At 66.8% G+C, this 112578-nt stretch carries 104 protein-coding genes; 50 read left to right on the forward strand and 54 right to left on the reverse strand.

Features of this window, described 5'->3' with window-relative positions:
- Positions 1 to 2: 2 nt before the first annotated feature.
- Positions 3 to 680, reverse strand: coding sequence for a TetR family transcriptional regulator (locus BCO18175_RS23745; protein WP_174971237.1), 678 nt, complete (start codon positions 678 to 680; stop codon positions 3 to 5).
- Positions 681 to 728: 48 nt separating this feature from the next.
- On the opposite strand from BCO18175_RS23745, the gene BCO18175_RS23750 reads away from it, so the two are divergent.
- The gene (locus BCO18175_RS23750) at positions 729 to 1394 is read left to right on the forward strand and encodes an O-methyltransferase (protein ID WP_174984584.1); all 666 of its coding nucleotides are present in this window, start codon (positions 729 to 731) and stop codon (positions 1392 to 1394) included.
- 118 nt (positions 1395 to 1512) lie between these two features.
- Here BCO18175_RS23750 and BCO18175_RS23755 read toward each other — a convergent pair whose 3' ends face one another.
- The 7 genes from BCO18175_RS23755 to BCO18175_RS23785 form a co-directional block, all read right to left on the reverse strand.
- Complete coding sequence (locus tag BCO18175_RS23755; protein ID WP_174984587.1) at positions 1513 to 2049, reverse strand: DUF3455 domain-containing protein; 537 nt, start codon at positions 2047 to 2049, stop codon at positions 1513 to 1515.
- Between the two features lie 177 nt (positions 2050 to 2226).
- Positions 2227 to 3231, reverse strand: a complete 1005-nt coding sequence (locus BCO18175_RS23760) for an aldo/keto reductase (RefSeq protein WP_174984591.1) — start codon at positions 3229 to 3231, stop codon at positions 2227 to 2229.
- Positions 3232 to 3254: 23 nt separating this feature from the next.
- Entirely contained in the window at positions 3255 to 4370 is a 1116-nt protein-coding gene (locus tag BCO18175_RS23765; RefSeq protein ID WP_174984594.1) for an alkene reductase, read from the reverse strand.
- Positions 4371 to 4439: 69 nt separating this feature from the next.
- Positions 4440 to 5246, reverse strand: a complete 807-nt coding sequence (gene dkgB / locus BCO18175_RS23770; RefSeq protein WP_174984597.1) for a 2,5-didehydrogluconate reductase DkgB — start codon at positions 5244 to 5246, stop codon at positions 4440 to 4442.
- A 133-nt stretch (positions 5247 to 5379) separates the two neighbouring features.
- Positions 5380 to 6339, reverse strand: a complete 960-nt coding sequence (locus tag BCO18175_RS23775; protein WP_174984600.1) for a TIGR03571 family LLM class oxidoreductase — start codon at positions 6337 to 6339, stop codon at positions 5380 to 5382.
- Between the two features lie 13 nt (positions 6340 to 6352).
- Positions 6353 to 6676, reverse strand: coding sequence for a MoaF-related domain-containing protein (locus BCO18175_RS23780; protein ID WP_174984603.1), 324 nt, complete (start codon positions 6674 to 6676; stop codon positions 6353 to 6355).
- A gap of 28 nt (positions 6677 to 6704) precedes the next feature.
- A complete protein-coding gene (locus tag BCO18175_RS23785; protein WP_174984606.1) occupies positions 6705 to 7898 on the reverse strand; it encodes an MFS transporter in 1194 nt (397 codons plus the stop codon).
- 111 nt (positions 7899 to 8009) lie between these two features.
- Here BCO18175_RS23785 and BCO18175_RS23790 point away from each other — a divergent pair, with 111 nt between their 5' ends.
- A complete protein-coding gene (locus BCO18175_RS23790) occupies positions 8010 to 8951 on the forward strand; it encodes a LysR family transcriptional regulator (protein ID WP_174984609.1) in 942 nt (313 codons plus the stop codon).
- 81 nt (positions 8952 to 9032) lie between these two features.
- Here BCO18175_RS23790 and zwf read toward each other — a convergent pair whose 3' ends face one another.
- On the reverse strand, positions 9033 to 10508 hold the full coding sequence (zwf, locus tag BCO18175_RS23795; protein ID WP_174916346.1) for a glucose-6-phosphate dehydrogenase: 1476 nt from the start codon (positions 10506 to 10508) through the stop codon (positions 9033 to 9035).
- A 202-nt stretch (positions 10509 to 10710) separates the two neighbouring features.
- Between zwf and BCO18175_RS23800 the strand changes: the two genes are divergently transcribed.
- Both BCO18175_RS23800 and BCO18175_RS23805 read left to right on the forward strand, forming a co-directional pair.
- The gene (locus tag BCO18175_RS23800) at positions 10711 to 11289 is read left to right on the forward strand and encodes a TetR/AcrR family transcriptional regulator (protein ID WP_174971210.1); all 579 of its coding nucleotides are present in this window, start codon (positions 10711 to 10713) and stop codon (positions 11287 to 11289) included.
- Positions 11290 to 11455: 166 nt separating this feature from the next.
- Positions 11456 to 12331 (forward strand): SDR family NAD(P)-dependent oxidoreductase, encoded by an 876-nt coding sequence (locus tag BCO18175_RS23805; protein ID WP_174984612.1) that lies wholly within the window; start codon positions 11456 to 11458, stop codon positions 12329 to 12331.
- 118 nt (positions 12332 to 12449) lie between these two features.
- Here the strand turns inward: BCO18175_RS23805 and BCO18175_RS23810 are convergent, their stop codons facing one another.
- On the reverse strand, positions 12450 to 13070 hold the full coding sequence (locus BCO18175_RS23810) for an FMN-dependent NADH-azoreductase (RefSeq protein ID WP_174984614.1): 621 nt from the start codon (positions 13068 to 13070) through the stop codon (positions 12450 to 12452).
- Positions 13071 to 13181: 111 nt separating this feature from the next.
- On the opposite strand from BCO18175_RS23810, the gene BCO18175_RS23815 reads away from it, so the two are divergent.
- The gene (locus BCO18175_RS23815) at positions 13182 to 13616 is read left to right on the forward strand and encodes a winged helix-turn-helix transcriptional regulator (RefSeq protein WP_438820508.1); all 435 of its coding nucleotides are present in this window, start codon (positions 13182 to 13184) and stop codon (positions 13614 to 13616) included.
- 51 nt (positions 13617 to 13667) lie between these two features.
- Here the strand turns inward: BCO18175_RS23815 and BCO18175_RS23820 are convergent, their stop codons facing one another.
- The 3 genes from BCO18175_RS23820 to acuR all read right to left on the reverse strand — a co-directional run bounded on the left by BCO18175_RS23820 (position 13668) and on the right by acuR (position 15999).
- Positions 13668 to 14246, reverse strand: a complete 579-nt coding sequence (locus BCO18175_RS23820) for a peroxidase-related enzyme (protein ID WP_174971202.1) — start codon at positions 14244 to 14246, stop codon at positions 13668 to 13670.
- An 85-nt stretch (positions 14247 to 14331) separates the two neighbouring features.
- Positions 14332 to 15315, reverse strand: a complete 984-nt coding sequence (acuI, locus tag BCO18175_RS23825; RefSeq protein ID WP_174984616.1) for an acrylyl-CoA reductase (NADPH) — start codon at positions 15313 to 15315, stop codon at positions 14332 to 14334.
- Between the two features lie 45 nt (positions 15316 to 15360).
- The gene (acuR, locus tag BCO18175_RS23830; RefSeq protein ID WP_174984619.1) at positions 15361 to 15999 is read right to left on the reverse strand and encodes an acrylate utilization transcriptional regulator AcuR; all 639 of its coding nucleotides are present in this window, start codon (positions 15997 to 15999) and stop codon (positions 15361 to 15363) included.
- Positions 16000 to 16218: 219 nt separating this feature from the next.
- Between acuR and BCO18175_RS23835 the strand changes: the two genes are divergently transcribed.
- Positions 16219 to 17409: a M20 aminoacylase family protein gene (locus BCO18175_RS23835; protein ID WP_174984622.1), complete on the forward strand. Its 1191-nt coding sequence runs from the start codon at positions 16219 to 16221 to the stop codon at positions 17407 to 17409.
- A gap of 58 nt (positions 17410 to 17467) precedes the next feature.
- Complete coding sequence (locus tag BCO18175_RS23840; RefSeq protein ID WP_174984625.1) at positions 17468 to 18799, forward strand: MFS transporter; 1332 nt, start codon at positions 17468 to 17470, stop codon at positions 18797 to 18799.
- A 46-nt stretch (positions 18800 to 18845) separates the two neighbouring features.
- Here the strand turns inward: BCO18175_RS23840 and BCO18175_RS23845 are convergent, their stop codons facing one another.
- Positions 18846 to 19766, reverse strand: a complete 921-nt coding sequence (locus tag BCO18175_RS23845; protein ID WP_174984629.1) for a LysR family transcriptional regulator — start codon at positions 19764 to 19766, stop codon at positions 18846 to 18848.
- A gap of 136 nt (positions 19767 to 19902) precedes the next feature.
- Here BCO18175_RS23845 and BCO18175_RS23850 point away from each other — a divergent pair, with 136 nt between their 5' ends.
- Positions 19903 to 20676 (forward strand): transporter substrate-binding domain-containing protein, encoded by a 774-nt coding sequence (locus BCO18175_RS23850; protein WP_174984632.1) that lies wholly within the window; start codon positions 19903 to 19905, stop codon positions 20674 to 20676.
- Positions 20677 to 20737: 61 nt separating this feature from the next.
- The gene (locus BCO18175_RS23855; protein WP_174984636.1) at positions 20738 to 21853 is read left to right on the forward strand and encodes a succinylglutamate desuccinylase/aspartoacylase family protein; all 1116 of its coding nucleotides are present in this window, start codon (positions 20738 to 20740) and stop codon (positions 21851 to 21853) included.
- Positions 21854 to 22031: 178 nt separating this feature from the next.
- Here BCO18175_RS23855 and BCO18175_RS23860 read toward each other — a convergent pair whose 3' ends face one another.
- Positions 22032 to 22979, reverse strand: coding sequence for a LysR family transcriptional regulator (locus BCO18175_RS23860; protein ID WP_174916335.1), 948 nt, complete (start codon positions 22977 to 22979; stop codon positions 22032 to 22034).
- Between the two features lie 142 nt (positions 22980 to 23121).
- Here BCO18175_RS23860 and BCO18175_RS23865 point away from each other — a divergent pair, with 142 nt between their 5' ends.
- The 4 genes from BCO18175_RS23865 (at position 23122) to BCO18175_RS23880 (ending at position 28297) form a co-directional block, all read left to right on the forward strand.
- Positions 23122 to 24102, forward strand: a complete 981-nt coding sequence (locus BCO18175_RS23865) for an amidohydrolase family protein (RefSeq protein WP_174984639.1) — start codon at positions 23122 to 23124, stop codon at positions 24100 to 24102.
- A 228-nt stretch (positions 24103 to 24330) separates the two neighbouring features.
- Entirely contained in the window at positions 24331 to 25680 is a 1350-nt protein-coding gene (locus BCO18175_RS23870; RefSeq protein ID WP_174984642.1) for an MFS transporter, read from the forward strand.
- A 40-nt stretch (positions 25681 to 25720) separates the two neighbouring features.
- Positions 25721 to 26842 (forward strand): porin, encoded by a 1122-nt coding sequence (locus BCO18175_RS23875; RefSeq protein WP_174984645.1) that lies wholly within the window; start codon positions 25721 to 25723, stop codon positions 26840 to 26842.
- Between the two features lie 351 nt (positions 26843 to 27193).
- Positions 27194 to 28297 (forward strand): PDDEXK nuclease domain-containing protein, encoded by a 1104-nt coding sequence (locus tag BCO18175_RS23880; protein WP_174984683.1) that lies wholly within the window; start codon positions 27194 to 27196, stop codon positions 28295 to 28297.
- Between the two features lie 162 nt (positions 28298 to 28459).
- Here the strand turns inward: BCO18175_RS23880 and BCO18175_RS23885 are convergent, their stop codons facing one another.
- Positions 28460 to 29248 carry an IclR family transcriptional regulator gene (locus BCO18175_RS23885; RefSeq protein WP_122948127.1) on the reverse strand — a complete coding sequence of 263 codons (789 nt, stop codon included), beginning with the start codon at positions 29246 to 29248 and terminating at the stop codon, positions 28460 to 28462.
- A 227-nt stretch (positions 29249 to 29475) separates the two neighbouring features.
- Between BCO18175_RS23885 and pcaF the strand changes: the two genes are divergently transcribed.
- Positions 29476 to 30678, forward strand: a complete 1203-nt coding sequence (pcaF, locus tag BCO18175_RS23890; RefSeq protein ID WP_174916330.1) for a 3-oxoadipyl-CoA thiolase — start codon at positions 29476 to 29478, stop codon at positions 30676 to 30678.
- A 108-nt stretch (positions 30679 to 30786) separates the two neighbouring features.
- On the opposite strand, the gene BCO18175_RS23895 is transcribed toward pcaF, so the two are convergent.
- From BCO18175_RS23895 to BCO18175_RS23905, 3 genes are all read right to left on the reverse strand, one after another.
- Complete coding sequence (locus BCO18175_RS23895; protein WP_438820070.1) at positions 30787 to 31287, reverse strand: DUF523 domain-containing protein; 501 nt, start codon at positions 31285 to 31287, stop codon at positions 30787 to 30789.
- Positions 31288 to 31396: 109 nt separating this feature from the next.
- Positions 31397 to 31957, reverse strand: a complete 561-nt coding sequence (locus tag BCO18175_RS23900) for a GNAT family N-acetyltransferase (protein ID WP_174984689.1) — start codon at positions 31955 to 31957, stop codon at positions 31397 to 31399.
- On the reverse strand, positions 31954 to 32811 hold the full coding sequence (locus tag BCO18175_RS23905) for a class I SAM-dependent methyltransferase (RefSeq protein ID WP_174984692.1): 858 nt from the start codon (positions 32809 to 32811) through the stop codon (positions 31954 to 31956). The genes BCO18175_RS23900 and BCO18175_RS23905 overlap by 4 nt, the downstream gene beginning before the upstream one ends.
- Before the next feature lie 324 nt (positions 32812 to 33135).
- Here BCO18175_RS23905 and BCO18175_RS23910 point away from each other — a divergent pair, with 324 nt between their 5' ends.
- Complete coding sequence (locus BCO18175_RS23910; protein ID WP_174984694.1) at positions 33136 to 34680, forward strand: methyl-accepting chemotaxis protein; 1545 nt, start codon at positions 33136 to 33138, stop codon at positions 34678 to 34680.
- Between the two features lie 118 nt (positions 34681 to 34798).
- Here the strand turns inward: BCO18175_RS23910 and BCO18175_RS23915 are convergent, their stop codons facing one another.
- From BCO18175_RS23915 to BCO18175_RS23970, 12 genes are all read right to left on the reverse strand, one after another.
- A complete protein-coding gene (locus BCO18175_RS23915) occupies positions 34799 to 35377 on the reverse strand; it encodes a TerD family protein (RefSeq protein WP_174984697.1) in 579 nt (192 codons plus the stop codon).
- Between the two features lie 32 nt (positions 35378 to 35409).
- Complete coding sequence (locus BCO18175_RS23920; protein ID WP_174916323.1) at positions 35410 to 35985, reverse strand: TerD family protein; 576 nt, start codon at positions 35983 to 35985, stop codon at positions 35410 to 35412.
- A gap of 28 nt (positions 35986 to 36013) precedes the next feature.
- A complete protein-coding gene (locus tag BCO18175_RS23925; protein WP_174984700.1) occupies positions 36014 to 37045 on the reverse strand; it encodes a TerC/Alx family metal homeostasis membrane protein in 1032 nt (343 codons plus the stop codon).
- An 11-nt stretch (positions 37046 to 37056) separates the two neighbouring features.
- Complete coding sequence (locus tag BCO18175_RS23930) at positions 37057 to 37506, reverse strand: tellurite resistance TerB family protein (protein ID WP_166889968.1); 450 nt, start codon at positions 37504 to 37506, stop codon at positions 37057 to 37059.
- A 48-nt stretch (positions 37507 to 37554) separates the two neighbouring features.
- Positions 37555 to 38763 carry a TerD family protein gene (locus tag BCO18175_RS23935; protein WP_174984712.1) on the reverse strand — a complete coding sequence of 403 codons (1209 nt, stop codon included), beginning with the start codon at positions 38761 to 38763 and terminating at the stop codon, positions 37555 to 37557.
- Positions 38760 to 39353 carry a TerD family protein gene (locus tag BCO18175_RS23940; protein ID WP_174984714.1) on the reverse strand — a complete coding sequence of 198 codons (594 nt, stop codon included), beginning with the start codon at positions 39351 to 39353 and terminating at the stop codon, positions 38760 to 38762. The genes BCO18175_RS23935 and BCO18175_RS23940 overlap by 4 nt, the downstream gene beginning before the upstream one ends.
- Before the next feature lie 257 nt (positions 39354 to 39610).
- Positions 39611 to 40561, reverse strand: a complete 951-nt coding sequence (locus BCO18175_RS23945; protein WP_254608161.1) for an HpcH/HpaI aldolase/citrate lyase family protein — start codon at positions 40559 to 40561, stop codon at positions 39611 to 39613.
- Entirely contained in the window at positions 40558 to 41652 is a 1095-nt protein-coding gene (locus tag BCO18175_RS23950) for a cysteine protease StiP family protein (RefSeq protein ID WP_174984717.1), read from the reverse strand. Before BCO18175_RS23950 ends, BCO18175_RS23945 begins: the two co-directional genes overlap by 4 nt.
- Positions 41645 to 42403, reverse strand: a complete 759-nt coding sequence (locus tag BCO18175_RS23955) for a trehalose phosphatase (protein ID WP_174984720.1) — start codon at positions 42401 to 42403, stop codon at positions 41645 to 41647. Before BCO18175_RS23955 ends, BCO18175_RS23950 begins: the two co-directional genes overlap by 8 nt.
- Entirely contained in the window at positions 42393 to 43520 is a 1128-nt protein-coding gene (locus tag BCO18175_RS23960; RefSeq protein WP_174984723.1) for a phosphoribosyltransferase domain-containing protein, read from the reverse strand. Before BCO18175_RS23960 ends, BCO18175_RS23955 begins: the two co-directional genes overlap by 11 nt.
- A 452-nt stretch (positions 43521 to 43972) precedes the next feature.
- Positions 43973 to 45442 carry an NADP-dependent succinate-semialdehyde dehydrogenase gene (gene gabD, locus BCO18175_RS23965; RefSeq protein ID WP_174984726.1) on the reverse strand — a complete coding sequence of 490 codons (1470 nt, stop codon included), beginning with the start codon at positions 45440 to 45442 and terminating at the stop codon, positions 43973 to 43975.
- Between the two features lie 92 nt (positions 45443 to 45534).
- The gene (locus tag BCO18175_RS23970; RefSeq protein ID WP_174916315.1) at positions 45535 to 46824 is read right to left on the reverse strand and encodes a 4-aminobutyrate--2-oxoglutarate transaminase; all 1290 of its coding nucleotides are present in this window, start codon (positions 46822 to 46824) and stop codon (positions 45535 to 45537) included.
- A gap of 120 nt (positions 46825 to 46944) precedes the next feature.
- Between BCO18175_RS23970 and BCO18175_RS23975 the strand changes: the two genes are divergently transcribed.
- Positions 46945 to 48459: a PLP-dependent aminotransferase family protein gene (locus BCO18175_RS23975; protein WP_174984729.1), complete on the forward strand. Its 1515-nt coding sequence runs from the start codon at positions 46945 to 46947 to the stop codon at positions 48457 to 48459.
- 120 nt (positions 48460 to 48579) lie between these two features.
- Here BCO18175_RS23975 and BCO18175_RS23980 read toward each other — a convergent pair whose 3' ends face one another.
- Genes BCO18175_RS23980 through BCO18175_RS23990 form a run of 3 tightly spaced genes read right to left on the reverse strand, consistent with a single transcriptional unit; the run spans position 48580 to position 51769 of the window.
- Positions 48580 to 50070 (reverse strand): YfcC family protein, encoded by a 1491-nt coding sequence (locus BCO18175_RS23980; protein WP_174984732.1) that lies wholly within the window; start codon positions 50068 to 50070, stop codon positions 48580 to 48582.
- Positions 50071 to 50099: 29 nt separating this feature from the next.
- Positions 50100 to 50873, reverse strand: a complete 774-nt coding sequence (locus tag BCO18175_RS23985; RefSeq protein WP_174971138.1) for an IclR family transcriptional regulator — start codon at positions 50871 to 50873, stop codon at positions 50100 to 50102.
- Entirely contained in the window at positions 50870 to 51769 is a 900-nt protein-coding gene (locus BCO18175_RS23990; RefSeq protein WP_174984735.1) for an N-formylglutamate amidohydrolase, read from the reverse strand. The genes BCO18175_RS23985 and BCO18175_RS23990 overlap by 4 nt, the downstream gene beginning before the upstream one ends.
- Before the next feature lie 349 nt (positions 51770 to 52118).
- On the opposite strand from BCO18175_RS23990, the gene BCO18175_RS23995 reads away from it, so the two are divergent.
- Positions 52119 to 53222 carry a porin gene (locus tag BCO18175_RS23995; RefSeq protein WP_174984738.1) on the forward strand — a complete coding sequence of 368 codons (1104 nt, stop codon included), beginning with the start codon at positions 52119 to 52121 and terminating at the stop codon, positions 53220 to 53222.
- A gap of 33 nt (positions 53223 to 53255) precedes the next feature.
- Here BCO18175_RS23995 and BCO18175_RS24000 read toward each other — a convergent pair whose 3' ends face one another.
- Entirely contained in the window at positions 53256 to 54092 is an 837-nt protein-coding gene (locus BCO18175_RS24000; RefSeq protein ID WP_174984741.1) for a DMT family transporter, read from the reverse strand.
- A 116-nt stretch (positions 54093 to 54208) separates the two neighbouring features.
- Here BCO18175_RS24000 and selD point away from each other — a divergent pair, with 116 nt between their 5' ends.
- The 3 genes from selD (at position 54209) to BCO18175_RS24015 (ending at position 57275) form a co-directional block, all read left to right on the forward strand.
- On the forward strand, positions 54209 to 55273 hold the full coding sequence (gene selD, locus BCO18175_RS24005) for a selenide, water dikinase SelD (protein ID WP_174916308.1): 1065 nt from the start codon (positions 54209 to 54211) through the stop codon (positions 55271 to 55273).
- A 72-nt stretch (positions 55274 to 55345) separates the two neighbouring features.
- The gene (locus BCO18175_RS24010) at positions 55346 to 55936 is read left to right on the forward strand and encodes a LysE family translocator (protein WP_174984744.1); all 591 of its coding nucleotides are present in this window, start codon (positions 55346 to 55348) and stop codon (positions 55934 to 55936) included.
- 259 nt (positions 55937 to 56195) lie between these two features.
- A complete protein-coding gene (locus BCO18175_RS24015) occupies positions 56196 to 57275 on the forward strand; it encodes a purine-nucleoside phosphorylase (protein WP_174984747.1) in 1080 nt (359 codons plus the stop codon).
- A 220-nt stretch (positions 57276 to 57495) separates the two neighbouring features.
- On the opposite strand, the gene BCO18175_RS24020 is transcribed toward BCO18175_RS24015, so the two are convergent.
- Together BCO18175_RS24020 and ceoR are read right to left on the reverse strand one after the other, a co-directional pair.
- Positions 57496 to 57789 carry a DUF4148 domain-containing protein gene (locus tag BCO18175_RS24020; protein WP_174971121.1) on the reverse strand — a complete coding sequence of 98 codons (294 nt, stop codon included), beginning with the start codon at positions 57787 to 57789 and terminating at the stop codon, positions 57496 to 57498.
- A 394-nt stretch (positions 57790 to 58183) separates the two neighbouring features.
- Positions 58184 to 59188 (reverse strand): putative multidrug efflux transcriptional regulator CeoR, encoded by a 1005-nt coding sequence (ceoR, locus tag BCO18175_RS24025; protein WP_174916304.1) that lies wholly within the window; start codon positions 59186 to 59188, stop codon positions 58184 to 58186.
- Positions 59189 to 59362: 174 nt separating this feature from the next.
- On the opposite strand from ceoR, the gene BCO18175_RS24030 reads away from it, so the two are divergent.
- From BCO18175_RS24030 to opcM, 4 genes are read left to right on the forward strand one after another with little or no spacing between them, the layout of a single operon-like run.
- Entirely contained in the window at positions 59363 to 60223 is an 861-nt protein-coding gene (locus tag BCO18175_RS24030) for an alpha/beta hydrolase (protein ID WP_174984750.1), read from the forward strand.
- A gap of 32 nt (positions 60224 to 60255) precedes the next feature.
- Positions 60256 to 61473, forward strand: a complete 1218-nt coding sequence (gene ceoA / locus BCO18175_RS24035) for a multidrug efflux RND transporter periplasmic adaptor subunit CeoA (protein ID WP_174984753.1) — start codon at positions 60256 to 60258, stop codon at positions 61471 to 61473.
- A 45-nt stretch (positions 61474 to 61518) separates the two neighbouring features.
- Positions 61519 to 64719, forward strand: coding sequence for a multidrug efflux RND transporter permease subunit CeoB (gene ceoB / locus BCO18175_RS24040; protein WP_174984756.1), 3201 nt, complete (start codon positions 61519 to 61521; stop codon positions 64717 to 64719).
- Positions 64720 to 64729: 10 nt separating this feature from the next.
- Complete coding sequence (opcM, locus tag BCO18175_RS24045) at positions 64730 to 66265, forward strand: multidrug efflux transporter outer membrane subunit OpcM (RefSeq protein WP_174971112.1); 1536 nt, start codon at positions 64730 to 64732, stop codon at positions 66263 to 66265.
- Between the two features lie 93 nt (positions 66266 to 66358).
- Here the strand turns inward: opcM and BCO18175_RS24050 are convergent, their stop codons facing one another.
- The gene (locus BCO18175_RS24050; RefSeq protein ID WP_174984759.1) at positions 66359 to 66955 is read right to left on the reverse strand and encodes a TetR/AcrR family transcriptional regulator; all 597 of its coding nucleotides are present in this window, start codon (positions 66953 to 66955) and stop codon (positions 66359 to 66361) included.
- A gap of 125 nt (positions 66956 to 67080) precedes the next feature.
- On the opposite strand from BCO18175_RS24050, the gene BCO18175_RS24055 reads away from it, so the two are divergent.
- Entirely contained in the window at positions 67081 to 67512 is a 432-nt protein-coding gene (locus tag BCO18175_RS24055) for a Tautomerase enzyme (protein WP_174971107.1), read from the forward strand.
- 65 nt (positions 67513 to 67577) lie between these two features.
- Here the strand turns inward: BCO18175_RS24055 and BCO18175_RS24060 are convergent, their stop codons facing one another.
- Entirely contained in the window at positions 67578 to 68468 is an 891-nt protein-coding gene (locus BCO18175_RS24060) for a LysR family transcriptional regulator (RefSeq protein ID WP_174984762.1), read from the reverse strand.
- A 99-nt stretch (positions 68469 to 68567) separates the two neighbouring features.
- On the opposite strand from BCO18175_RS24060, the gene BCO18175_RS24065 reads away from it, so the two are divergent.
- Positions 68568 to 69011: a PACE efflux transporter gene (locus BCO18175_RS24065; RefSeq protein WP_174916294.1), complete on the forward strand. Its 444-nt coding sequence runs from the start codon at positions 68568 to 68570 to the stop codon at positions 69009 to 69011.
- 146 nt (positions 69012 to 69157) lie between these two features.
- On the opposite strand, the gene BCO18175_RS24070 is transcribed toward BCO18175_RS24065, so the two are convergent.
- The 5 genes from BCO18175_RS24070 to BCO18175_RS24090 form a co-directional block, all read right to left on the reverse strand.
- Positions 69158 to 70009, reverse strand: coding sequence for an alpha/beta fold hydrolase (locus tag BCO18175_RS24070; RefSeq protein WP_174984764.1), 852 nt, complete (start codon positions 70007 to 70009; stop codon positions 69158 to 69160).
- Positions 70010 to 70279: 270 nt separating this feature from the next.
- Entirely contained in the window at positions 70280 to 70609 is a 330-nt protein-coding gene (locus tag BCO18175_RS24075; RefSeq protein WP_174916289.1) for a DUF3579 domain-containing protein, read from the reverse strand.
- A gap of 22 nt (positions 70610 to 70631) precedes the next feature.
- The gene (locus BCO18175_RS24080; RefSeq protein WP_174984768.1) at positions 70632 to 71993 is read right to left on the reverse strand and encodes a sigma-54-dependent transcriptional regulator; all 1362 of its coding nucleotides are present in this window, start codon (positions 71991 to 71993) and stop codon (positions 70632 to 70634) included.
- The gene (locus BCO18175_RS24085; RefSeq protein WP_174984771.1) at positions 71983 to 73866 is read right to left on the reverse strand and encodes a sensor histidine kinase; all 1884 of its coding nucleotides are present in this window, start codon (positions 73864 to 73866) and stop codon (positions 71983 to 71985) included. The genes BCO18175_RS24080 and BCO18175_RS24085 overlap by 11 nt, the downstream gene beginning before the upstream one ends.
- A gap of 127 nt (positions 73867 to 73993) precedes the next feature.
- On the reverse strand, positions 73994 to 75358 hold the full coding sequence (locus BCO18175_RS24090) for a 2-hydroxycarboxylate transporter family protein (RefSeq protein WP_174984773.1): 1365 nt from the start codon (positions 75356 to 75358) through the stop codon (positions 73994 to 73996).
- Between the two features lie 433 nt (positions 75359 to 75791).
- Here BCO18175_RS24090 and BCO18175_RS24095 point away from each other — a divergent pair, with 433 nt between their 5' ends.
- The 6 genes from BCO18175_RS24095 to BCO18175_RS24120 are packed head-to-tail and all read left to right on the forward strand — an operon-like array spanning position 75792 to position 82003.
- Positions 75792 to 76622 (forward strand): MetQ/NlpA family ABC transporter substrate-binding protein, encoded by an 831-nt coding sequence (locus tag BCO18175_RS24095; protein ID WP_174984776.1) that lies wholly within the window; start codon positions 75792 to 75794, stop codon positions 76620 to 76622.
- Positions 76623 to 76633: 11 nt separating this feature from the next.
- Entirely contained in the window at positions 76634 to 78046 is a 1413-nt protein-coding gene (locus BCO18175_RS24100; RefSeq protein WP_174971091.1) for an LLM class flavin-dependent oxidoreductase, read from the forward strand.
- A gap of 18 nt (positions 78047 to 78064) precedes the next feature.
- Positions 78065 to 79249, forward strand: coding sequence for a methionine ABC transporter ATP-binding protein (locus tag BCO18175_RS24105; RefSeq protein ID WP_174984779.1), 1185 nt, complete (start codon positions 78065 to 78067; stop codon positions 79247 to 79249).
- Positions 79242 to 79898 (forward strand): methionine ABC transporter permease, encoded by a 657-nt coding sequence (locus BCO18175_RS24110; protein WP_046546161.1) that lies wholly within the window; start codon positions 79242 to 79244, stop codon positions 79896 to 79898. The genes BCO18175_RS24105 and BCO18175_RS24110 overlap by 8 nt, the downstream gene beginning before the upstream one ends.
- Positions 79899 to 79952: 54 nt before the next feature.
- Positions 79953 to 80795, forward strand: a complete 843-nt coding sequence (locus tag BCO18175_RS24115) for a hypothetical protein (protein ID WP_174984783.1) — start codon at positions 79953 to 79955, stop codon at positions 80793 to 80795.
- Complete coding sequence (locus tag BCO18175_RS24120) at positions 80792 to 82003, forward strand: acyl-CoA dehydrogenase family protein (protein WP_174984785.1); 1212 nt, start codon at positions 80792 to 80794, stop codon at positions 82001 to 82003. Before BCO18175_RS24115 ends, BCO18175_RS24120 begins: the two co-directional genes overlap by 4 nt.
- A 16-nt stretch (positions 82004 to 82019) precedes the next feature.
- Here BCO18175_RS24120 and BCO18175_RS24125 read toward each other — a convergent pair whose 3' ends face one another.
- Positions 82020 to 82841 (reverse strand): hypothetical protein, encoded by an 822-nt coding sequence (locus BCO18175_RS24125; protein ID WP_174984788.1) that lies wholly within the window; start codon positions 82839 to 82841, stop codon positions 82020 to 82022.
- A 271-nt stretch (positions 82842 to 83112) separates the two neighbouring features.
- On the opposite strand from BCO18175_RS24125, the gene zigA reads away from it, so the two are divergent.
- Genes zigA through BCO18175_RS24150 form a run of 5 tightly spaced genes read left to right on the forward strand, consistent with a single transcriptional unit; the run spans position 83113 to position 87818 of the window.
- Positions 83113 to 84321 carry a zinc metallochaperone GTPase ZigA gene (gene zigA, locus BCO18175_RS24130; protein WP_217483924.1) on the forward strand — a complete coding sequence of 403 codons (1209 nt, stop codon included), beginning with the start codon at positions 83113 to 83115 and terminating at the stop codon, positions 84319 to 84321.
- A 58-nt stretch (positions 84322 to 84379) separates the two neighbouring features.
- Positions 84380 to 85306 (forward strand): GTP cyclohydrolase FolE2, encoded by a 927-nt coding sequence (gene folE2, locus BCO18175_RS24135; protein ID WP_174984793.1) that lies wholly within the window; start codon positions 84380 to 84382, stop codon positions 85304 to 85306.
- On the forward strand, positions 85300 to 85878 hold the full coding sequence (locus BCO18175_RS24140) for a 6-pyruvoyl trahydropterin synthase family protein (protein WP_174984796.1): 579 nt from the start codon (positions 85300 to 85302) through the stop codon (positions 85876 to 85878). The genes folE2 and BCO18175_RS24140 overlap by 7 nt, the downstream gene beginning before the upstream one ends.
- Positions 85878 to 86438, forward strand: coding sequence for a carbonate dehydratase (locus BCO18175_RS24145; protein ID WP_174984799.1), 561 nt, complete (start codon positions 85878 to 85880; stop codon positions 86436 to 86438). Before BCO18175_RS24140 ends, BCO18175_RS24145 begins: the two co-directional genes overlap by 1 nt.
- Before the next feature lie 3 nt (positions 86439 to 86441).
- Positions 86442 to 87818 (forward strand): dihydroorotase, encoded by a 1377-nt coding sequence (locus BCO18175_RS24150; protein WP_174984802.1) that lies wholly within the window; start codon positions 86442 to 86444, stop codon positions 87816 to 87818.
- Here BCO18175_RS24150 and BCO18175_RS24155 read toward each other — a convergent pair.
- Positions 87815 to 88279 (reverse strand): Lrp/AsnC family transcriptional regulator, encoded by a 465-nt coding sequence (locus BCO18175_RS24155; protein ID WP_011353935.1) that lies wholly within the window; start codon positions 88277 to 88279, stop codon positions 87815 to 87817. The genes BCO18175_RS24150 and BCO18175_RS24155 overlap by 4 nt on opposite strands.
- Before the next feature lie 154 nt (positions 88280 to 88433).
- On the opposite strand from BCO18175_RS24155, the gene BCO18175_RS24160 reads away from it, so the two are divergent.
- Positions 88434 to 89063, forward strand: a complete 630-nt coding sequence (locus BCO18175_RS24160) for a LysE family translocator (RefSeq protein ID WP_174984806.1) — start codon at positions 88434 to 88436, stop codon at positions 89061 to 89063.
- 99 nt (positions 89064 to 89162) lie between these two features.
- Here the strand turns inward: BCO18175_RS24160 and BCO18175_RS24165 are convergent, their stop codons facing one another.
- Complete coding sequence (locus tag BCO18175_RS24165; protein ID WP_174984809.1) at positions 89163 to 90932, reverse strand: YadA family autotransporter adhesin; 1770 nt, start codon at positions 90930 to 90932, stop codon at positions 89163 to 89165.
- 390 nt (positions 90933 to 91322) lie between these two features.
- Entirely contained in the window at positions 91323 to 92171 is an 849-nt protein-coding gene (locus tag BCO18175_RS24170; RefSeq protein WP_174984812.1) for a helix-turn-helix domain-containing protein, read from the reverse strand.
- Positions 92172 to 92367: 196 nt separating this feature from the next.
- Between BCO18175_RS24170 and BCO18175_RS24175 the strand changes: the two genes are divergently transcribed.
- Complete coding sequence (locus BCO18175_RS24175) at positions 92368 to 93312, forward strand: DUF2167 domain-containing protein (RefSeq protein WP_174984815.1); 945 nt, start codon at positions 92368 to 92370, stop codon at positions 93310 to 93312.
- Positions 93309 to 94034 carry a site-2 protease family protein gene (locus BCO18175_RS24180; protein WP_174984818.1) on the forward strand — a complete coding sequence of 242 codons (726 nt, stop codon included), beginning with the start codon at positions 93309 to 93311 and terminating at the stop codon, positions 94032 to 94034. The genes BCO18175_RS24175 and BCO18175_RS24180 overlap by 4 nt, the downstream gene beginning before the upstream one ends.
- Before the next feature lie 69 nt (positions 94035 to 94103).
- Here the strand turns inward: BCO18175_RS24180 and BCO18175_RS24185 are convergent, their stop codons facing one another.
- Positions 94104 to 95483, reverse strand: a complete 1380-nt coding sequence (locus BCO18175_RS24185) for an MFS transporter (protein ID WP_174984821.1) — start codon at positions 95481 to 95483, stop codon at positions 94104 to 94106.
- A 247-nt stretch (positions 95484 to 95730) separates the two neighbouring features.
- Between BCO18175_RS24185 and BCO18175_RS24190 the strand changes: the two genes are divergently transcribed.
- Both BCO18175_RS24190 and BCO18175_RS24195 read left to right on the forward strand, forming a co-directional pair.
- Positions 95731 to 97308 (forward strand): aldehyde dehydrogenase (NADP(+)), encoded by a 1578-nt coding sequence (locus tag BCO18175_RS24190; RefSeq protein ID WP_174984824.1) that lies wholly within the window; start codon positions 95731 to 95733, stop codon positions 97306 to 97308.
- Between the two features lie 198 nt (positions 97309 to 97506).
- A complete protein-coding gene (locus tag BCO18175_RS24195) occupies positions 97507 to 98058 on the forward strand; it encodes a hypothetical protein (RefSeq protein ID WP_174916269.1) in 552 nt (183 codons plus the stop codon).
- Between the two features lie 136 nt (positions 98059 to 98194).
- Here BCO18175_RS24195 and kdgD read toward each other — a convergent pair whose 3' ends face one another.
- Positions 98195 to 99109 carry a 5-dehydro-4-deoxyglucarate dehydratase gene (gene kdgD / locus BCO18175_RS24200; RefSeq protein WP_174971057.1) on the reverse strand — a complete coding sequence of 305 codons (915 nt, stop codon included), beginning with the start codon at positions 99107 to 99109 and terminating at the stop codon, positions 98195 to 98197.
- Positions 99110 to 99338: 229 nt separating this feature from the next.
- Between kdgD and garD the strand changes: the two genes are divergently transcribed.
- From garD to BCO18175_RS24220, 4 genes are all read left to right on the forward strand, one after another.
- Positions 99339 to 100892, forward strand: a complete 1554-nt coding sequence (gene garD / locus BCO18175_RS24205; RefSeq protein ID WP_174916267.1) for a galactarate dehydratase — start codon at positions 99339 to 99341, stop codon at positions 100890 to 100892.
- 286 nt (positions 100893 to 101178) lie between these two features.
- On the forward strand, positions 101179 to 101571 hold the full coding sequence (locus tag BCO18175_RS24210; RefSeq protein ID WP_174916266.1) for a nuclear transport factor 2 family protein: 393 nt from the start codon (positions 101179 to 101181) through the stop codon (positions 101569 to 101571).
- A 79-nt stretch (positions 101572 to 101650) separates the two neighbouring features.
- Positions 101651 to 102106: an RbsD/FucU family protein gene (locus tag BCO18175_RS24215; protein ID WP_069252540.1), complete on the forward strand. Its 456-nt coding sequence runs from the start codon at positions 101651 to 101653 to the stop codon at positions 102104 to 102106.
- A 194-nt stretch (positions 102107 to 102300) separates the two neighbouring features.
- Positions 102301 to 102738, forward strand: coding sequence for a DoxX family protein (locus tag BCO18175_RS24220; RefSeq protein WP_174984826.1), 438 nt, complete (start codon positions 102301 to 102303; stop codon positions 102736 to 102738).
- A 106-nt stretch (positions 102739 to 102844) separates the two neighbouring features.
- On the opposite strand, the gene BCO18175_RS24225 is transcribed toward BCO18175_RS24220, so the two are convergent.
- Together BCO18175_RS24225 and BCO18175_RS24230 are read right to left on the reverse strand one after the other, a co-directional pair.
- Complete coding sequence (locus BCO18175_RS24225) at positions 102845 to 104155, reverse strand: MFS transporter (RefSeq protein ID WP_174984829.1); 1311 nt, start codon at positions 104153 to 104155, stop codon at positions 102845 to 102847.
- 328 nt (positions 104156 to 104483) lie between these two features.
- Complete coding sequence (locus tag BCO18175_RS24230; RefSeq protein ID WP_089462019.1) at positions 104484 to 105620, reverse strand: branched-chain amino acid ABC transporter substrate-binding protein; 1137 nt, start codon at positions 105618 to 105620, stop codon at positions 104484 to 104486.
- Positions 105621 to 106281: 661 nt separating this feature from the next.
- Between BCO18175_RS24230 and BCO18175_RS24235 the strand changes: the two genes are divergently transcribed.
- A complete protein-coding gene (locus tag BCO18175_RS24235) occupies positions 106282 to 107076 on the forward strand; it encodes an AraC family transcriptional regulator (protein ID WP_174984832.1) in 795 nt (264 codons plus the stop codon).
- Positions 107077 to 107154: 78 nt separating this feature from the next.
- Here BCO18175_RS24235 and BCO18175_RS24240 read toward each other — a convergent pair whose 3' ends face one another.
- Together BCO18175_RS24240 and BCO18175_RS24245 are read right to left on the reverse strand one after the other, a co-directional pair.
- A complete protein-coding gene (locus tag BCO18175_RS24240; protein WP_174933418.1) occupies positions 107155 to 107418 on the reverse strand; it encodes a hypothetical protein in 264 nt (87 codons plus the stop codon).
- Between the two features lie 289 nt (positions 107419 to 107707).
- Entirely contained in the window at positions 107708 to 109600 is a 1893-nt protein-coding gene (locus BCO18175_RS24245; RefSeq protein ID WP_174971040.1) for a bifunctional sugar phosphate isomerase/epimerase/4-hydroxyphenylpyruvate dioxygenase family protein, read from the reverse strand.
- Between the two features lie 257 nt (positions 109601 to 109857).
- On the opposite strand from BCO18175_RS24245, the gene aroQ reads away from it, so the two are divergent.
- The 3 genes from aroQ to BCO18175_RS24260 are packed head-to-tail and all read left to right on the forward strand — an operon-like array spanning position 109858 to position 112550.
- Positions 109858 to 110313 carry a type II 3-dehydroquinate dehydratase gene (gene aroQ, locus BCO18175_RS24250; RefSeq protein ID WP_043180853.1) on the forward strand — a complete coding sequence of 152 codons (456 nt, stop codon included), beginning with the start codon at positions 109858 to 109860 and terminating at the stop codon, positions 110311 to 110313.
- Positions 110310 to 111164: a shikimate dehydrogenase gene (locus tag BCO18175_RS24255; RefSeq protein ID WP_174971037.1), complete on the forward strand. Its 855-nt coding sequence runs from the start codon at positions 110310 to 110312 to the stop codon at positions 111162 to 111164. The genes aroQ and BCO18175_RS24255 overlap by 4 nt, the downstream gene beginning before the upstream one ends.
- 33 nt (positions 111165 to 111197) lie before the next feature.
- Positions 111198 to 112550, forward strand: a complete 1353-nt coding sequence (locus BCO18175_RS24260; protein WP_122948063.1) for an MFS transporter — start codon at positions 111198 to 111200, stop codon at positions 112548 to 112550.
- Positions 112551 to 112578 lie beyond the last annotated feature (28 nt).

Consider the following 112578-nt stretch of genomic DNA (forward strand, 5'->3'; position numbering starts at 1 on the left):
ACTCAATTGTGCGCGAGATGGTCGAGATATGCGCTGAACATGTCGGCCATCGCGGTCGAATAGGCGTCGATTTCCGCCGGCGTGCGTGCGGTTTCGGAGAACACCTTTCCGCCCGACGTGAGCGTCGTCATGATCAGCTCGCAAGCGAGCGCATGCGTGGTGTCGGACACGTCGGGCAGCGCTTCGCGCATGAACGCGCCGAAGGCCCGGTTGCCCTCGGCCCTCGCTTCCTGTGCCTCGGGGGCGTCGCGATAGAGGGGCGCCGCGTCGTCGAGCGCAATGCGCATGCTCGCCTCGTCGCATTCCGAACGGATGAATGCATGCACGGCGGTGCGCAGCCGCTCGGGCGGCGTCTTCCGCGTGTCTTGCAGTATCCCGCACAGCATCTCGAACGTCTGCCGCCATTCGTCGCGCTGCAGCCGGAACAGCACGGACGCCTTGTTCGGGAAGTACTGGTACAGCGAGCCGACGCTCACGCCCGCGCGTTCGGCGACGCGCGCCATCGTGAAGCGCCGCGCGCCTTCGGTGGCCAAAACCTGAATAGCAGCCTGGAGGACGTCTTCAACGAGACGGGTCGAGCGGGCCTGTTGAGGCTGCTTGCGCGTGGCGATCGGGGCGTTTCGACGGTCGGTCATGGGCGGTCTGCCAATGCGAATAGTAAAACCTGAATAGTTCGTCATATTCTAGTCGGGCGCACTGACGCACTCAACCTGACACCGGAGATCCGCATGACCACCCTGATTCACGACCCGCTGGCGTCGCTGCTCGCACGCCTGTTCGACGAAGCCGACGCCTCGTCGCCCGCGACGAGCCCGGACTTCGCCAGCCTGTCGCGCGACGAGCAAGCGCGGCTGATGCGCAGCAAGACCGACTACACCGATCTGTATGCGCGCCTGAAGGACTATCCGCTCGCGGTGTCGCGCGAGACGGGCACGCTGCTGTACATGCTCGTGCGCAGCAGCGGCGCGCGGTCGATCGTCGAATTCGGCACGTCGTTCGGCATTTCGACGCTGCATCTCGCGGCCGCGCTGCGCGACAACGGCGGCGGCCGGCTGATCACGAGCGAATTCGAGCCGTCGAAGGTCGCGCGTGCGCGGGCGAACCTGGCGGCGGCCGGGCTCGCCGATCTCGTGGAGATCCGCGAGGGCGACGCGTTGCGCTCGCTGGCCGCCGATCTTCCGGAAACGGTCGACCTGCTGCTGCTCGACGGTGCGAAGGCGCTGTATCCCGAGGTGCTTGCACTCGTCGAGCACCGGTTGCGGCCCGGCGCGTTCGTGGTTGCGGACAATGCCGATTTCAACCCCGACTATCTCGCTTACGTGCGCGCGCCGGCGAACGGTTATCTGTCGGTGCCGTTCGGCGGCGATGTCGAGCTGTCGATGCGGATCGGCTGAGCGCAGCGATACACGAACGACGGCGTGCATCCGTGCATAAAGAATAGGATGACTGATCAATTGGTTGCATGAAGGAAAACGCCGCGACGGCGCCCGACGCTTCGGGCGCCGCCGTGCGTTACTTCAGGAACACGTAGCGCGCGAAATACGGAAAGCGGCCGATCGCATGCTCGGTCGAACACGCGGCATCCGGAGGCGTGCCGCCCGCGGTATCGAGCCGCTGCACAAAGCGCACGCCGGCGAGCGTGCCGGCCGTGGCCTTCGCGTCCGTTGCGGCCGGAGTCGCTGCGAGCAGGAGTTGCGGAATGCTGCCCGGGTGTGCACTCGGCGCTTCCGCGAGCTTCTTGCCGGTGATGCGGCTGCCGTCGGGCGCTTCCCATGACGGCCCCGTGCCGTGCCGGACGACGAGCGTGCCGCCGGCGTCGAACAGCATCGCTTCCGGGTGCTGGAACACCCACACGAGCTTGTGTCCGGCATCGTAGTCGCACGTGTAGACCTGTATGCCAGCCGCAGTCGTCGACAGCACGGGCGTGGCCGGCTGCGGCGGCGCGAGGCCGGCGGAGTCGTCGGCGCGGGCGGACGACGCGCAGAAGGCGAGTGCAACGCAGGCCACGGCGGCCGGCAGCATGGGGCGTTTCGGGAAGCGGCTTCGCATGGCGAGGCATCCTTTCAGGTCGGGTGACGGGCATACGTCGACGAACCCGTAAACGCTAGACGCCAATTGCACCGATTGCAATGCGCAAATGGCAATCGTGACGATAGCCGTTGCGATTGCGCGCGGCCCGGGATGCGCGGTCGTTGGTTGACGCGGCCGCGCATGCCCGCTTCAACCTCAAACCGAGCCAACCGGCGTCGGTGCATGCGCGGCAATCAGGTGCTCGGCCTTCAGCGTATCCCACAGTTCGGCCGGGATCGACACCGCCGCGAGACGCAGGTTGTCGTCGATGCGGTCGGGCCGGCTTGCGCCGGGGATCGCGGCCGCGACAGCCGGGTGTGCGAGCGAGAATTGCAGCGCCACCGCGCGGACATCGACGCCGAATCGTTCGCAGATCTGGCGGATGCGCGCGACGCGGTCGAGCATGGCCGGTGTGGCCGGCTGATACTCGTAATGGGTTCCACCCGCCAGCACACCCGAGTTGTACGGGCCGCCGACGATGATCCCGAGCCCGCGCGCGGCGCTTTCCGGCATCAGCCGTTCGAGTGCGCCTGCATGATCGAGCAGTGTGTAGCGGCCGGCCAGCAGGAAGCCGTCGGGGTCCGCGCGTTCGAGCGCGAGTTCGCACGGCTCGACGCGGTTCACGCCGAGCCCCCACCCCTGGATCACCTTCTCGTCGCGCAGCCGCGTAAGCGCCCGGGCCGCGCCCGACATCGCGATGTCGAACACGTCGCGCCATGCGTCGCCGTGGAAATCGACGGCCGGATCGTGAATCCACACGGTGTCGAGCCGGTCGGTGCGCAGCCGCTTGAGGCTCGCGTCGATCGAGCGCAGCGTGCCGTCTTCGGTGTAGTCGTAGACGATCCTGTTCGGCAGTCCGTGGCGGAACAGGCCGCCCTTTTCGCCGAGATCGCGCTGCGATGCGTCTTCGTGTTCGTCGAGGACGAGCCGGCCGACCTTGGTGCCGAGCGAATACGCGTCGCGCGGGCGCCCCGCGAGCGCTTCGCCGAGACGCATCTCGGCGAGGCCGGCGCCGTACAGCGGCGCGGCGTCGAAGTAGCGAATGCCGGCATCCCAGGCCGCATCGACCGTGGCCAGCGCTTCTTCGTGCGGGATGTCCCGGTACATGTTGCCCAGCGGTGCGGTGCCGAAGCCCAGGCGGGAAGGGAGTGTGATTCTCATCTGCAGTCTCGCTGTGAGCCGGCTCAGGCCGCGGCCTGGGCCAGCGTCGGATAGTCGGTCAGGCCGCGCTCGCCGCCGCCGAACAGCGTGTTGCGGTCGTGCGGCGCGAGTGCCGCGCCGGTGCGCAGGCGCTCGGGTAGGTCGGGGTTCGCGACGAACGGGCGGCCGAACGCGACGAGGTCTGCCCAGCCAGCGGCGATCGCGTCACGCGCGCGCTCGGCGGTGTACGCGCCGGCGTAGATCAGCACGCCGGGGAACGCGGCGCGCAGTTGCTGCTTGAATTCGACCGGCATCAGCGGCGCGTCGTCCCAGTCGGCTTCCGCGATGTGCAGGTAGCCGACGCCAAGTTCGCCGAGCAGCGTCGCGGCGGCAAGGTAGGTCGTTTCCGGATCGGCGTCGACGCAGCCGTTCAGCGTCGTCAGCGGCGCGAGGCGGATGCCGACGCGCGATGCGTCGCCGGTGCCTTCGATCAGCGCCTGCGTGACTTCGCGCAGGAAGCGCAGCCGGTTTTCCAGCGAGCCGCCGTACGCGTCGGTGCGCGTGTTCGCATTCGAGTCGATGAACTGATTCACGAGATAGCCGTTCGCGCCGTGCAGCTCGACGCCGTCGAAGCCGGCCTCGATCGCGTGGCGCGCGGCGGCGCGGTATTGGTCGACGATCTCGCGGATCTCGTCGATCGTCAGCGCGCGCGGCTCGGACGCCTGCACGAAGCCCGGCGTGCTGCCGTCTTCACCGGCGACGAACACGTTCACGCCTTTCGCCTGGAGCGGCGACGACGACACGGGTTGTTGTCCGCCGAGCAGGCTCGTGTGGCTCAGCCGGCCGACGTGCCACAGCTGCGCGAAGATCCGGCCGTGCGCGGCATGCACGGCGTCCGTCACCTTGCGCCAGCCGGCCACCTGCGACGGCGTGTGAATGCCGGGCGTCCATGCGTAGCCCTTGCCGAGCGGCGCGATATACGTGCCTTCGCTGACGATCAGGCCGGCGCTCGCGCGCTGCGCGTAATACGCGGCCATCAGTTCGTTGGCTTCGTCGCCGGGCTGGCTGGCGCGCGAGCGTGTCATCGGCGGCATCACGATGCGGTTCGGCAGCGTCAGCGCGCCGAGTCGCAGCGGTTGAAAAAGCGGGTCCTGGGTCATGGGGATGTCCTGTCGGTGCCGCGGCCTGCGGGCCACGGCGAATCAATCGATGAGTAGCGGGCGGCGCGTTCAGTCCCACTTCGGCGCGAGGCCGGCCGGGTCGACTTCGCGGCCGTTGCGTTCGAGCGCGGCGATCTGCGCCATGTCTTCGTCGGTCAGGCGCAGCGTCCGCGCGAGCAGGTTGCTCGCGAGGTTCTCGCGCTTCGTCGACGACGGGATCACCGAGTAGCCGAGCTGCAACGCCCATGCGAGCGCGACCTGCGCGGGCGTCGCGTCGTGACGCTGCGCGATCGCGCCGATCACCGGATCGCCGAGCACCTTGCCGTATGCGAGCGTCATGTACGACGTCACGTGAATGCCTTCGGCGTTCAGGAACTCGACAAGCTTGCGGTTCTGCAGGTACGGGCTCAGCTCGATCTGGTTCGTCGCGATCGCATCCTTGCCGACGGCCGCGATCGCCTGCTTCGTCAGTTCGATGTTGAAGTTCGAGATGCCGATCCGGCGCGTGAGGCCCTGCGCCTTCGCATCGGCGAGCGCGGCCATGAACGTGTCGAGCGCGACGCCGTTGTCGGGGGCCGGCCAGTGGATCAGCGTCAGGTCGACGTGGTCGGTGCGCAGCTTGCGCAGGCTTTCTTCGAGGCTCGGCACCAGCTTTTCCGGTGCGTAGTTGTCGACCCAGATCTTGGTCGTGAGGAACAGGTCGTTGCGGCGCACGCCCGACGCGGCGATCGCTTCGCCGACTTCGGTTTCGTTGCCGTAGATCTGCGCGGTGTCGATCGCGCGGTAGCCGACTTCGAGGCCGTTGCGGACCGAGTCGATCACGACCTGGCCTTGCAGGCGGAACGTACCGAGGCCGAATGCGGGAATGGTGCTCATCAGGTGCTCCTGGGAGAGTGGAACGGGTTCGATATGGAAGTCATTCTGGCGCTTCGGATTGGTGAAATAAACGCCGTTTGAAGTCAAAAATATTTGATCTGAAGTCAAATATCCGGAGTGACTTTTGCCGTCGCTACGCGGCGCGCGTCAGCGCGTTTTCATTCGTGTGGAACACCGGCAGCACGTCTGCCGCGATCTCGGCCATCGTCTCGTCGAGCGAGCGGCGGTTGCGGCGCAGATGCAGGCCGATGTGCTGCACGCCGGCGTCGCGCATGGCCGCGAGTTCCTCGGTGAGCGCGAGACGCCCGGCGCGTGCGCCGAAGCGGTGCCGCTGCAGCGGCGCGTGCGGATCTTCCGCGAGGTCGAGATGGATGAAGCTCACGTACGGCTTGTCGCCGGCCACCGCGCGCCAGTTCGCGGCGCGCTGCCGGTGGTCGTCCGGCGTGCCGGGATACGCGAGGCAGCCGTCCATGTGTTCGCCGATCCATGCGGGCGTTTGTTGCGCGAGGCCCGCGACGAGCAGCGGCAGCGGCGAACGGGCGGCGGGCAGCACGTCGAGGCCGGGCGGCAGGTGCCCGCGCGCGCCGTCGCGCAGCAGCGCGATCTGGTCGCGGAAATTCGCGCCGCGTGACGCGAAGTCGCGGCCGAACAGCGGATATTCGACGGGCCGGTCGCCGCTGGCGACGCCGAGCAGCAGGCGGCCGCCGCTCAGTTCCTGGATCGTCGCGGCCGATTTCAGCGTCAGCAGCGGCTCGCGCAACGGCAGCACGACGGCCGCCGTGCCGAGCAGGATGTCGTTCGTGATGCCGGCGAGGTAGCCGAGATACGAGAAGGTTTCGAACACCTGCGCGGCGTCGCCGAACGACGGGTCGTACACCGGCACGTCGCGCACCCAGAGCGCGCGGAAGCCGAGCGTGTCGGCCCGTTGCGCGAGCGTCGCGTGGAGCGCGAGGTCGGGCACGCCGGGGCGTCGACCGTCGTGCTGGCGCTTCGCGTCGCCGGCCGGCGACCAGTCGTTGTCGAGCGGCAGTTCGAGGCCGATGCTGAAGCCGCCACCGGTGAGTCTGTCGAGTGCAGTGAGAGAAGTGGACATGGTCGGGTTCCGTTCAGATCGCGCGCAGGCTGCCTTCGAGCCGGTAGAAGTCGAGCGACGACGCGGTGAAGAAAGATCGCGACGTGCCGGCGGCGAAATCGTCGATATGCACGACGGTCGCGCGGTCGGCTTCCTGCCACGAGATCGCGTAGGTTTCGCCGGCGACGTGCTGCCACGTGTACGCGACTTCGCCCTTTGCGCCCGCGTAGGGGCCTTCGGTAATCTCGTAGCGCATGTGGCGGCCGTCTTCGTCATACGCGTTGAGCGCGGTGAGGCCGTCGTAGCGCACTTCGAACGTCTTGCCGGCGAACGGCGGGCGTGGGGTCGATGCATTCATGTGTGCAAACTCCTGCAATAAGTGGCGTTCAGTGCGCGAGCTGGACCGGTTCGGCCGTGCGTTCCGGCAGGCCCGCACCGCGGTCGAGCCGGCCGCTCAGTGCGGTGAGCGCGAATGCGCCGAGCGTGACGGCTGCCGCGATCCACGGTGTATGGCCGAGGCCGATGTGCGCGACGATCACGCCACCGAGTGCCGAGCCGCCTGCAACGCCGAGGTTGAACGCGGCGATGTTGAAGCCGGATGCGACGTCGGTGGCGTCGGGCGCGAAGTGGCGCGCCTGCTTGACGACGTACACCTGGAGGCCCGGCACGTTGCCGAACGCCACCGCACCCCACGCGAGCATCGTCAGCACGGCGAGCCATTTGACGTGGATCGTGAAGGTGAGCGCGAGCAGCACGATCGCGAGCAGCAGGAAGATCCGCTTGAGCGCCTTCACGGGGCCGACGGCGTCCGCGAGCTTGCCGCCCCACACGTTGCCGAACGCGACCGACACGCCGTAGCCGACGAGCACGAGGCTGACCTGCGACGGCGTGAAGCCGGCGATCTGCTCGAGCAGCGGGGCCATGTACGTGAAGGCGATCAGCGAGCCGCCGTAGCCGACGGCCGTCATCGCATAGACCAGCAGCAGGCGAGGTTGCGCGAGCACGCGGAACTGGCGGGCGAGCGGGGCGGGCGCCGTTTGCGGCAGCCCGCGCGGCACGAAGGCCATCGCGCCGACGAATGCAACGAGGCCGAACAGCGCGACGACCAGGAACGTCGCGCGCCAGCCGAAGTGCTGGCCGATGAAGGTGCCGAGCGGAATGCCGGCGACGAACGCGACGGTCATCCCGCTGAACATCGTCGCGATCGCGCTGGCGGCCTTCTCCTTCGGCACGAGCGTGGTGGCGATGATCGAGCCGACCGAGAAGAACACGCCGTGCGCGAGGCCGGTGAGGATGCGCGCGACGATCAGCGATTCGTAGCCGGGCGATTGCCACGCGACGAGGTTGCCGACGGTGAACAGCGCCATCAGCGCGGCGAGCAGCGTCTTGCGCGGCACGCGGCCGGTGAGGAGCGGTGCGCCGATCGCGACGCTCAGCGCGTAGAGGCTGACGAGCAGGCCGGCGGACGGCAGGCTGACGCCGAGGTCGGCGCCGATCGTCGGGATCAGCCCGACGATCACGAATTCGGTGGTGCCGATGGCAAATGCGCTGATGGTCAGCGCAAGCAGGGCGAGTGGCATGATGGGTGCTCCAGGGTCCGGTGAGGATGGAGCGCAGTGTGCCGCCTTTACTTTTGCCGAAAAACGGGTCTATAAACCAAATTGTTTTGATTTGAGATCAAGAATGCAGCAATGAAGATTACGCTCGACGAACTCCAGGCCTTTGCTGCCGTGGTCGACTCCGGTTCGATCACCGCGGCCGCGCAGCAGCTCGACCTCACGGTGTCGGCGACGAGCCGCACGCTCGGGCGGCTCGAGGAGAAGCTGAAGACCACGCTGCTGCGCCGGACCACGCGCCGGCTCGAACTGACCGAGGAAGGGCGCGCGTTCCTGCAGGACGCGCGCGCGATCATTGAATCGGTCGAGACGGCGGAAGAGCAGATGCTCGCACGGCGCGAGATGCCGTCGGGGCGGCTGCGCGTGGACGCGGCGACGCCGTTCATGCTGCACGTGATCGTGCCGCTCGTGCGCGGCTACCGCGAACGCTTCCCGAAAGTCGAGCTGGAGCTGAACAGCAACGAGGGCATCATCGACCTCCTGGAGCGGCGCACCGACGTCGCGTTCCGGATCGGCCGGCTGAAGGATTCGACGCTGCACAGCCGGCGCATCGGCAACAGCCGGATACGTATCCTCGCGAGCCCCGCGTATATCGCCGCGCACGGCCAGCTACGCAAGGTGGAGGATCTGGACAAGCACACGCTGCTCGGCTTCACGCAGCCCGAATCGCTGAACGTGTGGCCGATCCTCGGCGCCGACGGCGAGCCGTGCCGTATCGAGCCGGGCATCCGGTCGTCGAGCGGCGAGACGCTGCGGCAGCTCGCGCTCGACGGTGCGGGCGTCGTGTGCCTGTCGGATTTCATGATCGCGGAGGATCGCGAGGCGGGCCGGCTCGTGCAGGTGCTCGCGCGCCAGACACTCGAGGTCGAGCAGCCGATCCACGCGGTGTACTACCGCAACACCGCGATCTCGTCGCGGATCGCGTCGTTCGTCGATTACCTGATCGAGGCGTTGGGCGGCAGCGGCAATGATGCGCCGGGGCGGCGCAAGGCTGCGTCGTGGATGGAGCCGCGGTAGCGGAGGCGGGGGCGGCTCATGCCCCGCGAGATTTGACGTGCGATCCGGCGTACCCCACTGGGGCACGCCGTCGTGCGGCGGTTACGCCTCTTCGGACCAGGACATCCCGTCGCGCGCGAGCAGCGCCGACGAAGCCGCGGGCCCGAACGTGCCGGCCGTGTACAGGCGCGGCCGGTCGCCGAGCTGCTTCCAGCCGTCGAGGATCGGCTCGACCCACGACCATGCGGCTTCGAGCTCGTCACGGCGCATGAAGTGCGTGAGGCGGCCGCGGATCACGTCGATCAGCAAACGCTCGTATGCTTCCGCACGCCGCTCCGGAATCGCCTGCTGCAGGTCGAGGTTCAGGCTCACGGGCACCATGTTCATCCCGCTGCCCGGTTCCTTTGCGAGCATCTGCAACTGGATCGACTCTTCCGGCTGGAGCTGGATCACGAGGCGGTTGCTGTAGTGGCGCGGGCCGGTCGGGATGATCGAGAACGGCATGTCCGCGAACTCGATCACGATTTCCGACTGGCGGCGCTGCAGTCGCTTGCCGGTGCGCAGGAAGAACGGCACGTTCGCCCAGCGCCAGTTGTTGAGGTGCGCGCGCAGCGCGACGAAGGTTTCCGCGCGGCTGTCCGCCGGCACGTTGTCTTCCTCGAGATAGCCCTTCACCGGCTGGCCGTCGACCGCGCCGGCCGTGTACTGGCCGCGCACCGTGTCGCGCGCGACGTCCGCCACCGCCATCGGCCGCAGCGAGCGCAGCACCTTCAGCTTTTCGTCGCGCACCGCGTCCGGGTCGAGCGACACGGGCGGCTCCATCGCGACGATGCACAGCAGCTGCAGCAGGTGGTTCTGCACCATGTCGCGCAGCGCGCCCGTGTGGTCGTAGAAGCCTGCGCGGCTGCCCACGCCGACCGTTTCCGCCACCGTGATCTGCACGCTGCGGATGCTCGGCGCCTGCCACAGCGGCCCGAAGATCGGGTTGCCGAAGCGCAGCACCATCAGGTTCTGCACGGTTTCCTTGCCGAGGTAGTGGTCGATCCGATAGATCTGCGATTCCTCGAAGTGCTTGCCGACCGCATTGTTGATCGCCTTCGCGGACGCGAGATCGTGGCCGAGCGGCTTTTCGAGGACGACGCGCGAATGCTCGTCGACGAGGTGCGCGGCCGACAGGTTGTCGCAGATGGTGGTGAACAGCTCCGGCGACGTCGACAGGTAGAACACGCGGATCGCATCGCCGCGCGCCGCTTCCGCGAGCCGCAGGTAGTCTTCCGGCGCATTCACGTCGATCAGCACGTACTTGAACAGGTCGAGGAAACGGCTCCAGGCTGCGGGATCGAACGCCTTCTCGTCGATGAACGGGCGCGACTGCTCGTCCATGAACTTGCGATAGCCGTCGATGCCCCAGTCGCGGCGGCCGACCGCGATGATGCGCGTCTCGGGCGGAAGGTTGCAGTGCAGGTGCGCCATGTACAGCGCGGGCAACAGCTTGCGGGCGGCCAGGTCGCCGCCGCCGCCGAAGATGATCATGTCGACGGGCCGTTCGGCTCCGGTCTGGGTAGGCTGATTCGTCATGGGAGGTTCGCGGTTTGAAACGGGGAACGTGAAACGAACGTCGAGGCACCGGGCGCCGATACGTGAACGCACCAGTACGTGAAAACGCTAATAGTGCACGGTTTTGATGGATTGCGTATGGGTTCCCCCGGATGTAACAGGGCTTGCATTTCGCATGATCGCTCCATTATGATTGAGCGCTCACTCATTAAAGGAATCGAACGTGGCCCGACCGCGCAGTCCCGACAAGCACGAAGCCATTCTCGCCGCGGCCGCACGCGCGCTCGCCGAGGACGGCGCGACGGCGACGACCGCGCGTATCGCGCGGCTCGCCGGCGTGGCGGAAGGCACGGTGTTCACGTACTTCGAGACCAAGGACGCGTTGCTGAACGCGCTGTACGTGAGCCTGAAGGCGGACATGCGCGACGCGATGATGACCGCTTTCCCGGAAGGCGCGACGGCCGAGCAGGCGCTGCGGCACGCGTGGAACGGCTATGTGTCGTGGGGTGTCGCGAATCCGGACGGGCGGCGCGCGCTGCAGCAGCTGGGTGTGAGCGGGCGCGTCGACGACGCGCACCGCGCGGCCGGGGCCGAAGGTTTCGGCACGATCCGCGCGTTGCTGGAGGCGCAGATCGATGCGTCGGGCGGACTGAAGCCGGACGAGGCGCACGCGTTCTGTGCGGCGCTGTTCACGTCGATCGCCGAAACGGCGATGGAGTCGGTCGCACGCGATCCGGCACGGGCCGATGCGTACCGGGAGGCCGGGTTTCGTGCGTTGTGGGCCGTGTTGCACGCGGTGTGACGCAAAGGGTTGCCATCGTGGCGGCGCGGGTGGTTTCACGCGCTGCGGCGATGACGGAAGCAGGTTCAGGCAGGGTGATGGCGGTCGTGAACGACCGCGACATCGCCGTTATTAATGAGTGAGCAATCATTCATTTTGTGATTTCATCACGATCAAGGAGTGGAAAATGTCGAAAGTCTGGCTGGTGACAGGGGCCGCGCGCGGCCTGGGGCGAGCGATTTCGGAAGCCGTGCTGGCGGCGGGCGACCGGCTGGTGGCCGGCGCGCGCGATCCCGCGCGGCTGGCCGATCTGGCCGAGCGTCATGGTGACCGTCTGCTGCCGGTCGCGCTCGACGTTACCGACGAAGCGGCGGCTGCGCAGGCCGTCGCGGCCGCACGCGACGCGTTCGGCCGTATCGACGTGCTGGTGAACAACGCGGGCTATGGCCATACGGCGCCGTTCGAGCAGATGGGCGCCGACGATTTCCGCGACCAGATCGAAACGAACCTGTTCGGCGTGATCAACCTGACGCGTGCGGTGCTGCCGACGATGCGTGCGCAGCGCGCGGGGCACATCTTCCAGGTGTCGTCGGTCGGCGGGCGCACGTCGACGGCCGGCTTGTCCGCGTATCAGGCCGCGAAGTGGGCGGTCGGCGGGTTCAGCGACGTGCTGTCGAAGGAAGTCGCGCCGTTCGGCGTACGCGTCTGCACGCTCGAGCCGGGCGGGATGCGCACGGAATGGGCTGCGCAGGCGAAGCGCGACGTCGACGGCCTGCTGCCTGACTACCAGCCGTCGGTCGGGAAGATTCTCGAGTTGCTTGGCGCGTACGGCGGCCACGAAGTCGGCGATCCGGCGCGGATCGCGGCGCGGATCGTCGAGCTGTCGCGCCGCGAGGATGTGCCGATGCGTTTGCTGCTCGGCGGTGATGCGCTGTTCGTGTGCGAGCAGGCGGAGAAGCAGCGCGCGGAAGAGGCCGCGCGGTGGCGCGACACGACGCTGTCGACGCAGTTTCCGGATGCGCAGCTGCCTGCCGGGCTGGAAGCGCTGAAGGGGCTGGAGTGAGCGCTGACATTCGTGGCGCTACCCGGGCAGCGTGAGCGGCTGACCGATGCCGGCGCATGTACCTGCGTGCAGGCATCGGCCGGCCGCGCCCATGCGATCGACGGGCGCGGCCGATGTATCAGGCGGCCTGTTCCACCAGTGCCTGCAGTTCCTGCCCGGCCTTCTCGATCGCCGCTTGCGCCGCATCGGCACCCGATACGGTGCCTTCCACGCGTACTTCGCGGACGTCGGTCATGCCGATGAACCCGAGCAGATGCTTCAGGTAGCCGGACTGAAAGTCGAAGGGCGCATACGGGCCTTCGGAAAAGACGCCGCCGCTTGCAGTGACCAGATACACCGTCTTGCCTTCCAGCGTGCCGGTGAAACCGCTTTCGCCATAGCGAAACGTGACGTGCGGCCAGATCACGCGGTCGAACCACGCGCGCAGCTGCGTGGACGGGCCGAAGTTGGTCATCGCGGAGCCGATCACGACGATGTCGGCGGCGCGCAGTTCGTCGACCAGCGCTTGCGCCAGCCCGACGGCCTGTGCCTGTTCGGGGCTGCGCGCCTCCGGCGGCAGCGTGCGGCCGGCGATGTACGCGTCGTCGATATGCGGAAGCGGATCGGTGGACAGGTCGCGCAGGGTGATGGTGCCGGTTGCGTTGCGCGCCGCGAGTTGTCGCGCGAGGTCGTGCGCGAAGCGCGTGGACAGGCTGTCGGTGCTGCGGGGGCTGGATGTGATCAGCAGGATGCGGCTCATGAGCGTTCCTTTAGGGCTAAGATAAGAACCAGGTAACTTTTGATAACTTGGTTACCAAAAAGCATGTGGAATGCTAGGGTTCGCGCCCGGGCACCACAAGAACGCACAGGGTTGTGCCCCAGTTACATCGATGTTCCCGCCACCATGCCCCGACCCAGCGATAACGACTGCCAGGCGACACGCCAGATCCTCGACCGGATCGGCGACAAGTGGAGCCTCTACATCATCGCGACGCTGAACGACGGTTTGCGGCGCTTCAACGAGCTGAAACGCGAGATCGAGGGGATTTCGCAGCGCATGCTGACGCTGTCGTTGCGCGGGCTGGAGCGCGACGGGCTGGTCACGCGGACGGTGTTCCCGACGATTCCGCCGCGTGTCGACTACGCGCTCACGCCGCTCGGCGAAACGCTGCTGGAGCCCGTGATGACGCTCGTCAGGTGGGCGGAGAAAAACAAGCAGCCGATTGCGCAAGCGCGCGAGCGTTTCGACGAGGCGACCGATGCGACGCCGGCGCCGGGCGAGGGCGTTGTTTATCGCAGTCGATAGGGCGCGACGGGGCTGCTCCGTCACGCCCGCGCGGCCGAACGGCGTGTGCGCTCAGCGCCCCAGCGCGTAGAACTCCGCATTCGGTCGCATGTTCGTCACGTTCGCGATGCGGTTGGACATCCCGAAGAAAGCGGAGATCGCCATGATGTCCCACACGTCTTCTTCGACGAAACCATGCGACTTGAGCGCGTCGAAATCCGCTTCGCCCACCAGATGCGCGGCTTGCGACACCTTCATCGCGAAGTCGAGCATCGCCTTCTGCCGGGCGGTGATGTCGGCCTTGCGGTAGTTGGTGGCGACCTGGTCGGCGATCAGCGGATCCTTCGCGCGAATGCGCAGGATCGCACCGTGCGCGATCACGCAGTACTGGCACTGGTTCACGCTGCTGGTGGCCACGACGATCATCTCGCGTTCGGCCTTGCTCAGGTTGCCCGGCTTGTCCATCAGCGCGTCGTGGTACGCCATGAACGCGCGAAACTCGTCGGGGCGATGCGCAAGCGTCAGGAATACGTTCGGGATGAAGCCCGACTTTTCCTGGACGGTCGCGATGCGTTCGCGAATGTCCTCGGGCAAGTCTTCGAGCGCGGGCACGGGAAAGCGGCTGATGGGGGCGGTGTTTGCGGCGGTCATGAGGTCTCCTGGATAAAGTGGCGCGGGTGCTCTCGATGCGCGAGCCGCCGGCCTAACAAAGAATCGCCGGTGGTCGTCAGCGGCGTCACGCGTTGACGTCGACGACGATGCGGCCGCGAACCTTGCCGTTGATCAACTCCCCGGCAAGCGGGATGACGTCGCCCAGGCCGACCTGATGGCTGATCGCGCCCAGCTTCTCGACGTCGAGGTCGGACGCGAGCCGGCGCCACGCTTCCAGGCGGTCGGCGCGCGGGCACATGACGCTGTCGATCCCGACGAGCGTAACGCCGCGCAGGATGAACGGCGCGACGGTCGCGGGAAAATCCATGCCGGCGGCCAGGCCGCAGGCCGTCACGACACCGCGGTACCGCGTGGTCGCACACACGTTGGCGAGCACGTGGCTGCCCGCCACGTCGACCGCGCCGGCCCATCGTTCCTTGCCGAGCGGCCTGCCGGGCTCGCTGAATTGCGAGCGCTCCAGGATTTCCGCCGCGCCGAGCTGCCGCAGGTAGTCGGCATCGGCGGGGCGGCCGGTCACCGCAACGACGCGGTATCCCAGCTTGGCGAGAAGGGCGGTGGCGACGCTGCCCACCCCGCCTGCCGCGCCGGTCACCACGATTTCGCCGTCGTCAGGGCGCACGCCATGCCGTTCCAGTGCCATCACGCACAGCATTGCGGTGTAGCCCGCCGTGCCGATGGCCATCGCCTGTTGCGGAGAAAAGGCAGACGGCAGCGGCACCAGCCAGTCGCCGTCGACGCGGGCTTTCTGCGCGAGGCCGCCCCAGTGCGTTTCACCGACGCCCCAGCCGTTGAGCACGACCTGGTCGCCGGGGCGATAGTCCGGGTGCGTGCTCGCTTCGACTTCGCCGACCAGATCGATGCCGGGCACCATCGGGAACTTGCGGACCACGGGGCTCTTGCCGGTGATCGCCAGCCCGTCCTTGTAGTTCAGCGTCGAATAGCCCACGCGTACCGTCACGTTGCCGGCGGGCAACTGCGCGTCGTCCAGCGTCTGGAGCAGGGCCTGCTGGCCGGTTTCATGCCGGTCGATCACGATGCCTTGAAACATGTGTCCTCCTTTCTAGACCGATCGTCTAGTTAATGGCAAAAAAATTCAGCGGCGCGGTAGTCCATTGAAGAAAAACTGCGCGAACAGGGTCAGCGGCTTGTCGCTGCGCTCGAGCTTCGCGCGCAGCACGGCGCCTTCCCAGCCGATCCAGAAGAATGCAGCCAACTCGGCGGGATCGGCCGAACGGGCCAGTTCGCCGGCTTGCTGCGCGGCGGCCAGGCATTCGGCGAGGCGGCGTTGCCAGTCCTCGAACGTGGTGCGCAGGCGGGCGCGGAAACTTTCGGGCAGCGCGCCCATTTCCTGCCCGAGATTGCCGATCAGGCAGCCTCGGCTGTAGGCGTAGCGGGCCATGCCGTCCCGGGCATCGTCGACGAACGTGCGCACGCGCTGCAGCGGCGAGCGCGCCGGGTCGCTGAAATGACGGTCCAGCTTGCGCGCGAAGAAGTCGGCATAGCGGTCGATCAGTTCGAGGCCGAACGCTTCCTTGTTGTCGAAGTAGTGATAGAAGGAGCCCTTGGGCACGCCGGCGCGCCCGAGGATCTCGTCGAGCCCGGTGGCCGAGAAGCCCTTTTCAGTGAGCACTTCCAGCCCGGTGCGCAACAGCATGTCCCGCGTGGCGACGAGGTCCTCGTGCTGCTTCGGTGGCCTGCCGCGACGGCGAGGCGGATCAGTTCGAACGTCCATGTGCGAATAATAGACCGTTCGTCTCAAAAATAAACGGGTCGCGTAGCGAGCGTGTTCGGTGAGGTCGACCCGGCGAGCGGTGTCCGTATTAACCCTGATTAAAAAACCTTATCGCGGTGAAAAATTCCGCATCTTATTGAACCGATATCGGCTCGCTATAGTGGCTCGCTTTCCCGCACGCACCTGTTGCGTGCGCAGACAAACAGCTGGAGCCCCTTGATGACCACCGATACCCGATTCACCGAAGTCGAGGATCTGATGCCCGCCGCCGGCGGGTTGCGCGAGATCCGTCACCACATCCATCACCATCCCGAACTCGCGTACGAAGAGCACGACACGGCCGCGCTCGTCGCCGAGAGGCTCGAACAGTGGGGCTGGCAGGTGACGCGCGGGGTCGGCAAGACGGGCGTGGTCGGCACGCTGCGCGTGGGCGACGGCACGCGCAGCATCGGCATTCGCGCCGACATGGACGCGCTGCCGATCATCGAGGCGACGGGGCTGCCCTATGCGAGCGGCACGCACGGGAAGATGCACGCCTGCGGCCACGACGGCCACACGACGATGCTGCTCGGCGCCGCGCAGCACCTCGCGAAGACACGCAACTTCTCCGGCACCGTGCACCTGTATTTCCAGCCGGCGGAAGAGCATGGCGTCGACAGCGGCGCGAAGAAGATGATCGACGACGGTTTGTTCGAACGCTTCCCGTGCGATGCCGTGTTCGGCATGCACAACCATCCGGGCGCGGCACCGGGCGTGTTCCTCACGCGGCGCGGCCCGTTCATGTCGGCCGGCGACAAGGCGATCATCACGATCGAAGGCGTCGGCGGCCACGCGGCCCGGCCGCACCTGACGGTTGACCCGGTGGTCGTCGCGGCGAGCATCGTGATGGCGCTGCAGACGATCGTCGCGCGCAACGTCGACCCCGCGCAGCCGGCGGTCGTCACGGTCGGCTCGATGCACGCGGGCACCGCGAACAACGTGATCCCGAACGGCGCGCGCCTCGAACTCAGCGTGCGCTCGTTCAGCCCCGACGTGCGCGCGCTGCTCAAGCGCCGCATCACCGAGCTGGCCGAAACGCAGGCCGCGAGCTACGGCGCGACCGCGAACGTCGAGTACATCGAAGGCTATCCGGTCGTCGTCAATACGGATGCCGAAACGGATTTCGCCGCGCAGGTGGCGCGTGAACTCGTCGGCGACGCGCACGTGGTCGAGCAGACCGACCTGCTGATGGGCAGCGAGGATTTCGCGTTCATGCTGCAGCAGCGGCCGGGCTCGTTCGTGCGGCTCGGCAACGGCGAAGGCGAGGACGGCTGCATGGTGCACAACCCGAAATACGACTTCAACGATCGCAACCTGCCGATCGGCGCGGCGTACTGGACGCGTCTCGTGGAGCGTTACCTCGGGCGGTGATGCCGGCGGCGGGGCGAGCGGCCGGCGCTTCCGGCCGCATTGAGAGGAGACGACAACGATGCAGAAAGACCATCTCGCGCTGCACCCCGCGTCGACGGGGGCTGCCGAAACCAGCGTGACGGGCGCCCCTGCCGTCACGCAGCGCGGCGCAATCGCCGCGGCCGTGATCGGCAACTGGCTGGAATTCTTCGATTTCACCGTGTACGGTTTCTTCGCGGTGCTGATCGGCAAGCTGTTCTTCCCGTCGAGCGACCCGACCACGTCGCTGCTGCTGTCGGTCGCGACGTTCGCCGCCGGCTTCTTCACGCGGCCGCTCGGCAGTGTCGTGCTCGGCGTCTACGCGGACCGCAAGGGGCGCAAGGCCGCGCTGAACCTGACGATCATGCTGATGGCGCTCGGCACCGGCCTGATCGCGATCGCGCCGACGTACGCGCAGGTGGGCGTGGCCGCGCCGCTGCTGGTCGTGTTCGCGCGGCTGATGCAGGGCTTCTCGCAGGGTGGCGAATTCGGCGCGGCGACGTCGACGCTGCTCGAACAGGGCGGCACGTCGCGCCGCGCGTTCCGCGCGAGCTGGCAGCTCGCGACGCAGGGCGGCGCCGCGCTGATGGGCTCAGGCTTCGCGGCGCTGCTGTCGAACACGATGACGAAGGACGCGCTCGAAAGCTGGGGCTGGCGGCTGCCGTTCCTCGTCGGCGTGCTGATCGCGCCGGTCGGCATGTATCTGCGCCGCCGGCTCGCCGACGATGCGCCCGGCGACAGCCATCACGGCATCGAACGCGGCGTGCTGCACGAGCTGTTCTCGAAGCACACGCGCACGGTGCTGCTGCTGATGCTCACGGTGATGGGCGGCACCGTGTCGACCTACATCCTGACCTTCTACATGCCGACCTACGCGATCCACACGCTCGGCCTGCCGATGAAGCTGTCGATGTTCGTCGGCGTCGCGTCGGGCTGCGTGATGCTGGTCACGTGCCCGCTGTTCGGCTGGCTGTCGGACAGGCTCGGCAGCCGGCGCCTGCCGATCTTCGTCGGCCGCGGCGTGCTGGTCGCGCTGCTGTTCCCGGCGTTCTGGCTGATGAACCATCATCCGACGCTGTCGGTGATCCTGCCGCTGACCGCGCTGATGCTGCTGTTCTATTCGCTCGGCTCGGCATCGGAAATGGCGCTGATGTGCGAGTCGCTGCCGCGCCACGTGCGCGCGACCGGCATCTCGATCGCGTATGCGCTCGCGGTGACGATCTTCGGCGGCACCGCGCAGCTGATCGCGACCTGGCTCGTGAAGACGACCGGCAGCAAGCTCGCGCCGGCCGGTTACGTGGCCGCGTGCGTGGTGCTGTCGCTGATCGCGGTGGCGATGCTGCGCGAGACGGCGCGGGATTCGATCGACTGACACAAAGCGCGGCGCGGCACGTCGGGCGGCAAGCGGCAATACGCGCTTATCGCCCGCGCACCACCCTCAGGTACGACGCGAGCATCGTCGCGAGTTCCTGCGCGGCCGGCGTCAGCGGCACGGCCGCGCGCTGCAGCAGGCAGATGTCCTGCGATTCGGCCTGTTCGCGCACGGGCACCTTCGCGAGCGCGCCGGCAAACGGCCTGTGCCGCGTCACGGCTTCGGTTTCGAGCGACAGGCAATCGGTCTGCGTGACGAGCTGCAGCGTCTCGAACATTCCTTCGACGGTGGCGAGGATCTTCGGCGGCGGCAGCCCGTGCACGTCGAAGTACGCGAGCAGCCGGTTGACGACGGGGTCCGCGCTCAGGTTCGGCGAGCGCGTCGACACCCACGCGTAGTCGGCCAGTTCGGCGAGCGATCGCGCGTGCATCGCCGGATGCCCGTTGCGGCACACGACCACCGGCGCGGATGCACGCAGCGGCGTGACCGCGAGATCGATCGTGTCGGTCTGCTTCGAGACCAGCGCGATCGCGAAATCGACCGCGTTTTCCCTCAGCCAGCCGATCATCATCCGCGACGTGCCGGTGCGCAGATGCACGTCGACCTTGTCGAAGCGCGCGCGGAACGCGCTCAGCACCGGCGCGAACGCATCGATCAGCGGTTCGGCCACGAGGCCGAGCGTGACGGTGCCTTCGTACGCGCCGCTCAGTTGCCGGATCTCCCGCTCGACCTGCTCGCATTCGCCGAGGATCGAACCGGAGCGCGCAAGTAGCCGCTGGCCGACGGCCGTCGGCACGATCCCGCGATTGGTGCGCGTGAACAGCGTCGCGCCGAGCGTCGCCTCGAGGCTCTGCAGTTGCTGTGTGACGCCGCTTTGCGCGAGATCGAGCGCGCGCGCGGCGGCGCGCAGGCTGCCGTGCTCCACGACGGCCTGGAAGATGCGGAGCTGGGAGAGCGTGAACGCCATGGGCAAGCGCGAAGCCGGTGATCGGGAAAAGTGATCATGATAAGGCAGCGGGCGATTCCGGCGGCGGCGCGTGCGCACTACGATCGCAGGCAGTCCGGCTCGTGCCGTTTGCCCATCGTCCCGCCCTTCGTCGACCATGAAACGTACTCTCCTTCCGCTCGTTTCCTTGTGCCTTGCGTTCGCGGCCGGCGCCGCACATGCGCTCGATGCGCGCCCCGTGCGCCTCGGCATCGATCCGACCTATCCGCCGATGGATTCGAAGGCGCCCGACGGCAGCCTGAAGGGCTTCGACGTCGATCTCGGCAACGAGATCTGCCGCCGCGCGCAGTTGCGCTGCCAGTGGGTCGAGCTCGAATTCTCCGGGATGATTCCGGCGCTGCAGGCGCGCAAGATCGACGCGATCCTGTCGTCGATGGCGATCACCGAGAAGCGCGAGAAGCAGATCCTGTTCTCGTCGAAGCTGTTCCGCTTCAAGTCGCGGCTCGTCGCGCGGCCCGCAAGCGGTGTCGACAGCACGACCGCGTCGCTGGCCGGCAAGCGCGTCGGCGTGCAGTCGGGCACGCAGTTCGAATCGTGGGCGCTCGCGCACTGGGCGCCGGCCGGTATCGGCGTGGTGCCGTACAAGAGCCAGGACGACGTGTTCGCCGATCTCGTCAACGGCCGCCTCGACGCGGCGCTGCTCGGCACCGTGGAAGCCGACTACGGCTTCCTGCGCACGCCGAAGGGCAAGGGCTTCGCGTTCGTCGGCGCGCCGCTCGACATGGGCGATCGCGGCGTGGGCATCGGCATGCGGCAGTCGGATACGGCGCTCAAGGTGTCGATCGACGGCGCGATCGCGTCGATGCTGAAGGACGGCACGTACGACCGGATTGCAAAGAAGTATTTCGACTTCAACCCGTACGGCGACTGAGCGCCGCAGCGCCACGCCGCCGTTTACCCGCTTCCCCGTTTTCACTAGTTCGAGACCATCGATGCAGATTCGCACCACGCCGCTCCTGTCGCCGTCGATCGGCACGCAGCGCACGCTGACGAGCTTTCATTTCGGGCCGGCCGACACCGGCCGCAAGATCTACCTGCAGGCCGCGCTGCACGCGGACGAGACGCCCGCGATGCTCGCGGCGTTCGTGCTGAAGCAGCGGCTCGCGCAGCTCGATGCCGACGGCCGGCTGGCGGCCGAGATCGTGCTCGTGCCGGTCGCGAACCCGGTCGGCCTCAATCATCATCTGCTCGGGCAATTCATCGGGCGTTTCGATCTCGCGAGCGGCCGCAACTTCAATCGCGGCTTCCTGCCGCTCGCGGAAATCGCCGCGCGTGCGCGTGACCGGCTCGGCGACGACGGCGAACGCAATCGCGCGATCGTGCGCGAATGCGTCGGCGCGGCGCTCGACGAGATCGCGCCGCGCACCGAGTTCGATGCGCTGCAGCTGGCGCTGCTGAAGCTGTCGCTCGACGCCGAGATCGTGATCGACCTGCATTGTTCGCTCGAAGCGGTGATGCACGTGTACACGAGCGACACCGCATGGCCGGAAGTCGAGCCGCTCGCGCGTTATCTCGGCTCGGAGGTGTCGCTGCTCGCCGAGGATTCGGGCGGGCACGCGTTCGACGATGCGCATCACCTGTTGTGGACGCAGTTGCGGCAGCACTTGCCGGTGGGTACGCCGATGGCGGCCGGCACCGTGGCCGTGACGGTCGAGTGCCGCGGCCAGCGCGACGTGACGTACGAATATGCGGAACGCGATGCCGATGCGCTCGTCGACTATCTCGTGTGGCGCGGTGCGGTACACGGCGAACACAAGCCGCTACCGCCGCTCGCTGCACCGGCCACGCCGCTCGCGGGCAGCGAGCAGTTCTATGCGCCAGTGAGCGGAATACTCGTGCACCGTGCGGCGATCGGCGCGACGATCCGCGCCGGCGATCCGCTGTTCGATATCGTCGATCCGCTGACGGATGCGATCACGACGATCTCGAGCGGCACCGATGGCGTGTTCTACATGCGCCGTGCGATCCGGTTCGTCACGGCCGGTGCCCCGCTCGGCCGCGTGACGGGCACGGTGCCGGTGCGCAAGGGGATGTTGCTCGGCGCATGAGCGGTGCGCTGTCCTACAGGCTCACGGCGCAGTTTCGTTCCCGTCAAATTGACCACGGTGCCGCGCATTACTAGATTGTGCGGCGCGGAGTTCGCTCCGTGTTCAGTGAGAGGAACGTTGCAACCGAGTGGAGTTGATACGGGCAGCCCAGGGCTGCCCGTCTTTTTTCCCGGCGTGCCTACGGCAACGCACTGAGGCGAAGGTCGTGAAACAGGTCGTAGACGAGCGTGCGCAGCCACTGATGTCCTTCGTCGCGCTGGTAGCGTTCATGCCAGAACTGCGCGATGTCGGCCGGCGCGGTGTCGAACGGCAGCGGCACGGCGCGTACGTCCTGCAGTCGCGACAGCACACGGGCGAGGCGGCTCGGAATGCACGCGACGAGGTCGCTCGACGACACGATGCGCTCCAGACCGAACGAATGCGCAAGCTGCAGCACGACATGGCGTGTGCTGCCGGCATGAGGCGACAGCGCATAAAGCGCCGCTTCGAAGTGCGCATGGCTGCCGGCCGTGGGCGTGTAGCTCACATGGTCGGCCGCGAAGAACTGCTCGGCGGTGAGCGTCGCGCCGATCGTCGGGTGGTCGTTGCGCACGAGCGCCACGTAGGTTTCGTGGAACAGCCGCTGCTGATGGAAATCGGCGTGCAGCCCGGTGAACATGCCGAGCGCGAGGTCGATCTGTCCGAGCTTCATCATCTGCTGGGCGGCATCGAGCGGCGGATCGGCCGTGACGATCCGGATGCCGGGCGCGACCCGGCGCAGATGTGCGACGAGCGGCGGCATGAAGATCGCCTGCCCGAGATCGCTCGTGTACAGGCGGAAGGTGCGGGTCGACGTGGCGGGATCGAAGGCGCGGCCGGCCTGCAGCGCGGTGCGCAGCGACGCGAGCCCGTCGTCGACGAGCGCCGCGATCGCGTCCGCGCGCGGGGTGGGCTGCATGCCGTCGGCCGTCTTCACGAACAGCGCGTCGTCGAACAGTGTACGCAGCCGCTTCAGCGCGTTGCTGACCGACGGCTGCGTGAGGTGCAGCGCGTCGGCCGCGCGCGTCGTGCTGCGCGTGCGGTACAGCACGTCGAACACGAGCAGCAGGTTCAGGTCGATGTTGCGCAGGTCGGGGTCGTGTTCCATCGCGTCGGTCGGTAGGCGGGCATAGATGCCGTGAATGACGGTATTCAACGCCGCAATTTAACAGGGCGCCGCGGCCCTCCTATGCTGGTTCCGATTCGCCGCGCCACGGTGGCGCGGCGGCCCGGATATCACAGGAGACAGCATGCGGGACAAGATCGCACTCGAGGAGCACTTTGCCACGCCGGACACGATCGGCGATTCCGAACATTACTTTACCGCCGACATCTGGCCGGCGCGACGCCGTCAGCTGCTCGACGTGCAGGAGGAGCGCATCGAGCGCATGGATGCGTGCGGGATCGGCTACGCGATCCTGTCGCTGAACGCGCCGGCTGTCCAGGCGATCACCGACACGGGCCGCGCGATCGACGTCGCGCGGCGCGCGAACGACCTGCTGGCCGAACAGGTCGCGCGCCGGCCGGACCGCTTCGGCGCGTTCGCGGCGCTGCCGCTGCAGGATCCGGACGCCGCCGCGCGCGAGCTGGCGCGTACCGTGACCGAGCTTGGCTTCAAGGGCGCGCTCGTCAACGGCTTCTCGCAGATCGGCCACGCCGGCAACGCGACCTACTACGACCTGCCGCAATACCGGCCGTTCTGGGCCGAGGTCGCGCGGCTCGACGTGCCGTTCTACCTGCACCCGCGCAATCCGCTGCCGAGCCAGCAACTGGCGATCGAAGGCCATCCGTGGCTGATGGGGCCGGCGTGGGAGTTCTCACGTGAAACGGGCGTGCATGCGCTGCGCCTGATCGGCAGCGGCCTGTTCGACGCGCACCCGAACCTGACCGTGATCCTCGGCCATCTCGGCGAACTCGCGCTGCACAACATCTGGCGCACGTCGCACTGGGCGTCCCCGAACGGCAAGAACCCGATGGGCGTGAAGGCGAAGCGATCCTTCATCGATACGTTCCGCGCGCATTTCTACGTCACGACGAGCGGCAATTTCCGCACGATCGCGATGCGCAACGCGATCGACGAGATCGGCAGCGACCGCGTGCTGTTCTCGGCCGACTATCCGTTCGAATCGATGGAAGAGGCGAGCGCATGGTTCGACGCTGCCGAGATCGGCGACAACGACCGGGAGAAGATCGGGCGGGACAACGCGAAGCGCTTGTTCCGGCTCGACTGAACCGGGCGGGCGCCGCCGATTCGTCGGAACAATCCGGCGGCGTGTGGCGGCGCCTGTGTTCGGTGATATCGACTGGAGTTCGCAGTCCGAATGATTGATTGAAGTTGAAATGGATGATCGGCAACGGCCGCAGCAGACGGGCGTGCCGCATCGTCCGCCGCGCGCGATGCACGATGCACGGGCGCGGCGCGGGCCGTCCGGCCAGGATAAAACGAAGGAGACACCCTCTTGCAACCCACCCCCGCATTCGACGTGCAGCGCTGGATCGACGCGCTGCCGTTCTCACGTTTCCAGCTGGCGATTGCCTTGCAGTGTTTCGCCGTGGTCGCGCTCGACGGGCTCGACACCGCGCTGATCGGCTTCGTCGTGCCCGCGCTGCGTAGCGACTGGCATGCCGGCACGGCAGGCATCACGCTGCTGCTGGCGTCCGGGCTGGTCGGCCTCGCGGTTGGCGCGTTCTTCGCCGGGCCGCTCGGCGACCGGCTCGGCCGCAAGCGCCTGCTGATCGGGTCGGTCCTGTCGTTCGGCCTGTTCAGCACGCTGTGCGCGGTCGCGCCGGAGATTCATTCGCTGACGGCGTTGCGCTTCCTGACCGGTGTCGGCCTCGGCGCGGCGATGCCGAACGCGATCGCGATGACGTCCGAGTACAGCCCGCGCGCGCGTCGTGCGCTGGTCGTCACGACGATGTTTTGCGGCTTTACGTTCGGCTCCGCGGCGGCAGGGTTCATCGCCGCGCACGTGATTCCGCGTTACGGCTGGCATGCGATGTTCGTCATCGGCGGGGTGCTGCCGATCGCGCTCGGGCTCGTGATGATCGCCGCGCTGCCCGAATCGATCCGCTTCCTGATTCATCGGCGCGCACCGGCCGCGCAGGTCGCGGCCGTGCTGCGCCGCATGTCGCCTGATGCGCCGGACGGCGTGCAGCGCTTCGTCGCGGACGAGCCGGCTGGTGTCGCGGCACGCTCGCCCGTGTCGCAACTGTTCGCGAGGCCGCTTCGGTTCGGCACGCTTGCGCTGTGGTGTGCGTTCTGGATGAACCTGCTGATCGTCTATCTCGTCACCAACTGGCTGCCCAGCCTGTTTCGCGAAGTGGGCTTCGATCTCGCACAGGCGGCGATCGTCACCGCGATGTTCCAGCTGGGCGGCACCGTCGGCGCGATCCTGCTCGGGCGCGCGATGGACCGCTTCAACGCATACGCGGTGCTGGTGGCCGCGTATCTCGCCGGCGCGCTGTGCGTGTTCCTCGTCGCGTGGCGCTACGACGACCTGCCGTCGCTGTGCGTCGGCATCTTCGGGATCGGCTTCGGCGTTGCCGGCTCGCAAACCGGTGCCAATGCGCTCGCGGCCGATTTCTATCCGACCGGCAGCCGCGTGACGGGCGTGAGCTGGGCGCTCGGCGTCGGCCGGCTCGGCGCGATCGCGGGCTCGTTCGTCGGCGCGCTGGTGATGGCGAGCGCAATGGGGTTGTCGGGTGTCTTCATGCTGCTGATCGCACCGATCGTCTGCGCCGCTGTCGCGATCGGCGCGATGGGGCTGCGTTACGCCCGTGCGGGCGGCTATGCGAAAGCCGTCGAATAAGCGCGAGCAATCACATTCCCCATACAACGAGGAGACCACGATGCAGACGTCGGCAAGCCGCCGCCGCGCGGCCATGACTTTCGCGGTATTGAATGCAGCGGCCGCCAGCGCCGCCCATGCACAGAGCAGCGTGACGCTGTACGGCAGCCTGGATGCCGGCGTTGCGTATGTGAACAATCGCGCGGGCAGCCCGCAGGCCGCGATGCTGCAAGGCGTGATGCAGCCCGACCGCATCGGCTTCCTCGGCAACGAGGAACTGGGTGCGGGCTGGCGTGCCGTGTTCCGGCTCGAGAACGGCTTCGCGACCAACACGGGCGCGCTGATGCGCAGCGGCACGCTGTTCAACCGGCAGGCGTACGTCGGGCTGTCGTCGGAGCGGGCCGGCACGATCACGCTCGGCCAGCAGACCGCGTTCAACTACGACTGGCTCGCGCCGATGGGCAACGGCTTTCAGTCGTCGAACCTGCTTGCGGCTCACCCGGGCAACCTCGACGGGTTGGTCGAGACGACGTCGGCGCAGGAGAGCAATGTCGTGAAATACCGGTCACCCGCGCTGTACGGGATGAGGGTCGGGCTGCTGCTCGGGCTCGGCGGCGTGCCCGGCAATTTTTCGAGCGGGCGCATCGCGGGGGCGGGCATCGATTACGTGAACGGATCGTTCGGGCTCGCCGCGGCTTACGTCAACGAGCACGACCGCGCGCTCGGCCCGATGCTCGGCGATACGACCGCGGGCCTCGGCCTGTCGACGTTCCAGGGGCGTCCGGCGCTGTCGTATGTGGCGGACAAGGTCGAGAACGCGGGCATCGGTGCGCGCTACGACTGGGGCAACGTGCGGCTGCACGCGCTGTACACGTACGTGAGGCTGAAGGCCGGCGCGCAGACGGATTCGTATCGCACGTTCGATGGGGGCGCCATGTGGCAGGCGACGCCGGCCAATTCGGTGGCGGGCGGGATGTCGACGACGTCGTTCATTGGCCGCCGCTATCTGTCGGCTTCGCTCGGGGACGTGTATGCGTTGTCGAAGCGCACGCAGGTCTATCTGCATGCGGTCGTGCAGCAGGCGACGGGGAGTGCGGCGGCGCGCGCCGCGATCTTCGCGATCGGCGCGTCGGGCACGCAGCGGCAGCTCGCGATCGTGGCGGGGATTCATCACTTGTTTTGAGCGGACGGTTGCTAGCCGCGATCGAGGGCGGGTATCCGACGCTTGCTCAACCGTGTGTTGTCACCAGTTTCGAAACTGTCTGTGCCACCTGCTGAACATACGGAACGCGGCACTGATGCGCTTGCCGAAGTGTCGTGAAGCACGGCGAGTGCGCGCCGCTCGACCACGTAACGGGTAGGGTGCCGGTGCGAACTAGCATCGTGCTCGGCGTGTGAGCGGTATGGTGTCCTACAGGAGCAGCGCAATTTCGTTCGTGTCAGATAGACCGAGTCTTGCCCCGTCACTAAATTGTGTTGCGCGGTCATCTCCGTGTTCCGCAGAGGTGACCGCATGGGCAACAGGACGCTTTCCATGACAACCGCGAAAAGAGCTGTCGCGCCGGCCGGCTATGCCGGCGTCCATAGTGGCATTGTCGAATTGCTCGAGGCCGCACGCCATGCGGCGGCACGCAAAGTCAATGCGCTGATGACGGCGAGTTATTGGGAAATTGGCCGCCGCATCGTGGAGGCCGAGCAACAGGGGAAGCGGCGTGCAGGATACGGCGAACAGTTGATCGAGCGGCTGGCGAACGATCTCACTGGACGGTTCGGTCGCGGGTTCAGTCGCCAGAACTTGCAGCAGATGCGGTCGTTCTTCCTGACCTGGCCAATTCGCCAGACAGTGTCTGGCGAATCTTCCTTGGCACCGGTACAGCCGAGGAGGCTTGATGAATTGGCGCAGTGCTTCACGCTGCCGTGGTCGGCCTATGTGCGGCTGCTGTCGGTCAAGGACGATCAGGCCCGCCGGTTCTACGAGGCCGAAGCCCTGCGCGGTGGATGGAGCGTGCGCCAGCTCGACAGGCAGATCGGCAGCCAGTTCTACGAACGCACGGCGCTGTCCAGGGACAAGGCAGCGATGCTGGTCAAGGGCGAGGTCCGCAGGCCGGAGGACGCCGTCACGCCCGACGACGCGATCAAAGACCCTTATGTGCTGGAGTTTCTGGACCTCAAGGACGAGTATTCAGAGTCCGACCTTGAAGGCGCGCTGATCGAGCGGCTGGAAGATTTTCTGATCGAGCTCGGCGAGGGGTTTGCCTTTGTCGGGCGTCAGCGCCGGTTGCGTATCGACCAGACCTGGTATCGGGTGGATTTGCTGTTCTTCCATCGCCGGCTGCGCTGTCTTGTCATCGTCGACTTGAAGCTCGGCAGCCTGACCCATGCGGACGTGGGCCAGATGCACCTGTATTGCAACTACGCCAAGGCGCACTGGACGCTCCCCGACGAGAACCCGCCGGTGGGGCTGATCCTTTGCACCGACAAGGGGCACGCACTCGCGCGGTATGCACTGGAGGGCTTGCCCAACAAGGTCATGGCAGCAAACTATCGAACTGTGCTGCCGGATGCCGAGTTGCTGCAACGAGAATTGGATAACACGCGGCGCATGCTGGAGTCTCGCAGCAGGCCGCTGCGGCGATAGCGGCCGTGTTGGCCTGGCAGAGGGTGTCGATCCGTATCGAAACTACGTCTTTGCCGGCGCGGCGCTAATGGCGGTACAAGGCGGCGGTGCCGTTGCCGCCCATGTCGAGGAACCGGACGGGGCGGTAACGGCTTCATCGTCGCCGAGCGTGACAGCTAGCACTCACCCCCGCCGTGCCACCAGCTCCGACACCGTCTGCGCGGCCTGCTGCAGCGGCCCGAGAAACTCCTTCACCATCTGCTTCGCGGTATGCCGCTGCGCGTTGCCGCTGATGTTCATTGCCGCGATGATCTGGCCGCGCCGGTTGCGGATCGGCGCGGACAACGACATCAGGCCCACCTCGAGTTCCTGGTCGACCACGGCCCAGCCCTGCTGGCGCACCTGGGCGATCGCCGCCTTCAGTTCGCCGAGGTCGGTGATCGTGCGCGGCGTGTGCGCGCGGATGCCGCTTTGCGCGAGCGTTTCGTCGAGCGCGGCGTCGTCGAGCGCGGATAGCAGCACGCGGCCCATCGACGTGCAGTACGCGGGCAGCCGGCTGCCGATCGACAGGTTGATCGTCATGATCTTGCGGGTCGGCACGCGCAGCACGTAGACGATCTCGGTGCGGTCGAGCACGGCCGCCGAGCAGCTTTCGTGGATCTGCTCGGACAATTGCTCCATGACGGGATCGGCGAGATTCCAGAACGGCATCGACGTGAGGTACGCGAAGCCGAGCTCGAGGATCTTCGGCGTGAGCCGGAACAGCCGGCCGTCGGCTTCAACGTAGCCGAGCGTCTGCAGCGTGAGCAGGATCCGGCGCGCGCCCGCGCGCGTGAGCCCGGTGGCCGAGGCGACCTCGGTGAGCGTCTGCTCCGGACGGGCCGCGTCGAACGCGCGGATCACCGCGAGGCCGCGTGCGAACGACTGGACATAGGAGTCGCCGGGTTTCGTCTGAGTGTCTTCGGTTGTCATGAGCGCCTGGAATATCGTGCAGCCGAGAAGATAGCGCATGGGGCCTGACACGCCAACCGCCCGGCGGAACGGGCGCTTGACAGGTCGTCCCCGCACTCCCTATGATGCGTTGAACGTTCGATACACGATCTTATGTTCGTATATAGAACATTTAAGCGCATCCCGGCGGGCAATGCAAGGGGGGCGCCCTGTTCATTCCCCAGCCTGTCCTGGGACCGGAGACACTGATGACCGAAGCTTTTCTGTGTGATGCGATCCGTACGCCGATCGGGCGTTACGGCGGTGCACTGTCGGGCGTGCGCGCCGACGACCTGGGTGCGGTGCCGCTCAAGGCGCTCGTCGAGCGCAATCGCGACGTCGACTGGACGGCGATCGACGACGTGATCTACGGCTGCGCGAACCAGGCCGGCGAGGACAACCGTAACGTCGCGCGCATGTCGGCGCTGCTCGCGGGCCTGCCGCAGGGCGTGCCGGGTTCGACGATCAACCGCCTGTGCGGTTCCGGGATGGATGCGGTCGGCGTGGCCGCCCGTGCGATCAAGTCCGGCGAGGCCGCGCTGATGGTCGCGGGCGGCGTCGAGAGCATGACGCGCGCACCGTTCGTGATGGGCAAGGCCGCGAGCGCATTCGCGCGCCAGGCCGACATCTACGATACGACGATCGGCTGGCGCTTCGTCAATCCGCTGATGAAACAGCTGCACGGCGTCGATTCGATGCCCGAGACGGCCGAGAACGTCGCGGTCGACTACAACATCAGCCGTGCCGACCAGGACCTGTTCGCGTTGCGCAGCCAGCAGAAGGCCGCGCGTGCGCAGCAGGACGGCACGCTCGCCGAGGAAATCGTCGCGGTCACGATTCCGCAGAAGAAGGGCGATCCGCTGGTCGTGTCGCGTGACGAGCATCCGCGCGAGACGTCGCTCGAAACGCTGGCGAAGCTGAAGGGCGTCGTGCGCCCGGACGGCTCGGTGACGGCCGGCAACGCATCGGGCGTCAACGACGGCGCCGCCGCGCTGCTGCTCGCGAACGAAGAAACCGCGAAGCGCTTCGGCCTGACGCCGCGCGCACGCGTGCTCGGCATCGCGACGGCCGGCGTCGCGCCGCGCGTGATGGGCATCGGCCCCGCACCGGCCACGCAGAAGCTGCTCGCCCGGCTCGGGATGACGATCGACCAGTTCGACGTGATCGAGCTGAACGAGGCATTCGCATCGCAAGGTCTCGCGGTGCTGCGCATGCTCGGTGTTGCGGATGACGATCCGCGCGTGAACCCGAACGGCGGTGCGATCGCACTGGGCCATCCGCTCGGCGCATCGGGGGCGCGTCTCGTGACGACCGCAATGTACCAGCTGCATCGCACCAACGGCCGCTTTGCGCTGTGCACGATGTGCATCGGCGTCGGTCAGGGCATCGCGATCGCGATCGAACGCGTCTGACCTGCGTGTCGCGGCGAAGCGGCAGGGCACCAGCCGTTTCGCCGCATCACCGCTGTGCTGTTTTCGAAACGATGCGCGGCACGAGGATTCTCGTGCCGCGCATCGTCGTTAGCCGGGCTGCGACAACTGCTTGAGGCGCGCATCGAGCGCGTCGATCTCGGTGTCCGCGAACACTTCGATGCCGTGCTCGCGAAGCAACGCCGCCGTGACACCGGCGCCCGCGTGCCGCCGGTTCTCGAAACTCCCGTCATAAATGAACGTGCTGCCGCACGACGGACTGCCGTCGGCCAGGATCGCGAAGCGGCAATCGTGCGTGCGCGCGAGGGCCAGCGCGGTTTGCGCGCCGGATACGAACGGCGCCGTCACGTCCGTGCCGTTCACGTCGACGATGCGTGCGGCGCCCGACAGCACCTGCTGCCCCGATTCGCCGCCGGCGATTTCGGCGGGCGGGCGCGGCACGCTGAAACCGCCGGCCAGTTCGGGGCAGACGGGCACGAGGCGGCCTTCGCGCTGCCACCGTTCCAGCGCCTCGTGCGCGGCGGTCTTGGCCGAGCCGTTGTAACGGACCGGATGACCGACCACGCACATGCTGACGAGGATCTTCGGCATGGCTTGCGGCTGCGCTTCGTTCTGCAATTTCGCTCTCCGTGATGCTGCGCCGGCCGATGACGGCCGTGGCAAAGCGGGAAATTCTACACTTCGCTCGCGTGCCGGATCATCAGGCCGTGGGGCCTTCCAGATGAATGTCTTCCGGCTCGAGCGCGTACAGCGCCGGGTCGGGCGATGCGCTGACCGTGAAGCCGAGCCGCAGGTAGAAGTCGATCGTGTGCTGCGACGGCGTTGCGGATACATACAGGCGTGCGGCACCCATCGCGCGCGCCTGCTCGCGGGCCGCGCGATAGAGCTGCTCGCCGAGCCCACAGCCGCGCCAGTCGCGGCTCACGTGCAGGAACTTCAACTGCAGCATGTCGCGGCGCGGGCCGAGCGGCTGGCTGTCGACGACGACCGCCGCGACGAGCCGTACGCCGTCGAACATGCCGACGCACCAGCCGCCGCGATCGTGGCAGTCGAGCAGGATCGGCGTGTAGTGGTCGGCTTCGCCGTCGGGCCAGCCCGCGACGTCGTAGAACTCGGGAGCGAGATGCAGCGCGCCGTCGCGCAGCACATACAGGTGCTCGATGATCTCGCGCCGGTCGATGGTCCACACGAGCGGCACCTCGTCGCGTGCGAGCGGGCGGGCGGAAAGCGCATCGCGTTCGGCAGCGGTGCGGCGCGTCATGCGGCCTCCCGATGCGCGGCGATTGCATACATCAGCGGCAGGCGCGGCATGCCGTCAGGCGGCACCATCCGGTGGCCGTCCAGTTCGCGCATCCCGTCGAAGCCCTTCCAGCCGTTCGCATACGGATATTCGGTCAGGCGGTCGATCGCGAGCCCGGCCGATACGAGCGCGTTCACGACTTCGCCGATGCCCCACATGAACTCGTAGCTCGGGTGCGGGTTCGCGAAATCGACGACGCCCGGATGGTCGTGCTGCGCGCCGAGCCCCGTGCCGGATGCGGCGACGTAATCGCCGACACCCGCCGGTTCCTCGGTCGCGTCGCGTTTGAAATAGTCGTAGTGCGGCTTCCAGTGTTCGTCGAAATACAGCGCGAACGGATGGAACTCGACCATCGCGAAACGGCCGCCCGGCGCGAGCAGCGCGGCGATCCCGCGCGCCCACGCGTTCAGGTCGGACAACCAGCAGATCGCGCCGTACGACGTGAACACGCGATCGAAGCGCTCGCCGCGCGCGGCGGCCTCGGGCATCCAGTCGAGCACGTCGGCGCGCTCGAAACGCGCGGGCAGACCCGCGTCGGCCGACAGTTGCCGTGCGAAGGCGATCGCTTCGTCGGAGATGTCTACGCCCGTCGCATCCGCGCCGTCGCGCACGAGGCTCAGCGTGTCCTGCCCCGCGTTGCACTGCAGGTGCAGGACTCGCAGCCCGGTGATGTCGCCGAGCAGTTCGCGTTCTTCCGGAAAGAGCGTCGAGCCGCCTTCCCGGAAAAATGCAGCCTGATCGCCCTTATGACTGTTATGCGCGATTGTCGCCGTATTCCAGGAAAGCCGATTCAGTTCGTGCAATGCCTTTTTCATCGAATTTGAATGCCGGTTGAATGGAGCAGGATAGACGGAATCGTTTCGCCGCGTGCAACGGCCGACGGCATTGGCGTGCCGTGCGGTGTGGTCAGGCAGCGTGGCGTGACATGCAGATGAAAATGCGCGGCGATTATTGCCGGATTATTTGATCCAAATCATGGTGTCAGCCGAATTGAATATTTTATGCGAGGAAAGGGTAAGGTTTTTCCCCAATATGCCGACAGTAAGATGAAGACCGTCGTAAAGCGATAAACCGTTTTTCGGCTACTGAGCGTGAATTCAGCGCGGCGCGGACGATAGATCCGCCTTTCGGAGCCTTGCATGCGCAATAACCAGCCCGTTACCCAACAGGAATTCGATTTTCCCGACGACGTCACGCTGATGTCGACGACCGACGCAGACAGCATCATCACCTACGCCAACACGACGTTTGCGCAGGTGAGCGGCTTCACGAACGAGGAACTCGTCGGCCAGCCGCACAACGTGGTGCGGCACCCGGACATGCCGCGCGAAGCGTTTGCCGACATGTGGGCGACGCTCAGGCGCGGCGAGCCGTGGACCGCGCTCGTGAAGAACCGCCGCAAGAACGGCGATCACTACTGGGTGCGTGCGAACGCGATTCCCGTGATGCGCGACGGCGAGCCGCAGGGCTACATGTCGGTGCGCACGAAGGCGCCGCACGACGAGAGCGAGGCCGCCGATGCGCTGTATCGCGCGTTCCGCGAAGGCAAGGCCGGTCAGCGCCGGTTTTACAAGGGGCTGGTGATCCGCACGGGGCTGCTGCGCATCGCGTCGCTGTCGCAGACGATGTCGGTGCGCGCGCGCGTGCATTCGGCGCTGTGCGTGCTCGCACCGGCGGTCGTCGGCGCGGGCTGGGCATGCGGGCTGGCCGGCGGCGGGCTCGCCGCGTTTGCCGGCGTGACGGTCGGCGTGGCGGCGGCGGCCGGCCTGTGGCTCGACGCGCAGATCGTGCGTCCGCTGAGGCGGCTGCACGACCAGGCGCTGAACGTCGCGACCGGCGAAAGCCGGCGCGGCGTGCGGATGAACCGCGTCGACGAGATCGGCATGACGCTGCGCACGATCAACCAGCTCGGGCTGATGTTCCGCTGGCTCGTCGACGACGTCAGCGAGCAGGTGCATAACGTGCAGCGTGCGAGCAACGAGATCGCGCAGGGCAACAACGACCTGAGCGCGCGTACCGAGCAGGCTGCGTCGAGCGTGCAGGAGACGGCCGCATCGATGGCCGAGATGACGGCGACCGTCGACAGCAACGCGGAGACCGCGCTGCAGGCGAACCGGCTCGCGATGTCGGCCAGCGAGGCGGCGGGGCGCGGCGGGCAGGCGGTGGGCGAGGTCGTCACGACGATGAGCGACATCACGGCCAGCTCGCGCAAGATCGCCGACATCATCGGCGTGATCGACGGCATCGCGTTCCAGACGAACATCCTTGCGCTGAATGCGGCCGTGGAAGCGGCCCGCGCGGGCGAACAGGGGCGCGGGTTCGCGGTGGTTGCCGGTGAGGTGCGGGCGCTCGCGCAGCGCAGCGCGAACGCGGCGAAGGAGATCAAGACGCTGATCGGTGCGAGCGTCGACCGTGTCGAGTCGGGCGCGCGGCGCGTGGACGAGGCGGGCAAGACGATGGAGGACATCGTCGCGCAAGTGAAGCGCGTGTCGGACCTGATCGCGGAGATCAGCTCGTCGACGGCGGAGCAGAGCACCGGCGTGTCGCAGGTCGACCAGGCGGTCGTGCACCTGGACAACATCACGCAGCAGAACGCGGCGCTGGTCGAGCAGAGCACGGCGGCGTCGGAGAGCCTGAAGCAGCAGGCGACGCGGCTGGTGGATGCGGTGAACGTGTTCCGGTGAGCGTGGCTTGAACCGTTGGCCTTCACGCATTCCGACCGACCTCATGCGTGGAGTACGCCGTTCAGTTGCGAACTGAACGGCGTGATCGGTCAAACCAGGGATTTTCCTGCCTTTCGGATTAACCGATGCTCACACCGTGAGCTTCTGCCAGAGGCTTCAGGCCACCCGTGAAACCTTGTCCGATTGCCTTGAACTTGAATTCGTCGTTGTGGCGATACAGCTCGCCGAAGATCATGGCGGTTTCGGTGGAAGCGTCTTCGGATAAGTCGTAGCGGGCGATTTCCTTGCTGTCGGCCTTGTTGAGGACGCGGATATAGGCGTTGCTCACTTGGCCGAATGACTGCCTGCGGGCCTCGGCATCGTGAATCGTGACGGCGAAGACCAGCTTCTTCACGTCGGCCGCCAGACCCGTGAGCTTCACGTTGACCTGCTCGTCGTCGCCTTCACCCTGGCCGGAACGGTTGTCGCCCAGGTGCTCGATGGAACCGTCGGCGGACTTCTTGTTGTTGTAGAAGATGAAGCTGGCGTCGTTCAGGACTTTGCCGCTTTCACCGGTAACGAAGATCGAGGCGTCGAGGTCGAACTCGGTGCCGTCGGTGACTCGCGGGTCCCAGCCCAGGCCGACGACGATTTCGCTCAGGCCCGGTGCCTCTTTCGACAGGGAGACATTACCGCCTTTTGACAGACTTACAGCCATGGTGTGATTCCTTGTTCAGGTAAGGAGACTGTTCAGAAGTTCATGCCGTAGCCGTTGGCCAGGGCACGCAGGCCGCCGGCGTAGCCTTGGCCCACGGCGCGGAATTTCCACTCGCCGCTGCTGCGGTACAACTCCGCGAAGATCATCGCGGTTTCGGTGGAGGCGTCTTCCGCCAGGTCGTAGCGGACCACCTCGGCGCCGGAGATCTCGTTCACGACGCGGATGAACGAATTGCTGACCTGGCCGAAGTTCTGCTTGCGCGCTTCGGCGTCGTGGATGGTGACGGTGAAGGCGATCTTGTCGATGTCGGCCGGAACGCGGCTCAGGTCGACCTTGAGGACTTCGTCATCGCCGTCACCAGCGCCGGTACGGTTGTCGCCGGTATGCTCGACAGAACCGTCCTGGCTGCGCAATTGGTTGTAGAAGATGAAGTCGGCTTCACCGCGGACTTTGCCGTTGGCCCCCAGCAGGAAGGCGCTGGCGTCCAGATCGAACTCGGTGCCATCGGTCGCGCGCGGGTCCCAGCCCAGGCCCACCAGGATCCTGGTCAGGCTCGGGTCGGTTTTGGATAGGGAGAGGTTGCCGCCTTTTTGAAGAGTCAGTGCCATGAAAACAGCTCCTTTGGGTTGTGACGGGTTACTGATTTTCGGCTTGCGTCTCTTCCTTGTTCGGGAAGATCACGCTGGCCAGGATTCCGATTGCCAGGACAACAAGTACGATGAGCAGGCTGGTGTTCGGGGAGATGCTGATGCCGTGGTGGAACAGATGGTCGGTCGCGTTCAAGCCCAACTTCGCCGCGATGAAGAACAGCAATACGACCACTGACTTTTCCAGATGCACCACGTAGCGCTTCAGCGCTTCAAGAACGAAATACAGCGTGCGAAGGCCAAGGATTGCGAACAGCATCGCCGAGTAGACGATCAGGGGTTCACGGCTGACCGCAATGACCGCCGGGACCGAGTCGAACGCGAACAGGACGTCGGACACTTCGATCACTACCAGGCAGAGGAACAGCGGAGTAGCGAACAGGCTGCCTTTGGCCGCGAGGCTCATGTCCCTCTCGGCCGTCCGTACTTCCGCCTCGAGCTTCTTGCGGCTCACAAAGAAGTTGTGGCCGTGCAGCCTGGGCCATACGGGGAAGAGTTTTTTCGCGAAGCGGCAAGCAAGATGCTGCGAGTAATCCTTCGCCTCGTCATCGTCGTCACCGCCCTTGAGCATCATGACTGCGGTCCACGCCACGATCAGCGCGAAGACGATTTCGACCCAGGGTCCGAATGCCAGCAGGCCGGTACCGATGACGACAAAGACACCACGGAATACGATGGCCCCGATGATGCCCCAGTGAAGAATGCGGTGACGCAAGCCGTCCGGGACCTTGAACCAGGCGAAGATCGCCATGAAGACGAACAGGTTGTCGACGGAGAGGACCTTCTCCAGTGCATAACCGGTAAGGAACAGGCTGGCCACTTCCGCGCCATGCTGCACGTACAGGAAGCCGGCGAATGCAAGGGAGATGACCACCCAGAATATCGACCAGATGGACGCTCGGGCGAGGGTGATCGGCTTGTCGTCGCGGTGGGTAACCATGTCCAGCAGCAGGGCGGCCAGTGCCAGGCCGACGAATACCGCCATGGTCAGCGGCGGGAAGCCAATGTGTGTCGTTTCCACGTTTCGGTTTCCTACAGTTCGAAGTCAACCGGGTTCAAGCCGAGCTCCAGGCAAATCAGGCGGCAAGCCGCTTTTTCCTTGTCGTCGAAATGGCCGTCGGATGCGCCAATGGCACAGGCCACGCGCACCAGCAAGCGCGCTTCGCCGTCCTTGCCCTTGATCTTGCCGATGGCCTTCAGCGCCTCGGCCTGGCCGATCTGGAAATCGAATTCGAACTTGCCGCAGGCGTCGCTGAACACCGTGATCACGTCGTTCAGGTTGAAGACCTTCAATTCCGGGGAGTTGTTGATGAAGCCGACCATCTTCAGCTTCTCTTCGGATTTGATCTCGCCATCCGCGGCGGAGATCAGCGCGCAAGCATTGGCGGTTGCCTCCATGAACGTTCGGTTCTTGAATTTGGCGACTTCGATGGTCAAGGTTTCGCGGGCTTTGGCCGCGTTGGTTTTCAGCCAATCGAGCATGTGTTTCCTCTCAGTGAGCGGGGCCGGACGGCCCCGCCGGGTCAATGGTTACTTGGAGCCTGCTTTCCAGCGCATACCCCAGCCGTAGGCACGATCCATTTCCTCGTGTCCGGGATGGAAGTCGACTCGACGAGAGACCTTGACGGCCCCGTTCACGTTTTCAAGAAGGGCAATCGCGCACATGCCGTGGCGGCCTCCCTCCTCATTCATGCGAACTTCGATTTCGGACTGGCCAGGCACGAAAATGGTTACAACACCATCAGTTGCTTTCCAGTTCGGAGCGCCGTCGTAGATGAACGCGAAAATCAGGATGCGTTCGATCTTGTTCCACTGTTGCCCATTGATGCGAAGCCACTCGCCATCGGCAACCGAGCCAGTACGGTCATCTCCCATAAGCTGGATGTACGGTTCCTCGCGCAGATCGCCGAAGCGCTTGCCGAGCGCCTGCACGGCCCCTTTGAATCCGTCCTGCATTTCAAACAGGCAACCCAGGTCCAGGTCGATGGCACCGCGTTTTCCCAGGAAGCCGCCGAGCAGGCCACTCGTACCCTGGTTCCAGTTCAGGTTCACCTTGATTTCACCGAAACCGGCAGCGGTCTTCTCCAGACTGATGCTGGGGCGCGATTTGTCGAGCGTGATTTTGCTGAGTCGGATCGTGGACGTCGGCGCGCCAGGCGGTACCGGTGCGAGCGCCGGCGCCGGTACGGGCGCCGGGGTCGGCACGGGAGGGCTCTGCGTCGGGCTACCGGAAGGCGCGGCAATGTCGACGCCGAAGTGCTTTGCCAGCGGCTCCAGGCCGCCGGCAAAGCCTTGTGCGACACAGCGGAACTTCCACGCGTCCTGACGCCGGTAAAACTCCCCGAGGATCAGCGCAGTCTCGTTCATCCCGGCAGTCGGAATCCGCGCTTCGATCCCTCCCGTAACGGCCACGGCCAGCATCGAAACGCTGTCGAAGGTCGCCTTGTTCTCATGGATGGTCGCGGTGAGCGCGACTTTCTCGACGGCAGGGTCGATCCGCCCGAGATCCACGGTGAACGTTGCCCGGCCGGCCGTGGTGGTGGTCAACTGAACCGCGCCACCCAGGACACTGGTTTGGCCGTAGAAGCACATGTCGCCATCGCCTCGGACTTTCGCGGCGGAGGTGAGCGCAAATGCAGAGATGTCGATCTCGGCGCCTGGAATCGGAGCGTAGCTGATGTCCACACGCAATTGACCGGTGGCAACCGGCGCATTTCCCCCAGGTACCAGTGTCGTCATGCTCGCACCGCCTGAATCGCCAGATTGACGAGATCGTCCGCGGTGCGGCCGTGGGTGGACTGGCCGATCGCCTTGAATTCCCAGCCGCCGCCGCCACGGCTGAGGCTAGCCATTACAACACCGGTGTGGCGACCTTTCTCCGCCAGGTTGAAGCGCGCCAGCTCCTGGTTCTTCGTGCCGTCGAGGATGCGGCAGTAGGCGTTTTCGACCTGGTCGAACGTCTGACCGCGGAAGCTGTTCACGGTGAACACCAGGTGCTGGACGGTGCCCGGCAGGCGCTGCAGGTCGACGTGGATGGTTTCATCGTCGCCATCACCTTCACCCGTCAGGTTGTCGCCGGAGTGCTCGATGGCACCGTCCTTGGATTCCAGTTGTCGGAACCAGACCAGATCGACGGATTTCATGTCGCCGTCCAGCAGGATGCAGGAAGCATCGAGGTCGATGTCGTTGCTGCCGCCACCCAGCATCTTGGAGAAGAAGCCGCCGGACTTTACCGGGTCCCAACCCAGGCCCAGACTGATCGAGGTCAAGCCACGGCCGGCGGTTTTTTCCAGCGAGATGCTCTGATTCTTGCTCAGGGTGAGTGCCATCTTTACGCTCCTTGTTGATCTTCAGTGTTCATCGTTCGTTTGAGGGATCGGACGGAGTCACAATCCCGAGTTCCCGGCTTTGCTAAACCGCGAGCGGGATTGCCGCCACACGGGGAAAGCGTCGCCATGACTCGTCTTGCGCGGCAGCCGCTCACTCATGGTCCGGATGCAAGTCGCCGCTGCTGCTCGGCCGACATCGGGTCGGTGGACAGTAGGCCGTGCTTCTTTGGGGGCAGCCTCACGCATTTCCACGCTCATCAGCCGGCCTCCGCCAGTCGGACGCCGTGCTCGCTGCTACTCGGGGCGGTGGGCTTCACCCCGTGCCACTTGGCGCGCTCGAGGATGTTGACCGCCCACTTGTAGTGGGTTGCAGGCTCACACATCGCGTCGTTGTGCTTGAAAACGGCAGGGGCCGCATCGTTGACGATCAGCCTGGCGCAGTTGAAATCCTCGAGGCTCACGCGCAGCGCCTCCTGAATGATGCGGATCTGGCTCGGGTGAATGGCCGTCTTCCCTACCAGGCCATGAGCGATGTCCAGTTCCAACTCCTCGTTCAGGAGATGGGGCGTGGCGAGTTGCTCGAAGACGGGCGCGGTCAGGGCAAATCCCTGGGCCCCCATGATTCCGGCAAGCATGGGAATCACGTAGCTGAGGGGCGTGCTGTAGAGCGTGGTGGCCGGATTGCGCCGCAGACCAAGACAACCCATCAGGTCGTTGCCGCCGATTCGCAGCGCGATGATGCGTCGGTTCAGGTTGGCCTTCAGGGCCGAGCCAAGCTCTACCATTGCGCCCGGGTCATAGACGTCGGCCGTCTCCAGGGTAGGCATGAGATACAGGCCAGGATGACTGACCGCGTTCTCCCACGACGAAAGGGATTGCAGGGTCAACTTGGGTACGACGAACCCATCGACGTGCTTCATCAGCGGCCAGTCGTTCAGCACCGCGGCCATCGCGGCATCACGTGGCCGAACGAACAACAACGGACCGGAATCGGCGCGCCCTCCCCGGGCATCGATATTCATGAGGAGCGCTCGCAGGTTCACCAGCGCGCTTTCGACGTCGATTGCCGCCACCGCGTCTTCCAGACAGACTACCAGCGAGCGCAGCTCCGGGAGCCTGGTGCCGGAAACCACATCCAGAATGTCGCTGCGGGTGGCCGGCATGTACAAAGTCGCGCCGAGAGCGAACGGAGAGATGGTTTTAATCAATTCGCATTCCGAATGATTGTTGCCGCGCGGTACGGACCCAGATCGGCGTCGGCTTCCTCTACGGTCACGCCCGCGCGTTCGGTGAGGTGCAGCAGCAACTGAACGTCGCTGTCATTGCGGTCACGTACCAGTACGCGATCCGGCACACGGCGCAGGACCGCTCGGGTTGCCTCGGCGATACCCGGTTTCACGCGGTTCAGGTTGCCGATGTCGAAGCGGGTTGCCAACGCGGACACCACGTCGTCCGCGGACGCCTGGAGCGTCAGTCGCTGATCGTTGGTCCAAGGAGCGGCAGGTTGAGCGTCTGCCAGCGCCCGACGTTCGGCGTCGATCCTGTCGATGAACTCGCGTGTTACATCGTGTTCGCGCAGGTGTTCGTAGACCATGCAACCATGCAGGCCGCCTTGAGTCGGCCAGATGGTGCGGGACACCAGCCCGGAAACGGTTGCACCGAGAATGCCGGACGGAATTGTCCAGTCTTTCGCGGAGGCAGCCAGCCATGCGCGGCCGCAGGGATCTGCCAGAACCACGAGGCGCGGACCTTCAGGGAAACGCGTGTCGTCCGCCAGGGTCCGTGCGAGTTCGCCGGAAATGGCACCTTTGCCGGTCCAGCCATCTACGAAGACGATGTTTTCGGCGCCATGCAACCGGACGATGGCTTCCAGGGCAACCGTGTCGATCCCGCGATCGCGAATGATGCTGATCCCGTAGTGGCGGGCGTCGCGCCCCATCTCCACGAGTGCCCGGCGCAGCAGCACGCCAAGCGGCAGGCCAGCGCGAACAAATGAGACCAGCGCGATGCCCGGCCCGGTGTAAGCGGCACTCAGTGCCATCGCCAGGGACTGCACATCCGAAGCCATGCGGGCGCCGTTCTGCACCAGCGCGCGGGCGTAAAGGCTCTTGTGCACGTCGGTGGGAGCCTGCTCGAGGCCGATCATTTCCGAGTAGTGTTTTTGATTCGTCTGAATCAGACGCTCCTTCTCCTCGACGTCGGTGACGCTCATCCGCACGTGTCGCAGAAGGAAGTGCACGTCTTCGGGGGCATAGCTGCCGCTGCCGACGGTGTTCAGGCCCGCGAGGCGATTACCCATGGATCGTCCCCGTCACCCAATTCGCAAGCTGGCTGCGCGCGGGTGTCGCCCACATGTGGCAGAGGTCCATGTACCCCAGATCGGTGATGCTGTCGCCGAAGCCCAGAACCGGTCGCTCGCCGTGGATCTCACGGTCGCGGCGCAACCATTCCTGAACGGCCGCGCGCTTGGCCAGCCCCGTTGGCAGGAAGGCGAGGTTGTTGCCGTTGGCGTGAACGTGCATGCCGTCCACCATGCGCCGGGACCGAACTTCGGCCAGCACTTCGGCGAGCACCGAGTCGTCGGACTCGTTGTGCTTGACCACCACGTAGTGGCGCAAGCCTTCTTCTTCCACCACCCAGCCGCGGAGTGAGTAGCCGAGTTTCCTGCCGATCTCCAGCGTGGCCTCGCTCAGTGCCGGCAGTCGATCCTGAACGCTCCGGAGGACCTCGACCATTCGCCCGTGCCAGCTTCGATCGAGTAACCCGTTGGGACGGAGCATGACGCCCCCATGCGAGCAGATTGCGCCTTCGGTGAAGGGAAGCATGACGCGGCCGTATGCCTCCACGCTGCGCGCGGTGACCGGAACGACGTCGGCGGTGGCGAGCAACCACGTGATGAACGCGTGCTGGACCGGGTCCATGAAGCCGTTTGGCTGACCGTGCACGTCCAGCGTGGCCGCGGTTCGCGGGACGCCTTCCGTCATCTTGCGGGCGGTTTGGAACAGGGTGTCGTCGAGGTCGACGAATGCCAGGGGGCGATTACCGCTCATCGACAATCACCTCTGCTTTCAGTGCGTCGACGAGTTCTGCAGGTAGTGCCTGAGAGGGGGTTTCCGTGCAGATCAGGACCCGGTCGAACTGGCCGGGCTTCACGTTGTAGAGGAAGTTCGGAATAGAGAGGCCGTAGTTGTCGGGGAACGACAGCGCGTGCTCGATGGCATGGCCCAGGGCGATGGGGGACCGTGTGGTCGAGCTGAAGTGGACATCCGCGCCAGATCGCTCCAGGCGTTCCGCCAGCAGAAAAGGACGCCAGACGAATTCGCCGGTACCTACGACAATGACTTTCTCGCCGGGCTGGACCTGAACGTCCGGCGCGAGCGTGTCGTCCACATCCCGAACGCCGAGACGTCCCCAGTCATTGCGGGGCGAGAGAGGCCATTCGCCCATGGAAACGGCGCCGACGTTCGGCATATCCGGGAGGGGCGCGGACTGATCCTCGTGGAACTGGTAGGAGCCGGTCAGCAGCGATACTGCGGTGACCTGTTCCCCGATGGCCTGACGAGTGGCACCGGCAGTCCAGTCCGTCAGGACGCACGTGACCACTCGCTGGACGTTGCTCAGACCTGCTTCGACCATCGCGCGGTGCAGGTTCAGGAAGGTCTTGCCGGTGGAGGCTTCGTCATCCACCAGGATCAGCGATCGAGCCTTCAGCATCAGGTCACGAATCTCGGGATCGACCGGCAAGTGGATCAGATGAGCGCTCGCATGGCTGTGTTCTTCCTCGAATCGAGCAAAGACGCTGGTACCCAGCGGATGACGAGTACTGGTGAGGTACACGCTGTCAGGGCGGCCCGCACGATAGGCGCGGTGCACGCCGGCACCAAGGCCCACTGCGGTTTCGGCCATGCCGATCACCAGTACCGGTCCGGGCAGGTCCGCCGGAATTCCGGCCGCCAGGCGCTCGAAGCTGGCCGCCATGATCGACGGGCGCACCGGGATGTGACGGCCCAGGACCTTGGATACGAAGAGGAATGCTCGCTTGGGATTCCGGCGCTCTGCGAAACCGAACAGGTTCGCAGGGGGCAGGGCGGCGGCATCGACTTTGATCTCGAGCAGCCCCCGCTTGAGTTGGGCGCGCAGGCACGTTGGTCCTACGTGGCTTTCCATGAACAGCATCCTCGTTTAGCGTGGCTCGAAGATCCACGACGAACGCCTGCGCCTGGTGTGCAGTCGTTCAAGCCGCGTTCGCGCCGAGCGCCGGCACCCTCGGTCCGGCATCCCGAAACCTTTCAAAATGAAATTGAATCGTATCAAATTTGAAAGATTCGTGGGTGTCCGCTTGTACCGATATCGCGATGGTTTTCGTTTTTCGGCTTTGTCAGAGAGGAGGGGCTTTGCGGGCCTGGTGTGGCCTGATGACGACGGTCAGCCGTTCGACCAAAGCCGATGCGGTGAGCGCGGTCCCGTGAAAGCGGTGAGGAGGAGGGAGGAAGGGGGAGGTGAGGAGGGGGCGAGATGACGCGGGCACGACGGAGAGGGAGGGACGCCGGCCCGCGTCGGACCGCCCGGTTCCGGGCGGTCAGTCAGGGCCTGTCACCGAAGTGGCAGGCCCTGAACCGTCAGACGGCGAGGCAGAGGTACTTGATCACGACGTAGTCGTCGATGCCGTAGTGCGAGCCTTCGCGGCCGAGGCCCGATTGCTTCACGCCACCGAACGGCGCGACTTCGTTCGAGATCAGGCCCGTGTTCACGCCGACCATCCCGTATTCGAGTGCTTCCGCAACCTTCCACACGCGGCCGATGTCGCGGCTATAGAAGTACGCGGCCAGGCCGAACTCGGTGTCGTTCGCGAGGCGGATCACTTCGTCGTCGCTGCTGAACTTGAACAGCGGCGCGAGCGGCCCGAACGTCTCGTCCTTCGCGACCTTCATCGCCGACGTGACACCCGTCAGCACGGTCGGCTCGAAGAAGCCGTGGCCGAGCGCGTGGCGCTTGCCGCCCGTCACGACGGTCGCGCCCTTCGCGAGCGCGTCCTCGATATGCGCCTCGACCTTCAGCACCGCTGCTTCGTTGATCAGCGGACCTTGCGTGACGCCCGGCTCCGTGCCGCGGCCCACCTTCAACTGGCCGACGGCCGCCGCGAGCTTCTGCGCGAACTGGTCGTACACGGCTTCGTGCACGTAGAAGCGGTTCGTGCACACGCAGGTCTGGCCGCTGTTGCGGTACTTCGATGCGATCGCGCCCTGCACGGCCGCGTCGAGATCGGCGTCGTCGAACACGATGAACGGTGCGTTGCCGCCGAGCTCCAGCGACACCTTCTTGACCGTCGCCGCGCACTGCGACATCAGCAGGCGGCCGACCGGCGTCGAGCCGGTGAACGACAGCTTGCGCACGATCGGGTTCGACGTCAGCTCGCCGCCGATCGCCTTCGGGTCGCCCGTGACGACGCTGAACACGCCGGCCGGCACGCCCGCGCGCTCTGCCAGCACGGCCATTGCGAGCGCGGAGAACGGCGTGGCCTCGGCCGGCTTCACGACGATCGGGCAGCCTGCCGCGAGTGCCGGGCCGACCTTGCGCGTGATCATCGCCGCCGGGAAGTTCCACGGCGTGATCGCCGCGCACACGCCGATCGCTTCCTTCGTCACGACGATGCGCTTGTCGCTCGCCGGCGTCGGGATCGTGTCGCCGTACACGCGCTTGCCTTCTTCCGCGAACCATTCGAGGAACGATGCGGCATAGCCGATCTCGCCCTTCGCTTCGGCCAGCGACTTGCCCTGCTCGGTCGTCAGGATCAGCGCAAGGTCATCGGCGTTTTCCATCATCAGCTCGTACCACTTGCGCAGGACGACCGCGCGTTCCTTCGCGGTCTTCTTGCGCCATGCGGGCCATGCGGCGTTCGCGGCTTCGATCGCGTGACGCGTCTCGGCCGTGCCCATCGCCGGCACGGTGCCGAGCAGGCCGCCCGTCGCCGGGTTGCGGACCTCGAACGTCTCGCCGTTCGTCGCGCCTTGCCATTCGCCGTTGACGTACGCCTGCTGGCGGAACAGCGACGGGTCTTTCAGTGCCAGGGTTTCCTGAACAGTGCTCATATGAATCACCTGCTTCGAAAAGGACGGATGAAACGGCCGCCGCCGTCACGAAGACGGCGGCGGCGCATTCAATGGATGAAGTCGACGGGAACTCAGGCCGGCACGCCGACCGTTTCCTTTAGCACTTCCTCGAGGATCACGAGCGCTTCGTCGAACACGGCTTGCGTGATCGTCAGCGGGAACAGGAAGCGCACGACGTTCGAGTACACGCCGCACACGAGCAGCAGCAGGCCGCGCTCGAGCGCACGCGTCTGCACGCGCTTCGTGAATTCAGCATCCGGCTCGCCCGAACCCGGCTTCAGGAACTCGACCGCGATCATCGCGCCCGGGCCGCGCACGTCGGCGATCTGCGGCACGTCGGCCTGCAGTGCGTTCAGCTTCGCCTTCAGCACGTCGCCGAGTTGCGTTGCGCGCTCGCACAGCTTCTCTTCTTCGATGATCTCGAGCACCGCGTGTGCCGATGCGACGGCCAGCGGGTTGCCCGCGTACGTGCCGCCGAGGCCGCCAGGCGCTGCCGCGTCCATCACGTCCGCACGGCCGACGACGCCCGACAGCGGCATGCCGCCCGCGAGGCTCTTCGCCATCGTGATCAGGTCGGCCAGCACGTCGTAGTGCTGCATTGCAAACAGCTTGCCGGTACGCGCGAAGCCCGTCTGGACTTCGTCGGCGATCAGCAGGATGCCGTGCTCGTTACAGATCTTGCGCAACGCGCGTACGAACTCGGCCGGCGCCGCGTAGAAGCCGCCTTCGCCCTGGACCGGTTCGAAGATGATCGCGGCGACGCGCTTCGGATCGATGTCGGCCTTGAACAGCATCTCGATCGCCTTGATCGAGTCGGCGGTCGTCACGCCGTGCACGGCGTTCGGGTACGGGGCGTGGAACACGTCGCCCGGGAACGGGCCGAAGTTCAGCTTGTACGGAGCGACCTTGCCGGTCAGCGCCATGCCCATCATCGTGCGGCCGTGGAAGCCGCCCGAGAACGCGATGACGCCCGGACGGCCGGTGGCTGCACGCGCGATCTTGATCGCGTTCTCGACGGCTTCGGCGCCGGTCGTGAAGAACGCGGTCTTCTTCGGGAAATCGCCCGGCGCACGTTCGTTGATCTTTTCAGCCAGCTCGACGTACGACGCGTACGGGACGATCTGGTAAGCGGTGTGCGTGAAGTTGTTCAGTTGATCCGCGATCGCCTTGACGATCTTCGGGTGGCGGTGGCCGGTGTTCAGTACCGCGATGCCGGCGGCGAAATCGATGAAGCGGCGGCCTTCGACATCCCACAGTTCCGCGTTCTCGGCGCGGGCTGCGTAGAAATCGCACATCACGCCGACGCCGCGCGGGGTGGCGGCGTTCTTGCGGGCCTGCAGGTCGGCATTCTTCACGGTCATCTCCTTGATGTTCTTTCCGGTGGGTAGAAAATCGGGCGTTTCGACAGCCCATGGAGGCGACTATAATCACATTTGGCTCTGGCAATCAGAGCCATTTCAATAATTATTCAGGAGCCAATCATGCGCGCGAGCGTGTTGTCGGACTGGCTGGCGCAGCGCCTCGTGCGCGGCGGCGAACAGCCGATCTACCGGCAGCTTCACCGGCTGCTGCAACAGGCGATCCTGTCGCGTGAACTGCCGGCCGGCACGCGCGTGCCGTCGTCGCGGCTCCTGGCCGCCGAGCTCGGGATCGCGCGCAACACGGTCACGCAGGTTTACGAACAGCTTGCACTTGAAGGCTACGTGAACTCGGCGACCGGCCGCGGCACGTTCGTCGCCGACAGCGCGCCGGACGAGATCGTCGGTGCGCCGCCCGACGCGGCCGCCGCCACGCGTCCGGCGCTCGTGCAGCCGTCCGCGCGGCGGCTGTCCGCGCGCGGCACGCGGCTCGTCGAAGGCGCCGGTGTATCGAAACGGCAGGGCGGCGCGTTCATGCCGGGCGTGCCCGATGTGTCGCGATTTCCGGCGCGCGTGTGGACGCGGCTGCACAACAAATACTGGCGGCGGTTGCGTCCCGACCTGCTGACCTACGCGCCGGGCGGCGGGCTCGCGCTGCTGCGCGAGGCGCTGGCCGATTACCTGCGCACGTCGCGCTCGGTGCGCTGCACGCCCGAGCAGATCGTGATCACGACCGGGATCCACCAGTCGATCGACCTCGCGGTACGGCTGCTGACCGATCCGGGCGACGCGATCTGGACCGAGGATCCGTGCTATTGGGGCGTGCGCAGCGTGCTGAACGTGTCGGGGCTGACGACGCGGCCGATCCCGGTCGACGACGAAGGCATCGCGCCGTCGGCCGCCGATCTCGCCGAACCGCCGAAGCTGATGCTCGTCACGCCGTCGCACCAGTATCCGCTCGGCATGGTGATGAGCCTCGCGCGGCGGCGGATGCTGCTCGAATACGCGCGCCAGCACGGCTGCTGGATCATCGAGGACGACTACGACAGCGAATTCCGCTACGGCAGCCGGCCGCTCGCGTCGCTGCAGGGTCTCGATACGGCAGGGCAGGTGATCTATGTCGGCAGTTTCGGCAAGACGCTGTTCCCCGGGCTGCGGGTCGGCTATCTGGTCGCGCCGGAGCCGCTCGCGGAAAGTTTCGCGACCGCGAGCGCCGAGCTGTATCGCGAAGGGCAGTTGCTGCAACAGGCCGTGCTGGCCGAATTCATCGCGGAAGGGCACTTCGTGTCGCATATCCGCAAGATGCGCACGCTGTACGGGCAGCGGCGCGAGGTGCTGCTCGACGCGGTCGCGCAACGCTATGGCGATACGCTGCACGCGCTCGGCAGCGATGCGGGGCTGCATCTGGTCACGCAGTTGCCGGAAGGTGTCGACGATCGCGCGGTTGCGCAGGCCGCGCTCGAACGCAACATCGTCGTGCGGCCGTTGTCGGGCTATTACGCGGATCGCGAACGTGCGGCGTCGGGGTTGCTGCTCGGTTATGCGTGCGTGCCGGAGGACGAGATTGCGACCGCGTTCGCGACGCTCGCCGAGGCGATCGACGAGCGGGCGTTTGGCAAGGTGGTTGAGCTGGCTTGAACGGCGCTTCCGGTCACGGCATGGCGTTGCGATGCCCGCCGCGGCCATCGAGACTGGACGGCGTCATGCTCGCTCGACGGCCGAGAGAGCATGCGCGTCCTGCAGACCCTGCCGCGAATCTCAATACCCGATCCACACCGCGAACGTCAGTACGGCGCACGACAGCGCGAGCAGCGTCAGGAACAGCGGCAGCACGAAGCGGATCCACGCGCCGAAATCGACGCGTGCCGTTGCCAGATACGCGAGCAGCATCCCCGACGTCGGCGTGACGAGGTTCGTCAGCCCGCCGCCGAGCACGAACGCGAGCACCGACGTCTGGCCGCTCACGCCTGAGAGCTGCGCGATCGGCCCGATGATCGGCATGCTGACCGCGGCCTTGCCCGACACCGAAGGAATGAACACGTCGAGCACCATCTGCACGCCCATCAGCCCGTTCGCGACCCACACCGGCGATTGCCCGTCCGCGAGGCGCGTAAAGAAGTTGATCAGCGTGTCGAGCACGAGGCTGTTCTGCAGCAGCAGTTCGACGGATGCCGCGAGCCCCATCAACAGCGCGGCGAGGATCATGTTCTTCATCCCGTCGACGAACGCATCGGCCGCGCTGCGCGAATCGAGCCCGCCAATGACGGCCGTCGCGATGCTCACGGCCGTGTAGAACGCCGCCAGCTCGACGTTGCCCCACTTCAGTTCGCGCGTGCCGTAGATCAGCATCGCGACCGCCGCGGCGAACACGACCAGCGTTGCCTTGTGACGCAGCGACAGCTTTGCGGTCGCGTGCGCGGCATGGCCCGCGGCGGTCTGCCCGGCCTGATAGCCGGTGTTGCGCACATGGCGCAGCAGGTACAGGATGCCGATCGTCAGGAATACGACGAATACGGCCGCGCGCAGCGCGACGCCGCTGAACAACGGCACGCCGACCAGTGGCTGCGCGACGGCGAGTGCGAGCGGGTTAGTGACCGACGCGATATAGCCGATCTTCGCGGCGAGCGCGACGAGCGCGACCGCGAACAGGTCGGACAGACCCAGGCGCCGCGCGATCACGACCACCATCGGAATGATCACGAGGTACTCGGAGATGAAGCCGAGCAGCGTGCTGCCGAGCCCGATCAGGATCATCAGCATCGGTGTCAGCAGGTACGCATTGTTGCCGGTGAGCTGCAGCAGCCGGTCGATGCCGGCGTCGACTACGCCGGTGCGGCGCATCACGCCGAACATCCCGCCGACGAACATCACCATCACGATCAGCGGCGCGTTCTTCAGCAGCCCTTGCGGCACCGCGACGAACGCCGAGACCAGGCTTGCCGGCAGCGCCTGCGCGGACGTGCTGTGGCTGACGGCCGGCGCGACGAGCGTTGAAAGGGCGGTCGTCTTCGGCACCACGTGATAGGTGCCCGGCACGACGAGCCGGCCGTTGCGCGCGAACTGGCCCGAGTCGACGAGCCACGTGAGTGCGATCGCGGCGGCGAGCACCCACAGCATCATCACGACGGGGTGCAGCATCTTGCCGTGCGGATGCGGCGCGTGACCGGCGGGCGCCGCCGGATCGTCGGCCGCGAGCGCGGGGGTGTCGGCGCCGTGCGCGCCGGCCGGGTTCGGGGAAGAGGCGGACATCGGATCCTCGTCGAAGAAGAAGCGGCCCGTCAGGCCGGTTGCAGCGCGGCGCGCGCCGGGACGTAGCCGAGTTCGGCGGAAATGGCGAGGCTGCACGCCTGCAGGCGTTCGAGATAGTCGGGAATGTCGGCGTGGCTCACGCGCACCTCGGGCCCCGTCACGCTGACCGACGCGACTGTCGCGCCCGTCAGGTCGCGCACCGGTACCGCGATCCCGACCGCGCCGGGCGTCACCTCGCCGCTGCTCACCGCGTAGCCCTTGCGGGCGACCGCGTCGAGTTCGCCGGCGAGCTTCGCCGGGTCGTCGGCCTGCCCGTTTCGACGCAGTTGCGCGAGATATTCGTCGCGCACCGCGTCGGGCGCGAACGCGAGCAGCACCTTCCCCGACGCGCCGAAATTGATCGGCCGGCGATTGCCGACCGCGCCGACGGTGCGCACCGCGTGCGTCGTCTCGCAACGCGCGACGCATACCGATTCGAGCCCTTCGCGCACGCGCAGCACGATGGTCTCGTTGATCGCCTGGTTGAGCGCGAGCATGTGCCGGTGTGCGGCGCGCACGAGCGCGTTCTGCTGCGACGCGGCCACGCCGATCACGAACGCCTGCGGACCGAGCGCATAGGTGGACGTGCGCGGGTCCTGCACGACGAAGCGGTGCAGTTCGAGCGTGCACAGCATCCGGTACGTGCGCGACTTGTTGATGCCGAGTTGCGAAGCGAGCTCGGTCACGCCGAGGTTCGGATGCTCGGCCACGTAGGTCAGCAGCTTCAGCGCGCTGTCGACGGCGTCGACGATGTAGGTCGTCATGCGGTGTCTCCTTGCGACGCGATGCGCGCGCGTACGTAATCGGCGAGCGCGTCGAGATACGCGTCGACCGAGCGTTTCAGCGCGGCGAAGCCCGCATGTTTCGCGAACGCGGCCTCGTCCATGTACAGCGCGCGGTTGAATTCGATCTGGATGCTGTGGCGCTGCCGTGCGGGATCGGCGAGCGCGGTCAGCAGGTCGCCGCCCTGGTACGGGTCGTTGACCTGCACGCGATAGCCGGCGCCGGTGAACCACTGCGCGGTCCACGCGGTGAAGGCCGGGTCGGCGGTCGTGCCGCGCCGGTCGCTGACGACGACGTCCGGCCGCAGCGCGCCCGCGTCGACGTTCATCGCGTTGCCGCGCGACTTCATCGAATGGCAGTCGATGTGCCACAGCGCGCCGTGCGCGGCATGCAGCGGCTCGGCGATGCCGGCGAGCGCGCGGCGGTACGGCAGGTAGTACGCGTCGATCCGGTGGCGTACCTCCGCGAGCGACAGCTTGCGGTCATATAGCGGCACGCCGGGCAGCGCATCGCGCCGGATCAGCCCCATCCCGCGCTGCGTGTACGGCTGCGGCGACAGCGGCTCGGGCCACGGCTCGGCGAGCAGCATCGCGTCGATGTCGGTTTCCGCACGGTTCGGATCGATATACGCGCGCGGAAACGTCGCGCCGAGCAGCGTGCCGCCGCGCGCAGGGGCGCCGGCCCACAGTTCGTCGATGTACGCGTCCCACGTGGTGCGGATCGCGTCGTCGGGCGCGACCGTGGCGAAATCCGGCGGATACGCGATGCCGCTGTGAGGCGAGTCGACGACGATCGGCAGGGCCGGCACCGTCGGTGTCGTGACGAAATACGCGGGCGATGCGCCGGCAGTCGCGTTGTTGCAATTAAACGTCAGCATGGGGATCAGGTTCTTTACCTAGTTTCTCGAGGCGTCTCGTTTGTTGGTTTTAATCATTAAAACAGCGTATCAATATTTCACAACGACTGAAAATCGCGGTCAAGGGCTTTTTTCGATACCGGGATTACGCGCCGCGATCGGCCTGTAATGCCCGTGGTTATTGGGTCTGTTTCATTCCTCGAAACACCTGGTGAATCAGGGGTATTGGTCTCCCGTGTGCGTTTTTTTGCATCGCTTGACGCTTCAAATCACCAAATTCGACAATGAATAAGACGATGTTTTATTCAATAAAACACGTTTTGAGCGAAATAAATCGCTCCCCATATTCAATCGACAAAAGGGGTCGGAGATGAAGCGGAAAGGGATGGCAGTCGCGCTGGCGGGTATCGCAATGGCGGCGGGTGCGACGCAAGCACGGGCGCAATCGAGCGTGACGCTGTATGGCGTGGTCGATTCGGGGATCACGTACACGAACAACCAGAACGGCCACGCTGCATGGCAGGCGACCGGCGGCAACGAGCAGGGCACGCGTTTCGGGCTGCTCGGCAAGGAGGACCTCGGCGGCGGCACGCGCGCGGTGTTCCGGCTCGAGAACGGCTTCAACATCGAGAGCGGTGCCGCGAGCCAGGGCGGCCGGCTGTTCGGGCGCCGGGCGTACGTCGGGCTGGAAAACGACCGCTGGGGCACGCTGACGATGGGCCGCCAGTACAACGCGGCGCAGGAAGTGCTGGAGCCGCTGCAGATCGGCGCGACCACCGCGCTCACGCAGTACGCGCTGCATCCGTTCGACACCGACGACCTGAACAACACGTTCCGCACCAACAACTCGGTGCAGTACCAGACGCCCACGTGGTACGGGCTGCGCGCGGTCGGCCTGTACGGCTTCTCGAATTCGACGTCGTTCGCGCAAAACCGCGTGTGGAGCCTTGGCGCAAGCTACGAGAACGGGCCGCTGCAACTCGGCGCGGCATACGTGCGCGTCGATCATCCGGCGCTCGACACGACCGGCGCGGCAGCGTCCGACAACTACTACACGTTCATCAAGGGCGTGACGCGCCAGCAGATCTGGGGCGCGGGTGGCGCGTATGCGTGGGGCGCCGCGACGTTCGGGCTGCTGTACACGAGCTCGCTGTTCAACCTGCAGACGGGCGGCGCGATGCGCTTCAACAACTACGAGGGCAGCATGCGCTACCTGATGACGCCCGCATTGCAGTTCGCGCTCGGCGAAACCTACACGCAGGTGCTCGCGTCGCAGGGGCCGAAGCCGAGTTCGCACTACCTGCAGACGAGCGTCGGCGCGCAGTATTTCCTGTCGAAGCGCACCGATATCTACGTGAATGCGTTCTACCAGCGCGCGTCGTCGAACGCGGTGGCCGCGATCGAAGGGATCTCGAATCCGTCGAGCACGCGCACGCAGATCGTCGCGGTGACGGGTATCCGCCACAAGTTCTGACGCGGCGGCAGGTTGCGGGCGTGCGCTTTCTGTTTACAGCCGGATCAGCGCCGCGCCCGCGACCACCAGCGCGCACGCGGCGAGCCGCTGCGCGCCGGGCCGCTCGCGCATCACGAGCCAGCCGATCGCGACCGCGAAGATCGAGCTGGTTTCGCGCAGCGCCGACACCGTCCCGACCGGCAAGTACCGGTACGCGAGGATCACGATCCCGTATGCGGCGAGCGAGATCGTGCCGGCGATCGCGCCCTGCGTGAGTGCCGTGCGCGAGCCGAGCACCGCGCGCGGGCCGCCTCGCACCGCGCAGACCAGCACGAACTGCGGCACGCTCCACAGCACGTACACCCACGCGATGTAACCGAGCGCGCTGCCGGACACGCGCGAGCCGATGCCGTCGCAGATCGAATACGCGGCGATGAACGCGCCCGTGAGCAGCGCAAACGGCACGCCTTCGCCGGAGAACCGGAAGCCGCGCCGCAGCGCGAGCGACATGATGCCGAACGACACGAGCGCGATGCCCGCGAAGCCGAGCGGCGTCGGCTGTTCGTGGAGGAATGCGAGCGCCAGCACCGACACCAGCAGCGGCGAAATCCCGCGCGCGATCGGATAGATCTGCCCGAACTCGCCGCTGCGGTACGCGCGCGCCAGCGTGAAGCAATACGCAACCTCGAGCGCGGCCGACCCGGCGATATACGGCCACGCGGCGGGCGCCGGCGCAGGCAGCAGCACGGCGCCGGCGACGCCGAACACGAAATACGGCAGTGACATCGTGCCGAGCTGTACGAGCCGGTCTTCGCTGACGTGGAGGAAGGCATTCCAGATCGCGTGCAGCAACGCGGAGCACAGCACGAGGCCGATGAAGAGGTGGTCCATGGACGAAGGGGCGGACAAGGGGCGGGAGCGGAGGAGGCGCCGTCATTATGTGGGTATCGGGCGCATTCGCATGGAATTGTCGATAATGACGTGTTGTTATTCACCGGATGCCGACAATGACCGAAGCCACTCAAGCCCAGCCTGCCGTTCCGCGCCTTACGAGCCTGTCGCATGGCGGCGGCTGCGGCTGCAAGATTGCGCCGGGCGTGCTGTCCGAGCTGCTGAAGCGCGCGACGCCGCCCGCGCTGTTCCCGGATCTGCTGGTCGGCACCGAGACGTCCGACGACGCGGCCGTCTACCGCCTCAACGACGAGCAGGCGATCGTCGCGACCACCGATTTCTTCATGCCGATCGTCGACGATCCGTTCGACTTCGGCCGCATCGCCGCGACCAACGCACTGTCCGACGTCTATGCGATGGGCGGCAAGCCGATCCTCGCGCTCGCACTGGTCGGCATGCCGATCAACGTGCTGCCCCACGAGACGATCGCGGCCGTGCTGCGCGGCGGCGAATCGGTGTGCGCGGAGGCAGGCATTCCGGTCGCCGGCGGCCATTCGATCGATTCGGTCGAGCCGATCTACGGGCTCGCGGCGATCGGCGTCGTGCATCCGTCGCGCGTGAAGCGCAATGCGGCCGCGCGCGCGGGCGACGTGCTCGTGCTCGGCAAGCCGCTCGGCGTCGGCGTGCTGTCCGCCGCGCTGAAAAAGAACCAGCTCGACGCCGCGGGTTACGCGCAGATGGTCGCGACGACCACCAAGCTGAACCGGCCGGGCGCCGAGCTCGCCGCGCTGCCGGGCGTGCATGCGCTCACCGACGTCACGGGCTTCGGCCTGCTCGGCCATACGCTCGAGCTGGCGCGCGGCGCGCACCTCACCGCGCGCGTGCACTATGCGTCGCTGCCGTGGCTCGCGGGCGTCGAGGCGTTCGTTGCCGACGGCGTGTTCACCGGCGCATCGGGCCGCAATTGGGCCGCGTACGGCGCGGACGTGCAGCTGGCCGACACGCTGCCGCCCGTCGCGCAGGCGCTGCTGACCGATCCGCAGACGTCGGGCGGCCTGCTGGTCGCGTGCGCGCCCGAGGCCGTCGACGACGTGCTCGCGTGCTTCCGTGCCGACGGCTTCGACCGCGCGGGCGTGATCGGCGAGATGGTGGACGGGCCCGCACGCGTCGACGTCGCGTGACGCTGAAGCGCCCCACCGGATTATTTTGCGGTCGCTAGAATCGATGCCTTCCATCGAAGACATCGACGACCGATGAACGACTTCCTGTTCGGGCTGATGATCGCGCTGTCGGTCGGGCCCGTTGCGCTGATGATCGCGAACTACGGGATGCGCGCCGGCACCGCAAGCGGCGTGCGCGCGGCGGTGGGTGTCGCGACGGCTGACGGCTGCTACGCGGTCGTCGCGTTCACGCTCGGCGCGATGCTCGCGAGCACGCTCGCCGCGCATCTGTCGCTGTTTCGTCTGGTCGGCGCGCTCGTGCTGCTCACGATGGGCGCGCGGATGCTGTGGCAGGCGCTGCGGGATCGCCGCCGCACGCTCGACGGCGATGCGCGGCCACCGGGCAGCCGCCCGTTTGCATCGATGTTCGTCGTCACGCTCGCGAACCCGCTCACGATCCTGTTGTTCTACGGCTATGCAACGGCTGCCGCCGGTGCGCATCGGCACTGGCTGCTCGGCGCCGCGTGCGTGTTTGCCGGCAGCCTCGCGGGGCAGCTCGTGTTCGCATTCGGCGGCAGCGTGATCGGCCGGATCGTGAAGTCGCCGGGGCTGCTTGCGGCGAGCCATGTGGTTGCTGCGCTTGTCGTGCTGGGTTACGGAGTGGCGGGGCTGGCGCGGCTGTAGCGGTTCTCCGGGCGGGTGATGAGCATGCGGGTGAGGCTGGCGTGCCGGTGTCGATCAACCGGATAGTATTCCTGATGGAATTCCGAGGCGCAGGGACCATTTCCTTCGTCATTCCCGTGCGTACCCAATCCGTACCGATGCACCGACGCACCTATGCCGTTTCGTAGTCGGGTTCCGCATCGGGCACGCCCGTTCTATACTCCGACGCGCAGTCTACGAGAGCCGTTCTCGCCCAACATCATCGAAACAAGGAACGCCGATGCTGACTCGCTCCATTCTTTCCGCCGCTGCATTCTCGCTCGCAGCCTGTGCGACCGCGCCGTCGATCGCGCAGGACAACCAGGGCAACAACGCGGGCAACAATGCATTCGCCGAGACCGGTGCACAGGGCCGCCCGGTCAAGGTCATGATCATCACGATGTTCGGTCCGGAGAGCCAGGCCTGGCTCGACCGGCTCGGCCCGTGGCGCGACATCGCCGTGCCCGGCCTGTCGCCCGACTACCCGAACGTTCATTGCAACAAGCAGGACGTGTGCGTGGTCACGACCGGCATGGGCTATGCGAACGCGTCGGCGACGATCATGGCGCTCACGTTCTCGCAGCGCTTCGATCTGCGCCGCACGTACTTCCTGATCTCCGGCATCGCGGGCGTCGACCCCACGCAAGGCACGGTCGGTTCGGCCGCGTGGTCGAAGTACCTCGTCGATTTCAGCCTGCAGTGGGAACTCGATGCACGCGAGATTCCGGCGGGCTGGAATACCGGCTTCCTCGGCATCAACACGAAGAGCCCGAACGACAAGCCGCCGCTCGACTATCGCACCGAAGTGTTCCAGCTGAACCCGCAACTGACCGACGCCGCGGTCGCGCTGTCGCGCAACGTGGTGCTCGCCGACAGCGCGCAGGCGCAGGCCGCGCGCGCGAAGTTCACGTATGCGCCGGCGAACCGGCCGCCGACGGTGATCCAGTGCGACACGTCATCGGGCAACACGTGGTTCTCGGGCACGCTGATCGGCGAGCGCGCGCGCCAGTGGACGAAGATCCTGACCGACGGCAAGGGTACCTACTGCATGACCGCGCAGGAAGACAACGCGACGTATGAAGCGCTCAAGCGCGCGGCGAGCGTGAAGCGGGTCGACCTGTCGCGCGTCGCGGTGCTGCGCACCGGGTCCGATTTCGACCGGCCGTATGCGGGGCAGACGAGTGCCGACAACCTGCTGAACTATGCGGACCAGGGCGGCTTCGCCCCGGCGACCGAAAACCTGTATCGCGCGGGCAATCCGCTCGTTCAGGACATCGTGACGCACTGGGGCGAATGGCGTGACGGGGTGCCGCGCCGGTAATGGCCGGAAGCTGACTCAGCCTGCGGTCAGTGCGCGTGCGGGGCCGAACGGAACGGCGTCCATACCGGCGTGGTGTCGTCCCAGTGATCGAGCGGCGAAGGGAGTTGATCGTTCATCATGTGCTCCTGCAACTAACTATCTAACTGACTGACTCGGCGAGTCGTCGATAGGGGAATCGCGACGCCGCGCACGGGGCAACCCGTTGCGCGGCGTTGCGCGTTTACCGGCCTCCGCCGGCGAGCTGGTTGCTTTCCGGCGTCGGGCGATACGGGCCTTGTGCCAGTTCGAGCCCTTGCGGATACGAGTTGGCCTTGCGCAGGTACGCGAGCGTGCCGTCCTTGCGTGCTTGCTCGACTTCCGCGCTTACTTCGGCGCGGGTGCGCGGGCCATAGTGCTGCGAGTACCACGACGTGTTGCCGTAGTCGCCGGCATGCGGCGTACCCGAATCGGCGAAGGCCGGTGCGGACACGGCGAGCGTGAGGGCGAGGGCGGAGAGAAGATGGCGGCGGTTCATGGCGTAACTCCTGTCATTCGGAGCTGGCGCTGGAGCGCTTACTCCGGTCCCATCAAGCGGGATCTGTTCGATGCGCAACGAGGTGCGCGACAGGGTTTACTCTAGGTATCTGTTCCGTCGCGATAAATGCGGCAGATGCGAATTGAATTGTCGTGTCAGTGGAACAATCGACATCCGTACACCTGGCAGGGTTATGCGGAAATCGCCCGAACCCGCTTGCAGCGGGCTTCGCACGGGAGCGACGACGGCGCGCGGCGACGCATGCGGACGATTGCGTCGCATGGCACAAAGGTTTGCTGCGGATTCGGGAAGGATCGGGTGCGCCGGGCGGGAAACGGGGCGCGGAGGCGGGGCGACGCGCGGGCCTCGCAGCCCGCGCGTGCAGTTCAGACGATTACGCGACCCACTCGTTGATGACCGGCGTGTCGAGCGCCGGCGCGCGTTCGGCTTCCTCGAACGTGCGCTTGCTGCACGTCGCGTCGAGGCTGCCCTTGCCGCTCAGCAGCGGGCAGCGGTCGAACACTTCGGCCACCCAGTCGACGAACACGCGCACCTTCGGCGACAGATGACGGCTGTGCGGATACACGACCGAGATCGGCATCGGCAGCGGCTTGACGCCGGGCAGCACTTCCTTGAGCCGGCCTTCGCGCAGATGCGGCAGCACCATGAACAGCGGCGGCTGGATCAGCCCGAAGCCTTCGATCCCGCAGGTCACGTACGCATCCGCGTCGTTCACCGACACGATGCCTTCCATCTTCATCTCGACTTCCTTGCCGTCGGTCAGGAACGTCCAGTCGATCGTGCGGCCGGTGCGGCTCGAGAAGTAGTTGACGGCCTTGTGCTGGCTCAGGTCGTCGATCGATTGCGGCTCGCCGTGGTGCTCGAGATAGTCGGGCGACGCGACCGTCACGCATTCGAACAGGCCGACCCGGCGCGCGACGAGCGACGAGTCCTGCAGTGCGCCGACGCGGATCACGCAATCGACACCTTCCTGCAGCAGGTCGACCGGCCGGTCGGACAGGCCGAGCTGCAGGTCGATGTCCGGATAGCGCGAATGAAATTCGCACAGCGACGGAATCACGAGCAGCCGCCCGATCGAACCCGGCATGTCGATACGCAACTTTCCGTGCGGCTTCCGGTTGTTCGCCTGGAAGCTCGCCTCGGTTTCCTCGACGTCCGCGAGGATCCGCACGCATCGTTCGTAGTACGCGGCGCCGTCCGGCGTGAGCGACAGCCGACGCGTGGTCCGGTGCATCAGCCGCACACCGAGGAATGCTTCGAGATTCTGGATGATCGTCGTGACGGACGCTCGCGGCAAGCTGAGCGTTTCTGCTGCCTTGGTGAAGCTGCTTGTATCGACGACGCGAGTAAACACCTGCATGGCCTGAAGCCGGTCCATCACAACCTCCGCAATCTAATGAGCCTCCGGAACAACAAGGCTGCGCTACCTCGTGGGTAAACGCAGCCTCGGATTGTTCGGGGGCGTTGAATTGTGTTGCCGGATTATAGGCATTTATCCCAATGTCTGCCGGACCCAGAATTCGTTCCATCTCGAAATGGATGCTGCATCGTCATGGACGCTTCTGAATTCAGCAAATTCCTGAAGGCCGCATTGCCCGCCCAAGCCACGGCGGACGCGGCGCTGACGGTCGCCGAAGTCGAAATTCCCGGCTACGCGCAGGACATCGTGCTGCGCCTCTACCGCCGCCCGGACAAGACCGGGTTGCCAGTAGTGCTTTATTTCCACGGCGGCGGCTTCGTCCGCGGTTCGCTTGAAGACGCCGATTTCGCCGCGCGTTTTTTAGCAGAACGCTTACCAGCTCTCGTAGTGTCGGTCGACTATTCGCTCGCGCCGGCCTTTCCTTTTCCGGCCGCGCCGGAGGATGCGTATCGCGCCGCCGTATGGGCCGCGACGCGCGCCCGCGCGTTCGGCGGCAACCCGAAGAAGATCGGTGTCGCGGGCCACGACGCGGGCGGCCAGCTCGCGAACTGCCTCGCGTTCATCGCGCGTGACCGCGGTGAAGTGTCGATCGTCGCGCAGGCGCTGTTCGGGCCGATGCTCGACCCGAGCATGACGCGCATCGGCGACGCCGATCGCCTCGCGTCCGACATCACCGCGCGCGAATGCGCGGCATGTTATCGCGCGTATCTGCCGCAGGCCGCACAACGCATGCACCCGTACGCGGCGCCGCTCGAATCGGTGCGCCTCGCGGGGCTGCCGCCGACGCTCGTCGTCACCGCGCAGAACGACGTGCTGCACGTCGAGGCGGAGAAATATGCGGGCTGCCTGATCTCGTCGGGCGTGCTCACGCAGGTGATCCGCTATCCGGACATCACGCACGCCGCGCTCGCGACGCACGAAGCCGCCTTCGAGGAAGCCGTGCGCTTCTTCCAGTGCCGCTTCCAGGCGCGCCAGCCGAACCGTTCCGAATAACCAAAACCAATCCACGTTTACTGGAGATCCACATGGCCATCCTACGCACCTCCCGTTCCCGGATCGCGACAGCGGCGATCGTGACGCTTGCCGTCGTCGGCCTCGGAACGTTCGGCGCAATGCGCGTGAACGCGAACGCACCCGATAAAGCGGCAGCGCCGCTGCCCGAAGTCGACGTCGCGACCGTCGTGCCGCAAACCGTGACCGACTGGCAGAGTTATTCGGGCCGCCTCGAAGCGGTCGAAAAGGTCGACGTGCGCCCGCAGGTGTCGGGCACGATCGTCGCGGTGAACTTCAAGGACGGCGCGCTCGTGAAGAAGGGCGACGTACTGTTCGTGATCGACCCGCGCCCGTACCAGGCCGAAACCGACCGCGCGGCCGCACAGCTCGCGGCCGCGCAGGCGCGCAACGGCTACGCGCAGACCGACTGGCAGCGCGCGCAGCGGCTGATCGGCGACAACGCGATCGCGAAGCGCGATTACGACGAGAAGCAGAACGCGGCCCGCGAGGCGACGGCGAACCTGAAGGCCGCCGAAGCCGCGCTGGAAACGGCACGCATCAACCTCGGCTATACGCGGATCACCGCGCCGGTTTCGGGCCGCGTGTCGCGTGCGGAAATCACGCTCGGCAACGTCGTGTCGGCCGGCGCATCGGCCGCACCGCTGACGACGCTGGTGTCGGTGTCGCCGATCTACGCATCGTTCGACGCGGACGAGCAGACCTACCTGCAATACATCAACGGCGCGCGCAACGGCCGCAAGGTGCCGGTGGAGCTCGGTCTCGCGAACGAAAGCGGCTACTCGCGCAGCGGCGAGATCGACTCGGTCGACAACCGGCTCGACACGTCGTCCGGCACGATCCGTGTACGTGCGCGCTTCGACAATGCGGACGGTGCGCTCGTCCCGGGCCTCTACGCACGCGTGAAGGTGGGCGGCAGCGCGCCGCACGAGGCACTGCTCGTCGACGACGCGGCGATCAACACCGACCAGGACAAGAAGTTCGTGTTCGTCGTCGACCAGCAAGGCCGCGTGTCGTACCGCGAAGTGCAGCAGGGGATGCAGCACGGCAACCGGCGCGTGATCGTGAGCGGGCTCTCCGCCGGCGATCGCGTGGTCGTGAACGGCACGCAGCGCGTGCGCCCCGGCGAACAGGTGAAGCCGCACATGGTCCCGATGACGGGCGGTGACGCGCCGTCCGCGCCTTTGGCGGACAACGCGAAGCCGGCCGCACCGGCGAAGGCGGATTCGTAAGCGGCCCGCCGCTTCGTATCCGCGTTCAACCAGACAGAGCCACACATGAATATTTCAAAATTCTTTATCGACCGGCCGATCTTTGCAGGAGTCCTATCGGTGATCGTCCTGCTCGGCGGGGTGATCGCGATGTTCCTGCTGCCGATCTCGGAATATCCGGAAGTCGTGCCGCCTTCCGTGATCGTGAAGGCGCAGTACCCGGGCGCGAACCCGAAAGTGATCGCCGAGACGGTCGCGTCGCCGCTTGAAGAGCAGATCAACGGCGTCGAGGACATGCTCTACATGCAGTCGCAGGCGAACAGCGACGGCAACATGACGATCACCGTCACGTTCAAGCTCGGCACCGATCCGGACAAGGCCACGCAGCTCGTGCAGAACCGCGTGAACCAGGCGCTGCCGCGCCTGCCGGAAGACGTGCAGCGGCTCGGCATCACGACGGTGAAGAGCTCGCCGACGCTGACGATGGTGGTCCACCTGATCTCGCCGGACAACCGCTACGACATGACCTACCTGCGCAACTACGCGCTGATCAACGTGAAGGATCGCCTGTCGCGGATCCAGGGCGTCGGCCAGGTGCAGCTGTGGGGTTCGGGCGACTACGCGATGCGCGTGTGGCTCGATCCGCAGAAGGTCGCGCAGCGCGGGCTGTCGGCCGAGGACGTCGTGCAGTCGATCCGCGAGCAGAACGTGCAGGTCGCGGCCGGCGTGATCGGCGCGTCGCCGTCGCTGCCGGGCACGCCGCTGCAGTTGTCGGTGAACGCGCGCGGCCGTCTGCAGACGGAAGACGAATTCGGCGACATCGTCGTGAAGACGACGCCGGATGGCGGCGTCACGCGCTTGCGCGACATCGCGCGAATCCAGCTCGACGCATCCGAATACGGGCTGCGCTCGCTGCTCGACAACAAGCCGGCCGTTGCAATGGCGATCAACCAGTCGCCGGGCGCGAACTCGCTGCAGATCTCGGACGAAGTGCGCAAGACGATGGCCGAGCTGAAGCAGGATATGCCGGCCGGCATCGACTACAAGATCGTCTATGACCCGACGCAGTTCGTGCGTTCGTCGATCAAGGCCGTCGTGCACACGCTGCTCGAAGCGATCGCGCTGGTCGTGATCGTCGTGATCGTGTTCCTGCAGACCTGGCGCGCGTCGCTGATTCCGCTGATCGCGGTGCCGGTGTCGATCATCGGTACGTTCTCGCTGCTGCTCGCGTTCGGGTATTCGATCAACGCGTTGTCATTGTTCGGGATGGTGCTCGCGATCGGGATCGTGGTCGACGATGCGATCGTGGTGGTCGAGAACGTCGAGCGCAACATCGAGAGCGGGATGAACGCGCGGCAGGCGACCTACAAGGCGATGCAGGAAGTGAGCGGGCCGATCATCGCGATCGCGCTGACGCTCGTCGCCGTGTTCGTGCCGCTCGCATTCATGTCGGGCCTGACCGGCCAGTTCTACAAGCAGTTCGCGATGACCATCGCGATCTCGACGGTGATCTCGGCGTTCAACTCGCTGACGCTGTCGCCGGCGTTGTCGGCGATCCTGCTGAAGGGCCATGGCGACAAGGAAGACTGGCTCACGCGCGTGATGAACCGCGTGCTCGGCGGCTTCTTCCGCGGCTTCAACAAGGTGTTCCATCGCGGCGCGGAGAACTACGGCCGCGGCGTGCGCGGCGTGCTGTCGCGCAAGACGCTGATGCTCGGCGTGTACCTCGCGCTGGTGGGCGCGACCGTGCTCGTGTCGAAGGTCGTGCCGGGCGGCTTCGTGCCCGCGCAGGACAAGGAATACCTGATCGCGTTCGCGCAGCTGCCGAACGGTGCATCGCTCGACCGCACCGAAAAGGTGATCCGCGACATGGGCTCGATCGCGCTGAAGCAGCCGGGCGTCGAGAGCGCGGTGGCGTTCCCGGGGCTGTCGGTGAACGGCTTCACGAACAGCTCGAGCGCGGGCATCGTGTTCGTCACGCTGAAGCCGTTCTCGGAACGGCATGGCAAGGCGCTGTCGGCCGGCGCGATCGCGGGTGCGCTGAACCAGAAGTACGGCGCGATGAAAGATTCGTTCGTCGCGGTGTTCCCGCCGCCGCCGGTGCTCGGCCTCGGTACGCTGGGCGGGTTCAAGATGCAGATCGAGGATCGCGGCGCGGTCGGCTATGCGCGGCTCGCGGATGCGACCAACGACTTCATCAAGCGCGCGCAGCAGGCGCCTGAACTCGGCCCGTTGTTCACGAGCTACCAGATCAACGTGCCGCAGCTCAACGTCGATCTCGATCGCGTGAAGGCGAAGCAGCTGGGCGTGCCGGTGACCGACGTGTTCAACACGATGCAGGTGTATCTCGGCTCGCTGTACGTGAACGACTTCAACCGCTTCGGACGCGTGTACCAGGTGCGCGTGCAGGCCGACGCGCCGTTCCGCCAGCGCGCGGACGACATCCTGCAGCTGAAGACGCGCAACGACAAGGGCGAGATGGTGCCGCTGTCGTCGCTGGTCACGGTGACGCCGACGTTTGGCCCGGAAATGGTCGTGCGCTACAACGGCTACACGGCGGCCGACATCAACGGCGGCCCGGCACCGGGCTTCTCGTCGGGTCAGGCTCAGGCCGCGATCGAGCGCATCGCGCACGAGACGCTGCCGCGCGGTGTGCGGTTCGAATGGACCGACCTCACGTACCAGCAGATCCTCGCGGGCGATTCGGCGATGTATGTGTTCCCGATCAGCGTGCTGCTCGTGTTCCTCGTGCTCGCGGCGCTGTATGAAAGCCTGACGCTGCCGCTCGCGGTGATCCTGATCGTGCCGATGAGCATTCTGTCGGCGCTGACGGGCGTGTGGCTCACGCAGGGCGACAACAACATCTTCACGCAGATCGGCTTGATGGTGCTGGTGGGGCTGTCGGCGAAGAACGCGATCCTGATCGTCGAATTCGCGCGCGAGCTCGAACACGACGGCAGGACGCCGCTCGAGGCCGCGATCGAGGCGAGCCGGCTACGTCTGCGCCCGATCCTGATGACGTCGATCGCCTTCATCATGGGTGTCGTGCCGCTCGTCACGTCGACGGGGGCCGGTTCGGAAATGCGCCATGCGATGGGTGTCGCGGTGTTCTTCGGGATGCTCGGCGTGACGCTGTTCGGGCTGATGCTGACGCCGGTGTTCTACGTCGTGCTGCGCACGCTCGCGGGCGGCAAGATCCACGTCGCCGGCAAGGACTCGGCGGGTTACGGCGTGCAGGCTCCTGGCGTGCCGGCATCGGATGCTTGAGGACAAGAAGATGAATAACATGCACAACACGAATGGCCTGATGCGCTTCGCGAAGGTGGCGGCCGCGAGCACCCTGCTCGCGACGCTGCTCGCCGCGTGCGCGGTGGGGCCCGACTACAAGCGCCCGGATGCGCCGACGCCCGCCGCGTTCAAGGAAGCGCCGACGCTCGCCGCCGGCGAACAGGCCGGCACGTGGAAGACGGCCGAGCCGTCGGACGGCACGCATCGCGGCGAATGGTGGAAGGTGTTCGGCGACCCGGTGCTCGATTCGCTCGAGACGCAGGCGCTCGCCGCGAACCAGAACCTGAAGGCCGCGGCCGCGCGAGTCGAGGAAGCGCGCGCGGCGACGCGTACGGCACGCTCGCAATGGTTCCCGCAGATCGGCGCCGGCTTCGGGCCGACGCGCCAAGGGCTGTCGTCGGCGTCGCAGTTCCAGCCGCAGGGCACGGGCCCGACCAACGCGACGCTGTGGCGCGCGCAGGGCACGGTGTCGTACGAAGCCGACCTGTTCGGCCGCGTCGGCCGCAACGTCGAGGCGTCGCGTGCCGACCAGGCGCAGAGCGAAGCGCTGTTCCGTTCGGTGCAGCTTGCGCTGCAGGCGGACGTCGCGCAGAACTACTTCGAACTGCGTCAGCTCGATTCCGACCAGGACCTGTACCGCCGCACGGTGGAACTGCGCGACCAGGCACTGAAGCTCGTGCAGCGCCGCTTCAACGAAGGCGACATCAGCGAGCTCGACGTGTCGCGCGCGAAGAACGAACTGGCGACCGCGCAGGCCGATGCGGTCGGCGTCGCGCGCCGGCGCGCGGCGTCCGAGCATGCGCTCGCGATCCTGCTCGGCAAGGCGCCCGCGGATTTCGCGTTCAAGGAAACGCCGATCGTGCCGGTGGCGGTGAAGGTGCCGCCGGGCCTGCCGTCCGCGCTGCTCGAACGCCGCCCGGATGTATCGGCGGCCGAGCGCTCGATGGCGGCCGCGAACGCGCGGATCGGCCTCGCGAAGTCCGCGTACTTCCCGAAGCTCGATATCACCGGGGCGTTCGGCTATGAAGCATCGACGCTCGGCAACCTGTTCCTGTGGTCGAGCCGCACGTTCCTGCTCGGGCCGTTCGCCGGCACCGCGCTGACGCTGCCGCTGTTCGACGGCGGGCGTCGTGCGGCCGGCGTGCAGCAGGCGCGCGCGCAGTACGACGAGCAGGTCGCGAACTACCGGCAGCAGGTGCTCGTCGCGTTCCGCGAGGTCGAGGACAATCTCGCCGACCTGCGCCTGCTCGACGACCAGATCCGCGCGCAGGATGCGGCCGTCAACGCGTCGCGGCGCGCGGCGACGTTGTCGCGCACGCAGTATCAGGAAGGCGAGGTCGCGTATCTCGACGTGATCGACAGCGAGCGTTCGGTGCTGCAGTCGCAACTGCAGTCGAACCAGTTGACCGGCGCGCAGGCCGTGTCGACCGTGAACCTGATCCGCGCGTTGGGCGGCGGGTGGGGGGCGGCGCCGACGGCGGTAGGCGACGCGGCGTCCGTCAAGGAGGATGTAGCGGCGCGTTGATGCACCGGCCCGCGACGGGCCGACGTAACGGGTAGCCGATCGAAGGGCCCCGATCCGTGACGACGCGGATCGGGGTTTTTTATTGGCGGCCGGTCAGGCCTGTTGCTCCGGTTTCACGTCCGTACGTTCGGCGATCACCACCGCGTAGCGGCCGACCGCATCGGCGATGCGCTGCGCCAGTTCGGGATCACGCACCGCTCGCGCGAGCGTGACGCCGCCCGACAGCAGCGCGAGGAGCGCGATCGCGCGATCGTCATCGGGTGGGTTGTCCATCCCGGCCGACACTTCGTCGATGATCTGCCGCAGTGCCTGCTCATATGCGTCGCGCGTTTCGTCGTCGGCGCGCATCACTTCCGGGGACAGGCTCGGCAGCGCGCAGCTTTCGCCGAGTTCGCAGGTGCGCCGCGGGCCGAGGTAGAACGACACGAACGGGCGCCGCCAGCGCGCGCCATGCTCGGCCTTGAACGTCGCGACGCCTTGCCGGAGCTGGGCGAGGCCATCGAGGACGACCTGCCGGAACGCTTCGCCCTTCGTTTTGAAATGGCCGTAGAACGCGCCGTTGGTGACGCCCGCCGCCTTCGTCAGCGGACCGATGCCGGAGCCGCCATACCCTTCCTGGCGGAACAGGCGGCTCGCGGCATCGAGGATGCGCGTGCGGGTTTCGTGCTTGTGCTCGACGGAATAACGCATGACAGGCTCGCTTCAGAGCGATCGCTCTTTATCTTGAATAGAGAGCGATCGGTGTCTAATGTATAGAGAGTGACTGATATTTATATCACGTCACCTGACCGATGACCTGACCAGGAGAAAGTGCGATGCCGATTACGCTGACAGTATCCGAAGGGGTGTTCACGCCGGACGACGAGGGGCCGGTGTTTGCCGAGTTGACCGATGCGCTGCTGGAAGTCGAGGGATTGACCGGGAATGCGTTCCTGGCGCCGAACGTGGTGGGCACGCTCAACGTGCTGCCGCGAAACCGGACCTTCGTGCACGGGCGCGCGGAGCCTGCCGCGTTCGTCGAATTGAAACTGCCTGCCGTGGCGCTCGCGGCGCCCGACACGCAGCGGCAATTCGTCGAGCGGGCGACCGCGATCGTGCTGCGCCGCGCCGGAGGGCGGCTGACGCCGGCGCAAGTGTGGGTGAACGTCGTCCATGCGGTCGACGGCGGATGGGGGATTGCCGGGCGACGCTATGACAACGCGTCGCTCGTCGATTCGATCCAGGGTGCGGCGGCGGCAGCGCACTAATCGCAACTAACGGTCAAGCCGTCGGGCGTTGACCGGCGGAGTGGCGGCGTTCGCCGCCACTCCGGTCATTTTCCGTCGCCGGCAGCCCGCAGCGCGCGGACCAGTTCGCTGGCCGCCTTGCCGAGCCCCGTGTGTTTCGGCCGGCGCAGGAACACGGGCAGCGGGAGCCCGTTGCGGATGTTCGCGAACACGAGCGGCGCGAGGTCGCCGTCGGCGACGTATCGGCCGGTCACGGATTCGGGCAGGTTCGCCCAGCCATGTCCGGCCTTCACGAGTGCGATTGCGGTCGCCATGTCGGTGACTTTCCACGTGCGGTTGCCGATCAACGGCCGCACGTCGGTCAGCGGCCGCTCGGGATCGGCGATCACGATCTGCCGGAAACCGGACAGCCGCTCGATCGCCTCGGGTTGCGCGCATTCGGCGATCGCCGGATGGCTCGGCGCGGCGACCGCAACGAGCGTCTCGGTCCACAGCCCGTGGATCTGCTCCTGCGGATGCAGGTCGAGCCCGCCATACGCGACACAGAGATCGACAGCGCCGCGATGCAGCGCATCGACGATCACGTCCTGCGGCGCCGTGACGATGCTGATCGCGAGCGCCGGGTATTTCGCGGCGACAGCGGTCAGCGCGCGGGCAACGGGCGCGCCGTCGAGTTCGGCGGCGAGGCCGAGCCGCAACGTATCCTCGACGCCTTCCGACAGGTGCTGCGCATGCGCGCGCAGCGCGTGCAGCCGTTCGGCGATCGAGCGCGCATCGGGCAGCAGCGCAGCCATCGCGGCGGTCGGCGTCGGTTCGCGTGTGCCGCGATCGAACAGCACGAGGTCGAGTTCGGCCTCGAGGTTCGCGATCGCCATGCTGATCGCCGACGGCGTGCGGCCGAGCGCACGCGCGGCGGCGGAAAACGAGCCTTTGTCGATGACGGTCAGCAGCATGTCGATGTGGTCGCTGGTCAGCATGCACTGGCCTCCTGTCAGAAAAATTGAAAGGACCTGACTTTTGCGGACGCGCTACCCGCTGATAGTCTCGCCACCTTGTTCGATAGAAGGTGGATGGTCATGCAAGGGTGGAAGAGACGCATAGTCTACGTCGTGGTGTTCGAAGTGCTCGGCATCCTGATCGCATCGTCGGTGCTCGGCATGCTGAGCGGCGCGAGCGTGGCGACGAGCGGCGCGATGGGGGTGATGATCTCGACGACGGGCGTCACCGTCAATTTCCTGTACAACCTCGCGTTCGAGGCGTGGGAGCGCAGGAGCGCGGCGACGACGCGCACGGTCGGGCGCCGCGTGGTGCACGCGATCGGCTTCCAGGTCGCGCTCGTGACGTTCCTGATCCCGCTGATCGCGTGGTGGCTCGACGTGTCGTTGCTGCAGGCATTCCTGTACGACGCGGTGCTGATCGTGTTCTTCCCGATCTTCACGTTCACGTACAACTGGGCGTTCGACAGCGTGTTCGGGCTGCCGGATTCGGTCACGCGCAAGGCGGAGCCGGCTGTGTGGTAAGTCGTGCTGACGGAATTGCGCAGGCGGATTGACGGGACGGACGCACCGGTGACGCACGGCGGTTGATGAAGCGGCGATGCGGCGCGTATCCGCATCGTCGTTGAACAGCGAGGAGAACGGGCGGCGCAGAAGCCGCCCGAGGGAACTTACGCGGCGACGAACTCGTGCACGAAGCGGTTGAACACGGCGGGGCTTGCCGCGTTCATCCCGTGCGACGCGCCGGCGACGGTCTGCCGTTGCGCATTGCCGATCCACTGCGACAGCGTGTCGACGTTGTTGCGGAACATCTTCGGGCTGCGCTGGCCGTCGATCAGCAGCGTGCGGCATGCGATGTCGCCGGCCGTGTGCTGCGAGTACGCGGGCAGCGGGTCGCGCAGTTGCTTCGGCAGCGTGCTCGCATTGTCGATCGCCATCGTGCGGAACCGCGACGTGCTCTTCTTCCATGCACCGGGCAGGCTCACGGAATCGACGAACATCTCGAGGCCCGATTCGACGTCGCCTTGCCCGATCAGGTTCACGGCCTTCGTGCGCAGTGCGATCGCGGCGGCCGGCAGCGCGGCTTCGCGCACGCCCGGCTGTTGCAGCGGGCCGCCCGGATCGGCGAGCGTCAGCGATTCGACGAGCTGCGGATGCTGGCGCGCCACGTTGAACGCGACGCTGCCGCCGCGCGAGTGGCCGACCAGATGCACGGGGCCGAGATCGAGCGCGTCGATGAATTCGGCGAGCTCGTCGACGTGGTTCTGCCAGCTGAACTCGTCCTGGATGCCCGCTTCGACGGCCGGCCAGTAATGGCTCAGGCTCGGCGCGATGCAGCGGTAGTGGGCCGACAGCGACGCGAGCTGCGGATCCCAGTAGCGGTAGTCGCACAGCGAGCCGTGCACGAACACCATCGGCGCACCGCTGCCCCGCTCGACATACGGCAGGCTGATGCCTGACGAAAGCGTCGCAAATTGCAGGTCGGGGTTCGCGAGCACGGACGGCTCGATTCGCATGTTCATGACTGAAAGACTCAAAGGTGCGTCAACACGACGCAACTATGCATCACGGCGACCTGCAAGGAAAACGCATAATTTTCATCGTCACGATCAATTTTATTGATGGCTCGGCCGCAAACCCTTGTCGGAAGGAGACGGGTGTCGATGCTTTCAATCGTCTAACGATTGGTCGCGAAGCCGGACACGCCTGAAACGGGCGTGCGGCGGCCTGCGCACCCGCACATCGCAACCGTGGAAAAAGGGGGGACGCGAGCCGCGCAAGCGGCCCGCGTGTCAGCGCACCGCCAGCGCGGGCGCGGTCTGAAGCTCGACGGGGAGATCGTTGTCGGCCGCGAACTGCATCGCGAAATCGAATGCGTCCGCGCAGACGGTGCGCAATTCGTCCGACACGAACAGGCATTTGACGTTGCCGTCGACCGCGGGCATCGCGAGCCGCGACAGCGCGCACGGATAGCCGGGCCGCCGTTCGCCGACGAACAGCGTGATGACGCCCGCGAGGCGCTCGGGCCAGTCGCTCGGGCGGAAGGTTTTCTGCGCGCGCGTGACGCCGCGGATCAGGTGGCCGGTGATGCGGCCCTGTTCGGTAACTTCGATGCGATCCATGCTGTGCGTGTCCTCGTTCGCGTCATTCGCCGCCATCGGCCGCCGCGTCGCCGCGCGCGGGAATCCGCAGGTTGCGCAGCTTGTGATAGAGCGTTTTCTTCGGCATCCCGAGCGCTTCGCTCGCTTCCGCGACGTTGCCGTTGTGACGCTGCAGCATGTCCTCGATCAGCATCCGCTCGAAATACGCGAGCTGTTCCGCGAGCGTGCCGCCCGCGGCCGACGTGCCGCCGGACGACAGCAGGCTGTCGCCGGTCAGCCCGAGCACGAAGCGGTCGGCCACGTTCTGCAGCTCGCGCACGTTGCCGGGCCACGCATGCGTCATCAGTTCGGATACCTGCGCAGCCGTGACGACCGGCGCCGGCTGCCCGAAGCGCCGCGCGGCCGCGAGCACGAAATGCTCGAACAGCAGCGGCACGTCCTCGCGCCGTTCGCGCAGCGGCGGCAACTCGATCTGCGCGACGTTGAGGCGATACAGCAAGTCCGCGCGAAAGCGGCCATCGGCCGCGAGTTCGGCAAGATCGGCCTTCGACGCCGCGACCACGCGGCAGTCGACCGGAATCAGCTCGTTCGCGCCGAGCCGCTCGACCACGCGCTCCTGCAGCACGCGCAGCATCTTGATCTGCAGCGTGATCGGCATCGTCTCGATTTCGTCGAGGAACAGCGTGCCGCCGTCCGCCCATTCGATCTTGCCGATGCGCTTCTTGATCGCGCCGGTGAACGCGCCGGCTTCGTGACCGAACAGTTCGCTCTCGAAGACCTGCTCCGGCAGGCCGCCGCAGTTCAGCGCGACGAAATGCGCGTCGCGCCGGCCGCCGAAGTCGTGCAGGCTGCGCGCGATCAGTTCCTTGCCGGTGCCGGTTTCGCCGGTGATCAGCACCGACACCGACGTATCGGCGAGGCGCAGGATCTTCTTGCGCACGTCGGCCATCGCGGGCGACTTGCCGAGCACGAACGCCTCGATGCCCTGCCAGTTGTTCAGCGCCGCGCGCAGGCCCTGCACCTCGAGTGTCAGGCGGCGCTTCTCGACCGCGCGTGCGACGCGCCCCGCGATCACGTCCGACGAAAACGGCTTCTCGATGAAGTCGTACGCGCCGACCTGCATCGCGCCGACGGCCGTCGAGATATCGGCATGGCCGCTGATCAGCACGACCGGGATCTGCGCGTCGATGGCCATCACGCGATCGAGCAGCTGCAGCCCGTCGATGCCCGGCATCCGCACGTCCGACACGATCACGACCGGCGCACCGGGCGCGACGTGATGCAGCGCGTCGGCGGCCGACGCGAACGCATCGACCGCGAAGCCGGCAAGCGCCACTGCCTGCTCCACGCCGATCCGGACGTTTTCATCGTCCTCGACGACCAGCACCCGAATCTCATCTTCCATGCTCTGTCCTTTGCAGCGTGGCCGCCGCGAATTCGATACTGAACTGCGCGCCGCCTTCGTCGCGGTTCGTCGCGGCGATCTTCGCGCCGAACGCCTCGACGATGCGCGACGTGATCGCGAGGCCGAGCCCGAGGCCCTGGCCGCGCGGCTTGGTCGTGACGAACGGCTCGAACAGGTGCGGCAGCACCTCGGGCGCGATGCCCGCGCCGCTGTCGGCGACGGTGAAGCGCACGCGGCCGGCTTCGTCCGGCCCGGCGGCCTCGATGACGATGCGGCGCACGGGCGCGTCGTGTACCGCGTCGAGCGCGTTGCCGAGCAGGTTCACGATCACCTGCTGCAACTGGCTCGATTCGGCCGACACGGCGGTGCCGGGCGCGATGTTCACGTCGAGCTGCACGCCTTCGTCGCGAATCCGCGCATCGTAGATGAGCCGTGCATGCGCGACGGCCTCGTTCAGCGAGACAGCGACGCGCTCGACGTCGGGCTTGCGCGCGAAGGTCTTCAGCTCGCCGGTGAGCACCGCCATGCTGTCGACGAGCTTGCCGATCCGTTCGAGATTGGCGAGTGCCGGCGCGGGCTGGCCGCGCTCGAAGAACGTGCGCGCGTTGTCGCACAGCGTGCGGATCGCGACGAGCGGCTGGTTCAGCTCGTGCGTGAGGCCGGCGGCCATCTGCCCGAGCACCGCGAGCTTGCCCGCGTGCACGACTTCCTGCTGCGACGCGCGCAGCCGCTGCTCGGTGCGCTCGCGCTCGACGATCTCGCGCTGCATCCGTTCGTTCGCGGCCGTCAGTGCGGCCGTGCGCTGCGCGACAGTCAGCTCGAGCTGGTCGTTCGCGCGTCGTAGCGCGTCCTGCGCGTTCAGCCGCGCGACGATCGCCCGGCGGCGCTGGATCGCGTAGCCGGCGAGCAGCGCGGCGATCAGGAACGCGCCGGTGACGAACACGAAGGCCGTCTGCTGCTGGCGCCGCGCGCCCGCGATGTCGAGCAGCACCATCAGCGAATCGCCGGCCTGCGGCGCGGGGCGCGACATCACGAGATAGCGCGTGGTGCGGCCGCTGCGGCGCGTATCGGGGAAGGTGCCGAACCACGCGGCTGCACTGCGGTCGCCGATGTGGCGGTACGGCAGTGCGTCGACCGTGCGGCCCGCGTATTGCCGTGACGCCTGGATGTCGCGCTGCTGCTGCGCGGTGATCGGGCGCAGCGCGGTGAATTTCCATGCGGGTTCGGTCGAGATCACGACCACGCCGTTGCTGTCGACGACCATTGCGGCGACGCCCGGCGCGCGCCACGCCGATTCGAGCGGATCGACGCTGATCTTCACGGCGGCCACGCCGATCGGCACGCCGTCGTCACGCACCGCGCTGGCGAAGTAGACGCCCGGCACGCCGGTGTTGGTGCCGATGCCGAAGAAGCGGCCGCTGCCGCGCGCGAGCGCGTCCTTGAAGTACGGCCGGTACGACACGTTGGTACCGACGAAGCTGAGCGTCTCGTTCCAGTTGCTGGCGGCGATCACGTTGCCCTGCAGGTCGATCACGTCGACCGCGCCGCTGCCCGCGTCGCGGTTCACGGCTTCGAGGTAGGTGTTGACGGTGTGCACGAGCTCGGGGGCGTCATGCGGCGCGGCTTTCAGCATCGTGCGCACGCCGTCCTGCCGCGCGACCAGGCCGGGCAGGATCTCGAAGCGGCCGAGTTCGCTCTTCAGGCTCGACGCATACAGGTCGAGCCGGTGCGCGCCGGTTTCCTCGAGCGCGTCGATCGCGCGTTCCCACGCGAAATCGACGGCCGCGGCCGCCACGCTCACATACAGCACGCCGGCCGATGCCCAACCCCACCACGGGATTCCCTTGAAGCCTTTTTGCACGTTCGCCCTCATCGAAGCCCGCAACCGTCCGTCCGTCGCAATACCCTGAACGACGCCCAGAACGACGCGCGCCGCGCGCCGGCTGGGCCGGCGGCGGCGCGTGCGAAGCGGCCTGCGCGACGGTGCGCGCGGCGGCGCATCATCCGAAGTGTGCGATCAGGATCAGCGTGACCGTGACGACGATCGCGCCGCCGATGCGCGTCGCGATCTGCGCGAACGGCATCAGCTGCATCCGGTTCGCGGCAGTCAGGATCGCGACGTCGCCGGTGCCGCCTTGCCCGCTGTGGCAGGCGTTCACGATTGCGGTGTCGATAGGGTACATCTTCATCAGGCGGCCGACCACGAAACCGGTGCCCATCAGCGTCGCGACGGTCGACACGATCGTGACGACGTTGACGATCGTGAACGCGGCGGTCAGCTTGTCCCACGGCGTCATCGCGACACCGATCGCGAACAGCAGCGGATACGTGACGGCGGTCGAGAAGAACTTGTAGACGACGAACGCGCCTTCCTGCAGCGGCGGCGACACCGCGCGCGCGAGCTTCACGAGCACCGCGAGGAACAGCATCGCGACCGGCGCGGGCAGGCCGAACAGCTTGAACGCCATCAGGCCGACGAGGTACAGCGTGATCGCCGTGATACCGGCGCCCGCGATGTGCGTGACGTCGACGTGGCCGCGGATTTCCTCGTTCTCGGGCGTCATGTCGCCCGATTCGCCGACCTGCAGGCGGCCGTTGCCGGTCAGGTGCGGGAAGCGCTTGCCGATCATGTCGAGCGCGCCCGACAGGATGATCGCGGTCAGGCTGCCGAGCATCACCGGCGGCAGCACCATCGCGAACATCTCGCCTTGCGGCAGGTGCATCAGTTCCGAATAGCCGATCGACAGCGGAATCGCGCCTTCGCCGACGCCGCCCGCCATGATCGGCACGACGATGTACAGCAGCGTGTGGCGCGCGCCGAGGCCGAGTGCGGTGCCGACCGCCGTGCCGACGATTGCGGCCGCGACCGAGCCGGCCGCGAGCGGGATGAAGATCTTCACGAAGCCCTGGATCAGCACGCGGCGATCCATGCTCAGGATGCTGCCGACGATGATCGACGCGATGAACAGGTACAGGAAGTTGGTCGATTTAGTGAATTCGACCGTCAGGTTCAGCACCGGCTTCGGCAGCAGGTGGTAGTAGGTGAGCGCAGACGGCACGAAGGTCGCGAAGATCGCGGCCGCGCCGATGTTGCGCAGCAGCGGCAGGCGCTTGCCGAGTTCCGCGCAGGTGAAGCCGAAGAACGCGAGCACGGCGATCGCCATCGAGATCTCGCCGGGCACCTTGCCCGTCACGGCGAAGCCGACGATCAGCGCGAGCAGGATGAAGTAGACGGGCAGCGGGATGATGCCGATGCGGATTTCCATCAGTTTCCACCAGCCATGCGGCCAGAAGCGCTCGCGCGGGGCGGCGACGGCGTCGGAAACCGGCTCCGGATGGGACGGGGTTTGGATTGAGGTCTGCAAGACGTGTCTCCTGATGTTGGAATGCCTGCATTGCGTCGCGGCATCGTGTGCCGTCTATTACGCAACCCCCGTGCCAGAAATCCGGCCTTCCGGGATATTTTTAATGCATTGATTTATAAGGGATTTGTTTCGTCTGCGGAAAGGGTGACGCGACCGGTTGGCCGAGATTTCGGAATTCGCCCGGCGCGCAGGCCGAGATTTCGGCCAGATGGCCGGCCGGGCCCCCGGTCAGGCCCCCGATCCCGCGTGGCCGCCCGCCATATCGCCGCGCGCGATTTTCTTCGCACAATCGCTTCGTAGACCGTCCCCGCGCCGCTCTCTATCATCGGCTGATCCTTTTCCGATGCGATGACTCCTGTCCGGAGAACGCCCGTGCGTTCGCCGCGGCGTCGCTCATCCGTCGATACCGTCTTTGGACAGGAGAGTGGTTTCCATGCTGCATGCCGTTTTTTCCGCCCGCTTTTCCGCCGGCCGCGTCGCGCGTCTGCTGGCCGCCGCCGTGCTCGGCGTCGCGCTGCTCAATGGCGCGCACGCCGACACCGCGCCGCTGAAGGTCGGCATCTCGACCAGTCCGCAGATCGAGGCACTGAAGGTCGCCGCCAAGGAGGCGAAGGCGCAGGGGCTCGACGTGAAGATCGTCGAATTCACCGACTGGAATACGCCGAACGCGGCGCTCGCGAACAAGGACATCGACGTCAACTACTTCCAGCACATCCCGTTCCTCGAGAACGCGAACAAGCAGGGCGGCTACAACTTCGTGTCGATCGCACCCGGCACGATCATGAAGATCGGCCTCTATTCGAAGAAGGTGAAAAACTTCAGCGAGCTGAAGGACGGCGCGAAGGTCGCGATCGCGAACGATCCGGTGAACGGCGGGCGCGGGCTGTTGCTGCTGCAGCGTGCGGGGCTCATCACGCTGAAGCCGGGCGCCGACTACCGCGCGACGACGCATGACATCGTCGCGAACCCGAAGCACCTGAAGATCATCCCGCTCGAAGCGTCGCAGCTCGCGCGTTCGCTCGACGACGTCGATCTCGCGCAGGGCTACCCGAGCTTCATCAAGCTCGCCGGCACGACCGACCCGAACAGCGCGCTGCTGTTCGACGGCACGGAGAACAAGATCTTCGCGATCCAGTGGGTCGTGCGGCCGGACAGCGTGAACGATCCGCGCATCCGCAAGTTCATCGCGATCTACCAGCAGTCGCCGGCCGTGCGCAAGGCGCTCGACAACGCGTTCGGCTCGCTGTACGCGATCGCGTGGTGACGGAGGCGGGCATGACGACGGCGAACCGCAAGAAGATCCTGCTCAATGCGTTCAACATGAACTGCGTCGGGCATATCAACCACGGGCTGTGGACGCATCCGCGCGACCGCTCCGCGCACTACACCGATCTCGACTACTGGGCCGATCTCGCGAAGACGCTCGAGCGCGGCAAGTTCGACGGGATCTTCCTCGCGGACATCGTCGGCGTGTACGACGTGTTCGGCGGCGGCCCCGATGCCGCGCTGCGCGAATCGGTGCAGGTGCCCGTCAACGATCCGCTGCTGCTCGTGCCCGCGATGGCGCAGGTCACGCGGCACCTCGGCTTCGGCGTGACCGCGAACCTGACCTACGAGCCGCCTTACCTGTTCGCGCGCCGCATGTCGACGCTCGATCATCTGACGAAAGGGCGCGTGGGCTGGAACATCGTCACCGGCTATCTCGACAGCGCCGCGCGCGGGATGGGCCTCGCGCAGCAGATCGGCCACGACGACCGCTACGAGCGCGCGGACGACTACATGGACGTCGTCTACAAGCTGTGGGAACAGAGCTGGGACGACGACGCGGTGATCCGCGACGCACAGGCGCGCGTGTTCGCGCAGCCGGGCAAGGTGCGGCGCGTGAAGCACGACGGGCCGTTCTATTCGATCGACGCGATTCATCTGAGCGAGCCGTCGCTGCAGCGCACGCCGGTGCTGTACCAGGCCGGATCGTCCGCGCGCGGCGTCGAGTTCGCGGGCCGTCACGCGGAATGCGTGTTCGTGAACGGGCAAAGCAAGGCCGCCGCCCGCGCGGCGGCACTCGACATCCGCGCGGCCGCTGCACGGCAGGGCCGCGACCCGGCGTCGATCAAAATCTTCGCGGGCGTGAGCGTCGTGACGGCCGAGACCGAGCGGCTCGCGCGCGAGAAGTTCGACGAATACCGGCGCTACGCGAGCCCCGAGGCCGGCCTCGCGCATTTCGCGAGCTCGACCGGCATCGATTTCGCGAAGTACGGCCTCGACGAGCCGATCTCGTACGTGAAGACCGACTCGATCCAGTCGGCCGTCGACGCGATCTCGCGCAAAAGCACGACCGGCACGTGGACCGTGCGGCGGATGCTCGAACAGATGTCGCTCGGCGGCCGCTATGCGCCGATCGTCGGCTCGCCGTCGCAGGTCGCGGACGAACTGCAGTCGTGGATCGACGAGACCGGCATCGACGGCTTCAACCTGACGCGCACCGTGATGCCTGAGTCGTTCGAGGATTTCGTCGACTGGGTCGTGCCCGAGCTGCAGAACCGCGGCGTCTACAAGGAAGACTACGATCCCGCGCCGACGCTGCGCGAGAAGCTGTTCGGCGCGGGCCCGCGCCTGCCCGCGTGGCACACGGGCGCGCGGCACCGGCCGGCCGCCGTGGCCGAACCCGCGCATCCCGCGCATGCGTGAACGTGACGGAGCGAAGCGATGACGCAATTGTTCGATACGCTGGGTTTCATCGACGCCTCGGCTGTGCGAGCCGGCGTCACGGCCGCGACGCATGATGAAGCGGCGTCGGCCGACTCGGCCGGCGGCGCCGCCGTGTCGCTGGAGCAGGTCGGCAAGGTGTTCGCGACGCCGCGCGGCCAGGCCGCCGCGCTGCGCGACGTGACGCTCGATGTGCGGCGCGGCGAGGTCTTCGGGATCATCGGCCGCAGCGGTGCCGGGAAGTCGACGCTGCTGCGGCTCGTGAACGGCCTCGAACGGCCGAGTTCGGGCCGCGTGCGCGTGCAGGGCGTCGACGTCGGCGCGCTCGACGAGGACGGGCTCGTCGCGCTGCGGCGCCGCACCGGCATGGTGTTCCAGCATTTCAACCTGCTGTCCGCGAAGACGGTGTTCGAGAACGTCGCGCTGCCGCTGAAGATCGCCGGCGTGCCGAAGGCCGAGCGCGTGCGCAAGGTCGAGGCGCTGCTCGAACTGGTCGGGCTCGCCGCGAAGCGCGACGCGTATCCGGCGAGCCTGTCGGGCGGGCAGAAGCAGCGCGTCGGCATTGCCCGCGCGCTCGTGCACGATCCGGAAGTGCTGCTGTGCGACGAGGCGACGTCGGCGCTCGATCCCGAGACGACGCAATCGATCCTCGCGCTGCTCGCCGACATCAACCGCCGTCTCGGGCTGACGATCGTGCTGATCACGCACGAGATGGAAGTGATCCGCGCGGTGTGCGACACGGTCGCGGTGATCGAACAGGGCGAAGTCGTCGAAACGGGCCCCGTGTGGCGCGTGTTCGGCGATCCGCGCCACGGCGCGACGCGCGCGCTGCTCAGCACGCTCGTGCACGACCTGCCGGCCGAACTGGCCGCGCGCGTGCAGCCGCTGCCCGAGCAGGCCGCGCTACCCGACGGCGCGCAGGTCGTGCTCGACGTCCGCTATACGGGCGAGAGCGGCGGCGAGCCGGATGTCGGTGCGCTCGCGGCGGCGCTCGGCGGCTCGGTACGTTTCCTGCACGGCGGCATCGAGCGTATCCAGGGGCATGCGCAAGGGCGGCTCGTGATCGCGGCAGCGCCGCGCGCGGAGGACGCCGGCCAATCGCCGGCCCGCGGCGGCGCGGTTGCCGCGCTGCTCGAACGCGCGCGCCGCCACGCGAATCACGCGGAGGTGCTCGGCTATGTTTGACCTCTGGTGGCCCGAACTGCTCGATGCGATCCGCGACACGCTGTCGATGGTCGCCGCGTCGGCCGTGATCGCCGCGCTGATCGGCATCCCGCTCGCGGTGATCCTCGTGACGACCGCACCCGGCGGCATCTACGAACGGCGCGGCGTGAACGCGGTGCTCGGCGCGCTCGTCAACGTGTTCCGCTCGACGCCGTTCATCATCCTGCTCGTCGCGCTGCTGCCGTTCACGCGCGTGCTGATCGGCACGACGATCGGCGTCTGGGCGGCCGTCGTGCCGCTGTCGATCGCCGCGATCCCGTTCTTCGCGCGGATCGCCGAGGTGAGCCTGCGCGAAGTCGACCGCGGGCTGATCGAGGCCGCGCTCGCGATGGGTGCGAAGCGCCGCCACATCGTCTGGCACGTGCTGTTGCCCGAAGCGCTGCCCGGCATGCTCGGCGGCTTCACCATTACCGTCGTCGCGCTGATCGGCTCGACCGCGATGGCGGGCGCCGTCGGCGCGGGCGGGCTCGGCGATCTCGCGATCCGCTACGGCTACCAGCGTTTCGACACCACCGTCATGGCGACCGTGATCGTGATCCTGATCGCGCTCGTCTCGGCCGTGCAAATCACGGGCGACCGCCTGGTCCGACGCGTGACCCGGCGTACCTGAGCGACGCCACAAGCGTCTGCTCGCTTCATTCATGATCCTGAGAGAAAGAACCCTATGACCTTGCCCATCGGCGCGCCGCGCGAATGGAACGGACAATTCGAGGAAGCGCTGTTTCTCGACGTGGCGCGACGCCATCGTCCGGACTTCCCGGCCAAGCTCGCGACGCCGCCGCGCGAACCGCGCAACGGCGACGAGCTGGCCGCTGTCGCCGATTACTACACGAAGATGGCATCGCACGACCTGTTCATCGTGCAGGTCGTCGCGAAGGCGATCGACACGCTGTTTCGCGACGATCCGCATTTCCAGTTGATCCTGTCGCGCCAGCTCGGCGACGACGGCGCGCACGCGGTGATCGGCCGCGAACGCGTGACCGAACTGACGGGGCGTGATCCGCTGCCGGAAGTCGACCGGCTCGTCGCCGCGCACTGGGCACGCATCGGCGACATCGCGGTGCGCGACGTCGCGGGCTTTCTCGCGTTCGAATGGCACTACGAGCTGCACATCCTCGCGAAGCTGTGGATCCAGCGCAAGACCGGCCGCATCGGCGATTCCGCGATGCGCGAGCACGGCGAGAACCGGATCAGGCCGGACGAGGAGTGGCATCGCGTGCAGATCGTCCAGTGGTGGTTCGACACGCTGAAGACGCTGCCGGCGGCGGAACGCGACGCGCTGATCGATCGCGTGATCGCGGCCGACGAGGAAACGCAGGCGCGGCTCGACGATTACCTGCACGACGAGTACGCGCACACCGCGCACGTGTTCGGCGCGGATATCGCCGAATACCGTGCGATCTACGACGACTGGCGGCGCGAGATCCTGTCGCGGCTGACCGGCCGCCAGCTCGACGCGCTCGTGCCGCTGTCGGGTGAAGCGGTTGCGCAGGAAGCCGTCGCATGAACGATCCACGTGGCCCGGCGACCTTCGCGCCGGATACCGAAACGCCCGCCTTCGACCGCGCCGCGCTGGCGCGAGCGATCGACGCGCTGCGCGCATCTGCCGCCGCGCGCGACCGCGCGGGCGGTCATGCGGCGCAGGAGAAGCAGTGGCTCGCCGATGCGGGGCTGCTGACGCTCGCGGTGCCGCGTGCGTTCGGCGGGCAGGAAGCCGCATGGCCCGAGATCTACGATGCGATCCGGCAGATCGCGCGCGTCGACAGCGCGCTCGCGCATCTCGTCGGGTTCCAGTGCCTGCAGGTGGTGAGCGTCGACGTGTGGGGCAACGCTGCCCAGCGCGAACGCTATCTGCGCGGCACGGTCGAGCAGCGCTGGTGGTGGGGCAATGCGGTCAATCCGCTCGACACGCGGCTCGTGGCCACGGCGACGCCCGACGGCGGTTACCGGCTCGATGGCGTGAAGGGCTTTTGTTCGGGCACGCGAGGCTCGCAGCGCATGACGGTGTCCGCGCACGATCCGGACACCGGCCGCACCGTGTTCGGCGTGGTGCCGACCGATCGCCCGGGGATCACGGTCAACGAAGACTGGGATCCGATCGGCCAGCGCCAGACCGACAGCGGCAGCGTGCGCTTCGACGGCGTGGCGCTCGCGGCGGACGAGGTGCTGCACCGTTCCGAGGCACCGCCGACCCCGCGCGCGACGCTGCGCACGCTCGTGTCGCAGCTCGTGCTGACCAACCTGTTCGTCGGGCTCGCGGAGGGCGCGCTGGCGGAAGCGCGCGACTACGTGCTGACACATGGCCGCCCGTGGATCCAGTCGGATGTCGCGCAGGCGAGCGACGATCCGTACACGCTGCAGCGCTTCGGCGACATGCGTGTGCGGGCGATCGCCGCGGCGGCGCTGGCCGATCGCGCGGCCGCCGCGTTGCAGCGTGCGTGGGCGCGGCAGGATGCGCTGACGGCCGACGAGCGTGCCGAGGTGGCGCTCGCGGTATCGGAGGCGAAGATCGTCGCGCAGCGCGCGGCGCTCGAAAACGGCGAGGCGCTGTTCGACGCATGCGGCGCACGCGCGACGGCCGCGTCGCTCGGCCTTGACCGCTTCTGGCGGAATGCGCGCACGCATACGCTGCACGATCCGCTCGACTACCGGCTGCGCGACGTGGGCCGGTTCGCACTGGCCGGGGAATTGCCGCCGGCGTCGCTCTATACGTAAGTGAGCGCGCGCTCCGTTACTGCTCGACGGTAGGCAGGGCTTCCGGCGGCACGGCCGCGGGGGCGAGCGCGGGCGCAGGCTGGCTGGCCAGCGGTGCGCCGCCCTCCACGCCGGCGCGCTTGAACGACACCAGTTCGTTCGAATAGCGCGCCGTCCGCGTCCCGTTCGTGTCGTAGAACTCCTCGACCGACTTGACCCAGCGGCCGACCGCCGGCACGTACCAGAACGCCATGTAGGTCTTGCCGGTCCCTTCCGCCATCCCGCTGTTGCGGCTCTGCATGACGATCGTCGAGCCGTTCGCGTTGCGTGACACGCCGGACGTGACCGACTGCCCCGGCGCGACCTGCGCCTTCCACGTGCCTTCTGCCTCGATCTTGATCGCGTCGAACTTGCCGCCCGCCACGGTGACGGTGTCGGGACCGACGACCTTGTAATGCGTGTCGTACGCTTCCGACGCGTGCTGCGCATTCGGGTGCGACTCGCTGTACTTGACCTCCCATGTCTTGCCGACCGTCAGCGGAAACGCCAGCGGACGATTCACCACGGTTTCCGTGCCGTTGACGCTGCGCGAGCGGCTCCAGTCCGCATCGACGATCCGCTCGCGCGGCGCCTGCGTCGCGCCGCTTTGCTGCGTTTCGACGTAGATGTGCTCGGAAGTCGTGCGCTGCACGGAAATCTGGTCGCGCGTCTGGTGCCAGCCGTTCGGGCCGATTTCGACGGTGTTGATATAGGTCCAGGTATCGCCCGGCTTCAGCACGGGGGCCGCGATCGACTGGGCGAGCGCGATGCCGGGCAGCACGGCGCAGAGTGACAACGCAGCGAAGGTTTTCTTTTTCATGGTGTGTGGAGGAGGGGCCATCGGTCTCGCCGGAGAGCTTATCAACCACACCTTTCATTCGGCATGCCGTGTGGTGTGCCGCTGCCGCTCGCGGTTCGCGTCGAACCGGCGCCCGCGCGTCGTCGCTCGAGCGCGCGAATCCTCCGGCGTGGAACTGATCGACGGGGCGGCCGTTCGCCAGTGCGACCGGCTGGACGTCCAAAATGATATGTTATATCGTTGCGATACATTATATCATTCGATCCTCAACGTCCTCTTCCGGAATCGCCCGATGCGCACCGCACTCCCTCCGTCCACGCGGCTTCCCGTGACCGTCCTGTCCGGCTTCCTCGGCGCCGGCAAGACGACGCTGCTCAACCACATCCTCAACAATCGCGAGGGCCGGCGCGTCGCGGTCATCGTCAACGACATGTCCGAGGTCAACATCGACGCCGCGCTCGTGCGCGACGGCGGCGCGGGGCTGTCGCGTACCGACGAGAAGCTGGTCGAGATGAGCAACGGCTGCATCTGCTGCACGCTGCGCGAGGATCTGCTGATCGAGGTCGACCGGCTCGCGCGTGAAGGGCGGTTCGACCAGCTCGTGATCGAATCGACGGGCATCTCGGAGCCGCTGCCGGTGGCCGAGACGTTCACGTTCGAAGGCGAGGACGGCCGCAGCCTCGGCGAAGTCGCGCGGCTCGACACGATGGTGACGGTGGTCGATGCATTCAATTTCCTGCGCGACTACGCATCGCGCGACAGCCTGCAGTCGCGCGGCGAGTCGATGGGCGAGGAAGATGCGCGCACGGTCGTCGATCTGCTGATCGACCAGATCGAGTTCTGCGACGTGATCGTGATCAACAAGATCGACCTGATCGACGCAAGCGCGCGCGAGCGGCTCGTCGCGCTGCTGCGCGGCTTGAACCCGCGGGCGCGGATCGAGATCGCCGAATTCGGCAAGGTGCCGCTCGAGCGCGTGCTCGACACCGGCCTGTTCGATTTCGACGCGGCATCGCGCGCGCCGGGCTGGCTGCAGGAGATGCGCGGCAAGCACACGCCCGAGACCGACGAGTACGGCATTCGCAGCTTCGTCTATCGCGCGCGACGGCCGTTCCATCCGCAGCGCTTCTTCGATCTCGTCGAAGGCGAATGGCCGGGCGTCGTCCGCTCGAAGGGGTTCTTCTGGCTTGCCACGCACCCGACCGTCGCCGGTTCGTGGTCGCAGGCCGGCGCGGTCGCGCGGCACGGGCCGGCCGGTCACTGGTGGGCGGCCGTACCGCCCGAGCGCTGGCCGCAGGACGCGGAAGCCGTCGCGCAGATCCGCGCGCGCTGGGACGAGCACGTCGGCGATGCGCGGCAGGAACTCGTGCTGATCGGCATGGACATGGACGAGCCTGCGCTGCGCGCGCGCTTCGACGCGTGTCTGCTGACCGATGCCGAGATGGCCACCGGCCCCGCACACTGGACCACGTGGGACAACCCGTTTCGCGACTGGTCCTGACCTGAACGCGCTTCCTGCATCGATCCGGATGGAGAAGGCGCTCCACCGGATTCCGAGCATGAATGCACCTCTTCCCGATATTTCCCTGACCGATGCCGCGCCGGGCGGCCGCCCGCTCGAATGGGTCGGCATGCAGGGCATCGACCTGCCCGTCGCGGTGGCCGAGCCCGGCTGCCGGCGCGACGTGCATGCGCGCGCCGACGTGCAGGTCGATCTGCCCGCGCCGCATGTGAAGGGCATCCACATGTCGCGGTTGTACCGGCTGCTCGACGGGCTCGGCGACGGCGCGGCAGTGTCGCCGGCCGGCCTGCAGCGCGTGCTGCGCGCGATGGTCGATAGCCATCGCGACTGCGACACGCGCAGTGCGCGAGTGCGGCTACGCTTCGACCTGCTGGCTCGACGCCCTGCGCTCGTGACCGAGGGGCTGGCCGGGTGGAAGGCGTACCCGGTTCGCATCGACGCGACGCTTGCCGGCGGAGCGTTCGAGCTGCGCGCGCAGGTGACGGTCGTCTATTCGTCGACGTGCCCATGCTCGGCCGCGCTGTCGCGGCACTGGGTCGAGCAGGCCTTCCTGGCGGCGTTCGGCCGCGACGATCGTGTTGAACCGGCGGCGGTCGCCGCATGGCTGAAACGGCATGCGACGGCGGCCACGCCGCACAGCCAGCGCAGCGAAGCGGTCGTCAGCGTGGGGCTGCCCGCCGATGGCGCGACGTTGGGGCTGGTCGACCTGATCGATCGCATCGAGCACGCGCTCGGCACGCCGGTGCAGACGGCCGTCAAGCGCGCCGACGAGCAGGCGTTCGCGGTGCTGAACGGCGGGAACCTGATGTTCGTCGAGGATGCCGCCCGCCGCGTCCAGGCCGCGCTGGATGACCACGGCCATCATGCGAACCCGCGCGTGCATGTGCGCCATCTGGAAAGCCTGCATCCGCACGATGCGGTGGCCTGGGCCGCGCCGGTTCGCGAAGGCGCCGGCGCATGCTGATCCGCAAGCTGTTCCGGTTCGAGAACGCGCACATCGTGCGCGGCTGCAGCACGCGGCGCTGCTCGCATTCGATCCACGGTCATTCGTACCGCGTCGAACTGCTGCTCGAAGCGCATGCGCTGGATCATGGGCAGATGATCTACGACTTCGGGCTGCTCAAGGGCGACGTGCGCGACCTGATCGACGCGTTCGATCATGCGGTGACGCTGTGGTCGGATGACGACCCCTGCTATGTCGAGAGCATGCGCCGGCATTCCGAACGCTGGGTGCTGCTGCCCGTTTCACCGAGCGCCGAGCAATTCTCGCGCGTGTTCTTTCGTCTCGTCGATGCGGCGCTGTCCTGCACGCGCATGGCGAACGGCGAAGCCGACGTGCGGCTGCATTCGATCATCGTTCACGAGACCGAGACCGGTTACGCGCAGTGTTTTCGCGACGATGCGTTCAACCCGCGCATGGGCCGCATCGACCTGGCCGACATCGTGTTCGCGCCGGCCATCGCCGGACAGTGGCGCGATCCGGGGCTGTTCGAGCGGATCAAGCGCGGCCGACCCATTTCAAGGCAGGAATCCTGATGATCAGAAAGAACCCGCGCGGCGACCTGCCGCAGATTCACCCGAGTGCATTCGTCGATCCGACCGCCATTCTGTGCGGGCTCGTGATCGTCGAGGAGAACGTGTTCATCGGCCCGTACGCGGTGATCCGCGCCGACGAAACGGATGGCGGCGGCCGGATCGCGCCGATCGTGATCGGCGCGCATTCGAACATCCAGGACGGTGTGGTGATCCATTCGAAGTCCGGCGCGAGCGTCACCATCGGCCAGCACACGTCGATCGCGCATCGCGCGATCGTCCACGGGCCGTGCAAGGTCGGCAACGGCGTGTTCGTCGGCTTCAACAGCGTGCTGTTCAACTGCACCATCGACGACGGCTGCGTGGTGCGCTACAACGCGGTCGTCGACGGCTGCCACCTGCCGCCGGGTTTCTACGTGCGCTCGACCGAGCGCATCGGGCCGGAAACCGATCTCGCGGCTTTGCCGCAGGTGACGGCCGACGCGAGCGATTTCTCCGAGGACGTCGCACGCACGAACAATGCGCTGGTGCTGGGCTACAAGCACATCCAGAACGAGTTCTGAATCATGGACGAGCTCATTCGACGTGAAGGGGGCGCGCGTGACGCGCTCAAGCGTCGTCACGCCGACCTGCTCGTGCACGGCGGCATGGCGATGACGCCCAACGGGGCCGAGCGGATCGACGTGGCGTGCGTCGGCGGCCGTGTCGTCGCGCTGGGCGCGTTGCGCGGCAACTGGAGCGCTGACGTCCTGCTCGATGCCGGCGGCCTGCATGTGCTGCCGGGCGTCGTCGACAGCCAGGTGCATTTCCGCGAACCGGGCCTGACGCACAAGGAGACCCTCGAGGCCGGCACGCGCGGCGCGGTGCTCGGCGGCGTCACGACGATCTTCGAGATGCCCAACACGCATCCGCTGACGCTGACCGCGCAGGATCTGCGGGCGAAGCTGGATCTCGCGTGCGGCCGTGCGTGGTGCGACTACGCGTTCTACATCGGCGGCTCGGCCGCGAACGCCGAACGGTTGCCGGCGCTCGAAAACCTGCCGGGCTGCGCGGGTGTGAAGGTCTTCATGGGCAGTTCGTTCGGCGACCTGCTGGCCGATGACGAAGCGGTGTTGCGCCGGATCGTGCGCAACGGGCGGCGGCGCATGGCCGTGCACGCGGAGGACGAGGCGCGGCTGCGCGAGCGCCGGGCGCTCGTGGAAGCGAGCGGCGACGTGCGGGATCATCATCGCTGGCGCGACGAGGAAAGCGCGCTGGCCGCGACACGGCGCATCGTCGGGCTGGCCGCCGAGACGGGCCGCCGGCTGCATGTGCTACATGTATCCACTGCCGAGGAAATGGCGTTCCTCGCGCGGCACCGGCATCGCGTGACCGTCGAGGTCACGCCGCATCACCTGAGCCTGCACGCGCCCGATTGCTACGAGCGGCTCGGCACGTTCGCGCAGATGAATCCGCCGGTGCGCGAGCGGCATCATCAGGATGCACTGTGGCAGGCCGTTCGCGATGGCGTGGTCGACGTGATCGGCAGCGACCACGCGCCGCATACGCGCGACGAAAAGCGCCGGCCCTATCCGCAGTCGCCGAGCGGGATGACCGGCGTGCAGACGCTGCTGCCGCTGATGCTCGATCATGTGCATGCGGGCCGCCTGAGCCTCGAACGGCTGGTCGACCTGACCAGCGCCGGGCCGGCGCGGATCTTCGGCATCGCGGGGAAGGGGCGCATTGCGGCGGGCTACGACGCCGATTTCAGCATCGTCGACCTGCGCGCACGCCGCATCATCCGGGATGAATGGATCGCCAGCGTGAGCGGCTGGACACCTTATGACGGGTGCGCGGTCACGGGCTGGCCGGTGCATACGGTCGTGCGCGGGCAGGTCGTGGTGCGCGACGGCGCGCTGAACGGGGAGCCGGAAGGGCAGGCCGTGACGTTTCTGGATGCCTAGATCGGCAGGCGAACCGTCTGCTTGATGCGCTTCAGCGGAATCTCGGTTTCGACGTTGCGGACGCCTTCGATCTGCGTGAGCGTCTCCATCTGGAAGCGCTGGTAGTCGTCGAGATCGCGCGCGATCACGCGCAGCAGATAGTCGTAGCTGCCGGCCATCAGATGACATTCGAGCACTTCCGGCGCTTGCTCCATTTCGCGCGCAAAGCGTTCGACGGTTGTCTTGTCCTGGCGCTCCAGCGTGACGCGCACGAACGCGGTGAATCGCAGGTCGACGGCGGCCGGGTTCAATAGTGCGACATAAGCGTCGATTACGCCTTGTTCCTCGAGCAGATGAACGCGGCGCAGGCATGGCGTGGCCGACAGCCCGGCCTGTTGCGCGAGTTCGGCATTCGTCTGATTCGAATTCCGTTGCAATGCACGCAGAATGCGCCGGTCGATCGCGTCCAGTTTAATTGGCATTTTTTGCTACCAGAAGCGTGAAAGCTAGAGAATAGCTCCAAATCATGGATTTCAATTAGCCAAATACGCATCCATTCTCCACGGAAGGGCACCGATAATCTGACGACCGGCCGGGCGATTCTCGTCCGTCGGCTATCCCTTCAGGAGCTATCCCATGTCGCATCTATCCTGGCTACCATTCATCGCAACGTCGCTGCTGATCATCGTCACGCCGGGTCAGGACATGGTTCTCGTGATGTCGCGCACGCTGTCCGGCGGCACGCGCGCGGGCCTCGTGACGGCCGCGGGCGTCAGCGTCGGGCTGCTCGTTCATACGATGCTCGCGACGCTCGGTCTGGGCGCGCTTCTTCAGGCATCCGAATGGCTGTTCACGGCGCTGAAGCTGATCGGTGCGCTGTATCTGCTGTACCTCGGCGTCGCGTTGCTGCGTTCGTCGGGCGAACTGACGCTCGCCGGCAGCCGCGACGGTGCGCAGGTATCGCGGCTTCGCACGTTCGCGCAAGGCGCGTTGTCCAACGTGTCGAATCCCAAGGTCGCGCTCTTCTATCTGGCGTTCCTGCCGCAATTCGTGCCGGCGGGCACTGCGCATCCGATGCTATCGCTGTTCGTGCTGGGTGCGACGTTTGCCGGCCTGACGTTTCTCGTCAAGGGGCCCGTCGCACTGTTCGCCGGTCTGCTGTCGGCGTCGATTCGCCGCAATCCGCGCATCCTGACGCGCATGCATCGCGTCAGCGGCGTGGTCCTGCTGGGGCTGGGCGTGAAGCTGGCGCTCGAGCGTCGCTGATCGCGGTTACCTCGTACGCGTGCCGTCGGCGCGATTACGCCGACGGCACGCTTCCCGGCGTCGAGATAAAGCTGCTCGACGCTTCACGGCCGACGTCGATTACCAGCGATAACCGACACCCGCGCCCGCGCCGAACGAGCCGTGGCCCGATACGGCCGTCGTCACCGAGCCCTTGACCAGCCATTTCGTCGTCGCGAAGGAAAGGCCGACCGCCATCGCGCTTTGACCGCCGTACGTGCCGCCGCCAAGTGCGACGACCTTCTCGCCGGGCAGCACGGCTTGCGGCATGTTGGCCATCGCGATCGCGCTCGCGGTGCCCGCATCCGCGTCCTTGCGGTATTTCGACATTTCCTCGCGGACCGAGTTGATCGCACCGTTCAACTGGCGCACGTTCACGCCGTCCGTCGGCGCCGTGCCGTCGGCCACGTTGGTCAACTGGCGTTCGGCGCCCGGCGCACCGATCGACACCGTGTTGTCGCGCGACGCGACCGAATTCGCACCCAACGCGACCGCGTTGTTGGCCGGTGCCTGGCTGTTCGCGCCGATCGCCGTCGAATTGTTGCCGGAGACATTGGAGCCGGCCCCGATCGCGGTGCCGTTCGTCCCCGTGACTTTCGAATTCGCGCCGGTTGCGGTGCCGTTCGTTGCCGTGACGGTCGCGTTCGTGCCGGTTGCGGTGCCGTTCGCCGCGGCGACGGTCGCGTTCACGCCGATCCCCGTGCCGTTGTCGCCCGACACGTTCGCGCCGTTGCCGAGCGCCGTGCCGTTCGTCGCGCTGACCGACGTATTCTTGCCGATCGCGGTGCTCGTGCTGTCCGTAACCGTGCCGCTCGGCACGCTCGACGAGATCTTGCCGACGGTGTTCGTCAGCGTGGCCAGATTATTGGTCAGCGTGGAAACCTGGCTGGCGATCGAGAAGAGCTGCGAGCCGTTGACCGCGTCCGTGCTGGTCGCGCTGATGGCGCCGGCCGCGACGTTGACGATCTGGCGCTCGGCGCCGGCGCTGCCCACGCTGACCACGCCGACCGGCGTACCTGCGAAGCCGCTGTATCCGACACCGTTCAGCGTCACGCTGCTGACGGTGGTTGCCGCACGCGTGGCCGAGTTCGCGCCGAGTGCCACGGAGTTCGCATTGGCCGCGTTGGCCCCTTCGCCGATGGCGACCGCGTTCACCGCGGATGCCGTTGCACGGGCGATCGCGACGCTGCCGGTCGCGGATGCCGAGCTGTCGACGCCGAGCGCGACCGCATCGGCTGCGCCGGCATTGGCCTGGAAGCCGAGCGCCGTGCCGCCGGCCGCGCTGCTGCCTTTACCGACCGCCGTCGAGAAGGTCGCGGTGGCGCTTGCGCCCTGGCCGACAGCCGTCGATTGATCCACGGCGGATGCGCCCTGGCCGAATGCCGAAGCCGTGGCGCCGTTCGCGACTGCGCCCTCGCCGACTGCCGTCGCGTTGAGGCCGGTCGCACCGGCAAACGCGCCGATCGCCGTTGCATGATCGCCGGTCGCCACGGCATTGCCGCCGAGCGTCGTGGCTTGCGTACCGGTTGCGACGGACTGCCGCCCGATCGCGACGGTTTCGCTGTACGCGCCGGTCGACGAACCCGAATCGGCGACTGCCGACGGGCCGATTGCGATGTTGTCGCAGCCCCGTGCCGTGGCCTGATACGTGTTGGTGCCCGAAATCGCGATGTTGTCCGAGCAACCTGCCACGGTATCGATCGAATTTCCGTTCTGCACATAGGAGGCCCGCGCCGGCGCGGAAGCCGCGAAGGCGACGATTGCTGCGCTGACGGCGATGGCCAGCGCCGCTTTCGACTTCGCCGGCGCGCGCTGCGCCGTGTTCCCCAACCCTCGATGATTCTTGTTCATGTTGTTCCTAGGCTCGATATGAAATTTGTGTTGTGGCTAGCGTGTCCGTCTCACGATTTCCCGATCGCATTGGTTCGAGTACGATCCAATTGAACAGATGTACTAAACAAATTTGACATTCGGCGAAGTGAATCCGAGGGGGAAACGGCGCAAGTGCGGCTGCGTTGCTTGACGTATGCCGGCACGCTCGCGCGTTCCGGATCGGCAGCCTGAGATGCGACGACGCATTCTGATCGGCCCTGCCGGCGCCCAGGTTTGCCGTAGCGGTCGATCTCTATGCTTCAGGGGAAATTCGTCTGGAGATTGGCGCGCCGACTGCCGGCATGGCAGCAGGCGGCGTGAAAACCGGCGTTCGTGCGCCGGCTTGAGTCAGGTTTCGTTGCGCGCGCGTTATTGCGCCGGCAACGCGTCAGCCAGCGCCCGCATCGCGTCCACCGTCTCCGGGTTCGCCGGAAAGAACGCCTCGATCGCGAGTTCCGACAGCGTCACGTCGACCGGCGTGCCGAACACGGTCGTCGTGCTGAAGAACGTCAGTTCGCCGGCTGCCGTGCGCAGCCGCAGCGGCACGGCGATATCCGCGAAGTCGGTGCGCGCGTGCGTGTCGTCGGGCTGGCCGGCCGGCGCCGGATACGCGGCCAGTTCGTCGCGCAGCGTGTGCAGCGTGCGGTCGCCGCTCGCATCGATCTGCCGCTGCAGCCGATGCAGGATGTGCGCGCGCCATTCATGCCAGTTGACGATCTGCGACGCGAGGCCGTCCGGATGCAGGCTCAGCCGCAGCACGTTGACGGGCGGTTGCAGCAGCGACGGATCGGCCTGTGCGACCAGCGCGCCGAGCATCCGGTTGGCGGCGAGCAGTGTCCAGTGACGGTCGACGGCGAGCGCCGGGTAGGGCTCGTGGCCGCGCAGCACGGCTTCGACCGCATGGCGCGCGGCATCCAGTTGCGGGTCCGAAAACGGCCGTTCGCGAAACAGCGGCGCAAAGCCGGCCGCGACGAGCAGCGCATTGCGCTCGCGCAGCGGCACGTCGAGACGCTCCGCGAGATGCAGCACCATCTCGCGGCTCGGCTGCGCGCGGCCGGATTCGACGAAACTCAGGTGGCGCGCGGAGACTTCCGCGTCGAGCGCGAGCGCCATCTGGCTCAGGCGCCGGCGTTGCCGCCACGTGCGCAGCAGCGGGCCGATGCCGGGCGCGCGGCCGGCGGACGGGGAGGGCGAATGGAGGGCGGCGGTCGGGTTCATGGTGCAGATGATAGGCAATCCCTTGCCCCTTGGGCATTACCTGCGACGTAAGCATCGCGCCGTTCCCCGGGCGTGTCACCGCGCTGCGTTACCATAGCCCCCGTGCCAACTGAGAGACGACGCCGGACCCGCGATTGAAAACGCCTGGGCCGGTGCCGTGCATATTTACGACAAGGCATTCCAGGGGAATCCAACAATGAAAAGACTTGCCGTCCGGCTCGCCTGCGTGGCGACGCTTGCATTCGCCGCGACCACCGGCCACGCGCAGACCGAAGCTGCGCAGGTGGAAATGAGGGCCGCCGCCGCGGCCGCCAACGACGCGGTCGTGAAAGGCCCGACCGACATCGACGTGAAACACGAAGCCGTGCTGAAGCTGAAAGCCGGCGAATCGTTCGTGCCGGCCGCCGAAGCCGGCCGCTACCTGCGCTCGATGGGCAACTCGATCGATGAAACGAAGCTGGTCGGTCTCGTGCTGCCCGACGATCCCGATGCCGACTGGATCTCGGTCGTGTCGTTCGAGCCGAGCGGCTACATCCGCGACGACGACGCGAAGGACTGGAAGCCCGACGAGCTGCTGAAGAGCCTGCAGGCGGGCACCGAGGAAGACAACCCCGGGCGCAAGGAGCGCGGCCTGCCGGAAACCGAGGTGGTCGGCTGGGCGAAGGCGCCCGCGTACGACGCGGCCTCGCACCGGCTCGTGTGGTCCGCGATCATCCGCGACAAGGGCGCGGCCCCGAACGCCGAAAACGACGGCGTGAACTACCGGACGCTCGTGCTCGGCCGTGACGGCTACCTGTCGCTGACGATGGCGTCGACGCTCGCCGATCTGCCGAAGTACAAGGCGTCGGCCGACGAGCTGCTGTCGAACATCAGCTTCAACGACGGCAAGCGCTACGCCGATTTCAACAAGTCGACCGACCACGTCGCCGAGTACGGCCTCGCGGCGCTGATCGTCGGCGTCGGCGCGAAGAAGCTCGGCCTGCTCGCGCTGATCGGCGCGTTCGCGGTGAAGTTCTTCAAGATCGGCGCGGTCGCGCTGCTGGCCGGCGGCGCGGCGCTGAAACGCTTCTTCGGGCGCAAGCCGAAGGCGGCCGCGGTGCCGGCCGTCGCCGACGCATCCGGCACGGAGCGCAAGGAATGACGAAGCTGTTGCTGCTGATCTTCGGCGGCCTCAAGCTCGGCAAGGTGCTCGTGTCGGCGGGCACCATGCTGGCGTCGATCGCGGTCTACGCGCTGTTCTACGGCTGGCGGTTCGCGGCCGGTTTCGTCGCACTGCTGCTGGTGCATGAGGCCGGTCACTACATCGCCGCGCAGCGGCGCGGCCTCGATGTCGGGCTGCCGACCTTCATCCCGTTCGTGGGCGCGTGGATCCAGCTGAAGGAGATGCCGCACGACGCGGAAACCGAGGCGTACGTCGGGCTCGCCGGGCCGTTCGTCGGCACGCTCGGTGCGCTGGCCTGCTACGCGGCCGCGCGTCACTACGACAGCAACCTGCTGCTCGCGCTGTCGTACACGGGCTTCTTCCTGAACCTGTTCAACATGATTCCGCTGTCGCCGTTCGACGGCGGGCGGATCACCGCGGTGCTGTCGCCGCGCATCTGGTTCGCAGGCGTGCCGGTGCTGATCGCGCTGTTCGTGTATCGTCCGAGCCCGTTGCTGATCGTGATGGCGATCCTCGCGCTGCCGCAGTTGAGGCGTGCGTGGCGCTACGATCCCGACGCGCCGGAGAACCGCGTGTACTACGCGACGTCGATCGAGACGAAGACGACGTACGCGCTCTGCTACGTCGGCTTGCTCGCGTTTCTCGCGCTGATGACGTCCGGCGTGCACGACATGCTGCGCGTCGCGCATGCGTCGAGCTGACAGCGGACACCCGATGCAAAAACGGCGGCCGGTTTTACGCGGCCGCCGTTTTTTTATCGAGGTCGAACTTCACGCGTCGCGATGACGCAGTTCGACGCGCCTGATGTCCTTCACGATCACGAGATAGCTGAACACGGTGACGAGCGCGTTCAGCCCGACGAACACGAGTGCGCCGTTGAACGAGCCGCTCGCGCCCACGAGGTAGCCGATCGCGATCGGCGCGACGATGCCGGCCGTGTTGCCGAACATGTTGAACAGGCTGCCCGACAGGCCGATCGCTTCCTTCGGCGCGGTATCCGCGACGACGGCCCAGCCGAGCGAGCCGATCCCCTTGCCGAAGAACGACACGGCCATCAGCACGATCACGAGCACTTCGCTGTCGACGTAGTTGCAGCCGATGATGACCATCGACAGCGCCATCCCGCCGACGATCGGGATCTTGCGCGCGAGCGTGAGCGACACGCCGCGGCGGATCAGCCCGTCCGACAGCATCCCGCCGAGCACGCCGCCGAGGAACCCGCAGATCGCGGGCAGCGACGTCATGAAGCCGGCCTTCAGCAGCGACATTCCGCGCGCCTGCACGAGGTAGATCGGGAACCACGTGAGGAAGAAGTACGTGAGCACGTTCACGCAGTACTGGCCGAGGTATACGCCGATCAGCATCCGGTTCGACAGCAACTGGCGCACGTAGTACCAGCCGGCCACGCGGCTGCCTTCCGAACGCGCGCCGTTGCTGCTGCGCGAGACGGTGCGCACCAGTCCGCCGCCCTGCTCGATGTGCTCGAGTTCCACGCGGTTCACGGCCGGATGGTCGGCCGGATCCTTCATGACCCGCAGCCACAGGAACGCGAGCGCGATGCCCGCGAGGCCGAGCCACAGGTACACCTGATGCCAGCCGTACGCGTGCGTGAGCCACGCCATCAGCGGCGAGAACACCACGGCCGCGAAGTACTGCGCGGCGTTGAAGATCGCCGACGCGGTGCCGCGTTCGGCGGTCGGGAACCAGCTCGCGACGACTTTCGCGTTCGCGGGAAAGGCCGGTGCTTCGGCGATGCCGACCGCGAAGCGCATCGCGAACAGTGCGGCGACCGCGAACGCGGCGCTGCCGCCGAGGCCGATCGTGCTCTGCAGCAGCGTGAACGCCGACCACAGGAAGATGCTGGCCGCATACACGCGGCGCGCGCCGAAGCGGTCGAGCAGCCAGCCGCTCGGCAGTTGCGCGAGCACGTACGCCCAGCTGAACGCCGAGAAGATGTAGCCCATCGTCACCGGATCGATGCCGAACGCCTTGCGGATCGGCGTGCCGGTGATCGACAGCGTCGCGCGGTCCGCATAGTTGAGCGTCGTGACGACGAACAGCATCGCCAGGATCCAGTAGCGCACGGCGGTCCGGCGCGCGGTGCGCGCGAGGTCGAGCGGAAGCTCGCGAGAGGGGGTCTGATTAGGCACTTTAATGTACGTCGTCGTATGACGTGGCGGCAGTTTATTGGCAATAATCAGACGCAGAAACCTCGGGTTTTCCCTCTGGCTGATGTCGTGAAATGGTAAATGTCACGGGGGTTTGCCCGTGGAATAAGGGTTCCGCACGTTTCGGCCGAGGTCCGGCAGATCACGTGAATATTGATGTTTGGTGGGCGGACATCGTATCTGTTGAGCTACAATGAGCGATCTATTCCCGAACCACGGAGCACACCCCATGCAACTGACTGGAGAGATGCTGATCGGCGCCGACGCGGTGGCCGGCTCGGCCGGTACCTTGCGCGCGTTCAACCCGTCGAAGGGCGCGCCGATCGACGCGCCGGCGTTCGGCGTCGCGACGCAGGCCGACGTCGAGCGCGCATGCGAACTCGCGCGCGATGCGTTCGACGCGTACCGCGCGCAGCCGCTCGCGGCCCGCGCGGCGTTTCTCGACGCGATCGCGGATGAAATCGTCGCGCTCGGCGACGCGCTGATCGAGCGCGCGCACGCCGAAACGGGCCTGCCTGTCGCGCGGCTGCAGGGTGAGCGCGGCCGCACCGTCGGCCAGCTCCGGCTGTTCGCGCGCGTCGTGCGCGACGGGCGTTTCCTTGCCGCGTCGATCGATCCCGCGCAGCCGGCACGCACGCCGCTGCCGCGTTCGGACCTGCGGCTGCAGAAAGTCGGGCTCGGCCCCGTCGTCGTGTTCGGTGCGAGCAATTTCCCGCTCGCGTTCTCGGTGGCCGGTGGCGATACGGCATCGGCGCTCGCGGCCGGTTGCCCGGTGATCGTGAAGGCGCACGAGGCGCACCTCGGCACGTCCGAGCTGGTCGGCCGCGCGATCCGCGCCGCCGTCGCGAAAACCGGGATGCCGGCCGGCGTGTTCTCGCTGCTGGTCGGTCCCGGCCGCGTGATCGGCGCAGCGCTGGTCAGCCATCCGGCGGTCCAGGCCGTCGGCTTCACGGGGTCGCGGCAGGGCGGCATGGCGCTCGTGCAGCTCGCGAACGCGCGCCCGCAGCCGATTCCCGTCTACGCGGAAATGAGCAGCATCAACCCCGTCGTGCTGTTCCCGGCGGCGCTCGCCGCACGCGGCGACGCGATCGCGACGGGCTTCGTCGATTCGCTGACGCTCGGCGTCGGCCAGTTCTGTACGAACCCGGGCCTCGTGCTCGCGATCGACGGCCCCGATCTCGACCGCTTTGAAACCGTTGCCGCGCAGGCGCTTGCGAAAAAGCCGGCCGGCGTGATGCTCACGCGCGGCATTGCCGATGCGTATCGCAACGGCCGCGGCAAGCTGGCCGAACTGACGGGCGTGCGCGAGATCGGCGCGGGCGAGGCGGCGCAGACCGACTGCCAGGCCGGCGGCGCGCTGTACGAAGTCGGCGCGCAGGCGTTCCTGGCCGAACCGGCGTTCAGCCACGAGGTGTTCGGTCCGGCATCGCTGATCGTGCGCTGCCGCGATCTCGACGAAGTCGCACGCGTGCTCGAAGCGCTCGAAGGCCAGCTGACGGCCACGCTGCAGATGGACGCCGACGACAAGCCGCTCGCGCGCCGGCTGCTGCCGATCCTCGAACGCAAGGCCGGGCGCCTGCTCGTGAACGGCTATCCGACCGGCGTCGAGGTGTGCGACGCGATGGTGCACGGCGGGCCGTTCCCGGCGACGTCGAACCCGGCCGTCACGTCGGTCGGTGCGACGGCGATCGAGCGTTTCCTGCGGCCGGTGTGCTACCAGGACTTCCCGGACGATCTGCTGCCGGAAGGGTTGCAGGAAGGCAATCCGCTCGCGATTGCGCGGCTGCGGGACGGGAAGGCTGAGTGACGTGCAGCGGCCTGGCGGCAATCGCCGGGCTGCATGCCGAATGGGCGAAAGCGGAGGCGGCCGGCTGGCCGTCTCCGTTTTTTTTCAGGGTGCCTTCCGTGTCGCCGGAATTTCTCCTACATTAGCGAAGCCTCCGGCCACCCGGCCTGAAGGCGAAGCCTGAGAGATCGAGAAAAAGTCCAAGAGGGTACCGAATCCATGAACATCAACAAGCGTGGCGATCACCTGTTCGCGGCCGGATTGTGGAAAGCGATCGGCGACGTCGCGAAATCCGTGCGCACCCAGATCGGCCAATACAGCGAAGGGCGCGTGCTCGCGAATGCGTTGCTGGAATTCCAGCGCGACCTCGGCGGCAGCGAATTCGACGTGACGATCAACCAGGGGCGGCTCGTCACCGGTTCCGACGCGCATTCGCTCGTGTTCGGGCAGGCCGTCCGCCGTTTCCGGCAGGACATGGAAGCGCTGGTGTTCGCGCTCCAGTACCGGCGCGGCATCGACGAACGCGACCCGAGCCTGCGCACCGAAGCGCTGACCCAGGCGAACAGCCAGCTCGCGACCGCAAAGCAGTCGGCGACGATCACGGTCGGCCGGTTCTTCGATGCGGTTGTCGACCGCGACGTGCTTGGGCAAATCCTCGACGGCGAATCGAATACACGTGCGCGTGCGGGCACGCAGGGGCAGATCGAGGCGACGCGGGTCAGGCTCGCGAACGTGCGCCACCGGATCGTCGGGATCATCACGCAGATGTGATGGTTGCGGCACGCATCGCGGCGGATGCGTGCGTGGTCGCGGAGAGGATACGAACGGTCGCGGCCGGCAAGCGCCGGCCGCGATGCAAAACTGCCGGCAGCGGCCGATGAAGGCCCGCGCCGCCGGCCGCGCCCGCTTACTGCGGGCCCATCTTCTTGATCAGCACATCGAGCTCCGCCGCTTCTTCGTCGGTGAGGTCGATGAGCGGTGCGCGTACCGGGCCTGCGTCATGGCCGACGAGCTTCGCGCCCGCCTTCACGATGCTGACCGCATAGCCCGCGCGGCGATTGCGGATCTTCAGGTACGGCAGGAAGAACTCGTCGATCAGGCGGCCGACCGTTGCGTGGTCGTCCTTCGCGATCGCTTCGTAGAATTCCATCGCCGTCTTCGGGATGAAGTTGAACACGGCCGACGAATACACCGGCACGCCGAGCGCCTTGTACGCAGCGGCATAGACTTCAGCCGTCGGCAGGCCGCCGAGGTACGCGAACCGGTCGCCGAGGCGGCGGCGGATCGTCACCATGCTTTCGATTTCGCCAACGCCGTCCTTGAAGCCGATCAGGTTCGGGCAACGATCGGCGAGGCGCTCGAGCATGTCGGCGTTCAGCTTCGAATTCGCGCGGTTGTACACCACGACGCCGATCTTCAGCGCGCGGCACACCTGCTCGACGTGTTCGGCGATCCCTTCCTGGCTCGCTTCGGTCAGGTAATGAGGCATCAGCAGTACGCCGCTCGCGCCGAGGCGCTCGGCCTCCTGCGCATATTCGATCGCGACGCGCGTCGCGCCGCCCGCGCCGGCGAGGATCGGCACCTTGCCCTTGCAGGTTTCCGTCGCGACGCGGATCACGTCCGAATACTCGCGCTGCGTGAGCGAGAAGAATTCACCGGTGCCGCCGGCCGCGAACAGCGCGCTCGCACCGTACGGCGCGAGCCATTCCAGGCGTTCGGCATAGGTGGACGGGCGGAAGCTGCCGTCGGCGTCGAAATCCGTCAGCGGAAACGACAGCAGGCCGTGGGAGATGATCTGTTTGAGTTCTTGCGGTGAGGTCATGGTTGGGTCGTCCGTCTAGCGCGAGTGCTGGGTTCGTCGGGAACGGCATACGGGCCACATTGGCGATGTCGTTGTATGTCATCGTACAACGAGGGGAGGGGTGACGCAAGCGGTTTGCTGGCAGATAAATAGTAGGGTCTTTCCGGATAAGGGTTTACGCAGCATCGCCGATCAGGGTTGAATGTCGTATGATGACTAACAATATGGCCGATAGCCTCCAGGAATTCCGATGACTGCTTCCCCGCTCTATATCCGTGTGCATCCGGACGACAACGTCGCGATCGTCGTCAACGACGGCGGCTTGCCCGAGGGCGCGACGTTCGCCGACGGGCTGACGCTGCGCGAAGGCGTGCCGCAGGGGCACAAGGTTGCGCTGGTCGACCTCGCCGCCGGCGACCCGATCGTCCGCTACAACGTGGTGATCGGCTATGCGCTGGTCGAACTGCGACGCGGCAGCTGGGTCAACGAACGCACGATGCGCATGCCCGAGCCGCCGGGGCTCGACGACCTGCCGCTCGCAACACGTGCCGCGCCGCCGCTGCCGCCGCTCGAAGGCTATACGTTCGAAGGCTTTCGCAATGCCGACGGCTCGGTCGGCACGCGCAACATCCTCGCGATCACGACGACGGTGCAGTGCGTGTCCGGCGTGGTCGAGCACGCGGTGAAGCGGATCAAGGCCGAACTGCTGCCGCGCTATCCGAACGTCGACGACGTGGTCGGGCTCGAGCACACGTACGGCTGCGGCGTGGCGATCGACGCGCCCGACGCCGACATCCCGATCCGCACGCTGCGCAACATCAGCCTGAATCCGAACTTCGGCGGCGAGGTGATGACCGTGAGCCTCGGCTGCGAGAAGCTGCAGCCCGAGCGCCTGCTGCCGCCCGGCACGATTCCGGTGGCGGCCGACGGCGCGGCGGACAACGGCGGCGTCGTATGCCTGCAGGACGCCGCGCACGTCGGCTTCAACTCGATGATCGACTCGATCATGAAGATGGCCGAATCGCATCTCGAGCGGCTGAACCGCCGGCGCCGCGAGACGTGCCCCGCGTCGGATCTCGTCGTCGGCGTGCAGTGCGGCGGCAGCGACGCGTTCTCGGGGCTCACCGCGAACCCGGCCGTCGGCTTCGCGGCCGACCTGCTGGTGCGCGCGGGTGCGACGATCATGTTCTCCGAGGTGACGGAAGTGCGCGACGGTGTCGCGCAGCTCACGTCACGCGCGGCGAACGAGGACGTTGCGCGCGAGATCATCCGCGAGATGGACTGGTACGACCGCTACCTGCAGCGCGGCCGCGTCGACCGCAGCGCGAACACGACGCCCGGCAACAAGAAGGGCGGCCTGTCGAACATCGTCGAGAAGGCGATGGGGTCGATCGTGAAGTCGGGCAGCGCGCCGATCGCCGGCGTCGTGCGTCCCGGCGATCGCGCGAAGCAGAAGGGGCTGCTGTACGCGGCGACGCCCGCGAGCGACTTCATCTGCGGCACGCTGCAGCTCGCGGCCGGGATGAACCTGCACATTTTCACGACCGGCCGCGGCACGCCGTACGGCCTCGCGCAGGTGCCGGTGATCAAGGTCGCGACGCGCAGCGATCTCGCGCGCCGCTGGCACGACCTGATGGATCTCGACGCGGGGCAGATCGCGACCGGCGCGGCCACGATCGAGGACACCGGCTGGGAACTGTTCCGGCTGATGCTCGACGTCGCGAGCGGCAAGCGCCGCACGTGGGCCGAGCAATGGAAGCTCGCGAATGCACTGACGCTGTTCAATCCGGCGCCGGTGACCTGACGCGCGCGGCCGTTGCCGCCAGACGATGCGGGCGCCTTCGGGCGCCCGTTTTCATTGCGGCGGCGCAAGTGTCGGCGGGATGCCCACGATGAGGAGAACTTGCCGCATGGCGGGTCATGTGCGGCGTGCGGAGCGGCCACGGGCTCGAAGCGACCGGCGCGATTTCCTTACCCCGCACGTAATCGACCGCCCGCGCGAGGCCGGCGACGATGACTGCACGCGAATACGGAACCGAAACACGCCACGTTCGCGACATCGTCCTCTCATCGACGCAAGGAGCCTCGCCATGAACACCGCCCAATCCGCTTCGTCCGTTCACGCTGACCTGATCGACCGTTATTTCGACGCATGGAACGAACCCGACGTCGCACGCCGCCGTGCACTGATCGATGCGACCTACGCGAGCGATGCGGCCTATCGCGATCCGCTGATGGCCGGCGACGGCCACGCGGGCATCGACGCGATGATCGCGGCCGTGCAGGAGCGCTTCCCCGCGTTCCGCTTCCACCGCACGACCGACGTCGACGGCTTCGGCCAGCACCTGCGGTTCTCGTGGGCGCTCGTGTCGCCCGACGGCGCGGCGATCGTGAAGGGTTCGGACTTCGGCACTGTCGACGCGTCGGGCCGCCTCGCGTCGGTCACGGGTTTCATCGACGAAATGCCGGCCGCGGCGTCGTGACGCGAGCGATGCATGCGCAGCGGCCACCGGGATCGGGTAACGTTATGCGGTTTGTTCCTGATCCCGGAGACTAGCCGACATGCTGAAGAATCTCGACCCGCTGCTGCACGCCGACATCCTGCACACGCTGCGCGCGATGGGCCACGGTGACGAAATCGCGATCTGCGATGCGAATTTCCCGGCGGAATCCGTTGCGGAGCACACGGTGGTCGGCCGCGCGTTGCGGATCGACGGCGCCGATTCGGCGCGCGTCGTGCGCGCGGTGCTGTCCGTGCTGCCGCTCGACACGTTCGTCGACACGCCCGCATGGCGGATGGAAGTCGTCGGCGATGCGGCGGCGGTGCCGCCCGTGCAGCGCGAAGTGCAGGCCGAGATCGACCGCGCGGAAGGGCGCGCGGTGCCGCTTACGGGCGTCGATCGGTTCGCGTTCTACGAGCGCGCGCAGCAGGCCTACGCGGTGATCGTCACCGGTGAGCTGCGCGGCTACGGCTGCTTCATCTTCAAGAAGGGCGTGTTGTTGAGCGACGCAGGCTAAACGCCTTTTTCATCCCGCCGCCTTCGGGCCGCGCGGCCGCCGCCGTGTAAAGATTTGCTACAACCTTTTTCTTGGACACGGCCGAAACTCTGTCTATGCTGGCCCATCTGCCGCGGGCCCCGCAGGGTCGCGCGGCACCGAACCGCCCGGGCGTGCCCCGCGCGGACGGCCGAATTGCATACGAGGAGAGAGGCATGACGCGTTCCGTCGATTCCGGCGTCATTTTTTTCGCGCGCCTGGCGCTGGCGGCGCTGTTCCTGTGGGGCGGTGTGATGAAGCTGCTCGGCTACGGCGATTTCATCGGTTACCGGCATGGGCTGAACGTGCCGTATCCGCAGGTGATCGGGCCGGTCGTCGTCGCGATCGAGGGGCTCGGCGGGTTGCTGCTGATCGTCGGCTACAAGGTGAAACCGCTCGCACTGCTGATGGCGTTCTATACGGTCGCGACCGCGATGGTCGGGCACAATTTCTGGGACGCGACGGACGCCGCGGTCCAGCACGACATGGTGATCCATTTCTGGAAGAACATCGCGATCGCCGGCGGTTTCCTGCTGCTGTACGTCACGGGCGCCGGCGGCGCGAGCATCGACGGCCTGCGCCGGCCGAGCACGACGTACGGCAGCCTGCGCTGATCGCACACGCGCGCGCCGCCGTTGCGGTTGCGCTGAAGCAAAACAAAAGGGCCGAATCCCGCGGGATTCGGCCCTTTGTTCATGGAGCGCGCGTACGCGCCGGCGTTCAGTGCGTGGCCTTCACGTCCTTCGCATCCTTCGAGAACTGCACGGCGATCGCGCCGAGTACGCAGATCACGGCGACGTACACCACCGGCGCGAGCGGATTCGACTTCATCATCAGCGACACGATCACCGGCGTAAGGCCGCCGAAGATCGCATACGCGACGTTGTACGAGAACGAGATGCCCGAGAAGCGCACGACGGCCGGGAAGCTCTTGACCATCACGAACGGCACCGCGCCGATCGTGCCGACCATGAAGCCCGCGATCCCGTAGTAGAGCGGCAGCGTCGACGTGTCGAGCGCGACCTGCGCGAACAGCAGGTAGTAGCACGCGGCCAGCCCGATGCCGCCGATGCCGAGCACGCGTTTCGCGCCGATCCAGCCCGCGAGCGAACCTGCGGTGATGCAGCCGGCCGTCAGGCACAGCGTCGCGACGCTGTTCGCGAACAGCGTCGTCGCGGGCGTCAGGTGGAACTGCTTCTGCAGCAGCGCGGGCGTCATCAGGATCACGACGACGATCGCGGCCGACAGCATCCACGTGAGCAGCATCGACACGATCACCGCGCGGCCGTGGTCGCGCAGCACGGCCTTCAGCGGAATCTCGGCCGCGAGCGCCTTCTTCGCCTTCATCTCGGCGAACACCGGTGTCTCATGCAGCCAGCGGCGCAGGTACACGGAGAACAGGCCGAACACGCCGCCGAGCAGGAACGGGATGCGCCACGCGAACGCGCCGACTTCGGCGGTCGAGTAACGGCTGTTGATGCCGGCGGCGACGAGCGAGCCGAGCAGGATGCCGGCCGTCAGGCCCGCGGTCAGCGTGCCGCATGCGTAGCCGATGTGACGCGACGGCACGTGCTCGGACACGAACACCCACGCGCCCGGCACTTCGCCGCCGACTGCCGCGCCTTGCAGCACGCGGAACAGCAGCAGCAATACCGGCGCGAGGATGCCGATCGTGTCGTAGGTCGGCAGCAGGCCCATCAGCAGCGTCGGCACGGACATCATCAGCACGCTCAGCGTGAACATCCGCTTGCGGCCGAACAGGTCGCCGAAGTGCGCCATGATCACGCCGCCGAGCGGGCGCGCGAGATAGCCGGCCGCGAAGATGCCGAACGTCTGAAGCTGGCGCAGCCAGTCGGGAATGTCGTGCGGGAAGAACAGTTGCCCAATCGCCGGCGCGAAGAACACGAAGATGATGAAGTCGTAGAACTCGAGGGCGCCGCCGAGTGCGGCAAGGCCAAGGGTCTTGTAGTCGCTGCGCGTGAGCGCGCGTTCGGCGGCGCGAGGCACGCCGCTCAATTCGGAAGCTTGCATGGTCAGGACGATCGGTTTTCGAATGTTGTTGTCGGTGCTGCGTCTCCAGGGCCCGCTATCGGCATGGACTGACAAGGCGCGGCTTGCATCGTCGAAGCGTGCCGCGTGCCGGGTGAGGCACGAAACACGCACCGCCGCACCGGGATGGGGCGCGGCGGAGACGAAGCGTCAAAGCGGGTTGGGGGATTCTACAGGAGCGCGAAATGCGTGCGCGCGGGTGCGCGCCGAGGATCGCTTCGGACCGCGAAGCCGAAGCCGGGGCAAAAGCGCGCGCGGCGCGGGCGGCCGGTGAGCCGCTGACGCGCCGCGCGGGGCAGGGTCTCGCGTATCAGTTGCCGGCGATCGTATCGACCGGCTTGAACGCGCCGTGCTCGACCTTGTAGATCGTCACCGGCGCATCCTTCAGGTCGCCCTTCGTGTCGTACGCGATGCTGGGGGCCGACACGCCCTTGACCGACACCTTGCCGAGATACGGCGTGTACACCTTCGGGTCGGTCGAGTTCGCGTCCTTCATCGCGGTGAGCAGCGCGATCGTGCCGTCATACGCGTACGGCGAGTAGGTGATCACGTCTTCGTTGAAGCGCGCCTTGTAGCGCGCCGCGTAGCCGGAGAAGCCGGGCATCTTCTCCTTCGGCAGCCCGCCCATGTAGACGATCGCGCCTTCGGCCGCGTCGCCGCCGACCTTCAGGAACGTCGGCGAGCGCGACATCTCGCCCGTCACGAACGCCGACTTCATCCCGAGCTGGCGCATCTTGCGAATCATCGGCGACGATTGCGCGTCGCCGCCGCCGTAGAAGATTGCGTCCGGGTTCATGCCCTTGAGGTTGGTCAGGATCGCGGAGAAATCGAGCGCCTTGTCGTTCGTGAAGTCGCGCTTGATGATCGTGCCGCCCGCCGCCTCGACGGCCTTCGCGAATTCGTCGGCGATGCCCTGGCCGTAGGCCGTGCGATCGTCGATGATCGCGATGCGCTTGAAGCGCAGCGTCTTCACCGCGTACGTGCCTACGATGCGGCCCGCCTGCGCGTCGCTCGTCAGCAGCCGGTAGGTCGTTTTGTAGCCGCGCGCCGTGTATTGCGGCGACGTGGCCATCGAGATCTGCGGCAGCCCCGCGCGATCGTACAGGTCGGACGCCGGAATGCTCGTGCCCGAGTTGAAGTGTCCGATGATCCCGCGGACGTTGTCGTCGATCAGCCGCTGCGCGACGGTCGTGCCCGTGCGCGGGTCGGCCTGGTCGTCCTGCGAATCGAGCTGGAACGTGACGGGCTTGCCGCCGATCGTCGGACGCGTCGCGTTGAAATCGGCGATCGCGAGCTGCACGCCCTTCTGCATGTCCGTGCCGTAATTCGACTGCGGGCCGGTCAGCGGTGCGGCGAAACCGATCTTGACGACGTCGGCGGCAATGGCGTGCGCGCCCGACAGTGCGCAGGCAGCGGCCAGCGCGACGTGCGATACCTTCAGCTTCACTTTCACTTCCCCTTGATGGCGTGGTTGGGCCGCCGCCGGCTGACGGGCCGGCGCCGGTAAACCGGGCGAGACGGTTCGGTCGGCAGGCCGATGCGCGGGCCGTGCGTGCTTGCCGCGTGCTGCCCGGGCTGTGCCGGAATCGGCGCGCGTGGTGGCCGATGCCGCAGGCCGTGCACGCCGATTGCTGCCGCGGCGGAAGGTCGTCTCGTGACCGTGAAGCGAAGTCTAGTTAGCGAAAATGCGTGCGTCTTGCGCGTTCGATGCGCAGCCGGCGACGATATCGGCATATCGTCGATAACCCTGATATGTGCCGAAATCGTCATGCCGAATGCGCAAACGCGCCAAGACGCTGCACGTCCGCATTTTTATGCTGGCGAGTTCGGGCGCGTAGTGCGGGTGCGCCGCCGAGCCCGTGCGCTCACGGCATGTCGGCATCGGCGCATGCGCGGCTGTAGCGTTGACGCAAGCCGATTCGCGCCCGGCCGCAGCACGCTCGGCGCGGTGGTTGCGCACGCAACGTATGTCGCATGTCGATGCCGGCCGATCGGCGGCGCGATGCGACGGCTACCGCCAACTTGCCCGCCTTTGCGATCGGCGCGACGCGATCGAGGGGGCGCTTCTATAATCGACGCCATCTGCCACTCGCATTGCGGTTGCCGGGATGACGACCTTGCTTGCCGTACCGCCCATGAGCCTGTCCGAACCGTTGCGCTACCAGCCCGACAACGCCGATCTCGGCGCGATGCTTGTGCACTTCCGCCTGCTCGAACCGGTGTTCGATGCGCTGCCGGACGTCGCGTTCTTCGTGAAGGATGCGAGCGGCCGCTACGCGATCGTCAATCGCACGCTGGCGATGCGCTGCGGCTACAAGGACAAGCGCGACCTGCTCGGCAAGACGGCCGACGAAGTGTTTCCGCGCCGCTTCGGCCGCAGCTATTTCGAGCAGGACATGGCGACGATCAACGCCGGCCAGCAACTGATGGACCAGCTCGAGCTGCACCTGTATCCGGGCCGCCAGCCGGGCTGGTGCCTGACCTGCAAGGAGCCGTTGCGCGACGCCGCGGGCAGGGTGGTCGGCCTCGCGGGCATCTCGCGCGACCTGAAGGCACACGAGGGATCGCACCCGGCGTACAGCCGGCTCGCCGACGTGGTCCAGCACATCCAGGATCACTTCGTGCAGCCGCTGAACCTGAAGCAGCTCGCGCAAATGGCCGGGATGTCGGTCGCGCAGCTCGAACGCTACTTCCACAAGGTGTTTCACCTGACGCCGCGCCAGGTGCTGCTGAAGACGCGGCTCGATGCGGCCACCGCGCTGCTCGTCACGCACGACAAGGTGACCGACGTCGCGGCGCTATGCGGCTATACGGATCACAGCGCGTTCACGCGCCAGTTCAAGGCGACGGTCGGCGTGACGCCGACGGAATACCGGTTGATGCTGCAGGAGCGGGCAGGGTGACGCGACACGCCGAAAGGGCCGGCGAGTCGCTGGGATCGGGGTGCTGCGGGAAAACGGGAAAGGGGTGAAAACGGCGGCTCAGCGGTAGCCGAGCCCTTTCAGGACGGCGGTGCCGTCTTCGGTCAGCCGGAAGCTGGGTGCCGTATCGGCGTCGAGCTTGACCATCTCGACGAGACCGGCTTCCTGCAGCGCAGGCAGTTCGGGTTTCGCGTTCGCGCCGATCGGTGCGTGCAGCAGCACGAGCAGCGTCGCGATTTCATGATGACTGAGCAGGCGGCGCAGCATCGTCTTCTTTGCAGGGGGCGCGGCCTGGCGGCCCGCGGGTGCTTCTACGGCGCTCATCGCTTTCCTCCTTTTCGAGATATCCATCGGGTACTGGTTGCGGATGGTGCCGTCGAAGACTTAAGCGATTCTTAAAACCACGGCGGGCGACGGAATGCTGCGCTGCGGTACGGGTTACCGGATGTAACGCCATACGGAACGCGGTTTCCGGCCCGATCGCGGCGAGCCGCGCGGGCGGGTGCGCGGCCGCGCGATTCACCACGATGGTGCGCGTGGGATGTGGCCCTTTGGATCAGCCGCGGGCCCGCGCATTTGATTCGCCCCCTTAATCCCTGTCAGCTTCCTTCCCTTATTTTCTCCGCTGCGCCTGTGCGGCGAGCCGCACGGCCGCGTTCGTCGCGCCGTAGCCGTCATATCCGCCGCGCCGCTCGACGATTTCGAGCGAGAAGCGGTTGTCGACCAGTTCTGTATACGCGTGCAGGAATTCGCCGCCGTTCTCGTCGCGGTCGTACAGCAGGTGATGCGTGCTCAGCGTGTCGATCAGCTCGTCCGGCAGCGCGTAGCGTGCGGCGAGATCGTCGTAGTAGTTCGGCGGAATGCGCAGGAACGGAATGCCGTCGGCCGCGAACGCGGCGATCGTCTTCACGATGTCGTCCGTGCGGAACGCGACGTGGTTCAGCCCCGTGCCGTGGTAGCGATCGAGTGATTCGGCGACCGCCGTGTGCCGGTCGACCGACGCGTTCAGCGCTATCCGCACCGAACCGTCGGCGCTGCGCACTGCGCGGCTGCGCATCAGCCCGTACGGGTCGGGCACGAGCCAGCTGCGCTCGGCCTCGAAGCCGAACGCTGTCTTGAAGAACAGGATCCACGTATCGAGCGCGTCGGCCGGCAGCGCGAGGCACACGTGGTCGATACCCGTCAGCGGGCCGACTTCGCTCGGGCCGTCGATGTCGGTCAGCACGAAGTCCGATTCGTACAGCGTCGGCGCGTTCGGCGCTTCGTCGACGAAGTACTCGAGGCTGCCGTCCGGCGCCTGCACGCTCGGCAGCACGCGCTCGTTCGGCCCGACGCGGCCGGAGAACGGCGCATAGCCGAAGCCGGCCGCGCGCTCGAATGCCACTTTCGCGTCGTCGACGCGGAATGCCGATGCACACAGCGACAGCCCGTGCTGCTGGAAGAACGCATCGGCGAACGAGTCGCGCTCCGCGTTCAGCACGATCGACGCGGCGCCGTGTTGGAACAGCGTCACGTCTTTTGAACGATGCCGGCCCGCGAGCCGGAAGCGCATCCGCCCGAGCCATTCGCCCACGGTCGCCGCCGCCTGCGCGTCGACCGCGAATTCGATGAACTGGAACCCGACGTGCGCGGGCGGCGCCGGCGGCGCGAACAGCGGCTGGCTGGCGGCCGGCGCACGGCCGTCCTGCGCGAGCCGGTCGCGTGTCAGCTCCTCCAGATAGAGCAGCGAGCGATGGCCGTCGGCGGCCGTGATCGCGGTCGGCGCCGCGCGGAAGCCGTCGTTGAAGATCTCGAGCGACAGCGGCCCCGTATAGCCGGACTCGATCACGCGCGCGGTGAAGCGCGCGAGGTCGAAGTCGCCCTGGCCCGGGAACGAGCGGTAATGGCGGCTCCATTCGAGCACGTCCATCGCGAGCTTCGGCGCATCGGCGATCTGCACGAACGCGATCCGGTCGCCGGGGATGTCGGCGATCGCGTCCGGCGAATCGTCGAGCGACAGCGTGTGGAAGCTGTCGAGCGCGAGGCCGAGGTGCGGGCTGTTCACGGCATTCACCAGTTTCCACGCATGGCCGTAGCGCTTCACGACGCGGCCCCACGCGAGCGCTTCGTACGCGGCGACCACGCCGGCCTGCCGCGCAGCTTCGGCGAGCGCGCCGAGCTGGTCGACGAGCAGCCCGTCGTCCGCGATCGTGTCGGCCGACACGTTGCTGCACACCAGGATGCGGTCGGTGCCGAGCGCATGCATCACGTCGAACTTGCGCTTGATCCGGTCGAGGTTGCGGGCGAGCTGGGCCGCGCTCACGCCCTCGAAGTCGCGAAACGGCTGGAACAGCACGATGTCGAGGCCGAGATCGGCGGCCATGCGCCGGACGTCGGCCGGCGATCCGTCGAAGTAGACGAGGTCGTTTTCGAAGATTTCGACGCCGTCGAAGCCTGCGGCCTGGATGGCGGCGAGTTTCTCGGCGAGCGTGCCGGACAGTGACACGGTGGCGATCGAGCGCTGCATGGGCGAATCCTGCGGATGAGCGGGGTATGGCGCCGGTCGAACCGGCCCTGAATGAACCAGTCGTTGAATTCCTGGCGAACGCCATATCCCGAATTTACTGGGCTAGTGATGCGTATTGTACAAACTAACTAGGTGGTACAAATTAGCGAAAACCCGAAAAGACAGTCCGCATTCGCAGGCGCACACTAGCGCCAAATTCCGATGTTTTCGGGGCGATGCCGGTCACGGTCCGCCCCTGTTTTAGGAGCAGAATCACCATGAGCAAGCACAAGGTGCTGGTGCTGAACGGCCCGAACCTGAATCTGTTGGGGACGCGCGAGCCCCATATCTACGGCGCGGAAACGCTCGCCGACGTCGAGCAGCGCTGCCGCACCGCGGCCGAGGGGCTCGGGCTGGAAATCGACTTCCGTCAGTCGAACGCCGAGCACCAGCTGATCGACTGGCTGCATGCCGCGCGTCACGACACGCACGGCATCGTGATCAACCCGGCGGCCTATACGCATACGTCGGTCGCGCTTGCCGACGCGCTTTCCGCGATCGCGAAGCCGGTGATCGAAGTGCACATCTCGAACGTGCATCGCCGCGAAGCGTTCCGTCACCATTCTTATGTGTCGGCGGTCGCCGAAGCCGTGATTTGCGGCTGCGGCACCGAAGGCTACGTGTTCGCGCTGCAGCGTCTGGCGACGCTGTTCGCGCAGGGGGCCGCACGATGAGCCGCCCGTCGTTTCTGATCGGCCTGATCGGCCAGGGCATCGGCGGCTCGCTGTCGCCCGCGATGCATGAGGAAGAAGGATTCCGCCAGGGGTTCGGCTATGTCTACCGGCGCATCGATCTCGATGCGCTCGGCGTGACCGTCGACGCACTGCCGCAACTGCTCGATACCGCGCAGCGGATGGGCTACAACGGCCTGAACATCACGCACCCGTGCAAGCAGCGCGTGCTCGAACACCTCGATGAATTGTCGGACGATGCGCGTGCGCTCGGCGCGGTGAACACCGTGCTGTTCAAGGACGGCAAGCGGATCGGCCACAACACCGACTGGTCGGGTTTCGCTAAATCGTTCCGCCGCGGGTTGCCCGACGCGTCGCTCGAGCGCGTCGTCCAGCTCGGCGCGGGCGGCGCGGGTGCGGCCGTGGCGCACGCGGCGCTGCAGATGGGTGCGGCCGAACTGACGATTTTCGATGTCGACGGCACGCGCGCCGCCGCGCTCGCGGCCGAACTGCAGCAGCGCTTCCCCGCGGCACGCGTCGTGCAGGGCGGTGATCTCGCGGACGCGATGCGCGCCGCGACGGGCCTGATCCACGCGACGCCGACCGGCATGGCCAAGCATCCGGGCCTGCCGCTGCCGGCCGAACTGCTCCACGCGGGGATGTGGGTGGCCGACATCGTGTACTTCCCGCTCGAAACCGAACTGATCCACGCGGCGCGCGCGGCCGGCTGCGCCACGTTGCCGGGTGGCGGGATGGCCGTCTACCAGGCCGTCGACGCGTTCGAGATCTTCACCGGACGCACGCCCGACGACGAGCGGATGTTCGATCACTTTCAGTCGCTCGTCGGGCGCTGACCCCCTTCCAGAAAGAGAGACCAGGAGACAACCATGCAGCACACCACCCATACGAGCGCCGCGCCGGCGCAGGCGTCCGGCACCGTCCGGCGCACTTCGGCGCGCTACAAGATTCTCGCGCTGCTCGCGATCGGCACGATGATCAACTATCTCGACCGTACCGTGCTGGGGGTGGCTGCGCCGCAGCTCACCAAGGAGCTCGGCATCAACGCGGCCGTGATGGGCATCATGTTTTCCGCGTTTTCGTGGACGTACGTGGCCGCGCAGGTGCCGGGCGGCCTCTTTCTCGACCGTTTCGGCAGCAAGGTCACCTATTACTGGTCGATGACGCTGTGGTCGCTGTGCACGTTCCTGCAGGGCTTCGTGCCCGGCGTCGCGACGCTGCTCGCCTGCCGTCTCGGCCTCGGCGTCGCGGAGGCACCGTGCTTCCCGACCAACAGCCGCGTCGTGGCGACGTGGTTCCCGCAGAACGAACGTGCGATGGCGACGGGTACCTACACCGTCGGCGAGTACATCGGCCTCGCGTTCTTCAGCCCGGTGCTGTTCGCGCTGATGGGTGCGTTCGGCTGGCGCTCGCTGTTCTGGGTCGTCGGGGCGGTCGGTATCGTGTTCGGCCTGGTCTGGTGGAAGTTCTATTACGAGCCGCGCAATCATCCGGGCGCGAATTCGGAGGAGCTGGCCTATATCGAGGCGGGCGGCGGCCTGGTGCACGGCGTGCGCAAGGACGGTGACAAAGGCGGCAAGGGCGCCAAGGGCGAGCAGAAGTCGTTCAGCTGGGCGATGGCCGGCAAGCTGCTGAAGAAGCGCCAGCTCGCGGGCATCTGCCTCGGCCAGTTCGCCGGCAACTCGACGCTCGTGTTCTTCCTGACCTGGTTCCCGACCTACCTCGCCACCGAGCGCCACATGGGCTGGCTGAAGATCGGCTTCTTCGCGGTGATGCCGTTCATCGCCGCGTCGGTCGGCGTGATGTTCGGCGGGATTTTCTCCGACTGGCTGCTGCGTCGCGGCAAGTCCGCGAACCTCGCGCGCAAGCTGCCGATCATCGCGGGCCTGCTGCTCGCATCGACGATCATTCTCGCGAACTACGTGCAGAGCAACGAGGCCGTGATCGCGATCATGTCGGTCGCATTCTTCGCGCAAGGGATGGCCGCCCTCGGCTGGACGCTCGTGTCGGACATCGCGCCGGACGGCCTGCTCGGCGTCACGGGCGGCATCTTCAACTTCGCTGCGAACCTCGCCGGGATCGTCACGCCGCTCGTGGTCGGCTTCATCGTCGCATCGACCGGGTCGTTCGTCGGTGCGCTCGTGTTCATCGGCGTGATCGCGCTGATCGGTGCGGCGTCGTACATCTTCGTCGTCGGCGACATCAAGCGGATCGAGCTGTAAGCACCTGTTCCACGCAGATCCTGTGCGT

This window comes from Burkholderia lata (assembly GCF_902499335.1).
GTDB lineage: Bacteria > Pseudomonadota > Gammaproteobacteria > Burkholderiales > Burkholderiaceae > Burkholderia > Burkholderia lata_B.

Bases quoted from the DNA above. Each gene is read 5' to 3' on its own strand.
- BCO18175_RS23840 (WP_174984625.1), top strand. From the start codon at position 17,468: ATGCAGAAAGACCATCTCGCGCTGCACCCCGCGTCGACGGGGGCTGCC.
- BCO18175_RS24215 (WP_069252540.1), top strand. From the start codon at position 101,651: ATGCTGAAGAATCTCGACCCGCTGCTGCACGCCGACATCCTGCACACG.
- BCO18175_RS23775 (WP_174984600.1), bottom strand. From the start codon at position 6,339: ATGTCCACTTCTCTCACTGCACTCGACAGACTCACCGGTGGCGGCTTC.
- BCO18175_RS23850 (WP_174984632.1), top strand. From the start codon at position 19,903: ATGAAACGTACTCTCCTTCCGCTCGTTTCCTTGTGCCTTGCGTTCGCG.
- BCO18175_RS23935 (WP_174984712.1), bottom strand. From the start codon at position 38,763: ATGACGACACTGGTACCTGGGGGAAATGCGCCGGTTGCCACCGGTCAA.
- BCO18175_RS24125 (WP_174984788.1), bottom strand. From the start codon at position 82,841: ATGAAAAAGAAAACCTTCGCTGCGTTGTCACTCTGCGCCGTGCTGCCC.
- kdgD (WP_174971057.1), bottom strand. From the start codon at position 99,109: ATGACCTCACCGCAAGAACTCAAACAGATCATCTCCCACGGCCTGCTG.
- BCO18175_RS23930 (WP_166889968.1), bottom strand. From the start codon at position 37,506: ATGCTCGATTGGCTGAAAACCAACGCGGCCAAAGCCCGCGAAACCTTG.
- BCO18175_RS24255 (WP_174971037.1), top strand. From the start codon at position 110,310: ATGAGCCGCCCGTCGTTTCTGATCGGCCTGATCGGCCAGGGCATCGGC.
- BCO18175_RS24150 (WP_174984802.1), top strand. From the start codon at position 86,442: ATGGACGAGCTCATTCGACGTGAAGGGGGCGCGCGTGACGCGCTCAAG.
- BCO18175_RS23765 (WP_174984594.1), bottom strand. From the start codon at position 4,370: ATGACCCAGGACCCGCTTTTTCAACCGCTGCGACTCGGCGCGCTGACG.
- BCO18175_RS24100 (WP_174971091.1), top strand. From the start codon at position 76,634: ATGACGACGGCGAACCGCAAGAAGATCCTGCTCAATGCGTTCAACATG.
- BCO18175_RS24175 (WP_174984815.1), top strand. From the start codon at position 92,368: ATGAAAAGACTTGCCGTCCGGCTCGCCTGCGTGGCGACGCTTGCATTC.
- BCO18175_RS23790 (WP_174984609.1), top strand. From the start codon at position 8,010: ATGAAGATTACGCTCGACGAACTCCAGGCCTTTGCTGCCGTGGTCGAC.
- BCO18175_RS23995 (WP_174984738.1), top strand. From the start codon at position 52,119: ATGAAGCGGAAAGGGATGGCAGTCGCGCTGGCGGGTATCGCAATGGCG.
- BCO18175_RS24065 (WP_174916294.1), top strand. From the start codon at position 68,568: ATGCAAGGGTGGAAGAGACGCATAGTCTACGTCGTGGTGTTCGAAGTG.
- folE2 (WP_174984793.1), top strand. From the start codon at position 84,380: ATGAATGCACCTCTTCCCGATATTTCCCTGACCGATGCCGCGCCGGGC.
- BCO18175_RS23970 (WP_174916315.1), bottom strand. From the start codon at position 46,824: ATGACCGTGAAGAATGCCGACCTGCAGGCCCGCAAGAACGCCGCCACC.
- BCO18175_RS24190 (WP_174984824.1), top strand. From the start codon at position 95,731: ATGCAACTGACTGGAGAGATGCTGATCGGCGCCGACGCGGTGGCCGGC.
- BCO18175_RS24010 (WP_174984744.1), top strand. From the start codon at position 55,346: ATGAACGACTTCCTGTTCGGGCTGATGATCGCGCTGTCGGTCGGGCCC.
- BCO18175_RS23855 (WP_174984636.1), top strand. From the start codon at position 20,738: ATGCAGATTCGCACCACGCCGCTCCTGTCGCCGTCGATCGGCACGCAG.
- BCO18175_RS23980 (WP_174984732.1), bottom strand. From the start codon at position 50,070: ATGTCCGCCTCTTCCCCGAACCCGGCCGGCGCGCACGGCGCCGACACC.
- ceoA (WP_174984753.1), top strand. From the start codon at position 60,256: ATGGCCATCCTACGCACCTCCCGTTCCCGGATCGCGACAGCGGCGATC.
- BCO18175_RS23975 (WP_174984729.1), top strand. From the start codon at position 46,945: ATGCGCGCGAGCGTGTTGTCGGACTGGCTGGCGCAGCGCCTCGTGCGC.
- BCO18175_RS24225 (WP_174984829.1), bottom strand. From the start codon at position 104,155: ATGCAAGCTTCCGAATTGAGCGGCGTGCCTCGCGCCGCCGAACGCGCG.
- BCO18175_RS24180 (WP_174984818.1), top strand. From the start codon at position 93,309: ATGACGAAGCTGTTGCTGCTGATCTTCGGCGGCCTCAAGCTCGGCAAG.
- BCO18175_RS23915 (WP_174984697.1), bottom strand. From the start codon at position 35,377: ATGGCTGTAAGTCTGTCAAAAGGCGGTAATGTCTCCCTGTCGAAAGAG.
- zwf (WP_174916346.1), bottom strand. From the start codon at position 10,508: ATGACGAATCAGCCTACCCAGACCGGAGCCGAACGGCCCGTCGACATG.
- BCO18175_RS24260 (WP_122948063.1), top strand. From the start codon at position 111,198: ATGCAGCACACCACCCATACGAGCGCCGCGCCGGCGCAGGCGTCCGGC.
- BCO18175_RS23920 (WP_174916323.1), bottom strand. From the start codon at position 35,985: ATGGCACTGACTCTTCAAAAAGGCGGCAACCTCTCCCTATCCAAAACC.
- BCO18175_RS23755 (WP_174984587.1), bottom strand. From the start codon at position 2,049: ATGCGAAGCCGCTTCCCGAAACGCCCCATGCTGCCGGCCGCCGTGGCC.
- BCO18175_RS24140 (WP_174984796.1), top strand. From the start codon at position 85,300: ATGCTGATCCGCAAGCTGTTCCGGTTCGAGAACGCGCACATCGTGCGC.
- BCO18175_RS23780 (WP_174984603.1), bottom strand. From the start codon at position 6,676: ATGAATGCATCGACCCCACGCCCGCCGTTCGCCGGCAAGACGTTCGAA.
- garD (WP_174916267.1), top strand. From the start codon at position 99,339: ATGACTGCTTCCCCGCTCTATATCCGTGTGCATCCGGACGACAACGTC.
- BCO18175_RS23950 (WP_174984717.1), bottom strand. From the start codon at position 41,652: ATGGGTAATCGCCTCGCGGGCCTGAACACCGTCGGCAGCGGCAGCTAT.
- acuI (WP_174984616.1), bottom strand. From the start codon at position 15,315: ATGTTTCAAGGCATCGTGATCGACCGGCATGAAACCGGCCAGCAGGCC.
- BCO18175_RS23865 (WP_174984639.1), top strand. From the start codon at position 23,122: ATGCGGGACAAGATCGCACTCGAGGAGCACTTTGCCACGCCGGACACG.
- BCO18175_RS24170 (WP_174984812.1), bottom strand. From the start codon at position 92,171: ATGAACCCGACCGCCGCCCTCCATTCGCCCTCCCCGTCCGCCGGCCGC.
- BCO18175_RS23990 (WP_174984735.1), bottom strand. From the start codon at position 51,769: ATGCTGACGTTTAATTGCAACAACGCGACTGCCGGCGCATCGCCCGCG.
- BCO18175_RS23810 (WP_174984614.1), bottom strand. From the start codon at position 13,070: ATGAGCCGCATCCTGCTGATCACATCCAGCCCCCGCAGCACCGACAGC.
- BCO18175_RS24015 (WP_174984747.1), top strand. From the start codon at position 56,196: ATGCTGACTCGCTCCATTCTTTCCGCCGCTGCATTCTCGCTCGCAGCC.
- BCO18175_RS23835 (WP_174984622.1), top strand. From the start codon at position 16,219: ATGACCACCGATACCCGATTCACCGAAGTCGAGGATCTGATGCCCGCC.
- selD (WP_174916308.1), top strand. From the start codon at position 54,209: ATGACCGAAGCCACTCAAGCCCAGCCTGCCGTTCCGCGCCTTACGAGC.
- BCO18175_RS23760 (WP_174984591.1), bottom strand. From the start codon at position 3,231: ATGAGAATCACACTCCCTTCCCGCCTGGGCTTCGGCACCGCACCGCTG.
- BCO18175_RS24085 (WP_174984771.1), bottom strand. From the start codon at position 73,866: ATGAGGGCGAACGTGCAAAAAGGCTTCAAGGGAATCCCGTGGTGGGGT.
- BCO18175_RS23900 (WP_174984689.1), bottom strand. From the start codon at position 31,957: ATGACGCGCCGCACCGCTGCCGAACGCGATGCGCTTTCCGCCCGCCCG.
- ceoB (WP_174984756.1), top strand. From the start codon at position 61,519: ATGAATATTTCAAAATTCTTTATCGACCGGCCGATCTTTGCAGGAGTC.
- BCO18175_RS23745 (WP_174971237.1), bottom strand. From the start codon at position 680: ATGACGAACTATTCAGGTTTTACTATTCGCATTGGCAGACCGCCCATG.
- BCO18175_RS23910 (WP_174984694.1), top strand. From the start codon at position 33,136: ATGCGCAATAACCAGCCCGTTACCCAACAGGAATTCGATTTTCCCGAC.
- BCO18175_RS23750 (WP_174984584.1), top strand. From the start codon at position 729: ATGACCACCCTGATTCACGACCCGCTGGCGTCGCTGCTCGCACGCCTG.
- BCO18175_RS24165 (WP_174984809.1), bottom strand. From the start codon at position 90,932: ATGAACAAGAATCATCGAGGGTTGGGGAACACGGCGCAGCGCGCGCCG.
- BCO18175_RS24060 (WP_174984762.1), bottom strand. From the start codon at position 68,468: ATGCTGACCAGCGACCACATCGACATGCTGCTGACCGTCATCGACAAA.
- BCO18175_RS24160 (WP_174984806.1), top strand. From the start codon at position 88,434: ATGTCGCATCTATCCTGGCTACCATTCATCGCAACGTCGCTGCTGATC.
- BCO18175_RS23905 (WP_174984692.1), bottom strand. From the start codon at position 32,811: ATGAAAAAGGCATTGCACGAACTGAATCGGCTTTCCTGGAATACGGCG.
- BCO18175_RS23985 (WP_174971138.1), bottom strand. From the start codon at position 50,873: ATGACGACCTACATCGTCGACGCCGTCGACAGCGCGCTGAAGCTGCTG.
- BCO18175_RS24055 (WP_174971107.1), top strand. From the start codon at position 67,081: ATGCCGATTACGCTGACAGTATCCGAAGGGGTGTTCACGCCGGACGAC.
- ceoR (WP_174916304.1), bottom strand. From the start codon at position 59,188: ATGGACCGGCTTCAGGCCATGCAGGTGTTTACTCGCGTCGTCGATACA.
- BCO18175_RS23820 (WP_174971202.1), bottom strand. From the start codon at position 14,246: ATGACCGCCGCAAACACCGCCCCCATCAGCCGCTTTCCCGTGCCCGCG.
- zigA (WP_217483924.1), top strand. From the start codon at position 83,113: ATGCGCACCGCACTCCCTCCGTCCACGCGGCTTCCCGTGACCGTCCTG.
- BCO18175_RS23785 (WP_174984606.1), bottom strand. From the start codon at position 7,898: ATGCCACTCGCCCTGCTTGCGCTGACCATCAGCGCATTTGCCATCGGC.
- BCO18175_RS24020 (WP_174971121.1), bottom strand. From the start codon at position 57,789: ATGAACCGCCGCCATCTTCTCTCCGCCCTCGCCCTCACGCTCGCCGTG.
- BCO18175_RS23940 (WP_174984714.1), bottom strand. From the start codon at position 39,353: ATGGCACTCACCCTGAGCAAGAATCAGAGCATCTCGCTGGAAAAAACC.
- opcM (WP_174971112.1), top strand. From the start codon at position 64,730: ATGAATAACATGCACAACACGAATGGCCTGATGCGCTTCGCGAAGGTG.
- dkgB (WP_174984597.1), bottom strand. From the start codon at position 5,246: ATGAGCACCATTCCCGCATTCGGCCTCGGTACGTTCCGCCTGCAAGGC.
- BCO18175_RS24120 (WP_174984785.1), top strand. From the start codon at position 80,792: ATGAACGATCCACGTGGCCCGGCGACCTTCGCGCCGGATACCGAAACG.
- BCO18175_RS23845 (WP_174984629.1), bottom strand. From the start codon at position 19,766: ATGGCGTTCACGCTCTCCCAGCTCCGCATCTTCCAGGCCGTCGTGGAG.
- BCO18175_RS23885 (WP_122948127.1), bottom strand. From the start codon at position 29,248: ATGACAACCGAAGACACTCAGACGAAACCCGGCGACTCCTATGTCCAG.
- BCO18175_RS24080 (WP_174984768.1), bottom strand. From the start codon at position 71,993: ATGGAAGATGAGATTCGGGTGCTGGTCGTCGAGGACGATGAAAACGTC.
- BCO18175_RS24030 (WP_174984750.1), top strand. From the start codon at position 59,363: ATGGACGCTTCTGAATTCAGCAAATTCCTGAAGGCCGCATTGCCCGCC.
- BCO18175_RS23895 (WP_438820070.1), bottom strand. From the start codon at position 31,287: ATGCCGAAGATCCTCGTCAGCATGTGCGTGGTCGGTCATCCGGTCCGT.
- BCO18175_RS24245 (WP_174971040.1), bottom strand. From the start codon at position 109,600: ATGCAGCGCTCGATCGCCACCGTGTCACTGTCCGGCACGCTCGCCGAG.
- BCO18175_RS23805 (WP_174984612.1), top strand. From the start codon at position 11,456: ATGTCGAAAGTCTGGCTGGTGACAGGGGCCGCGCGCGGCCTGGGGCGA.
- BCO18175_RS24000 (WP_174984741.1), bottom strand. From the start codon at position 54,092: ATGGACCACCTCTTCATCGGCCTCGTGCTGTGCTCCGCGTTGCTGCAC.
- BCO18175_RS24155 (WP_011353935.1), bottom strand. From the start codon at position 88,279: ATGCCAATTAAACTGGACGCGATCGACCGGCGCATTCTGCGTGCATTG.
- BCO18175_RS23860 (WP_174916335.1), bottom strand. From the start codon at position 22,979: ATGGAACACGACCCCGACCTGCGCAACATCGACCTGAACCTGCTGCTC.
- BCO18175_RS24110 (WP_046546161.1), top strand. From the start codon at position 79,242: ATGTTTGACCTCTGGTGGCCCGAACTGCTCGATGCGATCCGCGACACG.
- gabD (WP_174984726.1), bottom strand. From the start codon at position 45,442: ATGAGCACTGTTCAGGAAACCCTGGCACTGAAAGACCCGTCGCTGTTC.
- BCO18175_RS24240 (WP_174933418.1), bottom strand. From the start codon at position 107,418: ATGAGCGCCGTAGAAGCACCCGCGGGCCGCCAGGCCGCGCCCCCTGCA.
- BCO18175_RS24145 (WP_174984799.1), top strand. From the start codon at position 85,878: ATGATCAGAAAGAACCCGCGCGGCGACCTGCCGCAGATTCACCCGAGT.
- BCO18175_RS24235 (WP_174984832.1), top strand. From the start codon at position 106,282: ATGACGACCTTGCTTGCCGTACCGCCCATGAGCCTGTCCGAACCGTTG.
- BCO18175_RS24195 (WP_174916269.1), top strand. From the start codon at position 97,507: ATGAACATCAACAAGCGTGGCGATCACCTGTTCGCGGCCGGATTGTGG.
- BCO18175_RS24105 (WP_174984779.1), top strand. From the start codon at position 78,065: ATGACGCAATTGTTCGATACGCTGGGTTTCATCGACGCCTCGGCTGTG.
- BCO18175_RS24070 (WP_174984764.1), bottom strand. From the start codon at position 70,009: ATGAACATGCGAATCGAGCCGTCCGTGCTCGCGAACCCCGACCTGCAA.
- BCO18175_RS23875 (WP_174984645.1), top strand. From the start codon at position 25,721: ATGCAGACGTCGGCAAGCCGCCGCCGCGCGGCCATGACTTTCGCGGTA.
- BCO18175_RS23955 (WP_174984720.1), bottom strand. From the start codon at position 42,403: ATGAGCGGTAATCGCCCCCTGGCATTCGTCGACCTCGACGACACCCTG.
- pcaF (WP_174916330.1), top strand. From the start codon at position 29,476: ATGACCGAAGCTTTTCTGTGTGATGCGATCCGTACGCCGATCGGGCGT.
- BCO18175_RS24115 (WP_174984783.1), top strand. From the start codon at position 79,953: ATGACCTTGCCCATCGGCGCGCCGCGCGAATGGAACGGACAATTCGAG.
- BCO18175_RS23960 (WP_174984723.1), bottom strand. From the start codon at position 43,520: ATGGAAAGCCACGTAGGACCAACGTGCCTGCGCGCCCAACTCAAGCGG.
- BCO18175_RS23880 (WP_174984683.1), top strand. From the start codon at position 27,194: ATGACAACCGCGAAAAGAGCTGTCGCGCCGGCCGGCTATGCCGGCGTC.
- BCO18175_RS24210 (WP_174916266.1), top strand. From the start codon at position 101,179: ATGAACACCGCCCAATCCGCTTCGTCCGTTCACGCTGACCTGATCGAC.
- BCO18175_RS24050 (WP_174984759.1), bottom strand. From the start codon at position 66,955: ATGCGTTATTCCGTCGAGCACAAGCACGAAACCCGCACGCGCATCCTC.
- BCO18175_RS24220 (WP_174984826.1), top strand. From the start codon at position 102,301: ATGACGCGTTCCGTCGATTCCGGCGTCATTTTTTTCGCGCGCCTGGCG.
- aroQ (WP_043180853.1), top strand. From the start codon at position 109,858: ATGAGCAAGCACAAGGTGCTGGTGCTGAACGGCCCGAACCTGAATCTG.
- BCO18175_RS24075 (WP_174916289.1), bottom strand. From the start codon at position 70,609: ATGGATCGCATCGAAGTTACCGAACAGGGCCGCATCACCGGCCACCTG.
- acuR (WP_174984619.1), bottom strand. From the start codon at position 15,999: ATGGACGTTCGAACTGATCCGCCTCGCCGTCGCGGCAGGCCACCGAAG.
- BCO18175_RS24095 (WP_174984776.1), top strand. From the start codon at position 75,792: ATGCTGCATGCCGTTTTTTCCGCCCGCTTTTCCGCCGGCCGCGTCGCG.